The sequence below is a fragment of the Nostoc sp. genome, from assembly GCF_036917415.1.
Classification (GTDB): Bacteria; Cyanobacteriota; Cyanobacteriia; order Cyanobacteriales; family Nostocaceae; genus Nostoc.
This window is the reverse complement of the sequence record NZ_JBALDJ010000073.1, coordinates 1-115,343: the sequence shown is the minus strand read 5'-3', so window position 1 is coordinate 115,343 and position 115,343 is coordinate 1. Positions and strand designations below refer to the sequence as shown.

The window sequence follows — 115,343 nt, the reverse complement described above, 5'->3', positions numbered from 1 at the left end:
GCTCATCAACAAGTGCATTAACTTTAAAGAAGCAGAATCTGCCCATTGCAGATCGTCAATAAAAATTACCAATGGATGTTCTAGTGCAGCCAAGACTTGAGTGAATTTCAAAAACAGCAAATTGAAGCGATTTTGTGCCGCACTCCCAGAGAGTTCCGGTGCAGCAGGCTGTTTACCAATAATTCTTTCGAGTTCTGGAATCACCTCAATCATCACTTGTCCGTTCTCACCCAAAGCAGAGAGAATTTTGGACTTCCACTGCTCGAATTGGGTGTCAGTTTCACTCAGCAGTTGCCCGATTAAGTCTCGAAAAGCTTGCACAAAGGCAGAGAAAGGGATATTGCGCTGGAATTGGTCAAATTTACCTTTAATGAAATAACCTCGTTGTCGGACAATTGGCTTGTGGACTTCGTTCACCACAGCAGTTTTGCCAATGCCAGAGAAGCCTGCTACCAACATAATTTCTGTGCTTCCCTGGCTGACTCTTTCAAAGGCATCCAATAAGCTTTGAACTTCACTTTGGCGACCGTAGAGCTTTTCTGGGATGATGAAGCGATCGCAAATATCCCGCTCACCTAATTTAAAAGATTTAATCGAGCCAATTTCTTGCAATTGAGACAAACATTTTTTTAAATCAAATTTCAGCCCTAATGCACTCTGATAGCGGTCTTCAGCATTTTTCGCCATCAATTTCATTACAATGTCACAAAGAACTTCGGGAATTTCTTCTTCCCTCCTGCCCCTTGCCTCCTGCCCCTTGCCCCCTGCCCCCTGCTCCCTGCTCCCTGCCTCCTGCCCCCTGCCTCCTGCCTTCTGCCCCCTGCCCCCTGCCCCCTGCCCCCTGCCTCCTGCCCCCTGCCCCCTGCCTCCTGCCCCCTGCCCCCTGTCCCCTGCCCCCTGCCCCCTACCTCCTAATTTTTCTGGAAGCTTTGCAATATGACAGTGAACCAACTCCATCAAATCCCTAGACTCAAAGGGTAGGTGTCCAGCCAGCAATTCATAAAAGGTAACGCCAAGAGAATAGTAATCACTGCGATAGTCAATTCCGCGATTCATCCGCCCGGTTTGTTCTGGGGAAAGGTAGGCGAGAGTACCTTCTAAGACATTGGGACTGTAAATTTCCTGGGTTTCTCTGGGTAAAAGAGAGGCAATACTAAAGTCAATCAACTTGACTTGCTTAGTTTCCGGGTTGATGAGGATGTTGGCAGGCTTGATATCTTTGTGGATAACTCGATGGCGATAGAGTCCGTCAAGAACATTGCTCAGAGCGATCGCAATTTCCAAAAACTCTGTCAAAGTATATTGGTTGCTTCCCATTTTTTTGTTGAGCCAATCTCTGAGGGAAATACCACCAAAATCCTCCATCACCAAAGCATAGCTGTTGCGGTAAGGTTCCAGGCTGTAGGGACGAACAATACCGGGTAGGTCAAGATTTTTAGCAATAGTGTACTGATTACGGAATAGCAGCAGTTCATTGAAGGTGGGATACTCTTGCTGGAGCAGTTTGATGACAACCGGAAGTCGATCCGCCTCTCGAATAGCACGGTAAACTAAGGTTCTAGAGCCTGCATAAAGTTGTTCGCTAATTTGATAGTTCAAAAGCTTGTCCATCGGCTCAACTGCTGTATTCATACTTCATCAACTCTTCATAAATCAGCTACTTATTTAAAGTAGTTTGCCCAAAAATCAGCTTTTGCTAACTCAGTTTTTTTGTGTGTAGGCGTAGCCCGTCGTAGACATCGCATTTTATCAAAAGAGGCTCTTGAGCAGGGAGTAGGGGGAAAGAGTTCCTTCTGACCCTGCCAGATGGTTTGAAGCCCCCGACTTCAGTCGTGGAAAAGAATAGGACTTACGCACAGGTCACGGAAAACGAACCACAGAGGCCGCAGAGATCACGGAGAAAGGAGAGTTTGAGAGGGTTTTTGCGTAAGTCCTAAAGAAGAAAAATTTGTATCGAGAACGCAAGAGCGTGATACAAGGCATCGTTGCTTGAAGCCCCTTTTAAGTATGGGGTTCTCCCCCCTGCTCCCTTCAAGAAAGCCCCTCTGCTTCTTTGTCACGTGTGTAATCTGTCTGTAGCTTCTTAAGCAAAACTACCTCTATTTCCGGTAAAATCAAGTTCTAAGGAATGTGGAATTGGGAGAAATTTGGGGTGCCTACACTTGGCGTTAACATTGACCACATTGCCACCATCCGGCAAGCGCGGCGGACGGTGGAACCAGATCCGGTAGCGGCGGCGGTACTGGCAGAATTAGCGGGTGCAGATGGAATTACGGTGCATCTGCGCGAAGATCGCCGGCATATCCAAGATCGGGATGTATTACTGTTGCGGCAAACAGTGCGATCGCATCTGAATTTAGAAATGGCAGCTACAGATGAAATGCTAGCGATCGCTCTCGATATCAAACCAGATTACGTTACCTTAGTCCCTGAAAAGCGCGAAGAAGTCACAACAGAAGGCGGACTAAATATTGTCGGGCAAATTGCTAGAATAGGTGAAATAGTCGATAAATTGCAAAGCGCTAGCATTCCAGTTAGTTTATTTATCGATGCTGAATTAGCACAAATTGAAGCATCTGTCAAGGTACAGGCGCAGTTTATTGAATTACACACCGGACAATATGCTGAGGCTAAGGATGAAACAAATCGCCAGCGAGAATTAGCCATATTAGCTAAAGGTTGTGAGCAAGCGATTCAAGCCGGATTGCGAGTCAACGCTGGTCACGGACTCACCTACTGGAACGTCTATCCGGTGGCTGCGCTTCCAGGCATGGAAGAACTAAACATTGGTCATACCATCATCAGTCGGGCAGCATTAGTAGGTATGGAAAGAGCAGTCCGGGAAATGAAACAAGCAATAAGAGGGGATGGGGCATAGGGCATGGGGCATGGGGAATTGGGGGACAAGTAGAATAACTTATCACTCCTCACTCCTCACTCAGCACTCAGCACTCAGCACTCCCAAAAGAGGGGTTGTCACTGCGAAATCTAGAAATTGGGATCAAATCTTCAGCAAAAACTTCTATGAGCGCAACACAATCTAATGACCTGCCGCTTTGGGTACAAGATAGAGATAAGGTGATAGCAGAAAGCACTGATGTCGAGTGGCGCTATCAGACACCGCCTGATTATTCGCGTTCCAAAGAAAATCTTGCCAAAGAAAGTATTTACAATCACCTTGAAGGTACACTAGAAGCGATCGTACAAAACTTGGTGCGAACCTTTGAGATGGAGGTATCATTCAAAGCTAACCCGCAACAGTGGTTATCTATTATTAATGAACAGTTTCGCGTCAGTACCAATGGTGGAGTAAAGTACACAGCAGCAGATGTATCAGCCCAAGGTACTTACAATTTATTTATGGCTGATTCAGAGCATTACAAGGCTTCAGAAGAAAGCTTTGAATCATCCGCAAAAGTCTTCCACACAACATTTCCCCAAGGATTTCCTTGGGAAGTGCTGGAAGTTTTCTCAGGGCCACCGAATGTAACATTTAAATGGCGGCATTGGGGACATTTTAACGGAGAATACAAAGACCATGCACCTACTGGAGAGACGCTAGAAATTATCGGCATGAGCATTGCAAAAGTTACCGATGACTTGAAGATTATTTCCTTAGAACACTATTTTGACAATAATCTGTTCTTGGAAAAGCTAACATCTGGTGGCAAACAGATAAAATCTGAAAACCAGAAAAGTGCTTGTCCGTTCAGTTCTTGGTTCAAGAAATCCCACAAAAGTTAGCTTGTAAGGGTACAGAGTCACTGTGCCCTGAAATTATTCACATAGCAACCAAAGGATGAAAATGCAAACATACCATTACGTTTTGGCAAGTGAACGCTTTCTTCTCCAAGAAGAACCGATACACGAAGTTCTCAAAGAACGCACCCGAAACTACCACGAACAAGAAAAACAAATAGATTTTTGGTTGGTTGAGCAACCAGCTTTCTTGGAAACACCAGAGTTTAAAGAGCTAAAGGCAAAGTGTCCCCAACCAGCAGTAGCAATTATTTCTACAAATCCTCAATTTATTACTTGGTTAAAACTGCGTTTAGAGTACGTCATCACTGGAGAATTCCAGGCCCCTTCTGAGGCAATACCAGATGCTTTAGCATCGTTAGCTACTGTATCTTAGTCCATAGTGAATGGGCACAAGGTGTCAAGAGTTCCAAGCCCACGGCTTAAGTCGTGGGATTGAATTTTTAATTTTTAATTTTTAATTTCGAGAAGTGAGTGACATTGGCTGGTATCCGAAGGAAGACTTCTAGCTTGATGGCGATCGCAATCAAGTTAATTGAGAATACTATCAATAAGCTACAAGTTGATGATTAGGATTTAATGTTTCAGCCGCGATCGCATCCAAAGATAAATCTCGAACAGCTACACACTTTAAGGCTTTTGGCGCTAACTGAACCGTATTGCATTCCCTTCATTCACTCATCACAAATATCCAACTTACGATGGAGAAGTCCTTTACATGGTGGCTACTTGTGTAATTAGTTCATCTAATTCATTGTCAATTGCATCTAAATTTTTGCGAATAGATGCTAACTCATGCAGTTTCTGTTCGACATTCTCCTGCCCTTTTTGCTTTTCTGACAATATAGAATCTACTTGGTCTCGAATATTTTGAATTTCCTGACCGAGTTCTTGGTCAACAGCATCCTTAATCTTGCCTATTTGCTGGACGACGGCATTGCTGAGTTCGTCGGCTCTTTGGAAACTATCTGTACGAATTTGGTTGATAAATTTCTCAGTGACTGCTGCCTTAATTTTGTCATTAGTTGACTGAATTTTCCAAGCACCTTGAACAAGACCGCCAATAACCATAGCTGGAATCAGAATAAACGGATTGAGACCAGCAAAGGCATAAGTTACAGCAAATAAAGCGAATTGTGCAATTAAACCTTTCGCCATTTCTTGAAAACCAAAAGCTGCTCCCAGTGCACCAGCAGCAGCATTTCCCAACAAATAGCCTCCAGCAGCAGCAAGAACACGCTCAAGTAAAGACACTTTTGCTTCTTGATATGTGATTGTATCTTGGGAAGCAGAAGTACCAGCAATTAAATCAACGCGTAAATCTTCTACGTTTCTAACAAATGCTTCTGCTCTTTGCTCTAATTCAAGCATGAGGTTTTGTAATCGCTCAGTTAAAAATGGTTGTAGTTCTGAAGATTGCCATGTAGCAAATTCTGTCTCTATCCTGTTAGCAAGATAGTTTTTAACTTCTTCGACTACTTTTTCTATCTGTGAAGTCACCCATTCAAACTTCAAAAATTTAACTGGCTCTTTAATTTCATATTCTCTCATCCACTCTGTGATTTTTGTCTCAGCCAATTCCTGATATAACTGCTGTGTTTTTTGATGTATAGATGGCTTGGTATCAGCAATAAAGTTAGATACACGGGTAATTATTTGCTGACGTTCCAATTCTAGTAATCTCAATGGTTCTTGAGCAGCTTCATATCGTTCTTCCAAAATTTTTAAATCGGTGCGTAGGAGTGTTTCTCGCTCAGGAATTATCCGCCTTGCCTCACGAATTGCACTTTTGACTTCTTTGGCAGGTTGGAGAATTTTGAGTCGTCCTTTTTGTGTAGTGAGAAATGTTGCTAACTCTACTTCCAACTCAGGTACACCAGATTGATTCAATCGCTGCTCATCTGGTTCTAGACGACCTTCCAACGCACCAAGAGCATCAATAAAAAATATACTTTCTTTACCACGTTTTGTACGATCAGCTAGTTTGGAGAAAGCATATTGTTTGATACTTTCTCTTTCTTTGGGTCTAATTTGGTTAATTCGATTGCAGATGAAGAAAATATCTTCATGTCCCATATTAATCAAATTATTATCTATGAAATTAAGTTCACTTTGGGAACCGAGAACTTCACAAGAGAGAACAAACAGAACAGCATCAACAGTGGATAAGTAATCCATTGTGACTTTCTGGCGAATTTCATGCTCATTCAGTCCAGGAGAGTCAATAATCTCCACACCATCTTTACAAATTTCTAAAGGCCAGAATAGCTCTAACTTTTCGTAAGGATTTTCTTTGATTTCACCTACGTTCTCTTTAATTACCACATACTCTTCGATTTTATCAATGGGAATTTCCTTGGCTGGCTTTACTCCATTATCTGTAGAGTTAGTGTAATGCAGTAAAGCACGTTCGGGATCTCCCCATTTAACCTCATTAATAATAGCGGTACAAGGCTTTGCATAAGCAGGCAAAACTTCAGCGCCTAGCATGGCATTAATAAAAGTGCTTTTACCGCGTTTGAATTCTCCTAAAACTAGTACTTTAAAGCTGTCTGCCTGAACACGAGTTTCCAACTTATGCAGTGTTTCTTGCCAACCTTTCATATCCAAGGAATCTAATACATCTAGCTGACGCCCAATGAGAGCAACTAAAGCTTTCCGCCGTTGTTGAAACAAGTCAAACTGTTCATGGGGACTAGTCTGAATCATAATTAACCTCCAAAAAATTTCAGAATTTCAAACAGATGGAAACAGGAATTAATGGTTGGACGTTTCTACTGCTGCGAGGATTTCTTGTTTCAAAGCAGAGGCTTTGTCAAGCATTTGTTGCCAAGGTTGTTCATCGGAGTCTGGATGACTTACTTCAATCGCAGCCGTTTTGGCAGATTGCCAGGTAAGTTGTTGGCGTTGGATATCTTCTGCTATTTGCTGGTATATCTGGCGTAGTCGCTCAAAGATCCGCTCGCAATATTCGTTAAATGCCTTGTCTATAGAAAGTTCCAATTTTTTCTCTACTTGTTGTCGCTGTTCTTCTAATTTGTCACTGAGGAATTGTTCGCTTAAAATAGCTGCACCCAGACTGAGAGCGATCGCCATCACCGCTGCCCCTCCTGTAAGATAGCTACCAATTACTGCAACACCACCGCCAAGTCTTGTTAACCAGCGGTAACCCTGAATGGGAGACATTTCCAACTGTGGCAAGTTAGGCTTTATCTCTAGATTTTCCTGTTTTTGACTTGATTGCTGAGTCATTTGAGTAGAAAATGTGTGAGATACTTCTGCTGTTAGCCAGTCAAAATCATCAGCAATTTCCTGAAGCAGGAATTCTTCGGATTTCTGTCCCAAAGAAAATAACTCCCGCCGCAGCCGCAAAGGTAACTCACGCTCCCACCAAGTTTTGGGATTATCTGTCTGACTCAATTCTTGGTTCAGTACTTCTATGAGCCTGCTTTTGCTACTAAAAAGATTTTCCTTTAATGTTTGTCCGTGCTGAATACGTCGCCGATCCAGTTCTAAGCGAATTTGTTCCCATTGAAGTTCAGCAGTTCGCATTGCTGCTTTTGCCTTTTTTAGTGCCTGTTCGTATTCAGCAGCGCTCATTTTTGCAGATGCGATCGCCACAGAACCTATATCAATCAACTGAGCCAATATATCAATGAGTTGTTTTGCTACCTGCTGACTGCGCCATACTTTGTGATTGCCTCTTGCTACCATAGCAGTAATTTGCGATTGCACTGCCTCTATTGCTTCGGTGTCGTTCGTATTTTCATCTACTGGATAAGATGGTAAAACTAGTATATCTGCCGAAATTTGGGCTATCCGTTCTCTAGTGACAGCTATTACTTCTTCTCGTTGTTCATGTTGAATGGTATCCAATTTAGATACAATGACTAGAATCCGGGGAATGTGCTTACCAATCACTTCTTGTTCCAGAAAGGCAGCTTCCGTCACACTAAAGGGTAGCGTGGCACTAACTAACAGTACTGTGGCATCACACTGACTAAGTAAATCAAAGACAATCGCCGCGCGAGTAGTATTGAGTTCTCCAATTCCTGGCGTATCAATTAATTCAGCATCCAGTGCTTCTAGCCAAGGATGAACTAGGGTGATCTGGACTTTAGCCAATACTTCCTGCTCTTTGCCGTCTGAGTCAGTTACTACCAAGTCGTTCCAAGAAGCAGCATCTATTTCTCGATGTACTTCTGGGCTACTGTCAAAACTAACTACCATGCTGTCTTCTGTGCCAGGGGTAATAGTAGTTAGAGTTGCTGTAGTTGGCAATGCTCCCGTTGGTAGCAGATCCCGTTCCAACAATCGATTCAGCAAAGTACTTTTACCACGACTAAATTCACCAACAACAGCCAGTCGAAACCCAGGAAAATGCAAGCGTTCTGCGATCGTTTGCAATTGGGAAACTATCTCTGCAACAGAACAGGATTCTGCCAGTAGCGAACTTTGGTGCAGCCAAGAGTCAAGATACTGACTGAGATCCATAGGATGTTGATCAATCATCATATAAAATTCTCCTATTACTAAACTTTCTGAGTGGAGAAATCGACAACTACTAATCGGTTGTCAAAAACACTTTACGCTTTGAGAAAATCCTCGACATCTTTACTTACCTTCAATTGCTGCTAACCTTTGTTGCTTTGCTGATAAAGATTTCCGTCGTCTGTCTATTTCTTGGAGATCCGCTTGCATAGTTGTCTGCAAGTTAGTCAAACGCTGCAATTTTGTTTTTTGTACTTGCAATATCCCCTCAACAGTTGCCTTGTATTGAGCCATGTATTGGTTAATATGCTGTTTGAGGAAATTACTGACGCTGCGTGCGTAGGTTTGTATTTCATCTTGAGTTTTGCCCTTCACACTGTTAAAGTGAGAATCCAGTGAAGGGCGCAGTTTGTCCCACAATTGCTGCTTGCGTTTCTCTAAGGAAGCACCCATAATCCCACCGGATACAATTAGACCGACTAAACCACCTATGACTGTACCCACAACTGGTAAGATAGCAGTGCCGATTACAATTCCAGTAGCTATTCCTCCAACTGTAACAAAACCATCTTTAGTGTCCATCTGTTCCTGAAGTGATTGCATAGAAGTAAAAACATCAGATGTGTTGATTTGCACACCATCATGCATAGTGTTCTGAATTTCAAACCCTCCTCCGAGTGTCTGTAGCCGACTATACACCTCAAAAAATTTGCTATCAAACTCACGACTGGCTCCTATTGCTGCTTGTGAGATACTCTTAATTTTGTCTTGCAGTTCCTGTTGTAGTTCATCTCGATCTGTTTCAAGGATTGATTCCGCCTCATTTTTGACAACATTCTCTAGCGCCTGTAAATCTTCAGCATTGAAGATGGCGTTGTATATTTTTAATATAGTTTTGTCTCGATATTTTTCAACACACTGACTACTATTTGCTATCGTTGTTGAGATAGCGTCGTCAAGCATTCGCTGACACAACAGCTGCTGTTCAGCAGTAAATAAGACAAGATCCGGGATGATTTCTCGTTTAATTGCTTCTTGACGGTGCTGATAATTTTCCCACTGCGATCGCAAATTTCCCTCTAGCTGCTCAAATAATCGTGTCAAAAGACGCAAGACATTTTCTGATATGGCGAGTAAACGCTCTCGACACAAGCGATTAATGACTAATTTTTCTAGCTGTTCAAATCTCTCTTTCCACACAAGTAAATCTGGTGGTACTGGTTCTTCACCTGTGATATTATCCATCACGACTTGCGCGGAACAACTGTATAAAATTGGTGGTTTAATGCCAAGCTGTTCTACGAGGCGCGATCGTAAGCTATTCAACACATCACTCTGTTCCCTCTGCCTAATCTGATCCATACGTGTGACTACAAACACACAACGATGCAGAAACGGTCGCAAAGCATCCCCCAAAAAACTAGCTAGGCTCTGGGATAAAGGTATGGTTGCCGGAATAATAATAATTCCTGCATCAGCCTCGTTCTCTATAACTTTTCTGGTAACTTCTCCATGTAGCGCATTGGTGGCATTAGTTCCAGATGTGTCAATAATGACAATACTATTGGCAAGAAACAGAGCAGGGTGGGTAATAGTAAGTTGCTTCACATCTTTAGCAAGTTCATCTTTGGCAGTAAGGACGTGAATGAACTCTCGAGTATCAATACCATTAACTCCAAGTAACCACGGGATAGTGATTTGTTGGCTATCTACACGGGTTTTTACAATTCCTGGGCGAGTTCCGCCAAGCTGTACTTCGACTTGTAGGCAACTACCGTAGCGCAGTTTAGTAGCAGCAGCTGTGGTTGGCAAGACTGAGGTTTTGAGCAAATCATCTCGCAGTAGTGCATTGATAAAAGTACTCTTGCCACTAGAAAATTCCCCAATAACTGCTAAATAGAGATTGGGATCACCACATCGCTTTTGAATTTGGTTAATTTGAGAGTCAATTTCGCTCTTTAACGCAGCAGAAATCTCTTCTCCCTGGATTATATTTGCAGCAAACTGTAAGTGGTCTTCAACATCCGTCAAAGCATCCAGTTCATCTATAGTTTCTTGAGTTTTAGTATTTATCACAGTCCTTGAATTCCTTTCTCAGGCTGTTTCTTCGGGAGCATCTCAATTTTTGAAAAACGCAGAGGGGAGAAAATGATTTCGCAATATGTACTGGCGAAGTAAATGGGGTAACTAATCCTGGGATTAGTCTTCTTCTTATTCAGAGCCAGTAATGTCAGGAGCATCCTACATCAAAGATTGAATCTCTTCCTTCAAGGCAGATGCCTGAGTAATTAAATTTTCCCATTGATCTTTACCTCCCTCATTAACAGTTGTTTTTAAGCTGCTTTCCCAAGCTGTGTGCCAAACTGCGTGATTCTTTTTCGTTTCCTGTATTAATTGTCCATAAATTTCCATAAGACGTTTTGATAGATTTTGACAATACTCATCAACAACTTGTTCTATTCGTTCATCCAGTTTCTGTTCCAAAGTTCGTCTGTGTTGATCTCTTATATTAATGATAGACAGATTACCAAGTAATTCAATAATTTTTCCTATAACACCTCCGAACATCATTCCAATGACTGTAGGTAGCTCAGCTACAATGGAAGAATAGTCGGTATCAATTTGAAAATTTTTCAAGTCTGGTAAATCAATATCTTTTGCAACTATTTGTTGTGTGAAATTTTTGTTTATTTCATCTTTTAACCATTTAAAATTATCAGATATAGCCATTAAAGTATCCTCTTCCAGCTCTTTTTTAAAACGTGAAAGTCGATGTTTAAGAAACTTAGGCATAACTGATTCTGACCAGTTTTTAATATTCTTGGAATTATGTATCTGCCTGGATAATTCTACTTTCAACTCTTCTTTTAAATCGAGAATTTTTTGATTCCATTTATCTTCATGCTGTTTACGCCGTTTCTCTAAATTACAAAAAATATCTTCCCAAGCAAGCTGAGATTTTTTTATGTATTGATCTGCTTGGCTTAACACTTTTTCCTTGTCTGTTGCATTATTAAGCTCAATCGAGGTTACGGATTGACCAATTTCAATTAAAAGATTTAGATAATGTATCAGTTGATTTAATACTTTTCTTTCGCGCAATATCTGACGCTTTCCTTTACTCGCCATTAGTTCAATCTGAGTTCGCACTCGTTTAAGTGCATCATTTTCTAAAGTAGTAGGCTCAAGTGGATGTAAAGGAAGAATAGGAATTTCTGTAGAGATTTCCATGACTCGGTTACTGATAGACTCAAGTACACTTACTTTTTCTTCTACTTGAGAAATTCTGTCTAGGTTTGAAACAGCAACAAGGACATTAGGAATATGACGACCTAAAACTTCTTGTTCCAAAAAGATCGCTTCTGTCATGCTAAAGGGTGATGTTGCACTAATAAGAATAACAGCAGCATCGCACTTCCTTAATACATCGGATATTAAGGCAGTACTACGATGACTTAAATCTCCTACCCCTGGTGTATCAATTAGTTGAATATCAGTAGTTTGTAGCCAGGGATGAACAACAGTTAAACAAACTTCAGTTCTTCCATTTTGCTTGCCACTAACCCGATCATTAGCTAACAGATCGCTCCATGAGGATTGTTCTATTGTCCTAGTTTTCCATTCATTTTGAGAGGAAGGAACTTTTAAACATTCTTGTTTACCTGCAACAATTGAAATCAAGCACCCTGTAGTAGGTATAGCTCTGACGGGAAGTATATCTCGGTTTAATAAACGGTTGATTAAGGTACTTTTACCACGGCTGATCTCTCCAATAAACCCTAAGCGAAAGCCTGGTAATTGCCAAGATTTTTTAAGTTTCTGAAGTTCAGTAACAACATCAGTACAAGAAACGGATTCAGCTAATTTTATAGCTTTATTAATGAAAACATCAATATATTGTTTTTCATCTGTATTTTCTTTATGTAAAAGTTCAAGCTTTATAGGTTGTTTATCTAAATACAAGCATTTTTTTATATGTTCAATGTATCTGTCTATAGAGTGATTTTCTGATATAGCTTTTAAGCTTAAATAATGTCTTAAATTTCCCATCAGTATTTCGTTTTCAAGTCTCTTCTTCCATCCAGTCAAATTTTCAATTTTTTGTTGACCTTTTACTAGATAGTTGAGAATACCAGTATGTTGATATCCAATTGGTATGAAGTCATTGTTTAAAACTAAACGAATTACATGATGATTAATTGGCAAATGTGGTACTATATCATTGCCATATTCAACACGATAATGAATTGGCTGATATGAACTAACAAAAACTTGATCGCCAACACGAGGTGCTCCATAAGTATAGACAGCTTCTACAATAGAAGGTGAAAATCTAGTAGCCATTAAAATAGCTATTGCTCCACCAAGACTATGCCCAGTTAAGAATAACCTCAAGTTTTTATTGTTTTTTTTAATTTCAATTAGCTTCTCTATTTCGCTATAATACTTGTCAACTAAATTAGCAAAGCCAGAATGAACCATTCCTTGACCAATAAAATCTTCTGCCTGTGTAAACTGAAAATTTGTAACCCAATCTACAATATTTTCTGACCCTCGAAATGCTATGGTTATATATTTGTTATCTTTATATTGAAAATATCCTATAAAGCCTGATAGATCGCCGCGGCTGTAAGAAAATGGCTCAACTTCAAATATTTTGCTATCTTTAGATATTTCTTCCTTGACAGTTTCAGGTATAGGTATACTTAACCTGTAAGTATATTTAGAAGCATAAGCAAGACAGAGAGCTATTTCTTTATTAAATGGTTGAATAGACATACATTTACTCCTTCTGTTCTGCTAAAAGGTATTGTTGCATTAGTAAGTAAAACAACTGCATCACGCTGACTTAGTACATCGAATGTAAAAGCAGCACGGCGCTCACTTAAGTCTTCTACCCCAGGTGTATCAATAATTAATTCGGCATCAAGTGCTTGTAACCAGCACAAGCAACATGAAACTGCTTCTTGAGATTGTCTGGAATACTAATGTGCATAGCGATTAGTAGTTTTATAACAGTGTCTATATGAAGCTACAAATGTATAGAACCAGATTCCAGATTGATATTAGCATTATTAAGTAAATTTACGATAGTAGCTAAAATCAAGGTAAACGCATTTAAAGTATAATAATCCTTTAATAGCAAGGATTTCGACGTTTTTCAATTGAGCCGATTTTTTCATCAATATTCTTATGCCGTAAGGGTTTCAGAAATACCGTGCGTTTGCTCTGATTCTGCTTTGATAATTTTCAGTAGACCGAAAACTTCTACGAACGCTAAAAAATAGTAGTGTATAATACAATTTATTGGAGGAATGTAAAAAGCTGATTGCTTTGTGTTTTGTTGTTGAACAGCTTTGATAGCTAAAGTAACTCGTTTATGCTTTTTAATTACATAGAAGGTAGCATAAGCATAGAACGAACAAGTACCATTTTTTGCTTGACTTGTATAAATATATGGTGCTTCTAATGGTGATGGCTCATCATAATAAGGAATCAAATTTCAACTAATCCATCCAACATTAGTATTTAAAATTACTGATTTTAAATACTAATCCACTTAGATAGATATTTATCACAGAGCGGTATCTTCTTTACGAGACGCTACGCGAACGGTAAGCTTCTCTACGAGACGCTTCCGCTTCACGAACGCTAACGCAAAACATTTCGGTCTACTGATATTATTTTGGGGGAACAAAATATTTTTTTATAAAATCTTCTAAGACACCTTAATTTACATAATTTAACTTTTGTGCATAGATTTCAGACTTTACCAAGTGTTTTAGGATTAGCGATCGCAGGGTTGATTGGTGGCATGAGTTCTGTACTTGCTCAAAAAACCATTCCCTCTTGTCAACCACCAAATGCGGGTGAGTATCTTTTATTAGTAGTCAGTCCCACAGCAAATAATCAAAAGCAGTTACGTAGCGCCTTACCACCTGAACTTAAAACTATCACCTGTAAATATCTCAACGAAACCGTGACACGAGTTGGGGGCTTTAACAAAATTGACGATGCCAATCGTTGGGCAAGATATGTCAGCAATATTGTTGGCTTGTCTGCCATCATTACCACACGACCAACAACAACGGCAGATGTACAGCCACAGTCACAGCCAAAACCACCTCAGCAGACAGTCAGTTATAATCCTCAAGCATTAGGAGAAGGTTATGCAGTACTGGTAGATTATTACAACCGTCCAGAACTAGTAAATAGTGTGCAGCAAGTGGTCGGAGGTAACGTCGGTTTTGTTTCGTATGGACAACGCCCTTACTTGCTAGCAGTTTATACCACTAACCAAAGTGAAGCTTATAATACATTGCAAAAGCTAAACAATGGCGGTTTCGTTGCCAGCCTAGTAGATAGTCGTAAAGTGATTCTGCTGCGCTCGACTGTGCGGTTTTAGTGATATTAAGTTCACTGGCATCCTGATGCAACCTATCAGATTGGTAATTTGTCAATTGACGGAATTTTAGATGTTAAATTTTGGATTTTAAATTCAAAATTTAAAAAGGTTTCAAGCGAATATATTTATTTATATTCGCTCTGTGAGAAACAAGTTATTTGGAATAAATCCTTTTACCCTTAATCTCCTGAATTTATTCACGGGGTAAATCTAAAATCCAAAATTCAAATTTCATTGACAAATTACCAGTTACTAATTATCAATAGCCGCTTAAACAAAGATTTATTGCCCTAGTTCAATAAGCAGACCTAGCTAACCAATAAATGGTTATACCCAAAGCCGACCCAGCGATTACCTGAACTGGTGTATGTCCGAGTAATTCTTTGAGACGGTCTTGGCTAAAATCTGGTTTCTCATGAAATAATTCATCAATCATTTGATTGAGAATACGAGCTTGTTTACCAGCTGCCTGACGAACTCCGGCTGCATCATACATGACAATGATGGCAAAAACGATCGCAACGGCAAAATCAGGAGATGCCCAACCCAGTGTTTGCCCTACACCAGCGGCTAGAGCTGTAACTAGAGCCGAATGGGCACTGGGCATACCTCCGGTTGTCACCAAAACACGCACATTCAGTTTGCGATTTTTGACGATCTCAACCACGAGCTTTAATGCTTGAGCAATTAAACAAGCTACCAGAGCAACCAGCAGCACCCGGTTGTCTAAAATGTTGCCTATGTCCTGCATGGTATTTTGGTTAGGTTAGTAAATATTAGCAGCAGTTGTTGGTTGAGGAAACATTTAGATTCAACCCAAAATTCCCAAATTAATCTATCACGTTGGAAAAAGACCAACGATTCAAAATAATCTAAAAGCTTATTTGATAAGCTTTTATAATTTTGAATCAGTGAATTTTTAATTTTGCTGGGCAGTAGTAGTACAGTATGGTGTAAAGAAACTACCCATTCTCAATCAATGAAACGCTTGTGCTATAGGAATTACGTAGCTTGCTTCTCGCATGAAGGCGAGTATTACGAATTACCCAAAGCGTTATTAATTATTACGGCTGGTAATAAAATGAGCGATCGCTTGGAGTGGTTTGGCTCTGTCTCCAAATGGTTCTAATTCCACACAAGCTGCTTTAACTAGCTCTTGGGCTTTTGAGCGCGATTCCTCAAGTCCCCAAAGGCTAGGATAGGTGACTTTCTGGGCTTTTTGGTCTTTGCCAGCTGTTTTACCTAATTGCTCTTGGGTAGAAGTGATATCCAGAATATCATCGATGATTTGGAATGCTAGCCCAATATTTTGAGCATAACGGGTTAGCCGCTGCACATCTTCAGATGATGCATTAGTTATCAGCCCGCCACAAACTACGCAAGCTTCCAAAAGGGCGGCTGTTTTGTGTTTATGAATGAAATTTAGGGTTTCTAAGGAAATATCAGATTTACCTTCCGACTCCAAATCTACAATTTGACCGCCGACCAAACCACCTGCCCCCAATGCTCGACCAAGACGAGCAATGACCTGCAAAACTACCTCTCTCTTAACGCTTTGGGGGGTTTGAATGGCAACAGACTCAAAAGCAAGAGCCAACAAGCCATCTCCAGCCAAAATCGCTACATCTTCGCCATAGACTTTATGATTCGTCAGCTTGCCACGACGATAATCGTCATTATCCATCGCTGGGAGGTCGTCATGAATCAACGACATTGTGTGGATCATCTCCACAGCACAAGCTGTTGGCATGGCCATCTCAATGGTTCCACCCATCATTTCACAGGTGGCAAGACAAAGAATGGGACGTACACGCTTACCTCCAGCTAATAACGAGTAGCGCATCGCCTCATAAATCTTTTCTGGATAAATGACCGGGATAGACCGATCTAAAGCATGATCACAAAGCTTTTGTCGCTCTTTTAGATAGGCTGCTAAGTTAAATGTGGCTTCCTCTGGTGGGATCTTTTGCACGTTATCAGTTGCTACCATTCTTTAATTCCTGACATTTTGCGATTTTTGCCTTATACGTCACAATTTTAAGGTGCTGTGGCGCTGAAAAAAATGAAAAGTTAGGAGCAGTGAGGCGATTAATCGCGTCTTTACAGGATTTAGGAGTTAAGAGTTATTAAGAATAACTTTTAACTCTTCACTCTCTTTCTTCTTTTGCCGCTCTGGAATAGCTAGCAAATGTATTTTCCAACAATATGGCAACAGTCATCGGGCCAACACCACCAGGAACTGGGGTGATAAATCCTGCTACATTAGCGGTTGATTCAAAATGGACATCGCCAATCAGGCGACTTTTGCCATTAGCATCGGTGACGCGATTCATCCCCACATCTACCACAACAGCGCCCGGTTTCACCATCTCAGCACAGATCAATCCCGGACGACCTACTGCTGCAATTAGAATATCAGCATTTTGGGTGATGGTTTTCAGGTCATGCGATCGCGAGTGAGCGATGGTGACTGTAGCATCAGCTTCTAATAGCATCAGCGCCATCGGTTTACCCACCAAAATACTGCGCCCCACTACTACTGCTTGTTTTCCCTGCAAAGGAATCTCATATTTTTCTAAAAGCCGCATCACACCAGCCGGGGTGCAGCTACGTAAACCGCTTTCTCCCCGTACTAGTCGCCCCAAGTTAACTGGGTGCAGTCCATCAGCATCTTTATTGGGATCAATTTGATGTAGAAGAGTTACAGCATCCAGGTGGTTAGGTAAGGGCAACTGTACAAGAATGCCATCAACTCTTTCATCGTGGTTGAGTGCAGCAATTACCTCTTCTAACTCCCCAAGGGTAGTTTGGGCAGGAAAATGCTTACCAAAAGAAGCGATCCCAACTTTAGCGCAGGCTTTTTCTTTATTGCGTACATAAGCGGCTGACGCTGGGTTATCACCAACCATCAACACTGCTAAACCAGGTGGTCGTCCAATTTTTGGTTGTAATTGTGTAATCGCAACAGAAAGTTCTTGCTGAATTTTTGCTGCTATTGCTTTCCCATCAAGGAGTTTGGCAGTTTTTGTTTCCATGAAAATTCCCAGCTATGTTCGCTTGTTGTCCAAAGTCCAAAATGAAAATATTGATTCTTGACTCTTGACTTTCGACTATTATTATGTTGCTGTGCTGTTTGATGTCGTAGCGTTTCTCTCACAGTAGATCCATAATGTTTATTTTCTCAGATCAACGGCATCATCTGAAGAATAAAGAATTGGGAGAATGGGGAGTAGGGGAAACGACGAGACAAGAGGGACAAGGAGGACAAAGGGGAATTATTGAACAAGTCTCTCCCTTATTCCTCCTCTTCCTTGTCTACCTTGTCTCTTCTCAATGCTCAATGCCCAGTGCCCCATGCCCAAAATAGATAAATCGGTGGCTTTTATGCGGCAAATTAGAAATTTATCCCTTTCATTCTTGTATGGGCATAGTATTGTTCCTTATCGTTTGGGGTTGACTTTTTTTCTGATAGCAGGACTTTGTAGTTGTGGTAACTTGACATCACCTGGCTTGCGTGAGGCTGGCTTGAAAATTGGGACAAATGTCACTCCAATTGGAGAAATTAAACCAAAACAAGACAATCAGGCTATAGTTTACATCCAAGGCCAGGTAGAAAAGCAAGCTCCCCTGATAAAACAGTGGGCTTATAAAATTAAGGACTCAACGGGCAAAATTTGGGTTGTCACCAATCAAAAAAATCTGGGTGAAGGTTCAGAAGTTGTAATTAAGGGTAAAGTTCGCTACCGAAGTATTCCCTTAGCTGGCAAAGAATTGGGGGAAGTTTATTTAGAAGAAGATTAATCAGCAATTAAAAATGAAGATATGAACAATCAACAAGTGCACGTTGCGATCGCAATTCTTTACCAGAAAAACAAGTTTCTCATGCAACTGCGTGACAATATCCCCGGTATTCTCTACCCTGGTTACTGGGCGCTGTTCGGCGGTCACATCGAACCTGGTGAAACGCCAGATGTAGCGGTAAAACGAGAAATTTTAGAAGAAATCGGCTACAATCCACCACCCTTTGTTGAATTTGGCTGTTATCCCAACGAAAGAGTTGTCCGTCATGTCTTTCATGCACCACTCTTGGTGGAATTAAATCAACTGGTTTTGAATGAGGGCTGGGATATGGCGTTATTTACGCTAAAAGAGATTCGCCAAGGTAACTGTTATTCACAAAATGCTGGTGAAGTGCGACCTTTAGGAGCAATGCATCAGAAAATTATGTTGGATTTTATTGAGAAAAATCCAACATAATTTGGGCATTGAGCATAGTTACGATCTTGTCCCCCCTTATCCCCCATTCTTGACATCCCTAGAAGCCAAAATAAAGTTAGAACGAACTCTTATGGGGTCATCACTAATGCAATCAGCAAACAAACTGCCACGATGGTTAACTATAGGATTGGCCTTTCCCATTGCCATTCTCAACGGCTGGCTATTGCTCCAGGTTATACAGTATTTTCAACCTTTAGTTAGCATTATTGCTGCCGCCATCCTGCTAGCTTTTGTCTTGAACTATCCAATCCAGTTTCTCCAAGAACAAGGGGTGAAACCCAACTTAGCGATCGGGGGAGTGTTGCTTTTGACTCTGGTGATTTTAGTAGCTTTAGGCATCACCTTGGTTCCCCTGATTATTCAACAGCTTGTTGAACTGGCTAATATTTTGCCCAGTTGGATTGATTCTGGTACTCAGCAACTGCAAGCTTTTCAGGATTGGGCGTTAAGTCAACAGCAACTTCCGATTAATTTAAGTGGTTTATTTACCCAAGTTCTGGAACGATTATCTAACCAACTTCAGTCTTTCACTGGTAGAATTCTTGGTTTTGCTGTCGATACCATTGGTATTGTCCTGAATGTGCTGCTAGCGGTAGTGCTGACTATCTACTTAATATTGAATGGTGAACGTCTTTGGGACGGAATTTTTCAGTGGTTTCCCCCTAATATTGGGTCAAGAGTACGGGAATTACTGCAAGAGGATTTCCACAATTACTTCATCGGTCAAGCAACATTGGGAGCGGTGTTAGGGGTGACAATTACACTAGTGTTTTTAGCCCTGCAAGTTCCCCTAGCTTTACTTTTTGGCATCGGTATTGGCTTATTTTCACTCTTTCCCTTTGGTACGGGAGTCGGTATTGCCATAGTAAGTTTGTTGGTAGCGCTACAAAATTTTTGGTTAGGAGTGGAAGTCTTAGGGGTAGCTGTTGCGATCGACCAAGTTAATTCTAATATTATTGCACCTCGAATTCTCAGTAATTTGACTGGCTTAAATCCTGTGTGGGTGGTGATTTCTTTATTGCTGGGTGCAAAGTTGGGAGGAGTACTGGGTTTATTAATTGCGATCCCTATAGCTAGTTTTATCAAGGATATAACAGATAGCTGGCAGACTGGAGAGTTTAATAAGATAGAGGATATAGAATCAGAACCTGTGACAGTAAAAAGTGAGAGAGCAGGAACTTATAGCTAAAGTTTCATCATTGAGATTAACTGAAAAATTGTTGCGATAGTCCATAAATAAACTGTAAAATCCTAATTTAAGATGTCAACAAACATGAAGCTATTACTTTGTGGATCGAGAAGTTTCCAGAAAAAAATAATGGTGAAAAGCTAGAGCGTAGGGTTAGTCTGCCGTAGGCATCGCTATTTACATTTAAGTAAAAATATAGTGAAACATTAATCAATGATAAACCCATACAAAAGCCTCATAAAATTCTTTTTCGTCAAGGTAATATCGGAATACAACGCTTGCAAAACATGACTGCGAAACTCTACGCCAGAAAACCTAAGCAGTCAGTATTTTGAAAAAATGAAAAGTTGTTTAAAACTTACCTTTGATAATGGGCAAACAGCATTAGCTACTCAAGTTGAGCAGCCAGAAGAATTGCCTTATGCTCTTGAGGCAATAGGGCTGTGCGGTTCGCGTCCTGTTTTAGTAGTAGTGGGGGGTGCAAGTAACATCAGTGAAGCTGACTTTCTCCGTATTCAACGGTTATTTGTGGAAGTTTTAGCCCCCATCGCCGAAACTTTGGGGGCTTATGTCGTGGATGGGGGTACGGATGCAGGAATTATGCGAATGATGGGTACAGCTCGTACCCAAATAGGTGCTAAGTTTGCTTTAGTTGGTGTGGCACCTGAAGGCAAGGTGGCTTTACCTAATCATTCGGAAACTGCTGCTGATTTAACACCGTTAGAGCCAAATCATACTCATTTTGTACTAGTTCCTGGGAAGAATTGGGGCGACGAGTCTCCTTGGATATCTTGTGTTGCGACTATGCTGGCGCATGATGCACCTTCGATGACAGTACTCTTGAACGGTGGTGAAATTACCTTTAAGGATGCCTTTTCTAGCGTTAATAGCGGCAGGGTAGTTCTTGTGATTGCTGGTAGTGGTAGAACCGCAGATATACTTGTAGATGCTTTGCGTGGAAAGGCTACTGATGAACGAGCCAAAAAGCTAGCTAAATCTGGTACATTACAATACATCGACTTAATCGACATAGAGAAAGGAGTTGAGAATTTAGGCAAAGTAATTAAGGGGTTACTTTCTAATTAGGAGTAAAAAATGGCAAAAAAAGATAGTTATCACGAATTTTTAAAAGAAGATTTTAACAAATTATTTGCAGGTATTAACTTAGGTGATGTGCAAAAACATTTTTTGCGATCGCGCTGGTTAGACCAAGTACTCTGGATGGAAGGTAAGGCAAATTTCTCGCGCGATCGCCATTATTTTTTACGGATAACAACTATTCTTGGTGGTGTAATTCTCCCGGCATTGGTAAGTCTAAATATTAACACTAATTTCAAACCTAACAATAGGAATATCATTATGTGGTCAACTTTTGGTTTGAGCCAAATAGTTGCTATTAGTGCTGCCATTGAAGAGTTTTTTCACTATGGAGAACGCTGGCGACACTATCGCCGAACGGTTGAATCTTTGAAAACCCAAGGGTGGCAATTTTCGCAGTTGACAGGCCCTTATCGCATTTATCCAAGCCACGAACAAGCATTTAATCTATTTGCAAGTCATGTAGAAGATATTATTCAGCGAGATGTGGAAATATATGCCACTCAAGTTGTACAAGAAAAGAAAGAAGAAAAGCAAAATTATGAAGACCATATCTTTTTGCAAAATACAAAAGTAACCAATTTAGAAGAAAAGAAAGACGAAGAATAAAATTGATTCAATAAACTCTCCCCTGTTGTAGCAGTCCTAAATCATTTGTGAAAATAAATTAACCGCAGAGGCGCAGAGAACGCAGAGAGAGGAATCGGAGATTTTCACGACTCATTTAGGATTGCTATAGATAAAAACAACATAATAATTATAAGTAAAGTCCAGTAGGGTAATCGGGCTAATTAAGTTTTGATTATTTATGGACTTTATCTGATTGCAAATCTAGGTTTGACTTAGTAAGTCTGCGGCGTCTACTATTACCCGATCTCCAACTTCATGTCCAAACGTATCATTGATTTGCTTTAATCCATCTATATCTAGAAATAAGAGACAACAGGGCTTTTGTAGTTGATGAGCTAGTTTTAATTGCTGATCTGCAAATAGAAAAAAGCCTCGTCGATTGTACACTCCAGTTAATTCATCCGTTAGAGATAAGCGCCTAACTTCTGCCTCAACTTTTTGATGTCCTTCTATTTCTTTTTCTAATGCAGCAGTTCGATTATGGATTCTTTGTTCTAATTCATGATAAATCTGCACGTTTTCCATTGCGACAGCTGTTGTGTCTGCCAATGCCTGTAATAGCTTTACTTTTTCTACCGTTGGCTGATGTAACGTTGCCCAATATATTCCAATTGCACCGATGGGGTTACACGTTCGGATCGGCACCATTGCCAAGCTTTTTACAAAATTCTCAAAAACACAGCAAACGCATCTTATCTTTATAATGCTTACTGGGAAAAGGTTTCAAGCATTATTTATTTTTGGAAATGAAATTTGAAACCCTTGTTGAGCATGGATTACAGAATTTAAATGCGTTTACCCTTGATTCTAAAAAATATCCTATTTTATTCTATGAGAGATATTACGGATTTCTCTAAATATCTATCTAAAGAAAGATTGCAAGATTATATTAATATGTTGTAGTAACATGAATTTTGCGAATAAAATAGAAAGGTTCTTCTCAGGTATAGACAGACACTATGGTATCTTGACTTGATTTGACACAGATATTCTGTGATATAGATGATTTATGTGCCATCTGAAAACTAATGTGGCAGAAAACGGCATTTGGGGCGTTTTTTGAGTTCATCGAACTCACATTAAATTAATCCTCTAAAATCTGGATTTCATCAAGTTGATTAATCACCACATCCGCACCTCGGACATTATCTGACTTACCTACCCAAGTGATACCAATACAACCTGCGGCTTTAGCATTACGCGCCATTTGCATATCACCAATTGAATCACCCACCATTAATGTAGCGTTCGGTTCAACTCCTAAAGCTTGGCAAGCTTGCAAAAATAGCACTGGATCTGGTTTACTCGGCCCTTCATCTACTCCCATTTCTAACTGGATATAATCACTTAATTGGTGATTGGCTACAAAATTACGTACTTCTTCAGTTGTCGCCGCTGAGAGGATACCAAGTTTTAGACCACCCTCCCGCAGGTATTTCAAAATTTCTAGGCTACCTACAAACAGTGGTGAAGGAGTTTGTCCAATGTATTTTTCCGCTTCATCCAAAGCTTGACGGGCTATTTTTAAGCACTCAAACCATCCTCTTCCAGTTTCGGCAATATAAGCCGCAGCCGCAACTTCTGTTTCACGACGGCTTGCTACTGATATTAAACCTGCGGGATCTAGAAGATTGCCATTGATGCCAAATGCCATTAATAGGGGTTCCCCAGTTCCAGGGATTTGAGCATCTATTAATCTTGCTGCTTTTTGTGCCAGCGATCGCAAATACGTTTCTGAATCTTCTAGAGTACCGTTTTTGTCAAATAAAATTGCCTGGATATTATCAAAAGTGATATTTTTACATTTAATGGTTGCCATAATATTTAACTTCCAACTACTCCCAACTCCTGTACAGACACGATTAATCGCGTCTCTCCAAACTATTCTCGATTCTCCACATAAAAAAAGAGGGTTTTTCCCTCTTTATAAAATGATTTAATACTCTTACTTAAAGATAAGTAAAACTATAAAAAATCTATTACTCTTCAATAACTGCTGGAATTTCCTCTTCAATTTCCGTCGCTGCTGGAATCTCTGTTTCAATTGCTGCAACTACTGGAATATCTTCTTCAAGTTCTGTTGCTGGTGGAATATCTTCGTCAAGTTCTGTTGCTGGTGGAATATCTTCGTCAAGTTCTGTTGCTGGTGGAATATCTTCGTCTGCAATAACTTCCGCAGGTGAAGCCGCAGCAGTAGCACCTTGCTGCTTGGCTAATAGCTGTTCGCGATACTTAGCAGCCATTTCTTCCGCCTTATCGTAGACCAAATCCCGGTTTTTAATCATATCGCCGGGTTCGGGTTCTAGCTGCTTGGTAGATAGGGAAATGCGACCCCTTTCTGCATCCAAGTCAATGATCATAACTTTTACTTCATCATTGACATTGAACACGCTATGAGGTGTATCAATATGTTCGTGAGAAATCTCAGAAATATGCAGTAGACCACTGACGCCGCCAATGTCGATGAAAGCACCGTAGGGCTTGATCCCACGAACAGTACCAATTACTACTTCGCCGACTTCTAGGCGGTTCATCTTGCGCTCAACCAGCGCGCGACGGTGAGATAGAACGAGGCGATTACGTTCTTCGTCCACCTCTAGGAATTTCAACGGCAGATCCTCGCCGACCAATTCTTCTTTAGGTTTGCGGGTACTGATGTGGGAACCTGGGATAAAGCCACGTAATCCCTCAATCCGTACCAATGCTCCACCGCGATTGGTTGCAAACACGCCAGAACGTACAGTAGCATCTTCTGCTTGCAACTGTCGCACGCGTTCCCAAGCCCGCATATATTCAATACGACGAATGGAAAGGGTTAATTGACCATCTTCGTTTTCATCGGTAAGGATGAAAAATTCACGCGTTTCGTTTGACTGTAATACTTCTTCCGGGCTATCCACCCGGTTAATAGACATTTCTTGTATGGGTATATATGCTGCGGTTTTAGCACCAATGTCAATCAGAGCGCCGCGCGGCTCTATACTGAAAACTGTTCCTGGCACAACATCGCCAGGGCTAAAATGATAATCGTATTTGTCAAGTAGAGCAGCGAAATCTTCGTGAGTGAATCCAATTTCTGTAGCGGTTAAATTCTGATTGACCATGCTGATTTGTTCCTGGTTCTAGTCTCCGTAAAGGTGGTGTGACAAGCGCGATGCGTTATGTAAGCAGTTCTATGGCAGCTTACACAAAACATCCTTTTTCATCCTAGCGCAGAAAAGCTAGCATTAACACATATCTACTCCCAAGATTGGAAATTATATCACAACATTTGGTCATTGGTCATTAGTCATTTGTCATTAGTCATTGGTCATTGGTCATTGGTCAATAGTGAGAAACAACATAAAAGATAAAGGACAAAGGACAAATGACAAATGACAAAGGACAAACATAATAATATCCGTTGCCACCATGCTTGGTAGCAACGGATATTAAGATTAAATCCGCTTAAAAGTCTGGGAATAGGATCTACTTATCTTTTGGTTTCTCAAAGCGAGGGGGTTCGCGAAATGCGATCGCAAAGAAGAGAGTACCTATACACAGAGTAAAAATCAAGATGTACGCAACGCTTTCCATATTACAATTTCCTCTTTATCCAGCCAATAATTAAAGTTCTGAGTACTGAATCACTTGAGTGCTGAGTCAGAGGTTTAACTCAGAACTCAGCACTCAGAACTCAGCACTGAAATTAAAGGGCTTCCTTGCGGCGGGTTGACTTATCACCCACTTTCTGGAACAGACCCCACTCAACTTGCTCTTCAAGATCCGCATCAACACCAGCAAATACGTCTCGGTAGATTGTCCGAGCGCCATGCCAGAGATGACCAAAGAAGAACAGCAGAGCAAATACGGCGTGTCCAAAGGTAAACCAACCTCTAGGACTGGTGCGGAATACACCATCAGAGTTCAAGGTTTCTCGGTCAAATTCAAAGATTTCACCGCCTTGAGCCTTACGGGCGTACTTCTTCACATCAGCTGGCTCTGTAAAGGTTTGACCATTGAGATCGCCACCGTAGAAACTAACGGTAACACCAGATTGCTCGAAGCTATACTTAGATTCTGCCCGACGGAAGGGAATGTCAGCGCGGACAATTCCATCGGCATCAGTCAAAATCACTGGGAAGGTTTCAAAGAAGTTGGGGAGACGACGTACAGTCAATTCTCGTCCTTCAGAATCTTTGAATACGGCGTGACCTTGCCAAGACTGGGCAATGCCGTCACCTTTCACCATCGGCCCTGTACGGAATAGACCACCTTTAGCAGGGCTATTACCGACATAATCATAGAAAGCCAATTTTTCAGGAATCTGCGACCAAGCTTGCTCAAGGGTTGCACCTTGGGCAACGTTTGTTTGGACGCGGCGCTGAATTTCTTGACGGAAGTAGTTCTGATCCCATTGATAGCGGGTAGGACCAAACAATTCTATGGGAGTGGCGGCGTTACCGTACCACATAGTACCAGCAACCACGAAAGCAGCAAAGAAGACTGCTGCAATACTGCTAGAAAGTACTGTTTCAATGTTCCCCATCCGTAGGGCTTTGTAAAGCCGTTCGGGGGGTCTAACTGTGAGGTGGAATAAGCCTGCAATAATACCAACAACACCAGCGGCAATGTGGTGAGCCGCAATGCCACCAGGGTTATAGGGGTTAAAACCATCTGGGCCCCATTCTGGTGCTACTGCCTGGGCCGCACCAGTTACACCATAAGCGTCAGAAACCCATATCCCCGGCCCAAATAGTCCGGTGACATGAAAAGCACCAAATCCAAAACAAAGTAGACCAGATAAGAACAGGTGAATGCCAAACATTTTTGGCAAGTCGAGAGCTGGTTCACCAGTGCGGGGATCTCTAAAAAGTTCCAAATCCCAGTAAACCCAGTGCCATACGGCGGCTAGAAATAGCAGACCGGAAAGAACAATATGAGCGGCAGCAACGCCTTCAAATGACCAGAAGCCAGGATCGGTTGCTGGGCCACCAGTAACGTTCCAACCACCCCAAGATTGAGTGACGCCCAAACGTGACATGAACGGCAAGACAAACATTCCTTGACGCCACATCGGATTGAGAACTGGATCGCTAGGGTCAAAAACAGCCAGTTCGTAGAGTGCCATCGAACCAGCCCAGCCTGCTACTAAGGCTGTGTGCATTAGGTGTACAGAAATCAGTCGCCCTGGATCATTCAGAACGACTGTATGTACTCGGTACCAGGGTAGTCCCATCGACTACGCTCCTCCTCGATGAGTTAGTTTACAAAGCAATTTTCTTACTGAGGTTATGAGAGACGAAAATCGCCACTCATAAAACTCTCTCTTGTTTTTTGTTATTGCCAGAGCCAGAGTATCACCACAGCTTAGTCTTAATAAGTCAGACAGCGTGGGAGATGAGGCAATGCTGACTCGCTTCGGGAGGTTTACCTATGTAGGGTAGCCATCGCCAAGCAAAAATGAGAATGTTTTAAAAAGTGTAACTATTGATGGAATTGTTTGCAAGCGTGTAAATTGATGCGATCGCGTAGCATATCCAAGTTTTTTCGCTACCAATACCCGTCGAGGATTAAATTTGCTTATCTTTTCTTTACCAGAAGTGGGGAGCAGGGGAGCAGGGGGGGCAGGGGGCAGGGGGCAGGGGGCAGGGGGCAGGGAGAGCAGGGAGAGCAGGGGGAGCAGGGGGAGCAGGGGGAGCAGGGGAAAAATAATTCCTAATTCCTAACTCCTAACTCCTAACAAATGACAAATGACCAATGACAAATGACAAATGACAAATGACAAATGCCCAATGCCCAATGCTCCAATATCTACTGAACCACCAACTGGATATTTTGCAATTGACACTTCGCCTCAGCTGTACTCAGGCGTTCGATTACCTGTTCGGCGCTCATCAGACGCTTGAGTACTACTTGACCGATGGTCTGACTGGCAATTACTGCTGTTGTTGGCTTGACTTCCACGGTTAAAACGGCTTCTTCAACTCGATAAAGCCAGAGCAATTCATTTTCTTCGACTAAACAAATATTCATTCGCTGAATATCTGGTTGGCGTCGCCATGCGGTTATTTGCCAGAGTCCATCAGATGCCCAGACTCTTGCAACTGCCCATCCCTCAGATAGAAAGAAATACTTCACGGTCTTAGTCTCACTATTAGACTTTCAATCTGCTGTTAACGATATCGCGATCGCCTTAGTCGCTGATGTTCAAACACTCTTCTTTTTGAGAATACGGCCGATCTTAACGATAAAACGCTTTATCATCAGTGTCTGTGCCCAAGCAGCAACAGGTAAAATTTCAACGTACACTAATTGAGCTTAGGTCAAAGCTTAACAAGACCTAATTTTCCTATTAACTAGGAATTTACGACAATTTTAGCCAATGTTGAAAATTTTAATTAAATAAAAACTTTTCAGTACTTAACAAATATTAAATTGAAAAATTTCAAATTATGTATTTTCTCAATGATTTTTTGTAACAAAATAGTGCGTAGGCGTAGCCTGTCGTAGACATTGCACAGTCGCAAGAAACTTAATCATGAAGTTGAGTATCCGTCACAATTTTTTGATTTAGACTGCTACGGAGTCATAATGTCAAGTCGAATTCTCTCTTACTTAACTGTAAAAATTATATTTTTTACAGTTACATACTTAAGCTTGAGGCTTTGCCAACCAAAGCCCGCGTTCCATCGAAACAAGAACTACTATAAATTGTAAAAATTCAGCACAAGAGTCACAAATGTAGTAAAATTGCTGACCGCTGATATGAAATATATTATTGCTATGACCTGGTTTTCCTTGTTCGTGAAACGGTGGGGTCGGATTACACAATTCCTATCTTTGTTCTATTTATGTTTATTTTTGGTTGTTAGTTGTGCTCCTCGTCCACAGTCAAGTACGCCACCATCCGGTTCTGTAAATACCCCTACAGGTAATGGTCGGATTACGATAGGTACAACAGCAAAGCCAAGAACCCTCGATCCGGCTGACGCTTATGAGTTAGCATCTTTAGGTTTGGTGTTTAATATGAGCGATCGCCTCTACAACTACGAATCAGGAAGCACCGAAATTAAACCCCAACTAGCTACAGCATTACCCAAAGTTAGTCAAGACGGCTTAACTTATACCATCCCCTTACGTCAGGGAGTAGTTTTTCACGATGGGACTCCCTTCAACGCTCAAGCAATGGCTTTTACCATCCAGCGCTTTATTGAAAATAAAGGAAAACCCTCATTCTTACTAGCTGATATAGTAGATTCGATAAAACCTACAAGCGAGTATGAGTTGACAATCAAGCTGAAAAAGTCCTTTGCAGCTTTTCCCTCACTACTGGCATTTCCTGGAGTGTGTGCCGTTTCACCAAAAGCTTACGAAGTCGGCGCTGGTAGATTCAAGCCAAATATTTTTGTGGGAACTGGCCCTTATAAATTAGGACAGTATGGTACTGATTCCATCCGATTTGATGCGTTTGATAAATATTGGGGAGAAAAACCAGTTAACAAAGGTGTTAATCTCCAAATTCAAACTAGTCCGGTTAATTTGTTTAATGCTTTCCGTACAGGTGCAGTGGATGTAGCTTATTTGTCGCTACAGCCAGATCAAAATCGGAGCTTGGAAGAAGGTGGTAAAAAAGGGGATTGGCAAGCGATCGCGGCTGAGGGTAGTGTAGTAAGTTATCTGGTATTAAACCGGAATCAAAAGCCTTTAGATAAATTAGAGGTAAGACAAGCGATCGCGTCCATAATTGACCGTCCACTTTTAAACGAGCGAGTATTACTTGGTCAAGCAGATCCGCTTTATAGCATGATTCCCACAACATTTAAAGTTTCTGTGCCATTATTCAAAGATAAATATGGCGATGCTAACTTCGATCAAGCTAAAAAATTATTAACTACTGCTGGCTTCTCCAAAGAAAATCCTGCAAAAGTGCAAGTTTGGTATCCTTCTAGTTCACCTACTCGTAGTTTGGCAGCACAGACACTCAAATCCCTTGTGGATGTCAAAATGGATGGAATACTGCAATTTGAAGTTACCCAAGCTGAAGGGCCTGCCTTCTTTAAAGATATTGCCAAGGGTTTGTATCCGGCAGCTTTACTTGATTGGTATCCAGACTTTTTAGATCCAGATAATTACGTTCAACCATTTTTGTCTTGTGACAAAGGTTCAGCTGCTAAAGGATGCGAAGATGGAGGCAGTCAAACTCAGGGTTCGTTTTACTATAGCGAAGCCATAAATAAACTGATTGATGGGCAACGCAAAGAACAAAACCCCGAAGCGCGTCAGAAAATTTTTACAGAAATTCAAACGCAAGTTACTACTGATGTACCTTACGTTCCCTTATGGCAAAACAAAGACTATGTATTTGCCCGAAATGGTGTTAGTGGCGTGGAACTTAACCCTACCCAAATTCTGATTTACCAGACACTTAAAAAGTAGTCATTAGTCATTAGTCATTAGCAATAACTGTTGACCATTGGCTTTTGACTATTCAATAAAATATTTCATGTTTAATGTATATCTAATTGACCTCTTGCACAAATGCAAAATTTGCCCTCATCCCCCAACCCCTTCTCCCAATTTAGGGTGAGGGCTTTTGATTCATGCAAGAAGTCTAATTGATAGCCAAAATAGTTACCAAAAGTGCATTTTTAATTTTACACTTTAAATTGCTTATGTCCCGTTCTAAAGCTTTACAATATTACATTGTTTCTCGGTTGCTTCTTGCACCACTTCAGCTATTAACGATTATTACCATTGTATTTCTTTTACTAAGAGCAACACCAGGAGATCCAGCAGATGCAATTCTTGGTGGACGTGCGCCAGAAGCAGCTAAAGAAGAATTGCGAAAACAACTCGGTTTAAACCTTCCTTTGTGGCTACAATATCTTAATTATTTGGGAAGCATACTACGCTTTGACTTGGGAACTTCTTTAATGAGTCGCGGACAGAATGTTTGGGACATAATTGGACAATATTTCCCGGCGACGGTGGAGTTAGCAGTATGTAGTATGGCGGTTGCACTCATCGTCGGAATCGCAGTTGGGACTCTTTCAGCTTCTCGTCCTGGGACATATTTCGATATCGGAGGACGCTTATTTGGTATCATCACCTACGCACTTCCCATGTTTTGGGCGGGAATGCTTTTGCAGTTGATTTTCTCAGTCCAACTCGGTTGGTTTCCTAATTCCAATCGCTTTCCGCCCAATCTTCCAGCGCCCACTCCTGTGACTGGATTGTATACAATTGATAGCCTACTCGGTGGAAATTTCACCCAGTTTTTCGCATCTTTGCACCATCTTGCTCTACCAAGTCTCACACTAGGAATTTTGCTTAGTGGAATTTTTGAGCGAATTGTGCGAGTGAATTTAAAGCAAACCTTGCAAGCCGATTATGTAGAAGCCGCTAGAGCCAGAGGTATTGGTGAAAATAAAATTTTAGCCTCCCACGCTTTAAAAAATGCTTTAATTCCAGTGATTACAGTCTTGGGATTAACCTTTGCGTCTCTGTTGGGTGGAGCGATTTTGACAGAGGTAACATTTTCTTGGCCTGGGTTAGCTAATCGATTGTATCAAGCGATCGCCGATCGCGATTATCCCACAGTCCAGGGAGTGCTAGTCTTTTTTGGTGCGATCGTTGTCAGTGCCAGCATTTTGATTGATATTTTAAATGCTTATGTAGATCCGCGAATTCGATATTAGAGGATGTTTGAAAAGTCATGATTTTTACTTTTGTTTGAGTGATCGACCTCGCCAAGTCCAACCCCAGCCAGTTTCAGTCTTAATAACCGAAACAATAGCAATCAAAGCAACCAATAAACCTCCCAACCAATGTAGCCACCAGTATTTTGAAGAACTGTAAAATGCCTGGGAAGCTAGGGTTCGCAAACTGTACTGAAGGAGAATTGCGCTCAAAGCTAGACAAATTGCAAGCAAGTCAAGCGTTCCCCATCCAATCAAAAGACTTTTACCAAGCAAAATTACCAATCCTAGCCAGGGAATCGAGTAAATGCTTAACATCACCAGAGCTAAATACAACATTATCCAAAAATTCCGTTGAGCACCTGAGTACAAAACTTTAGTCCAACCTTCCCAGAGTGCTCCCCAAGAGCGATACATTCGTAATGTAGCTAAATCTGCCCCTAGTACATATTGCAATTTTAAACCACTGTGTTTAATAAGTTGTGCCAGAGCAACATCTTCAGCAACCTTACTGGCTACTGCACAATGTCCTCCTATTTGATTATAGGCTGAGTGCCGAAACAGCATGAAAGGCCCTGCTGCAAACGCTGTCTTTGTATTAGGGTTTTTTACAACCGTAGAGTTAAAAGCAATCAGCATATTGATGAATATCAATGGCTGTACTAACCACTCTGCGAGAGAATCACAAACGAGTGCTGGTATACAGTTCAGTAAGTCAGTCTTTTCTATTTCTGCTTTATGAATAACCGTTTCAATTGCCCCTAGTTTCAATCGGACATCAGCATCAATAAAGAGTAAGTATTCTCCACAAGAACGTTCAGCAGCTTGAGCACAAGCCCAGTTTTTGCCTATCCAAACTTGTTTTTCTGGTCGAGGTAGTCCACATATAATCTTCAATCGTAAATCACTAAGATTTTGCTGAAGTCGTTTCAAGATTGTCAGAGTTTCGTCAGTTGATTGATCGTCTACTACCCAGACTTCAAGGTTATCAACTGACAAGCTAGTGCTGTTTAAAATAGATATGACACATTCTTGGATATTATCTGCTTCGTTATAAGCAGGAATAATTACTGAAACTGTTGGTAATCTAAAATTAAAAGTATCTTTAAGTATTACCTCCTTTGATGGACTTAGTTGCATATCGGCGATCGCACGTCGTAAAAAAACTAAGTAGGTAGTCAGTCCAATCAGAGAAAGACAAAGAAATAAAACAAGCAAAATCACAGTTTCACTCACTTGCTGACTGATCAGCGGAAGGCATTCGGGCAAAATGCTCTAATAGCAGTCTGTGGATAAAAATGTAACTACCACTAACTTTTTGCAAAAGAATGCGTTCAGTTGCATAATCGAGAAAACGAGCGTAGTCCCAAGGAATATTGCCACTTCTGCAAAGAATAACACGTAAAACAAAGTGTTTAATGCAAACTAAACCTGAATTATCTCCACCAATTAGACCATTAATCAACCCAATTATGGAGCCAACTACTAGTGAAAAAATTAGTCCATCAGAAAAAGGATCATTTCCATAATGAACCCACCAAATTATGCCTGGATACATATGAAAAAAAATCCATACTACCACACTAATCAACGCACCAATCAATCCACCAACTGTTATTAAATTGATAGAATTTATTACTGAGTTCCAAATTCCTTGGTTAGTAATTTTATTACCTTTCTCTACAAAATCTTTTTTTTCTACTCCTAACACCAAACCGACCCATAGCCCAACAAAAAAACCTAACATTAGTAAACCAGATAATATTTTAATAATAATTTCTAGATTAAATCTTTTAATATAAAGCATTTTGGCAGTTTGATATAAAAACTCATTAAACCAAACATTCTTGATTGTAAAACTTGGATTATTAAACGTAACTATCATTCCAGTAATTAGTAATATTATACCAGAAAATATTCCTAATATCATTCCAATAAAAAACTTTTTTTTGGCTTCTGAGAATGACAAATTTATACTATCTGTTGGCCTTATATTTTCAATGTCTGTACGCTGAGTTATGAACAAAACAATGAATACAAAAAGGGGAGTTTCTAAAATAGGTGTTATTGTTGTTTCTGAGAATAGGAAACTTGTTAAATACAGGCTTGCTATACATATAAACAGTTCAAATATTAATATTAACTCAAAGCTTAGTTTGAAGTTTAAAGCTTCTACTTCTGAACTCAACCCTGTCAATAGCCGAGATACTACATCTAAATTGAGTCGTGTAAATATCTCAGATATTTGTCTAAATATTCTACCGAATATGCCACTAAAATCTATAACGTCGTGTCTACGATGTTTCCATTTATTTATCACCCCAAAATTGAATTGTGTGAATAGCTCACTGATCACTCCAGATATCAATCCAGCTATTGCTCCCATGCATATGTAAACAAGTGAAGAATTTATTGGTTGAGGACTATAATTGAATAAACTAGCAATTAGCCCACCAGACAACCCAGAGAGTAACCGCACAATTAGCATGACTGCAAAATGGTATACTCTTCTCTGTTGAGAATCTTTTTGGAACCAGCTTGGCTGCATATCCTCAATTGAAAAGACTGTTTGAGAGTTCTCTTTCATTCTTTTCGCTAACCAAATTAGCCACTGCTTATCATTTTCTTCTTTAATGCTATGTCTTAAGACCATCAGTCTAATATACTCATTAAACAGGCGTTGGCGTAGTTCTTCCTGGTTAGCCAATGCTTGTCCTGGTTCTGGAGTCAGGTCATCAGCATTGCTCTGACCGAAAATAGATTCTTTCAAGCTTTTAATCAAGTTAAAAACGACAGTAATCGGATTTAAGGATAGTGTTGTTTTCTTGGGCAAAGGTGTTGTTACATCAGGTGATGACTTGTAAACGAGGATGATGATATTCAGCATTAGTGGCGATTTAGCTAACTCTTGTAGCTGAGTATCATTTATCAATGCTGTGCGAACTTTTGCCAAACCCTGACTACCAAGTTTATCAAGTTCATCAAGATAATTATGAATTTCCTCTTGTGTCAGTGGTAGTAAGCGGATGGCAGCAGAGAAGTTTAAAGCGCGATTGAGGGCTTTATATTGCTTTATCCGGCTACACACTACTATCTTTGTGTGTCTGTGGTTATTTATAAATTGATTTAACGCCTGAACGCAGCCAATTCGGTTATATCTTACCTCATCTAACCCATCCAACAATAGCAGTAGTTGATCTTTGCTTACCCAGTCTTTACCAATTTTTCTGGGAATCTCATATTTATTATTCAGTTCTTCGACTAGCCAATCATCAAGAGTTTGCCCTTTCCAAGAAGATAAGTTTAATACTACTGGCATCGGTAGGCTGACATCTCCCCTGGCACGCTCAATCAAATCACTGGCAAGTTTCAGCAGAGTTATAGTTTTGCCTGATGCCGGATCTCCTAAAATCAAGAGGCTGCAATCAGAACCCAAACTCTCAAATTTGTCAATTACTTTTGTACCTGGTGGCAGGATTTGCTGCTCTTGTCTAGAGGTTTCCCAAGTCCACCTCGCAGGGGTATCCACAGCGTCAAGTTGTTCTTGTAGTCCCAGTTCAATTAGTACCTCATCTTGCAAGGAGTTCTTCAATACGCCTTTGATCCAGCTATTGTTTACCTTATCTAGAAAATTATTGCGATCGCGCTCCTCTTGCTTATCCCCACTTAAAGCAGTTTCCTGCCTCCAAGGCAACATATTCCCGGAAAAAAAGTTAACCACAAGGTTAACCATAATGATGTTGCCAGACAATTTTTTATTGTCCTGAGTCTGGGTATTACCGTCTCCCTGAATACCCTGCTGCCCACCATCTAATTTTGACGTATTCGATATCTGAATATCTGAATTAGGTGTTGATGGTTCATTGGAATCAGAGTCAGGAGGCACAGGTTGATTCATTAGCTTGCCTTACTAGAATCCAAACAAGTTCTTAGCCATATCTAACCCCAGGGCAAACGCATCTAAAGTATAAGAATCCTTTAATAGCAAAGGTTTCAGTGTTTTTAAATTTAGCCTATTTTTTCGTCAATATCCTTATCCAGCAAGGTTTTCACAAATCCCGTGCGTTCGCCCTGTATTTAACCCTAGTTTAATTCCTTAGTTTCATTTGTAGTTTTGAGTGTTTTTCTTATGCTTTTGAGATTCTTAGCTACTAAGAGGATCTTTGAAAAGTTCTTAGTAATGTATCAAACACTTTTAGATCCTCCTAAATCCCCCTTAAAAAGGGGGACTTTGATTCCAGTTCCCCCATTTTTAAGGGGGGTTAGGGGGGATCAATAACTGCCTAAAATCACAGCCAAGTACTTTTCAAACAACCTCTAACGGTATTAATTGCTTGAGCTTCTTTCGATGATGCAGCCATACGCACAATTATACGCATAATATTATTAGATGTTGTAGTGCATAGAGACATACAAACCTAGACAGCCGTTTACTTGAACAGGATGCCCAAAAGAGAACCTGCTATTGCTTGACCCAACCAGTCAGTCACTTTCAACAAGATAGGCTTTACTTTTTCCCAAAGAGTCTTGCCTTCACCTTCGTTTTGACTGACACCATTTAAGGTTTTAGCCACGCCTCCTAGGTTGGTTGCAACTAGTTCTTTATTTGGTTCCGCTTCTTCAGTTGCCATTTTTGCTGCACTAAGATACGCGATCGCTTTTTTTTGGGCATCTGGTGGTAGTTTTGCACTACGAATCATGTCCTCAATCTGTGCAAGCATCTGGATGACTTGTTGTTGAGTTAATTGTTGACCAGCAGGTACATTTGTTTGGCTTGTCATTGTCTGTGAGTTATTCTTACCCGTCGCAGCTTGTTGACCGCCACCCATTGAACCAGTATTGGATAGGGAAATTCCGTCTGGATTGTGAGTCATAAAACCTACCTCTTCAGCTTTTTTCTCTAAAAAAGTTAATTCCTATACAATTTTGGTTAACCGTCTACTTCTCTAAATTCTCAATAGTTGTCAGTAGAATTAACTTATATATGCATTTAGAAAAGTCATCAAGCACAAAACAGCTTTAGATGTTTTAGATATAATAACCCAAGTTGCTAGTTAAGTGAAGGAGCGATCATAACCTTTCAGGGGGAGAGCAGGACAAACGCATCTAAATTACTCTTGATCAAAACCAACGTCAAGGGACAACGACAAAATCAGCATTTCTGGTTTCGTTTATTCTCCAAGACGGGAAGTGATCGCTAACTTAATGTCAATAAGCAGATATTAATGCGACTACTTTAGACACTCTTGAAATTTGCTGTCGGCGTACGCAATTGTTATATCGGCGTACGCATTTGCTATTTTGGCGTACGCATTTGCTATTTCGGCGATCGCATTTGTTACTTTGGCGATCGCATTTGTTACTTTGGCGATCGCATTTGTTACTTTGGCGATCGCATTTGTTACTTTGGCGATCGCATTTGTTACTTTGGCGATCGCATTTGTTATTTTGGCGTTCGCATTTGTTATTTCGGCGTTCGCATTTGTTATTTCGGCGTTCGCATTTGTTATTTCGGAGTACGCATTTGTTATTTCGGCGTTCGCATTTGTTATTTCGGCGTTCGCATTTACTATTTCGGCGTACGCATTTGTTATTTCAGCGATCGCATTTGCTATTATTGAGGGCTTATCTTCTTAAACTACGAGGATCGAGTGCATCTCTTAGCCCATCACCGAGTAAGTTGAATGCCAGCACTGTGAGGATAATCAACACAGCCGGCGGCCAGATTAACCAAGGTTGCAGTACCAAAATTGAAGCATTGCTAGCCAGAGATAACATATTGCCCCAAGAGGGGTCTGGTTGTTGAATTCCTAAACCGATGAGACTCAATATCGCCTCTGCGCCAATAAAGCTGGGAATTGCTAGGGTAGCAGAGATAACTACATAACTAGCCGTTTGTGGCAAAACATGACGGATAATTATATAAATTGGGTTCCCACCCATCGCACGCGCTGCTTGAACAAATTCTCGCTCTTTAAGTGATAGTACCTGTCCCCGAATCACCCGTGCTAAACCAGCCCAGCTAATAACCGAAGTAATCACCACAATTAGCAAAAAGCGCTGGGTACTACTTAAACCCGCTGGTAAGACTGCGCCCAATGTTACCAAAAGATAAATACTAGGGAAAGTCATTAGCACTTCTGCCAAGCGCATAATGATGCTATCAGTTACACCGCCGAAATAGCCGGAAATTCCCCCGATAAGCAAACCGAGGGGGTAGGTAATAATAATGCCAAAAATGCCGATAAACATACTGATGCGACCGCCATGCAGCAGGCGACTAAATTGGTCGCGGCCTTGGTCATCAGTGCCGAAAATATTGACTTTTGCGCCACTTGTTGTGCCAAATAAATGCCAATTTAAGGGGATACCAGAAAAGATTGTGACTTCATCCCACTTTGGGGGTAATGGCAAACTCATCTGCAACAATCGGTATTCCGGCCCGGAAACAAATAGACGCAAAGGTGAGGGCTTTTTTGAGTCTACAATGAGTTGGCGATCGCCTGTATCTAAATTGGTATCTCCCTGAGTCGTCGGATAAACATAAGGCCCGGTAAACTGCCCTGACTGAGAAACCCAGTGTATCTTAGTTGGTGGCAGCAGTGAACCATTAGGCTGTGAAGCATAGGGGTCATAAGGAGCTACGAAATCAGCTGCAATTACTCCTATATAGAAAATTAACAGCAAAATTGCCCCAAAGCGTGCCAAAGGATTTTTCTTAAGTCGTCGCCACCAATCCATAGTAGTTAGTAGTTAGGAGTTATAAGTTATGAGTTATTAAGCTTTTATCTTAATTCATAACTCATGATTAATAATTTTCAACTCCCAACCCCTGTACAGACAAGGGTTAATCGCGTCTCTTTTAACTCTTAACTGCTAACTTCTCTAAATACCGCTGCTGTTCTTCCTGTTGTTTTTCATGTTCCACAACAAATACGTTTGAGTAAAGATTAGCGAGAATTTGTTTTCCCTGTTGTGTCAATGATAGGTAATGCAGTCCTTCTTGGATATAAGGATAGACGCCATTCCAGTAAAACTTAGCGTAGTTGTTACGCAAATCGGCAGGAGTTTTATAGCCCAAAACTTTATTTACACCAGTTTCTTCAAATTCGTAAAATAAAGAAGTAATTTTCTTTAGGTAACGCGGGTCGCTTAGTTGACCAATCAAATCAGCAGCACGTACTAATCCTGCAAAGCACTTCGTATCTTGATGATCCTCTGCCGCAGGCACGGGAAATCGAGTCAATTCAATATTGCTCTTAATTGCCTCAGCGTCTATTAACTTATGACCTCCAAAACGCTCATCAATAAACAGCTTGGCTCTATCAACATGATACGGTGTCAGACTGGCATCAGAAGCGCCAGCAGCCACAGAAATCATTTTGCCATTTTTACCTGTGGCATATAAGTTTGCTGTTTCTCGGTCTTGTCGGCAAACTCCCTTAACATAACCAATATCATGACTGACTAAAGAAATAATGCAATGCAACCAGTCTTCACTAGAAACACCGCCTTCCCTGATGTGTTTGCCACGTAAAATTTCTTGTCCCACCAGGGTGACTAAGACAGTGTGTTCAACATTGTGATAAAGGGCATCGCTATTGGCAATGTTTTCCAAAGCCATGTTACCTGCCCAGGCGATAATGTCCTGATAATCATTTTTAAAGCAGCCGTAAGTGCGGCGGTAACCGTCTCGAATTTCATTTACGAAGGCATCAATTAAAATTTCAGTGGCATTGAACATATCTGCTTACTCTGGTAAATATCAATTTTTTATTGATTTGATTGATTTCAAAATTCCATAATCAAGGCTACCCTTGCTGGAATTTAAGGCAATGGAGTTTGCTCCTTTGTAACTCACGTGTAGCTGTAGACGCTAGCTTTATCTATATCTGGATACATGGTCTCCTGGCAACACAAAGGTTTTAGAGGAAAAATTGATTACGTGTAAAAAATAATTGCCTGGTGTACCAAGGTACATAAATACTTTCGATTATAATTAGATAAATCTAGATGAGCTATATCAGTTTTTCATATCTAACCATTGGTTGACAGCGATCTAAATACAGATGGTGTGTGACATAGAGTAGCTCTATGAGATGAAATAATTTTTTGTATCATAATCTACATAAAAATTTTTATTATTTTTTAACAGTAATTTCTCTTAGTCTAAAAGTTGTATTATATACTATTGCAAATAAAAGACATTTACGATGAAATGCGTCATAGTTGATATCGAAGTAAATAAACTTCAAGTTTTCTTAAGAAAATACCAAGATTTGGTATGCATAGGCAGAAAGTAGAGGTGAAACTGTGAGCGATGAAAGTCTTTCAGAAGTTGAGGTGGAAGAAGCTATAACCTCTGAAGATAGGAGTTTTTTGAGCAAATCAGAGCAAAAACAAACCAGGGGGTGGTTGAAGCCATTATTCTTAGGTACTGGTTTAGGAATTGCGATCGCCTTGGTTGGGATGAGTGTATTAAATCGTTTTCCATCCCATCAACAAAGTCCGGTAGCGGATAAAAAAGTTAACCCAGCGATGACAGTCACCATCGCCACAGTCGAAACCGCTCGTGTTGTCCGTACACTCAAAACTACCGGGACTGTAGCCGCGAGTGATTTAATTCCGGTGCTACCGCAAACAAACGGTTTACAAATTAAAAGCATCCCAGCAAATGTCAAAGAAGGAGCTTTTGTCAAACAAGCTCAAGTGTTGGCAGTGTTAGATGGTTCCATACTGCAAAGCCAAATTAGCCAAGCAAAAGCAGATGTGGAATCGAAACAAGCAGATGTGGCATCCAAACAAGCCGATTTGGCATCCAAGCAGGCAGATTTGGCATCAAATAGAGCAATAGTCCAGCAAAAACAAGCTGATTTAGCTCAAGCCAAGGCGAGGTTAGAGGAAGCAGCCAAGAATTATCAGCGCTATCAACAACTTGCTGAGTCTGGGACGATTAGTAAACAAGAACTTGATACTCGTTCTTACGCTGTAAAAACTGCCATAGAAGTTGTGAACCTGTCCCAAGAAAATATACGTAGCGCCCAAGCTAATATCGGCAGTGCCCAAGCCAATATTAATAACGCCCAAGCGATCGTCAACAAAGCCAAAGCCGATGTCAAGAGCAGTGCTGCCAAAGTACAACAACTGCAAACTCAGTTGGGACAAACTGTGGTACGTGCGCCGGTTTCGGGAGTAATCGCCGAGAAGTTGGCTAGAGTCGGTGATGTCACTGGCGTACCGCCGCAAACTCAGGTGGGAACGGTGATTGGTGGCACACAAAAGCTATTTTCGATTATCCGAGATGAAAAGCTAGAACTTCAGGCGAAGGTGCCCGAAACTCAACTAACTCAGGTGAAAATTGGCGCATCGGTGCAAGTTACTTCTGATGCCGATCGACGGGTGCGATTGCAGGGACGAGTCAGAGATATACAACCACAGCTCAACGATCAAAGACGTGAGGCGACAGTGAAAATTGACTTGCCGCCAACAACTTTACTTAAACCAGGAATGTTTGCTAGTGCTGCAATTACAACTGACTCAGGGATGAGAATGGTAGTGCCACAAAAAGCAGTGCAGTCCCAAGCTGACGCAAGTGTAATTGTATTCATCTTATCGGGTGAAAATACAGCCAGCAGCCAGAAAGTCGAGTTAGGAGATCCTGGTAATAACGACACAGTGGAAATCAAGAATGGGTTACAGTTAGGCGATCGCGTTGTAGTTGATGGTGCAGGCTATCTCAAAGATGGCGATCTGGTTCGAGTTGTAGATTGAAGGGAATGGGAATAAGGAATCGGGAATGGGGAAAAATAACCAATAACAAATGACAAATGACTAATGACCAATGACCAATGACCAATGACAAATGACCAATGACCAATGACAAATCCAAAATCTAAAATTTCCCGATGTCTTTTAATATCTCAGCCTGGTCGATTAAAAAACCTGTTCCGACGATAGTTTTATTTTTAATTTTGACAGTAGTGGGTTGGTTTTCCTTCATATCCTTGGGGATTGATACTAACCCAAATATTGATGTGCCAACAGTTTCGATCAAAGTCACCCAACCAGGTGCAGGCCCAGCAGAACTAGAATCCCAAGTGACAAAAAAAATTGAAGATGCCGTCGCGGGGTTGGGCAATATCGATTACATGATTTCCACTGTCAGCGATGGGAATTCTCAGACGACAATCAATTTTGTTTTGGGTACAGATAGCGATCGCGCCACTAATGATGTCCGCAATGCGATCGCTCAAATTCGTCAAGATTTACCCCAAGATATTAACGATCCAATTGTGGAACGCCTGGAATTTTCCGGCGGCCCGGTGATTACTTACGCAGTTAAATCAGATCGGCGTTCTGTAGAAGAGTTAAGCAATCTCGTAGACCAAACTATTAGCCGTGCCTTGTTGGGAGTTCGTGGGGTAGCACAAATTCAGCGCGTGGGTGGTGTTGACCGAGAAATTCGCATTAATCTTAATCCAGACCGCTTACAATCTTTAGCGATCACTGCCACTCAGGTAAATGACCAAATCCGCGCTTTGAACATTAACTTACCTGGCGGACGTGCCGAAGTTGGTGGTAGCGAACAAAGTATCCGTACTTTAGGAAGTGCCACCAGTGTCGATATTTTGAAAACCTACGAAATCGTCTTACCACAAGGTGGTTCCGTACCTTTATCTAGCCTGGGAACTGTAGAAGATAAATTTGGTGATGTGCGCCAAGCCGCCCGCTTGAATAATCAACCTGTGGTAGCTTTTCAAGTCTTGCGTAGTACTGGCAGCGTTCTAGTGACTGTGGAAGAAGGAGTGAAAGCAGCAGTCAAACAACTGGAAAAAACCCTTCCCCCAGATGTCAAGCTGGATTTAATTTTTACTAGAGCCGATATTGTCCGCCAATCTTACCAAAGCACCATTGATGAGTTGATTCAAGCTTCGGTGCTGGCGGTCATCGTTATTTTAGTGTTTTTGCGGGACTGGCGAGCAACATTAATTACGGCTGTTGCCTTGCCACTATCAATAATTCCCACCTTCGCAGTGCAGCAAGCCCTTGGTTACACCCTCAACAACATGACTTTGTTAGCATTAGCCCTGGCGGTGGGCAATTTGGTCGATGATGCCGTTGTGGAAATTGAAAACATGGAACGGCACATGGCTATGGGCAAGTCAGCTTGGGAAGCAGCTTTTGACTCTTCCGACGAAGTAGGGTTAGCGGTAATCGCAAGTTCAGCGACGATTATTGCAGTGTTTCTGCCTGTTGCCTTTATGGGTGGGATTCCGGGGCAATTTTTTCAACCATTTGGCGTTACCGTTGCCGTTTCCACAATTTTCTCAACTCTGGTAGCGCGGATGGTTACGCCGATGATGGGGGCGTATCTGTTAAAGGAGGAGGAGAGAGACGCGATTAATCGCGTCTGTACAAGAGCAGGGGGGGCAGGGGAAGCAGGGGGAGCAGGGGGAGTAATAAAATTCTTTAATTTTAAATTTATACTTCCAGGTAGGAACTGGGGAAACAAAAAACTTGGAGATGAAAAGCGTCAGGGTTTTCAACCTTATAGATCGCTTTTACAGTGGGCGTTACGCCATAGATTGACAACAATGGCGATCGCTTTCGCTTTTTTTATTGCCAGTCTGATGCTGGTTCCCCTGATTCCCAAGGGTTTCGTTGATGATGGCGACTTTGGAATTTCCAACGTATCTATAGAATTACCTCCTGGTTCCACTTTGTCAGATGTTAACAAGGTAGTCACACAAGCGACTGACATTATCCGGCAAAACCCAGTAGTTGAACGCGTACTAGCAACAGAAGAGATCAATTCTGCCACTCTGGCGATTAATCTCAAACCCAGAGAGGAACGAAATATTTCCCAAAAACAGTTTGAGGAACAAGTGCGTCCTGACTTTGAACAAATACCAGGGGCTAGAATTAGTTTTCAAAGTCAGTCACCGGGGGACAGTCGTAAAGCTTTATCAATTGTCCTCAGAAGTGAAAATCCCGAAGCATTGAATCAAGCTGCTGATGCCTTAGAAAAGCAGATGCGATCGCTAGCTGGATTGGTAGAAGTAGCTTCTACTGCAAGTTTGGTAAAACCAGAGATTTTGGTAATTCCTAAACCACAGCGGGCAGCAGATTTGGGGGTGACAGTGCAAGCGATCGCTCGGACTGCTTCCCTTGCCACCATCGGTGATAATGAGGCCAACTTAGCGAAATTTAATTTAAGCGATCGCCAAATCCCCATTCGCGTCCAAATCGATCCGCAAGCGCGTGCTGATATCAACACAATCACAAATCTCCAAGTCCCCAGTCAAAATGGTAGATTAGTTCCCCTGGTAGCAGTGGCAGATATCCGCTTTGGTAGCGGGCCTGCTACCATCAACCGTTACGATCGCGCCCGTCAAGTTGCTGTAGAAGCCAATTTGCAAGGGATTTCTTTAGGAGAGGCAGTCCAGACAATCAACAAACTACCTATAATGCAAAACTTACCGCCAGGAGTAGTACAGCAACCATCAGGTAGTGCCAAAATTATGCAAGACATTTTCGGTCGCTTTGGCGGTGCATTGGGGCTGGCATTAATGTGTATCTATGCAATTCTGGTACTGCTGTATAACAACTTCCTCCATCCATTATCGATTATGGCAGCCTTACCCTTTTGTTTAGGCGGCGCATTGGTAGCGTTAATGGTTGCTCAAAAACCCTTGGGAATATATGCCCTGATTGGGATCGTGTTGCTGTTGGGGATTGTCACCAAAAACTCGATTCTGTTAGTTGACTATACAATCATCAACATCCAGTCAGGTAAAACTCAGCGTCAGGCACTCGTAGAATCGGGTGTGTCACGTCTGCGCCCAATTTTAATGACTTCTTTAGCAACGATCGCCGGGATTTTGCCCTTAGCATTAGGAATCGGCGCGGGTTCTGAAATTCGCCAACCAATGGGAATTGCCATTATGGGCGGTTTTACAACTTCTACTCTGTTGACACTGGTGGTAGTACCGGTGATATTTAGCTACATTGACAACTTCCAAACTTGGATTATGGATAGATTACGCTATGGCTTTGCCAAGAAACCATCGGCCCAATAATTGTAGAGAAGGCGATTTATCGCGTCTCCTTAACCGAACCGTATTCATTCCGTCCGTGTACTTATTATGCGATCGCATTTACCAGTGAAAATCATAATAAACAGATTCACCAGAGTAAATATCCAATGGCTTACCAAAACATTAATATTATAATTTTTTTAGCTGAATTATATTTTTTCTGTATCCTTACTAATAGATGACTGAATAAGTGTATACTCGATCGAACTCACAGGAAACATAATTCCCGGCTTCTTAGTAGGAGGATTTAGTGTGTTGAATATTCTATCCCAGAATCCCTGAATGCCATAGTTCCCATGAAAGCAAGTATGATGAAGATCGTGGAAATCTGATGGAATGAAAAATATTGACAAAGAACTATGACCTTCTAAGTTGTAAGCATTGCCTATAATGCTCCATGCACATAGTTGAGTGATGTCATATCCAAATATAAAAATAGGCAAAATGTCAGCGATCGCAACAATAATATATTCAACCAAACTCTTGTGTCCAGCAACAAAACTTGATGAGTCACGAAACTCATGATGTTTAAGATGGATTTTCTGCAAGAATCTTGTGTGCAAGAGCCGATGAGCAACATAAAAACAGAAATCAGCAGCAACTATTCTCATCAAAAACCATTCAAGATTTAGGAGTAAGTTATTTCCTCTATGAACCTCTGGAGCTAGATATAGAATTATGAATGCTGATAGAAAAGCTTTAATTTCTCCTGTTATAATGCCTTTGACAGTAAAGGAAGGAAATGGTTGATTTTTGACTGTATTGACTCTTGCAGTCAGCTTATCCCTCAAAACATCGTTACTTTTGATTACTTTTTCAATGAGAATGCCAATACTATAAAATGAGATAGAAGCAAGGAGCCAATACAATAGCACCTGCGTTATAAAGTTAATCTCGATATTGTTTAACAGCAAATAAAATACCTGCTGAACAATCGTACAACTAATAGCGATCTTGAGATAAAATTCGATCTCAAAACAGAAATTCAAAATCTTTTGCATCTCTGTAACCTTATATAGGACTCATATTTGATTTTTGAAATACACGTAGGGTGCGTTAGCCTTTGGCATAACGCACCACTCCGAATTTTAGGTGCGTTACGCTACGCGATAACACACCCTACACATACTTAGATTTTTTCAAAAATCAAATACTATTCCTATAGTATGTGACTGAGGCATATTCTGTTAATATTTCATATCTTGAACAATCCGAAAACCAGCGTGCTGATAAAAATTGGGACGGAACCAGTTGCGGTAATATTTTAAAGCTTCTGTACCATTAGTTATCCAACACCCTCCTAACATCATTTGATGTTTATCATCAAAAAAGATGGCAGAATTATCTTCATAAAGAAAATGAGGTTGATATCCTGGAAGAGGGTTTAAGTTATCACTTAACCATTCCCAAACGTTACCGCGCAAATCGTACAATCCCGAAGAACTTTTGGCTGTTTCTAACATTCCAACGGGACTAGGTGAACCAAATTTTAAATTGAGATTATAATTTTCGACATCATCTAATAAATTATTACCATAAGTTGCTAAATGGTATTCTGGTTCACTCATTAAGCGAGTATTTTTCCCTTGCCAACGACAATAAGCCATTGCTTCATAATGATTGACTTCCACAGGCCAATCTAGAGGTAAGTCAATTTCATCAAACATGGCTCGATATTTGTAGCTACCATTTTCATGTAACCAAAATTTGGGACATTGAATATTGTATCGAGTTTTCCAATTCCAAGATTCTTCATCCCAATATTTTTGATTTTCGTAGCCATCAGCTTTTACAAAATAAATAAAATCGCCATTGGTAATCAGATATTTGCTGGCGAAAAAGGGTGCAACTTCAACAGTGCGATCGCCATAATCAATATCCCATCCATAAGTTGAATCATTTAAAGCTTTACCGAGTTTTATTACCCCACCAGCAACTTCTATCATTTCGTTCTGATGAGTGTAACCATTAAAAGGGGCATATTCCCAATTTTGAGGACGTTTCACTCTCTCAATAGGCAGTTGGCGAATTAACATCGAAGAAGTTTCAATGTGAATACGTTGGTGTTCAATCCCCATCATTAAAGCCCAAAGAGGATGATTGGGATGAATTGGCATAATCTTGGTTGTCTTAATTAGTTCAGAAATTACAGAATATGCTTGTTCTCGATACTCCCAAGTTTGTGAAACTTGCGGCCATTCTAGATGAGCGATCGCGTCATTTAACTCTTCTGGTTTTTCTGGATCGACTCCAATTTCAAACAAAACTTCATACTCTGGATTGAGGCGTTTTTCTAATAATCCCACCTGAATTAATTTATTGATGTAAAAAATAGCCGAATGTCCCAGATAAAAAATTAAAGGATTTCTCAAAGGATCGGGATTGAGATAAAATGTCTCTTCCCCAACTAGACTTTTCAATAATATCTCTTCCAGTTGCCAAGCATTCTCAAAGTAATCGAGGATAATTTGGTTATTACAACTATCAACTTTTGGAGGTTTAGCAGATTGTAGACTATTCATGTGTAACTAAGTTGCTGTTAAAGAACAATGAAAAAGTTAATTATATAGAAAGCCGATTTAGTTCCTGAATTTACTTGCTTAGGTAGGGAATAATGAGACTCTTAAATATGACAGATTTATTATTTAATAGCAATACTTATTGTTCAATAATTAGTTTTTTAAATAGGACTAATACTTTATCGATTTAGTGGTATTTGTATGGCAGATTTGATTAATTTAATATTTGTTGAATAACTCAACTATCAAGCAACAAGTAATTCAGTATGAATAAACATAACTATATTATTCAAGATAAAGACTCTTTAAACTCTTACCAATGAAGAATTACAACCCTCTTTAGACAGTTTTATTTGTCTTGACTTACCCTGAGTTAAATTAAAAATAATTTTAGGTTGAGTAGCGATCGCAAGACTAAAAATACTTGTTTTCTGGTTTCGATAAAAAACTAAACTGTATTGAATCGTGAGTTTTTCCGAATCTCGATTAATGTATTGGATCTGGATTTATCCACCTTTGATACTTATTAACGCAATATCGTTAACCCAATACGGTTGACAAACTGGTTGGTCAAGTATATCTACTAGTTGATATAAATGGCTACAGCATTAAATCCTAATCGCGCACTGCTTCTCTACGACATACTACGGATAGCTTTCTTCTGTGTAGGTGGGTAAAGTAATGACTACAACTTTGCAAGACGCATCTCCAATTATCATTGCACACCGGGGTGCTAGCGGCTATCGTCCAGAACATACTTTAGCTGCTTATGAATTAGCGATCGCATTAGGGGCTGATTATATTGAACCTGATTTAGTTTTTACCAAAGACGCCGTTTTAATTGCTCGTCATGAAAATGAGATTTCTGAAACCACCGATGTTGCAAGCCATGCAGAATTTGCTCACTTGCAAACCACCAAAATAATTGATGGCGAAACAAAAACTGGCTGGTTTACTGAAGATTTTACCCTAAAAGAACTGAAAACACTACGAGCTAAAGAGCGAATTCCTCAACTGCGTAGGCGTAGCCCGCCGCAGGCATCGCAAAATACCGCCTATGATGGACTCTTAGAAATTCCCACGTTGCAAGAAATCATCGATTTAGTCAAGGTTAAAAGTGGCGAAATTAATCGGGCGATTGGCATTTACCCAGAAACTAAGCACCCAACTTACTTTCAATCTATTGGGTTAGCCCTAGAAGCACCCCTACTTGCAACTTTAACAGCTAACGGTTATCAGGGAGCTAACGCACCTGTTTTCATTCAGTCTTTTGAAGTGGGTAATTTACAAGATTTATCTACAAAGACTGATTTACCCCTGGTGCAATTGCTGAATAACAGTGGTAAACCTTATGATTTTGTCGTTAGTGGCTGCGAACGCACCTATACAGATTTAGTCACAGCATCAGGTTTAGCAGAAATTGCTGAATATGCACAGGCGATTGGGATTCATAAAAATTTACTGGTTCCTAGAGACAGCAATGGTAAATTGCGATCGCCTACATCTTTAGTCATCGATGCTCATGCGGCTGGTTTGCTAGTTCATGTCTGGACTTTCCGCAATGAAAACTGTTTTTTGCCACTGGATTTTCAAGGAAATCCTCAAGGTGAATATGAACTATTTTTCAACTTAGGTGTTGATGGCGTATTTAGCGATTACCCAGATACGGCAGTTCACGCCTCTACTGTTCAGTGGTAATTTGGTAAAGGAATAAAAAATCATAGAGAAGTAACATGGTTCTACTTAAGTGGAAATCCTATATAACAACAGCAATAACCTTGACTGCAATCAGTCTTACTGCATCTAAGTCGGCATTGGCGGCATCTCTGTACTCAGTTACTGACTTAGGCAGTCTTACAGGAAAAGCTTACAGTTACGCTACAGACATTAATGACTCAGGTGAAGTAGCGATTAATTCTTTGGACAGTTCTTTTTTTTACAGTAATGGTTCGCTCAAAAAAATTAGTCCGTTGCCTGGCGATAATGTACTTGCAGTGAGTGGTATCAATAACTTGGGGCAAGTAGTTGGTAATTCCATCGGTAAGACCGACAGTGATAATAACGTCTTTATTTACAGTGGTGGAACAACGCAAAATATCGGTCTTAAAGGCATTCCTTATGCTATCAACGACTCAGGTGAGGTAGTTGGAGGTACAACTGGTGGCGGTATATTCCCAAAACTTGCCTTTCCCTACGGAGCCGCTTTCCTATACAGCAATGGTACGACGACTATTATTAACAATAATTTAAAAGAAAATTATGTTGCCTATGGCATAAATAATCAAAGTCAGGTAGTTGGCATTTTCGGTTCTTCCAGCCGTGCCTTTTTATCCGACAACGGTATAATCACTAATCTCGGTACTCTTCCTGGTGACAGGTACAGTCAAGCAAACGATGTTAATGACTCAGGACAAGTAGTTGGTAGTTCGGGACTCACTGGCGTAAATGATACTCGTGCTTTTTTGTACAGTTCCAGCACAGGACTCGAAGACCTCGGTAGGTTACGTCCTACAGATTTGTTTAGTTCTAGTTTGGGGATCAATAATTTGGGTCAAGTAGTCGGGTTTTCTGGTACTAACAATAACTTTTTTGCAGCAGATGGCAATGGTTTACGGGCTTTTCTTTATAGTGATAACACTTTGTACGACTTAAATGACCTGATTGCTCCTGGTTCAGACGCTGGCTTTACCTTGACAGCAGCATCTGCCATTAATAATAATGGACAAATTGTCGGTCGTGGTGCAGTTAATGGTGAATTACACGCCTTCCTCTTGACGCCAACCTCATCTGTCTCTGTAGCTGAACCAACTTCAGGTGTTCCTATTTTGTCATTTGGTGCTGTTGTAATTTTATTTGCAACGTTCAAGCGCAGACCTTACTCTAGCAATGCAGCCATACAACAAACAACTTAATGCAATAACTTCAGGCAGAGAAAATGATTACTTGGAAATATGCATTTATAAAAATGCTTGTTCAAAATCTTTAAGATATGTCTCTAGGTCGTGCTTCGAGACACATCGTACTTTAGGCAAAGGATGACATCACTGCTAAGTTGTTCTCGATTTTCACAAACTAGTCATCACTTGAGCTAATTGATTAGATAAATCAATTACAGACTCCTGGCATTTTTTAAATAAAACTCCAGCTAAAAAATAATAATTACCAGAATAAAATGCCATCTGATTTTTTTGGAGTTTTTCGATATGCTTCTTTACCTTGGGATCGGAACTATAGTAGCCAAACTGCAAAGGTAACACCATGAAGTTTTGAACATAATAACCATTCTGTTTTGCTAAATTCAATGTATTTATTGGATTAGAAAAGCTAGATATTAAAACCAACACATTTTCATAACCTAACGATAAAAGCTCGTTGGTAATTGTAGCTCCATCTACGCCCCCAAATAATAGTGGCATATAAATATCATTATCTGGTGCGGGAAGATAGGGTGGATTGGCTACAAGATACTCAGCATCGGGTTGAGAAGAATTAAACAAAGATGAATTATGGATGATGTATTTATTAGTAAGATTGTATTCATCAATGGTTGAATTTGCGACTTTCCATGCAGAAATATTTAATTCAAATCCCTGGATGACTCCATCAAACTTGTTTCTCAATAAGGTATTAATTACAGGGCTGCCATCTCCTGAACCAAACTCCACAATAGATTCAGAATTTTGACAATTTCTGATTACAAAGCTTTCTAAGCAGTTGGAGTAGAAATTAGATTCTTCAGGGCAAAAAAAGATATCTTTCATTTGACTGCATTTCAAAGTGTATGGTATAATCGATCTAATAAATAGGAGGTTATTTATTACCTTGTATTGAGGCAATAAAAACTGTTCTTTTAGCAAAGGGTTGCTAAAAAAATGTATTTGCAGGTGAATTAGCAAGAAAATGACTTAAAATGTCTGTCGAATTAAAACGCTAAGAACAACCTGCTATCTATAATTTTTTGGATTAAGCAAAGCGAGTAGAGCGGCTTATTCTGCTTCGCGTATAGATCGCATAACAGCACTAGCGGCGCGATCGCCCATTCGTTTCTCCTGGTCATAGCCAAGCAGGAGTTCCCACGCATCATTGGGATACCGTTCTGCCAAAGACAAAGCTACATCATCTAACATCCAACGACCGTGGCGTTCATCTTCCCTGATGTGTAGTTCCCAATAACCCATCGCCGCCTCTGAGAGTCCCAAGCGTTGCGCTGCCGCCAGATAGTTTTTGTAAGCCGCAGGGCCAGCCACCTCAAAATATGTTAACGCCCCACTGTAACGTAGAAAATAGCGTTTGCGATCGGTGGTCAAAAAGTTATGATTATCGCAAGCTAGGACTTCCCAAGGCACTAAATCGAAGTATCCTTCTGGTTCAGTGTTCATCCCAAACTCAGCCAGCATTTGAGCAAAAAATGTCGAGTGCTTGCGGGATAAACGACCGTTGCCGTATTCTTCTAATAGTACTCGCACCAGCGTACACTGCACTTCATTAGCAGCACCACCCAATACGTAGCAAAGACGACTACCTTCAACCAAACCATCAAAGGAGCCGATCGCTAGCAAGTGACGATAGCCAGCTTCAGTCATTTCCTCACGAATGTAGCGGCTATTCTCCGACAAAGGTGGATTTAAATCGGCAGATGCACGCTCAATTAAAGCTTGTTTTACATCCAATTGTTGCAATGCAGCCACATCGATTTGTGCCAATTCCCACTGTTGCCAAGCAGCTTCAATTTGGTCGCGACAGGAGTATAAATACAGCGATCGCTCATTGTTATAATGCTGCAAATCGTCGTACCAAAACAGCTTTAGCCGATTAATTCGATAAAGTATCCGTTGGAGAAAACGGTGAGCCTGTTCATCAGAGCGATCGTTTCCATAAGCAGCGCCAATTGCCATAGAGAGCGACAGTTCAAACTGACTAGCTCTTGCAGGTTTTACATCCAGTTGATTGTCCAAATCCTCCATTGCTAGCAGTTCTATAAATTGCTCCTCAGCACGGTCGTACTGGGTAATTGTTCTTTCTTCTGTTTGCGTGCTATTTTTTGCAGCCCCAGCTTTAGGAAATATAACTAAATTGCTTTGCATGGAATCTTTGGTAGCTTTGGAAGAAAAGTGAGAAATTACTTTCACCTCTAATACTTAAGTTTTCACACAAGTAGCTTTCTGTACATCTTTCCCTGGTTATAAAGGAAGATTAACTTTCAAAGGAAAGGGAAATGGGGAATGGGGATTGGAGATTGGGGAATAGTTTTGCCCCTCTGCTCCCCTGCCTCCCCTGCCTCCCCTGCCTCCCCTGCCTCCCCAATCCCTACGGCACTTGCGTCCGTTGCTCAACCGCCTTACTGGGCGGAATCTGCTCAAGAGGAATCAGTGCTTCGATCACCGACTTCACAATTGGCGCGGCGACAGTAGAACCATAAGCACTTTCTCCTTTTGGTTCATCCACCAGTGCGAACACTACATAGCGAGGAGATTCCACGGGTAAAATAGCCACGAAACTGGTCATTCTCGCACCCTTGATGTAGCCGCCATTGGGACTAGCTTTTTGGGCTGTACCAGTTTTACCAGCAATGCGATATCCTGGAATTTGTGCCGGCTTCCCGCTACCTTGAGTAACAACAGTTTCCATCATTTCCACAACCTTTTGAGTTGTTGCAGTTGAGAAAATTTGGCGGGGGATGGTGTGAGTGGGTGAATCATGCATCTGTCCTTTGCTATCAATCAACCCGCGAACTACATGGGGTGTAACTAACTTACCGCCATTAGCTAGAGCACCGTGCATTTGCACTAACTGTAACGGTGTCATGGAAAAGCCTTGCCCAAAGGAAGTAGTAGCTGCTTCAATCGGGGAAGCGATAAATTCTTCTTGACTTTTGAGCCGTCCCCCAACCTCAAAAGGTAAATCTGTATCAACTTTTTGTCCTAGTCCCAATCGTTCTAACCAGTTGTAGTAAATTGAAGGCTTTAAACGTTGGATAATTTGCACCATGCCAATGTTGCTGGAATATTGCAAAATCTGAGCGATGCTGATTCGCCCATTACGATTATTCATGGCATTTTTAATGGTGTAATTAGCGACTCGAATCGAACCGGAGTCATTAAACATATCATCTGGTTTGATGATGTTATTTTCTAGAGCGATCGCCACATTCAAAGGCTTAAAAGTCGATCCCGGTTCATAAAGATCCGCCACCGTCCAGTTTTTAAATAGTGAAATATTAGCTTTAGCGTATTCATTAGGATTATAAGTAGGCTGAGAAACGAGGGCGAGTAAGGAACCATCCAATGCATCCATGACAATTACTGCCCCACGTTTAGCGTCAAACTTCTCCATCTGTTGTTTGAGCGCAATCCGAGCAATTCGTTGCAGACGGCTATCGATAGTAAGTTGTAATCGCAAATCATCAAAATGCAAAAAACCTTCAGGTGCCCGATCCGGCATCAAGGTCCCATTTCCTGACCGACTAAGCCGCACCGTTTGCACAGGACGTTCTAGCAACTTCTCTTGAGAGTATTCCACACCAGCTTGACCGCGACGGTCAACATTCACATAGCCCACCACATCGGCAACCAAATCGTCTGGCGGGTAAAATCGGGAGTATTTTTGAATCCATTCCAGGCCATTTAAGCGCAAAGAGATGACGCGATCGATAATTTCTTCTGGTAAGGCTGGCGCAAGGATAATTCCGCTTCTTTTGCTTTCAAAAGTTTTCACCAATTCAGCAGTATCTTTTGCCAAAATTGGGGCAAGTTGCTCTGCCATATCTTCATTAGACTTATCAAACAGCTTGGGGTGAGCGTACAAAGTATATACAGGGCGGTCAATAGCCAACAGATCGCTATTGCGATCTACTACTGGGCGACGGGGCATAAAAGGTCGCAAATTCACCATTTGCTGGTTGCGTGCATACTCAGTTAACTTTGGCCCCTTGACGATTTGTAGATTATACAAGTTAATAGCCAACCCCAACCCTGATGCCATTAATACGCCCCAGACAATGAACAGTCGGGACTTAGTGTTGGATGTTTGGTCTTGCATATTAGAGGCTAATTTTCCCAAAAGCCCTCGTTTATCACCCTTGTGTCGCCTTGTGAATGCTGGATTCTGAAACTTTCTGAATTTTGTTCTGCTTGGTGACTTCTGCATTGGGTTCGTCCTTTGTCCTTTGTCTGTTGCCTTTTGTGATTAACCAGAAGTCTCAGCCCTAATGACTAATGACAAATGACAAATGACTCTTAGTGATTAGTATCCCAGTGGCGAGAGTGTTTGCGGTTGCTTTTCAGAATTTGGCGTTGTGTTAGGCAATGCTGGCTTAGGACTCTGAGATGCTGGAGGCAAGAAAATCACCCCTTCAGGAGTTGGCGATACCAGCCCTGCTGTTGGTTGTTCTGCTTCATTAGCCATTTTATTTTTCAGCGTCGCGTTGGTTGTCGTTAGCAGCCGTTCATGACGTTGGAGGTTTTGCAGTCTGCGATATGACTGACCCCAAAGCTCTTGAGAATAGACTGTCCAAGCATAAACTGCAAGTGTCGATGCTACTAACAAGAATGCCAAAACTGACGAATAACGATGAAAGGTGTATAAGCGCAGCAACCACAAAGGTGCGACTCCAGAATTAGGCATTGTGGGAAGACCAAGAAAACCTTCCCCGGAAATCTTTTGGTTCACATTTAACTGCTCATTAAGATTTACTAATTGTTGTCTGCCCAACTCTTTCACCGATTTGGCTGTAACTGCCTCATTTGTGGGAGAAACCACTAAATTTTTCGATATACGCTGTTGTCTTTGAGATGATAGTGGTGTAGAAGTGCTCGGTGCTGCTGATTCGATGCGCGCAGAGCGTCGCCTCCCTAAAGAAAGGATAGAATCTCGCCGAAACCAATTACCCCTTGTAGAAACAGTAGATTTACGAGCAACTACCATAAATTTTTAAATTTTTTTAGATAGAAAATACTGCACTTTCGATTGATTGTCTTGATTGTCTGTTTTGCTAAGGTTAAAGTCACCTTCTGTGCAACAAGCACACATAACAGACTATACCCTTTTAACTTTTCTGATAGGTAGCTGTATCAATGTTTGCATCCCCTAGATATGCAATGTTTGCAATCAGCGATTAGAAACTGGACAGCTTACCCTTTAGGTATCGCCCCTAAAGTATGGCAACGTCGGGTAGCCAGATGCAATACTCTGTGAAAAAAATAAAATTTTTTGCTATCATAGCTCCATTTGCTAAATAAGTTGGTAATTTTCGTTTTGCTCCTGAGTTAAGAGAAACTAATCAGGATACGTAATTCCAAAAACAATACCCCAAAGGATTGTTTTTTTTAAGTATGTAATCTCGCAGAATTTAAAAAAAGCAATAAATACGGTATCGTATTCAACAGGCGAAAAATTGTTCTAGCCACAATTGGTGAAAGAGGAGTTATGAAAACAAAAATCTTTGGTTTTGCTCTAATGTTAAGTCTGGCTGCAATTCTTGGGGCCTGTGAAGGTGGTGGTGGTGATGGTGCTGGTACTGCTACTCCAGCTGCCACAGGTGAACCAACTGATGCACCTGCTGTTAAGTCTACTCCTGCCACGACTCCCGCGGCGACTCCCGCAACTACTCCCGCAGCGACTCCCGCAGCGACTCCTAAGTAAGGCATCTTAAACTTTAGTTTAAATCACGCCCAGAACTACTTAGTCACAGCGTTCCTCACTACATAGCTCGAATTAATTAGGTTCATGAAAAAACCGCATTTTTATGTTGGTTTATCTGAGCCTAGAGTTTGCTCAAATATCAACTAAGTAGAGCAGGAAGTAGAGGACACTGGTAAAGAGGGTTACATCCTCTACCAAGTGTCCGCCTGAAATTCCCGCCCGATCAAACCTTGTTCCCAGTCCAAGGAAGTTGAGTGAGTCTAAACTATTTTGTAGACAAGATACTTCCCTCGTTTGGCATTCAAAATTGCTTATACTACTGAGTTTTGAGAGGGCAAAATAATTTATCGCGATCGCTGGCAATTGTTCTTGAGCATTCCTGTAGTCTATTCCGTATCAGGAAAGACCTGGTAATCTCCCTTGATATTGCCAGATTTTTATTGGGAAAATTTGGGCATGAGAAAAACAGATTTTCATCCTGCGTTATGAACGTATTTCAGGAGATGAGGAGAGTTAAAACGAGAAAGTTTATAAAATTACTGCCCTTAATTGTAATTATTGTAACTTTGGTTGTCTTAAGTAGCTATTGGAGATTGGCAGCAATAGCATTACCGCCACCAGAGGATATCCCAGAAGAAATATTAAGGACAAAGATTATTATAGAAGCGCGATCGCCTATTGATGGAAGATTCCTAACAGCTGCCGAGTATGTCCAATTGCAAGCCCAGCTGCAAGAAGTCCCGCCACCAAAGCTAGACCCCAAAATTCGAGAACAAATTTTCTTGCTTCGTATACGTAAAACCTTACTTCAATTTTTCCCATTTTTAAATTTTTGATACATTAGTCATTGGTCATTAGTCATTGGTCATTAGTCATTAGTCATTCATCCTCTGTGCAATGCCCCATTCCCCATTCCCCATTCCCCACCCCCCATTCTGATGTAGGATAACGGTGGCGACAAAATTGCAAATAAATGTAAAGAATATATATAGATATTAAAAAAGTAGATTTAGTCAATCACGTTATTTTACTTAGGTAGCTTCATGTCCATGACCACGATCGCCCCTGAACAGGTTAACAGCATCGTTTGGAATCAGCATAACGATCCCTTTGAAATACTAGGCTCTCATCCCATAGAGCAAGACGGCAAAACTGTCTGGGCTGTGCGGGCCTACCTACCAAATGCAAGTGCAGCATGGGTCGTTCTTCCTGAACAACGCAAAGAATACCCAATGCAAACAGTGCATCATCCTCACTTTTTTGAATGCACCATTGAAACTGCCGAACTGGCAAACTACCAGTTACGGATTAAAGAAGGAGAACATGAGCGTGTCATCTATGACCCTTACGCTTTCCGTTCTCCCCGCTTGACAGACTTTGACTTGCATTTGTTTGGTGAAGGCAACCATCACCGGATATATGAAAAACTGGGAGCGCACCCCACGGAAATAGACGGCGTTAAAGGTGTTTATTTTGCCGTTTGGGCACCTAACGCTCGTAATGTTTCATTGTTGGGAGATTTTAATCTCTGGGATGGACGTAAAAACCAAATGCGTAAAGGCCGCACTGGAGTTTGGGAATTATTTATTCCTGAAATCGGTGTGGGAGAGCATTACAAATATGAAATCAAAAATTTTGAAGGACACATTTACGAAAAATCCGATCCCTACGGTTTCCAGCAAGAAGTTCGCCCAAAAACGGCATCCATTGTCACTGATTTAGATGCTTACAGTTGGAGTGATGAAGACTGGATGGAAAAGCGGCGTCACACTGACCTCCTAACTCAACCAGTTTCAGTTTACGAAGTGCATTTAGGCTCATGGTTACACGCTTCGAGTGCAGAACCTGCTAAACTTCCCAATGGTGAAACGGAACCTGTAGTTGTCGTTTCTGGACTAAAGCCGGGCGCACGCTTCCTTACCTACCGAGAACTAGCTGACCGACTCATTCCTTATGTCAAAGAGTTAGGATACACCCACATAGAAATGCTGCCCATTGCGGAGCATCCCTTTGATGGTTCTTGGGGTTATCAAGTAACTGGTTACTATGCCCCTACCTCGCGTTTTGGCAGACCCGAAGATTTGATGTATTTTATTGACAAATGTCACGAAAATGATATAGGGGTAATTGTAGATTGGGTTCCTGGTCACTTCCCCAAAGATGGACATGGTTTAGCTTTCTTTGATGGTAGCCACCTGTACGAACACGCTGACCCCCGCAAAGGCGAACATAAAGGATGGGGTACTTTAGTGTTCAATTACGGTCGCCATGAAGTCAGTAATTTCCTAGCAGCAAATGCTCTTTTCTGGTTCGACAAGTACCACATTGACGGGGTTCGTGTCGATGCTGTTGCCTCGATGCTCTACAATGATTATTGCCGCGAACCAGGGGAATGGCTGCCCAATCAGTACGGTGGCAGAGAAAACCTAGAAGCAGCAGATTTTCTACGTCAGGTAAATCACATTATCTTTAGCTATTTCCCTGGCATTCTCTCAATTGCGGAAGAATCTACTTCCTGGCCAATGGTCTCTTGGCCCACTTATACAGGCGGACTGGGTTTTAACTTGAAGTGGAATATGGGCTGGATGCACGATATGCTGGATTACTTCAGCATGGACCCTTGGTTCCGCCAGTTCCACCAAAACAATATCACCTTTAGTATGTGGTACAACCACAGTGAGAATTTCATGCTGGCTTTGTCCCACGATGAAGTGGTACATGGCAAGAGGAATATCATCGGTAAAATGCCAGGGGATACATGGCAGAAGTTAGCTAATGTGCGTTGTTTATTTACCTATATGTTTGCTCACCCAGGCAAGAAAACCATGTTTATGAGCATGGAGTTTGGGCAGTGGAGGGAGTGGAATGATTGGACAGATTTGGAGTGGCATTTATTGCAGCATGAAGCCCACCAACAGTTAAAAACGTTTTTCCACGATTTGAATTATCTTTACCGTTCTGAACCAGTTTTGTACACCCAGGATTTTGCGGAACCGGGGTTTGAGTGGATTGACTGTAGCGATAACCGCCATAGTGTAGTTGCCTTCATGCGTCGTGACAAGGATTCTGATGATTTTGCGATCGTCGTTTGCAATTTTACACCACAACCCCATTCTCACTACCGCATCGGTGTACCGCAAAAAGGATTTTATACTGAGTTGTTTAATAGTGATGCCCGTCAGTATGGCGGTAGCAACATGGGCAACTTAGGTGGTAAATGGACGGATGATTGGTCTTTGCAAAGTCGTCCTTATTCCCTGGATTTATGTTTGCCACCTTTGGGAGTGTTGATTCTCAAGTTGGATAAGAAGAAGACTGCTGAGGTAATTGGATAACAATTTGGGGTGGGACATCGCCCTACCCTAGAGATAATCTCGCCTATTTACAGCTACTCAACCCAGTTCTCTAACAGACTCTGGTAGAAATTAAATATGCATTATTCATAACCCTTGTAGAGATGTAGCAGTGCTATGTCTCTACATTTTTTTACAGCAGATTGCAACAGGCGTGAGGTACAGATAATCGTAGGGAACATGGCTGTGCCCCTACCTGTGTACTTCATTTACCTGAAACACTGTATATAGCGATTCATTGATATCATGTCCGCTTGATTAGTTATTATTGCAGGCATCTATGCAAAAATCTTAAAACCCTCTTTCCCCCAGCTAAGAGCCCCCAGCAAGAACTGCGCTCTAAATGATAAGTCTTTTACCGAACATCATATGACTCGCGATCGCTCTACATTTTTTACCAGTGGAATTATACTTAGTACTCAGGGGAAGCGTACTACTGAAGTTGACGATGCGATCGCCATATCCAAGTATTGGGTAGCGAGGGATTTGGTAAAACTTATTTAGCTTTTGATATGACTCAAAAGCCAAAATTTTGTATAGTACAAATGTATGATTTGTTAGTCCTAATCCTAGATATTTTATAAGAATTCTAATGACACAGATTAAGCCGGAAGTAAAGCGCACAGAAGAATTGCGCCAGTTATTGCAACAAGCAAGCTTCGCTTATTACGTCCTAGATGCTCCAATCATGGAGGATGCCATCTATGACCAACTATATCGAGAATTGCAACAACTAGAAACTCAATATCCAGAATTGACAGCACCCGATAGTCCGACTCAGCGCGTGGGTGAGCTTAGGCATACACAGTTTACCTCGGTGCGGCACAATATCCCCTTGTACAGTCTGGAGAATGCATTCAATATTGATGAGTTGCAAGGGTGGGATCGGCGTTGGCGGCGACAAGTACCGAAAATAGATTCAGTGGAATATGTCACTGAACTTAAAATTGATGGTTCTGCTTTGGCTCTTACCTACCAAAATGGCATTCTAGTTAGAGGGACAACTAGGGGTGATGGGGTAACGGGTGAAGATATCACTCAAAATGTGCGGACAATTCGCTCAATTCCCTTACGTTTGAATTTTGAAGGGTTAGAAATTTTAGAAAGGGTGGAAGTGCGAGGCGAGGCGTTTTTGCCGTTGGAAGTATTTAAACAAATCAACGAGGAAAGGCAAAAAGCAAGCGAACAATTATTTGCCAATCCCCGCAATGCCGCAGCTGGTACACTTAGGCAACTAGACTCTCGCATTGTGGCTAAACGGCGGTTAGATTTCTTTGGCTACACCCTGCACATTCCTGGTAGAGATGACACCAGTATTGCGAATACCCAATGGGAAGCTTTGGAGTTGTTGGAAAAGATGGGTTTTCGAGTCAACCCCAACCACAAACTCTGTGCCTCGATCGCAGAAGTGGCAAAATATTATGAATATTGGGACACGGAACGGCTGAATTTACCCTACATGACTGATGGGGTAGTGGTGAAGCTAAATTCTTTTAAACTTCAGGAACAGCTAGGGTTTACGCAAAAATTCCCCCGTTGGGCGATCGCTTTGAAGTACCCAGCCGAAGAAGCACCTACTCGTGTGGAAAATATTGCTGTAAATGTGGGGCGAACGGGGGCGTTAACGCCATTAGCAGAGATGCGCCCGGTGCAACTGGCCGGAACAACGGTTTCCCGCGCCACTTTACATAATAGCGATCGCATTACTCAATTAGACATCCGCATTGGCGATACTGTCATTGTCCGCAAAGCTGGGGAAATCATTCCAGAAGTGCTGAGGATAATCAAAGAACTCCGTCCTGCTGACACCGAACCCTTCGTCATGCCTACCCATTGCCCAGTCTGCGGTCAATTAGTGGTGCGAGAATCAGGTGAGGCGGTGACTCGGTGCGTCAATGCTTCCTGCGCGGCGATTCTTAAAGGTTCCATCGAACATTGGGTAAGTCGTGATGCTTTGGATATTAAAGGCATGGGTGAAAAGCTGGTATATCAACTCGTTGATAAAGGTTTGGTGGATTGTGTTGCCGATTTATATGAGTTGACAGCAGAGAAATTATCTGAATTGGAAAGGATGGGGAAAAAGTCGGCAGAAAAGTTGATCGATGCGATCGCTCAATCAAAAAATCAACCTTGGTCAAGAGTATTGTATGGTTTAGGTATCCGTCACGTTGGCAGTGTAAATGCTCAATTGTTGACTCAGAAATATTTCGCTGTAGACCAGTTAACTACGGCAAAGCAATCAGATATTGAAGGCATTTACGGTATTGGTGCTGAAATTGCCCAATCAGTATACCAATGGTTTCGGATTGACGCTAACCAAAAGTTGATAGAACGCTTACAAGCAGAAGGATTGCAATTAACTGCCCCAGAGGAAACAAAAATAGTTGGAGATGGCAATCAAAAGTTCGTAGGTAAAACTTTTGTAATTACGGGAACATTGCCAACCTTAAAGCGAGATGAAGCAAAGGCTTTGATTCAAAAAGCTGGGGGAAAGGTAACTGATTCAGTGAGTAAAAAAACAGATTATTTAGTGTTAGGAGAAGATGCAGGTTCCAAATTAGAAAAAGCAGTTTCGCTGGGAATTACGCAGTTAAGCGAGGCGCAATTCTTGGAGATGGTTGAAGGTTGAAACAAGGTATATAGCGGTTCCCATTCAGATGCGGTACAAGATTAATCGCGAAGTGTAAGGGCACGGCAGTGCCGTGCCCCTACGGGTGTACCTCACTCAACCGAGAACCGCTATATATTCTTGCAAATAATTTAGGATTTTTATAGCACAATACCCTGATGTAGCGATTTATCGCGTCTTCAAAGACCAATCATCTACTCAAACGGGGGCAAGTTATTCGGGTCGATACCCTGAGATTGCAAATAAGCAATCAGTCGTTCTTTCTGTTGGCGTTCTTGTTCGGCGCGTTGACGTTCTTGTTCGGCGCGTTGACGTTCTTGTTCAATCTGTTCTACAGCCCACGGTAACAAATTACCATCTCGATCCCACCAGCGCAACCAATACCCAGTGCGACCTTCTTTTGTTCCTTGCCAAGTTCCCAAAAATAAGCCCATTACATCAATCCAATGACGACCATTTTCGTCCGGTTGCTTTAACTCATAGCGCTTATTTTCCAGTTGATAATATTCTAATAAACCGCCATAAGGTTCAAAAATAACGTAGATGGGAATCTGCAAAATTTGCTCGTAGAAAAACCATTTTCCTGGTGGATAAGTTCGCTTGACTGAATATTCCCCACCCTCAGTATCGGATAAAAACTCAATGGCGATCGCTGGAATATCTCCTTCTAAATTAGGTGTATAACTTTTGCGGTTAGCGACCACTTGATTAACCGACGGCACATAAACCCAGTCTGGCGCTTTGGCAATAAATTGCTCGTTGATAGTGGCACAAAGACCAAAGTTTGAAGCTATCAACATCTGGGGTTGGATGAATCCACTAATTTCTAGGCTTTCACGCAAAGCACCAGCCAAAAGTGGCTGACCGGTATTCTCCACTGGTTCATCCTCTAGTTGAAAATCTTTGGGCAAGGCTTCCCAAGAGATTACCAGTTCTATTGGTGATTTGGCTTGGCTGAGTTGGGTTGCCATAAACACAGCATGAATTTATTCTCGATCTTATCGCAGGCGATACTAGGAGCAAAAAAAGGGGCAGAAAACCCACCCCTCTATTTAACCAGGAAACTGAAAATGCTCTAAAGCAGTACTTTAGCTAAAATCGGTTCCACACTCTTAGAAATCTCTGGGACATATACTTGTGAAACGTAGTCGCCAATCATTATATTAAGATAATTTAGATAAAAATTTTGTTTTATTAACAAAAAAATTCAGATGAATCGAAGTAATTTCCTCAGATTTCCGATCCAATCACAGCCTCATGCGATCGCTGCTATATCTAATTGCAGGTGGATGGGCGATGCTACTTTCCTTAGTAATGTGGCCTTTTAGACCTTACGATCCACTACGGATAGCTTTGGCTGACTGCTTAAATGGGATCGCCAACTACATTCAGGCATTTATAGGTAAAGTAGCAACATCTGAAAATATTCTCGAAATTTACTTTGAAAGGTTAGGTGAAACTACATTAGGGAAGCTTTCAAAATTACGTCTTACCCAATCCATACCTATTTCATTGTTGAGTTTAATTTTCTGAGGTGTATCTGGATAAATTTTTCCAAGAATATCAGTATCTTGATCCACTATGACCTTGCCAAACTTGAGATAAGTGTTGCCAAAAACCTTAAAAGCAGGATGCTTGGCTTGACCGAATAGCAAAATATAAGTTCGTGTCCGATTCTCCGTTTCTGGCACAAAAATGTGACACTGCGCCGCTTTACCCAACGGCATTTCTCCATGAAAAATCACCAGGGATGGGAAATGATTTTCTAGATGGGCCTTAATAGTGTTGGGTAGCAGAAATAAATCCGGTTTTCTGAGCTTTTCCACTAAACTGTAAGGGGTCGTGGGCATATCATAAAACGCATGGGAGTGATGCCCATTATCAATGAATTGATGAAATTCCACCTCAGTAATCCGAAATAAGTCCCGGTGAGTGCCGTTTTGATGATTGTAGTCGTGCATATTCAGCAGCATAGTTAGTAAGTCTGTCTCAATACTTCGATCTGCGGTATGCCCAACAAAGTAGTAGGTGTTTGCAATTTTATTCAGCACAGTAGGAATGGATATTTTTGGCTCGTATTCCCCATAAGACCAGACGAAATCACCTTGAATTTTTAGCTCTAAAGGTTTCAGTTGAGGTAATGTTTTCTTGCTCGATCCGGGCAACACAGTGCAGCCCGATCCATCAAACTTCAGGGCATGAAACGGACAGACTATAGCACTTGTCCGATCGCTTTGGGCTTCGCACCATCCTTCTGATAGCATCGCTCCCAGATGGGGGCAAGCGTTGGGTAAAGCATGGATCTCTCCAACAGTATCCTTCCACATCACATAGTCAGCACCATACAAAGAAATTTTTCGAGGTTGATTCACTGTCAGCATAGACTTGTGCGCTAACAACCAAGGCGCTCCAGGAAGCATAGATTGCATAGGATTCTCCACTAAAGATAAAATTGTGAAAGATTTGTCGCATTTCCAAAATATGACAAAATATTCACATTCGTCAAGTAGCTTGCGCCACCAACCCAAACAGCAGCGAGGTAAGGAACGAGTTGAAAAAATTCTAGATGCTGCTGCTGCTGTATTTGATCAAATGGGCTATGAAGCAGCAACAACTCATCAGATTGCAACAAAAGCAGGGACAGCGATCGGCTCTCTGTATCAATTTTTCCCTGACAAAGCTGCTATTTTCAAGGCGATGGAGTTACGCCATGTTGAGCGGGTGAAGGCTATGTGGGCACAGGTAGACATCCCTATAATTGTCCAGTTGCCACTGCGTCAAATGATTCATGCGCTTGTAACGACTGTTGCAAAACTATTTGAACAGCCAGTATCGCGGGTGGTGTTTGTGCAGTTTTTTCTGGCACGCGAAATTTTTCAGTCGATCGATGAAAGCATGACCCAAGAGGCGATCAACTTCATGGCGAATATGCTGAAGCAGCGAAATCCCACACTGAGGGAGGAACATTACAATTTACTAGCAGAAGTGTGTGTGCATAGTAGCAATGCGGTTATGCTAGCGGCACTTCGCAGCCCCGATGAGGAGTACCGTAAACAGTTGACTCAACAGATTGAGGACTTGATGGTTTCATATTTAGAGCCATATATGGATGACAATCGGTTGAGTAATGTAATGAAAGTAATGATATGTCCCCGCTGTCAATCGAAGCAGTTATCCAAAAACGGGTATCGACGGGGGAAACAGTGTTATCGCTGTAAGGAATGTGGCAAACAGTTAGTAGAGAATTCCCAGCGATCGGTTATGTTGAAGACATCTCTGGCCGATCAAAAGCGATCGCTTTCTTGAGGGCGATTGTTTTATTTCCTAAATGAATTTGAATACGGTACAAAACTTAACTCTCAAGTATTCGCTAGAAAAAGACGATAGGATTCGCTGTCCATCAAAATTTTGAAACCCAGCCACATCAGCACGAAGGGGAAAATCTTGCCAGGATAACGGCTGAGTACCAAAGCGATACCAGGTAGACGAGTCAGATTATCAGTAGACCGAAAAGTTTTGAAAGTTGACCAAAGAATAAGGGTTTCAGGCGACGTTGTTGGAGCTTTCCATCACGGCCAGAAGCGTAGACGCAAAGCGGCTTGTCGTAGACATCGCTCTTAAGTCCATCCAGAACAGAAGTACTTGAAAGGTCGATTATGTTCAAGATATCGTCTGGCTATCTGAGCCGAATGCTTGCTCTGTAAGCCGAAATTTAAAGTTGTTGACGTGTCGGACGGATGATGATTTCATTCACATCAACATCACTAGGCTGTTCAATGGCATATGCGATCGCACGAGCAATGGCATCTGCATCAATGGCGATCTCATAAAGTTGATTAATTCCCGCTGCTGTGTCTTTATCGGTAATCGTGTTAGCCAACTCGGTGGCAACGGCTCCTGGTGAGATATTAGTCGAACGGATTTCACCGTTTGACTCTAGCCGCAGCCCTTCAGAGATCGCCCGCACTGCGTACTTGGTGGCACAGTAGACGGCCGATCCCGCAAACACCTTATGTCCAGCCACGGACGATAGGTTAATGATGTGACCAGACTTTTGCTGACGCATAATTGGCAACACGGCAGCAATCCCATAGAGGACGCCCTTAATGTTCACATCGATCATCCGATCCCACTCCTCTACCTTTACTTGGTCGAGGGGAGAAAGCGGCATCAATCCCGCATTATTGATTAGCACGTCGATCTGGTTGTATGTACTCAAAGTTTCCTTCGCTAAGGCTTCCACTTGGGCGCGATCTGCTACATCCGTTACTTGATAGGTTGCAGTACCTCCTGATTTAGCGATCGCTCCAACCAATTCTTTCAGCCGATCTTCGCGTCGAGCAGCCAGCATTAGTTTGGCTCCACTAGCAGCAAGTCGCTTCGCAGTTGCCTCACCTAAACCACTGCTGGCTCCGGTGATGATTACCACTTTGTTTTGAATCTCAGACATATTGATTAATACGGGTTATTAAGTGTGGGTCATGAAACATTGGGTACTGTTTGATTCTGAACTTAGCATTATTCAACCATATCAACTAGTACCGCAAAGCAGAATTAAAAATTAAAAATTAAAAATTAGAAATGTATACAGCATAAGGGTTTCGTTGATTTGGAATGGTTGATTTATTTCCGCCGACCTGTAGTAGTTTGTAACTGGATCAATGTTTTTGTTCCGGTAGCGTTACTAATCCGAACCGCTATCATCACATTGTTTGAATTCTGTCTTGTTAAAACTTCAGTTGGTGAGTTGAGTCCATCTCAGAAACTGAATCTTGGCATTCCCAAACACCAAATCTACGTGCCAAGAGGTATTGCTTCACCGTTCTTCGCCGCTTTTGCGAGTAAGTAGCGGACTTCTTCATCGGTAGTTTGAGGAAAGCTTTCGTACCAAAGACCAACGCTCTGGAAAGGGCTGGGTCTGGAGATGCAAACGATTTCGTCTACCTCAGTTTCTAACTCTTGGCAAGTTTCAGGTGCAGCCACAGGCACAGCGATCGCAATCTGAGCAGGTTGGTGTTTTCGCACAGTTACAACAGCAGCCCACATCGTTGCACCCGTGGCTAAACCATCATCTACCAAGATGACTGTGCGTCCTTGTAAATCTTTTAAGGGGCGATTTCCCCGATAAAGCCGTTCCCGCCGCTCTAACTCCCGTTCTTCTTGCACCGCCACTCTGGCAATTACTTCATCGGATATCTTCACCAGGCTGATAATATTTTTATTGACTATCCGCACACCCCCAGAAGCGATCGCTCCCATCGCTAGTTCTTCTCGATCGGGCACACCCAATTTACGCACCACTAAAACATCTAAGGGAGCATTTAACGTTTTGGCAACTTCAAAAGCAACAGGTATACCACCCCTTGGTAGCCCTAATACCAGAACATCTGGGTTATTAGCATAAGCGGTTAACTCCTGAGCCAAAACTTGACCCGCAAACCTCCGATTTTTAAATAGCATGGTGTGATATTCCTAATTGGTTTCCAAAAAATTAAATAAAAAATATTTACATACATTTGTTATTGGCTATCAACCTCAAACAATGGAGCAATTGAGCAAATTCCAAACTTGTTGTGATAGTTCAAATGTTCTAAATCGATCTTAGAAAGCTAAATATTCCCTGTCCTCCACTAACGGAGCGACATCTTTTATCTCCAGTTCTATCAAACGGATGAGTTAGCTTTAATGCAATAAGATTTCTGCGTCTTGGGCTAAGACTATTTTACTACTCCACACTCAATATCCGTCCCCAAATCGCTTGTTGGGAAGACACAGTGACGCAGTGAACTCTTGCTCTAGGGGGTTTACTGCTGTAGATAACTGGTGTTAGCGTGAAGAAAAGTTATAACCACAAAAGAAGGGTGACATGGAAAACCTAATGTTTAAGTAGGGGTACATTTGAAAACTACTATAAGTTTTGCCACTTGCTAACATTTACTGCTAGACTTTTACTGAGTATCTTTTTTACTATATTTTAAAAAACTACTTAATTGCTAGCAGATACAAAAATCTATGAAAATCCAGTGAGAATTCAATTGTTAATTCTTCGCGTGTCCCCTGTTACTGACATTGTGTTGATGTTATCTTTACATTATCCCTAAATTGTGAATATGAGATAATGCACCATCTGATTGTTCGTTATATAATGCTTAATATTACAGAGAAAAGTCATAAAAGTTACCCAATTAACACTTTTGAATAAAAATTAATAGGGTAGAATCACTGAATATGTTTGAAAATCAAAAGAAGGGTGTTTTTAATGATCGGCTTAACTAATTCAGAAAACGGCACAGTTAGCAGCACAGCAGCCACTAAGAGACTAGCAAGGGCGATGATGGTTTCTGGTGGAGAGTTTTCACTATTATTGGCGTGTTGTAACTGCGTTCAAAGGCAGCAGCAAGTGCTGAATTTGTTAACAGAATTTTCATCAGCAGATATCCACGAAATTTTGCTTTCACCTACGGTTGACAAGTTATACACAGCTATTAAAAGTGAAATTGGTACTATTCAACCCGAAGCTTTGATGGTAACGGGCTTAGAATCTGTAGTGGCAATTAATCAACTGATTATTAGTACCAATATTATGCGAGATGAATTTCGGAAACAGTTTCAGTTCCCCTTGGTATTGTGGGTCAATGATGAAATTTTGCGTAAGCTAGTCTGGCTAGCACCCGATTTCAAAGACTGGGCGGCTAGTACTATTAGATTTGATGTACCGAATAATCAGTTAATTGAATCTGAACAACAACCCATCAGCGCCTAATATTGCCTGAAATTACTTTCAAAATCTTATACAGGCTAGGTTGAGCCGACTGTCACATTGTTTTGTAAAATTACTTTTATTGAACCTCCCTTATCAAAGTGAGATAAAAACCCTTAAAAGCTATTTTCCAAATAAAAATATGGTATGGGTGTCATATCATGTCCGGTGAAAGACTTATCATTAAGACCGCAGTTCTTGCTGGGGGCAGGGGGCAGGGAGCAGGGGGAAAGAGGGTTTTCCGGTTTCTGATAGATTACGGGAATTATAACTAATTAACCGGACATGATATCAGGTGTGTTATCGCCGTTAGTATGCGTCACCCTAAAAAAAGTGTGGAAGTTAAGCTGCGATCGCCAGGTTTATTTGAATCGTATAATTAAAGTCTTAAATTTGTTAAGCTAAAATTTTAATCGTTGGTGACTATTGAATTTGCTGTCTAAGCGATGGTGTCACTATTTTTTAGCTATTAAAGCTTATCAAGAAACTGGCAATTGTTGCTGGAGACAATCGTGCTGTTCTTCCTTTGTCAATTATTCTACTTTAACAGCACTAACTGTAATTGTTATTGAACCTGGGTTTTCCTCAAGGGAGATATATCCTCTACATCTCTCCAAGGATTGTGGATAACGCATATTTAATTTCACTAGATGTCTAATCAATCCTGCGACTAGGTAACTTAGTCCCGCACCTCTGACAAAACCCAGCATTTACATCATGGAAAGCTAAACCACAACCCGAACAAATTATTTCTACCTGATTAGCAGTTTTCACCACTTGCTTAATTAAATCTCCCACTTGCCAAGGAATCAATGCAATTCCGGTAAAAATCATCAATACTGTTAGCAAGCGTCCTAATTCTGAAATTGGAATAACATCGCCAAATCCCACAGTTGTCATTGTGACAACAGAGAAGTAGAATGCATCCAAAAATGTACCGTAACTTTCAGGATTAACCGGATGCTCCACTTGATAAATTAAGCCAGAGTAAATAAAAACAATTGCAAATAACGTAAATAATATTCGCGCAAAAATCATCCCATCTTCACTGCTGATACTAGCGAATAAAAACTTTCTATCTATAAATCTAATTAATCGTAAAATCCGAAACCATCGTAATAGGCGGATAAAGCTAATATCCACCATACCTAGAAAAAATGGCAAAATCGCCATTAAGTCAATAATCGAATAAAAGCTAAAAATATACTTAATTTTGTTTTCCGCACTCCACAGGCGGAGTAAATATTCCACAGCGAAGATGATGACAATGGCAGTATCAGCTACATTTAACTGAAACCGCATATCATCAGGAATATTATATGTTTCTGCCACAAAAATTCCTGATGATATTAGCACCAAAGAGGCAAGTGTTAAATTAATCGCTTTACCTATTGGTGTTTCTAGGTCTTCTAAGTAAAATTCTGTTTCTTGTCGGCTCAGTAACATATTCGACCATTAATACATCTTAATTCCCAGTTATAACATTAGAAATACGATATTATTAACCATTATCCTTATGTTAACCTCAGCTTATATGAACCCAGAATCTTTTATGCGTTTAGCATTGGCAGAAGCAAAAGAAGGCGATGCACCCTACGGTGCAGTGATTGTTAAAGATAACGAAGTCGTTGCCGTAGCTCATAATACTGTGAGTAGAGACAACGATCCATCAGCCCATGCAGAAATCAATGCTATTCGTAGTTTAACAGCTAAACTAAAAAACCCCTCTTTAGAAGGTTATAGCATATATACAACTGGCGAACCTTGTCCGATGTGTGCAACTGCTTGTGTTTGGAGTGGGTTATCAGAAATTGTATATGGTGCTTCAATTCAAGATTTAATTACTGTAAATCAATCACAAATTAGTATATCTTGTGAAGAAGTAATCGATAAGTCATTTAGGAAAATCAAAGTTATAAAAGACGTTTTAAAAAATGAATGTTTAGAATTATTTAAATAAGCTACCAAAAAACTTATTTTTAAGAATAGTCTTTTAAAAATAACTCGAATAATCTCGTTCTTTATCTTGAGTTGACGGGCACTTTGCTCAAGTTTGAAAACCTTCTCAAGCAAATGTCATACTCTCTGTTTCTGCGGTTTAAAAGTAATTTATCTAAACAATATTCATTGACTTCTGTCAATGCCTAAATCCTAAAATATTTGTATATATTCCATAGTTTTCTGGGTCATAGCAGCAAAAAATTATTTTTTGTGGATGACTATTCTTTTGTAGCTGTTCATCGCATATTTTCACTGCCACCTCAGCTGCTAAAGTTTTAGGATATTTATAAATGCCAGTACTAATGCAAGGAAATGCCAAACTATTAAACTCTTTATCTGCGGCAATTTGCATACATTTATAGTAACACTGAGCTAGAAGTTCGGGTTCTCCGTGATTACCTCCTCGCCATACTGGGCCTACGGTATGAATGATGAAGCTTGCAGGCAAGCGATATCCTTTGGTTAGTTTAGCATCGCCAATCTTACATCCTTTAAGTGACCTACACTCATCAACTAGACCCGATCCAGATGCCTTGTGTATCGCTCCATCTACGCCACTACCCCCAAGCAAACTAGTATTTGCAGCATTGACGATGGCATCAACTTCTAACTTTGTGATATCACCCAAAATCACTTCCATAAAACAATTAAGCGTAATCAAGACTAATCCACATACTACTATTGTAGTATAAACTACTATACAGTTTGAGCTTCAAGCTTAACGATCGGTCTGCTTAAGGTGATGAGCGATCGCTTGTTTTTCCTGATTTATTCAATCATTTTTTATGATTTATTCCTTAATACAAGTACTTCGGTGAATAATTACGTTAGCAACGTAGGAGCGTCATTACGAATTATTTAACTTGGCTCATTTAAATAGGATAAATATGTATTTGCCCAAATCGCAGCTTGAGTGCGATCGCGCAAATTTAATCTGTTTAAAATATTCGTAACATGATTTTTCACCGTCCCCTCAGAAATGTAGAGTTCCTGAGCAATTTCTCGGTTACTAGCGCCTGTAGCAATTAACCGCAAAACTTCTTTTTCTCTAGGAGTAAGTTCAGTTAAACTAGATGGTACAGGCGGTGACTGGGTTGATGCAACATGAGAAAACTTAGTCAACAGCTTTTTAACTATACCTGGGCCTAAGTGAGTATATCCTTTATGAACGGCACGAATAGCAACAGCTAATTCTTCTGATGGTGTATCTTTCAATAAATAACCCATTGCTCCATTTTTTAAAGCTGCTGACACATATTCGTCATCATCAAAAGTTGTTAGTACTAAAATCTTAGTTTTAGCAAAACGTTTTTGAATTTCCTGCGTGGCTGCAACTCCATCCATAATCGGCATTCTGATATCTAGCAATATTACATCTGGCTGAAATTGTGCAACAAAATTAATCGCCTGTTCCCCGTTTTCTGCTTCTCCAACTATTTCTAAATCTGGTTCTAGTTCCAATAAGGCTCTTAATCCTTGACGAATTAAACTTTGGTCATCTACCAGCAATACTTTAATCATTATGTTAACCTTGTTAATGGAATATTAACTGTAATTTTGCAACCAGAGCCAAGAGCGCTATTAATATTAAACTTACCCCCAAGTGCTAAAGTGCGATCGCGCATACTATGAAGTCCAAAACCAGTAGTATTTTGTCCTACATCAAAACCTTTACCATTATCCTGAATTATCAATTGCAAATTACCTTTAATCGTAGTGAGTTCTAATTTAACCTCTGTCGCATCCGCATATTTAGATATATTAGTTAAAGATTCTTGAGTAATCCGGTAAATAGCAGTATTTATTTCAGGTGGTAGAGAATATTCTAGGTTGATTTGATAAATTGGTAATATCCCATTAAAGCGATGAAAGTTTTCTGAAAGACTAGCGATCGCACGTTCTAAAGATTGCTCTTGTAAGGGGTTAAAACGCATAGTAGAAACAGATTCACGCACATCTTTTAACGCTTTGGAACCTAATTCTTTTGCTGTTGCTAGAAATGTTTCAGCCTTACCTGGATTAGATTGCCACAATTTTAAAGCAGTTTCTAATTGCAGATTTAAAGCAGTCAGAGAATGTCCTAATGAATCATGAATTTCACGAGCAATGCGGTTACGTTCTTCCAAAGTAGCTTGATTTTCAATTTGCATGGCATATTGACGGAGTTTTTCATTAGCGATCGCTAGCTTTTCTCGACTGTGCCGTTCAGATAATACTGCATTCATCATCAACAACACAAAAACTAAACTTAAGCCAAATGTTAGTGGCAAATTCAAGCTAAAAAAACGAGATCGTTCTTGTGCTTGTGGTAATGCTTGATAATTAAATAATTGGTATTTTAGTTGTGTAGTAAATAGTAATAATGTAAATGATAAACTGGTTACGAATAAGCGTCCAGGTAACTGAAAAATTAGACAACTGCGAGTAACTAAAATTATATATATAACAGGGAAAAGGCGAGCAAATCTCTCCCCAAAAAGTCCAGTTGTTAAAATCAATAAAATTTCAACAGCTGTGTAGATTACCTTAGTTGTCTGGTTACTTTTAGGTAATGTTAAGCCCATTAAGGCAAAAATAATCAGACTAAAAATTGACAGTTCTGGCAAGAGATTGCAAATTGATAAGTCTGGAAATATATCACAAATTGATACTTCTGGATGTTTGTGAGGAAATCGCCGCAACGGAGGTGGCATAACTGCTGTCAATACAGTGATTACCAGAAGTATCCACTCTAGATAAAGCAGAGATGGAAAAGGATGTTTCTTAATTTGAATTAGACGATTCATCACTTGCTTCACTCCAATTATGAAGTATGAGTTATAAATTAGGAGTTAGGAGTTCTGAACTTTTGAGCGGCATCCGGTGATTAGAACTTCAGCAGATGCTCAATTTTCTCTTTGATTGAGCAATTAAGAGTAAGTGCAATGTCCAAAAAATTAGGTAATACACTAAATAAGAATTTATAAATTAATCATAATCAAAATCTGCATTATTTATAACTTATCACTTTTAACTCTTAACCCCTAATTATTTATTGTCAGTCAAATTTGTTAAAATTCCATCATGACTAAAGTCATGGGTAAAACCATGACTTTATCCTCATGTAACTACTGAAGATAAGTTCTTATGATGGTGGCATCCAACCAGGAAAAAACCACCACACAAGTAATGAAACTCAAAGCATTATCGCTAGTCGCTGGAGCGATCGCCTTAACTTTAACTGCAACCTCCTTTGCTGTTGATGCTCAAACAGCCTCTCCTTCACCCGTGTTACTTGCACAAACTCCACACAGGGGCTATTGGCAAGATTTGGGTCTAACAGATGCCCAAAAAACTCAAATTCAGGCAATTAAGCGCGATAGCCGCACCAAAAGGGAAGCAGTTCTCACCCCAGAACAAAAGGCAAAATTAGAGGCGGCAAAACAAGCACATCGGGCTGAGTGGGAAGCGCGTAAGGCTCAAGGGCAAACAGGTCAACGGCAACCAGGTCAGCATCACGGTCGCAAAAAAGATAATTTTGCTGACTTAAATCTGAGTGAAATACAGAAAACCGAAATACAACAAATTCGGGAGTCAGAGAAACAACAGATTCAAGCAGTCTACACCCCCGAACAGCGCCAAAAAATAGAGCAATTCCGTCAAAATGCTCCTTCTGGTCGTCAACAAGGTAATCCTCAATAATCATCTTTCAAAAAATAGTTAATATCTGGGATGGGCAGTACTCGCCCATCTCAATCCCAAAATAGACTATGTTACCCAGATATTTGGCAAGCAGAATTACTCTTGGCACTTACCCTTGACTGATATCCAGGTATTGTTTTCCATAGTCAAAAATTAATAGACTTCTTGCAGAAGATGCGGAAGGGGGAAAATTTCATCCCCTTTCCCTTTCCCTATTTATTCCCCTGCCCAATTTAGTAGACTTTCAAGCTAGTTTTGAGTTATGAGTTAATCAAAACTCCTAGCTTGATTAAGATGTCGAAAGAATTCGCAATTGGTAGTAAAGTCCGTGTTGTGGCGCTACCAGCCTACGTCAAAACTGCTGAACCTATGCCCATGCTGCGCCCTCCCAATGTAATTCACATTGGTGAAGAAGGTATAGTCATTGACCGCAGACCCGGTGGATATTGGGGTATTCGCTTTGCTAGGGGGGCCTTTCTCCTAGATAGTCAATATATCGAAAGCACAGATACCCCTCCCGAATCTCACTTAGAATAAGATTTTTTGCAACTAAGAATTGTAAACTTGTGTAAAGTTGTAATTCTGGTTTACACCATGATTTCCCGCCGCACTTTTTTAAGCATATTATTTGCCAGCTGTATTTCTGTCATCAGCTGGCTGAATTTTACCCCTATTGCTAATGCTCTTGGTGGTAAACTTCCGGCAATTAATCAACCAGCACCAGAGTTTACTTTGCCAACCAATACAGGTGATGGCAAAATTTCCCTCTCTGACTTGCGCGGTAAATGGCTAGTGCTGTACTTTTATCCTAAAGACTTTACCTCTGGTTGTACTATAGAGGCTCGTCGTTTTCAGCAAGACTTACCCCAATACCTCGAAAAAAACGCTCAGATTATTGGCGTTAGTGCTGATGACATTGATTCCCACGCCAAATTTTGTGATTCAGAGGGCCTAAAATTCCCCCTGTTGGCTGACACTGATGGTTCAGTGAGCAAAGCTTACGGTTCATGGCTCGGCTTTTTATCTATGCGCCATAGTTTCATCATCGATCCTCAAGGCGTCTTGCGCGAGAATTTTGTCAAAGTCAACCCAACTATTCACAGTTCAGAAGTGCTGGCACGACTAGAAAAATTACAGTCTACACCTTCTTAAATCTCAATTAACAAGATAAGGGGCTTAAGCCCCTGATTTTAACTCACAATAAACCCATATTTTCTGAGTACAGTTTTGACTTGACTGCCAGATAAAAACTGGACAAATTCTTTGGCAGCAGAAGGATTTTTACTGCTTTTAATTATTGCTACCGGATAGACAATTGGGGAATGAAATTTATCATCAGCAGCAACTACGACTTTTACCTTGTTGGAAATTTTGGCATCAGTGGCATAAACTAAACCTGCTTCGGCGTTACCACTTTCTACTGCTGCTAAAACTTGACGCACATTGTTAGCAAAGACAAATTTCGACTTGAGGCGATCGTAAAGTTTCAACTTCTTTAAGACTTGCTCGCCATATTGACCGGCAGGTACGCTTCTGGGTTCACCGATCGCAATTTTTTTAATCTTACTATCTGTTAAATTGTAGAAGCTACTGATGCCAACAACATCCTGAGCCACAATCAAGACTAGACGGTTATTTGCCAGGTTAGTACGGCTACCTGGTAGCAACAGTCCTTTTTCTTCCAAAGCATCCACTTGCTTTTTGCCAGCAGAAATAAAGATATCCGCTGGCGCACCTTGCTCAATCTGTTGCTGCAAGGCACCAGAAGCCCCAAAGTTATAACTAATATTGATATTTGATTTACTTTGTTGGTACAAAGGCTTAATTTCTTCCAGTGCATCTTTTAAGCTGGCAGCTGCGGACACGAGTATGCTGGTGTTCGACTGTGCTATTACAGGAGAAGGAGGAACCAACGGTAAACCAATTGCTAGCAGCAAGCCAGCGATCGCTATACCCAGGAAGCCAAAAATTTGTCTTCTTTTCATAGAAAAGGCGTTTGAAGGGTTTCTTCCATAAAATTGACGCTAGGTAAAATAGTAGCAAATATACCAACATCTAACCAACTATATCGGTAAAAATATGCCTAGAAAAGAACAAGGGTGGGTAACATTCCAAACTTCAGAAGAGGAACGAAAAATTTTGGAAGAGTTTTGTGGCCAGTCTCAGCGAACTAAGACCGAGATTCTCCGAGAACTGGTACGTGGTCTTAATCAACACTCTTCACCATCAAACTTGCTATCAACCATAAATGCAGATGAGGAAGATATATACACTCAAATACCTGAGATAGAAATTAGTCTTCAAAAGAAACCACTCAAAGTTAGCTCTCGCAATATTCTCAAGGGTGTTGTTAAGCGAGTTGTTACTGGAGCCGTTAATAGTGAAGTAACGCTAGAGATTGTTCACAAAGTTGAGTTAACTTCAATTATCACCAGAGTATCGGTAGAAGAGTTGGATTTGTCTGAAGGGAAAGAAGCTTATGCTGTTATTAAGTCCAACGATATAGTTATCGCCAGGGAATAGGCTGTGGTGATGTCTCTGAACTATTGCCTGGGGTAGGTGTAGACATCACTATTCACTCAAAAGAAACAATCGAAATGTTCTCATGAATCATTCAAAGTTGCTGTAAAAATTACTTAATGCTACACAAATAAATTTATATTTTGCTAAATACTTCAGTAGGTAAACTGGGCTACGAACAGCGTAGCCCTTGTTTACCACTCTGTAGCTTATGAAAGCGCTGGTACTGCTTCTAATTCCTCAGCTTTGTTCTTCAATACGGTTGGTAGTTCGCTGTTGAACGCATATAAATAAATCTTAATTTTAGTCTACTATCCTATTTCAAGATATTAATTTGATTTTTTCATTAGCATCAGGCTAATAACAAATCATGAGTTGCTTTTTTACTAACGTTGATTAAGGCTTTGAGGAAATTAAAAACTACATGAAAAAGCAACTATCACAGAAATAGACTATTTCTAAATATTGGTTACGGTTTTTAATTATCATCCTATTAGGAATAGGCGTATTTTTTCGCTTTGTCAATATTGACAAAAAAATTTATTGGGGTGATGAAGTTTTTTCATCATTACGCATATCTGGCTATACGCAGTCAGAAATGAAAACGCAATTAGGTAATGGTCGTTTGATTGGCATAGAAGATTTACATAAGTACCAGCATCCTAATCCTGAAAAAAATGTAATTGATACAATTAAAGGACTTTTATATTATTAATCAAGGGAAGAAACCGCTTTTAATTAGTGATGAAGATAACCTTTTTCCACCACTACAAGTACTTACTAAATTAATCGATCCAAAAGTGCAATTTCAAATTGTCGGAAAAAATCAGTTACCAGAGATTACTAATGGCTTTACTGACATATTTTTGTTCTTGTTCGAGCCGTCTGACTTTTTAAAAGCTGGAGTTGAAAAAGTTTATAATTCAAAGTTACAGCAGGTAGACGACTTTCTCTGGAAAATAACAAAACCTAATTAAACTAAGGATACGGGCACATTTAGCGGTTAGGAGACTGCAAGGTGGAAAATAAAAGCAGATAGTTGGCATTTGAATATTGCTTGTAGGTTAAAAATCAATATGCTTGGGTTAAGAGTTATTGGTGTAGATAATTGGTCTTTCAAGACGCGATAAATTATAAAGACGCGATAAATCGCGTCTCTACATTAGGGTTTTGGACTTATCTGAACTGTATTGGGTTAAAAATTAATATCAATTAGCCTTATAAGTGACACAGTTAGAGCAAAAATATACTTTAATTAAACAAATAATTTAAGTATATACTTGTACTGCTGCCGCTTATGTCATCGCCCCTTGAGCGCCTGCTAAAAATTGAAATCAGACTGCCATCTTCCCATCCTCAATTATTAGAAGGACTGGATATATGGTTGCGTTTAGGTCTAATATCTGATGCCCAAGTTAGGCAGTTATGTCGAGAGTTTCTAATATGTGCGGTGGTGTTGCAACCCCCGGCTGAAGCTCAAACAAAGGTAGTATTTGCAACTTCCGACCCCGTGGAGCAGTTGCCCATAGCAGCTTTACAATCTAGTAGCGGTAAACAACCACAACAAAAACCAGCTAAACCCAACTTCATCAGCACAATGTTGCAGTCCTTGGGGGCAGAACTGAGTGTACGTTGGCTACTTTTTCTAGGGGTTTTCTTGGTAGTCGTATCCTCTGGGGTACTGGCTGCTAGTCAATGGGCGAGGTTTCCCGCTTCTGGGCAATACGGGGTTTTATTTGCTTATACTTTGAGTTTTTGGGGATTAAGCTTTTGGGCAATTAGGCAAAATAACCTCAGATTAACGGCTCAGACATTGCTGATTGCCACTCTTTTGTTAGTGCCAGTGAATTTTTGGGCAATGGATAGCTTTCGGTTGTGGCAAAATCCTGTGGATTGGATTGTAGTTGCGATCGCCTGTCCTACCCTGACTGCTATAACTGTTTTACTCTCCAAAAATCGAACTATTTTTACCAATTTACATCCTGGCAAATTACCTCTGGTAAATATTCTGGGGCTGAGTTATCTGCATTGGGGTTGGCAGTTAAGAGGATTTCCCTTAATTGCTGTTTATCTGGCAACCATCACCACAACTATCATTACCGTTTATCACCATCTTTTCCAACAGCCTCATACTGTCAGCGACGATCGCCGTAGCTTAAGTATTAGTTTACCTGCTGCTGTAATTATTTATTCTTTAATAGTATTGTTGGTGCGGGCGATTTTTGTTACCAAGGTAGATGTCACACTGTTGGGGTTAGCTATTGGCATTTGCGGCTGGTTGATGACTTGGTTAGCACAGCAGAGAAGCAGGAGGGCAGGGGGCAGGGGGCAGGGGGCGGGGGGAGTAGAGGAAGTAACATTAATATCCTCCTCATCCCCTTCATCACTCTTACTCTGGGAAAGACTTGGTGGCGTTTTACTCTTTCTGGGTTGGCTGGTATCGGTAGTAAATTATCCTTGGCAAGCAATAGCTGTCAGTGGTTTGGGTTTGTGGTTTGTGGGGAGTCGCTTGTGGCGGTACAGTTTGAAGCGAGACTTTGCAGGGGTTTTCATTATCGGCTTAGAGACGATTTTGCTAGGTTGGCGATTAGTACCTGATAACTTACAGAAATTAGCGATCGCAACTAGTACCCAACTCACCAATTCTCAAAATGAACCTTGGGCGGTGCTGGGTATAGCTTTATTTCCCTACGTAATTTTGATGGTGGCGCTTACAGATAGTTTGTATCGCAGCCAAAAGCGAGAATTAGCTAAATTTGGCGAACTGCTCGCTCTGTTATTTGGAACTCTTTTAACAACGATCGCTCTAGTAAATCCCACATTGCGATCGCTAAATTTGCTATTTTCCACCGCCACTCTCGCATTCGTTACTCAGCGCCGCTCCCCCTCATCTCTTGCTCTGGTATACCTAACTCACGTCATGGCGGTGCTGACATTTTGCTTTACCATTAATTGGTTATTCCCCAGCCTGACTCAACAAGGCTGGGCAAGTATTTTATTGGCTCTCATGGTTGCAGAATGGGGATTCAGCTTAGAGGAAGGACTATGGCAACGTAGTGCATGGGATATCGGTTTAGGATTAGCCGCAGCTAGTTTTTTCATCTTGTGGATGAATGCAGAATCATCTTGGTATGGCATCGCTGATAACCGATCTGATTGGGGAGTTTTATGGCTAGTTACGCCTTTAGCTCTGACGGGTGTTGCCAATGCCACAATTATAGAGCGGCAAATTACTAGCCGTTACTTGAGTGTCTTGGCTGTGATAATTGCCCAGCTAGTGACTTTACAGCTACCAGGAATCAGATTAATTGGTTTAGCTGTAGGTGCTGGATTGATGTTTGCAAATACGCGCTATTTGCGAAACCAAGTATCTGCGGTAATTACAGAAGGATTTGTTTTAAGTTTCATTGGGGCGCTGCTGTGGACGGGTGTACCTGGTTTACCTCGCCTAGCGGTAGCAGGTTGGTTTGTTGCTGGAGCGATCGCAACTCTCAGTCTATGGTTAGCGCGGACTGTTTTAAGCCGACGCGGCAACGAATTAGCAGTTATCTATGCAGCCGCTAGCGATAAATGGGCGATCGCTTTGTGTGGTTTTGAATTGTTAGGTTTGACGCTGCATTCAGTGCTGATTTATCAAGGGTTTACTACTTCGGGATTTTTGTTCTTAATTGCCACTGCGATCGCTCTGGCAGCCATTGTTTATCGCAGTTGGCGAGAACCGACAAATTGGGCATTTTATGGGATTGGTTGGTGTTTGGAATTGTTGATTACCCAAGTGCTAGGGTTAGGGGAACGCTCAATTGTGAGAATTGCAATTGCAAACATCGCCTTGGGTTTAATTACTCAACTTGTCGGCGAGTGGTGGCGGCGACGACATCAATTAGAAAGGTTTCCTAGCAGCCTGCATATTTTGCCATTAATTTATGGTGCATTCAGTGTATTGCTGCGTTTGAACACTTTTACCGAGTGGACAGGTTTGTATTCGTTGGGTGTAGCTTTAATTATTATTGGCGTGGGGCGACAGCGCGAGAGCTTCAAACCCTTGCTTTACTTAGGAATTATTGGCGTATCAATTTCTGCTTATGAACTTTTGTTCTATCAAATGTCACAAGCTTCAGGAGGAAGATTAGGTGATGGATTGATTGCCATGTCTGCCCTTGGCGCTAGTATCATGTATGCTTACCGCATTCTGTCGCCTTGGCTTGTCAGCTACTTACGCCTAACTCCCCAAGAACTGAAAAGAATTGCTCATATTCACTGGGCTTGGAGTAGCTGTTTATTAATGGCTGCTATTCCTCTTCCCATTGGAGTTAACCGTTTGCTGGGATTGGGAACAGGGGTATTTTTGATTCGCTATGCCATCTTTCAGGGACGAAATTCGCGCACTTCCCCCAGCCTCTTTGGAGGAATCACAATCGCCGAGATGTGGGTTTACCTTGGCTTATTAGAGGTAGCTGGGATGAGGATTTATTGGCGGGAGACAGCAGTAGGGCGATTTTGGGCTGGGCCATTAGTTCCTTGGAATGGTGCGATCGCTTGTGTGGTAGCCTACTTTCTCTACATCCTACCTTGGGAAAATTGGGGTTGGTCTAAAAGACCTTGGCAACAAGCTGCATACATCATACCACTGATAATTTTATGGGAAACCAGACTGCAAACTTACCCCATAACCTTGATAATCGCAGCTGGATTCTACATCTTCCTCGCAAAAGTGAGTGAAAACATCCGTTTTACCTATGTTAGTGTGGCGTTGATTAATTGGGCACTTTACCGTTGGTTTTATGACTTACGCCTGACTGATGCTTTGTGGTACGTTACACCCATTGGATTATCACTGCTTTATATTGCTCAAGTGGATACCCAACTGAAGCTACCAAAATACAAAACATCTCGTCATCTTCTGAGAGTGCTAGGTAGTGGTTTAATTTGTGGGTGGGCAATTTTATTTCATCAAAATACAGCCTGGATACCGGGAATTTTCAGTCTCATCGCTATTTTTGCCGGATTAGCTTTGCGAGTGCGGGCTTTTCTCTACATTGGTACAGCCACTTTTTTAATCACTACAATCTATCAATCGGTAATTTTTAGTTTGCAGTACTCCTTTTTAAAATGGGTTGTTGGCTTGCTAGTTGGCATTTTACTGATTTATATCGCCGCCAACTTTGAAACCCGTCGCGCTCAAATAACTTCCTTAATTCGTAGCGCCATTGATGAATTTCAATCATGGGAATAGGTAATATCATGTTCGGTAAAAGACTTATCATTAAGAGCGCAGGGGGCAGGGGGCAGGGGGAAAGAGGATTTTAAGATTTTTGCATAGATGCCCGGAATAATAACTAATCAAGCGGACATGATATAACACCAATTTAAAAACAGAATGCGACAAATAGACCATTTGTAGAGACGCGATTCATCGCCTCTTTACCCAAGGATGTGTAGCAATCATTACAGCTATTTTCAGGTAAATAGACCACGCGGTAGGGGCACAGCATTGCTGTGCCCTTACGACAGATGTGGTTCAAATACATGAAAACTGCTGTAATTGAATTGGTATAAGCTAAGGATTAAACTAATTGACAGGCGATCGCCTAAATTCAAAATACCTATAAAATTAAGCAAAAGCGATAGTTTTGCCTAATTATAACCTCTAATTGCACTTTCACTTTAGGTATTAAGCCATCACCAATATCTGGAAGTTACTTAACTAGATTGCCGATTGTAGCTACACTGGCATTTACAATGGCGTTTGAAACAGCTTTACCTAATTGGGTTAAAAGACTTAAATTATCGAAAAACTTCATGCCATGTCAAATACTTAAACGAACAACATTCTCAATAATATCAATCGTCTGACCCAAAATCTCTAAGAAACCTACAGTATCATTTATTTTCTGAATTTCTTGATTTATCGCTTTAATGCCATCTTCAAAACCTTTCTCATTTTGCTCTAGTTTGTTGACTAGAACAGTAGCAATATTGTTTCTGACTGTGTTGACAAAACTCGTCCATTTTTGACGATACTTTTTAAATTCTTCTTTCTGTTTTGGATCTGGAAAATTACTTTCAATACCAATTTCATATAATTTATTCTCTAGGTCACTGATATTTTTAAGAAATGCTAATTGTTTATTTTTATCGATATTAGATGCTATCTCTGACATAAACTTAATTTTTCTTTAGTTTATTAGTTATTTTTGATTTCTTTGGCTACATTTAAAAGAGAGTTGATATCAGACAAAAGCTCATTAGCGCGTGCAATAGTAAATTTATCTTCTAGGAGTAACTTAAAAGCTTCTTTGAAGTCTTTGGCTGATTCACTAGCATTATCCAAAGCTTCTATCGAAAGTGTCATCGTCAAAATATTCTGCCGTTTTTCTATCCATGCGTCAGGATCGCTAATTGGATCGGCAGCCATATAAGGTTTTAATAGTAAACGATCTTCCTGATTTTCTTGAATGTTTTTTAAATTATTTTGTAGTTCATTAGTAATAAATTCAAGCACTAATTCCTGAATAGCAAGTTCTCGATAAATCGTTTCTTTCCTCTGCTCTAATTCTTTTCTCAACGCACCTTTAATTTTATTACTCAATATCATTTTAGGAATTTCAGATAAAGCAGAGCCAAGTTTCCCAGAGACAAGAGAATTACCTTGAATATCAGTGCTGACATTATTTAATTGAGTGAAAATATCCTCAGTAACTTCTTGTGCTTGTGTTGGAGCATCCGAGGTTGCTAGATTTTCTAAAGCAATAAAGTAGCGTTGGAGTAGATCGGTATGTTGGCGCATTCGTCCAATTAACATAAGCCATTGCTTATCTTTTTCAGTAATGTCGATATATATTTTTTTATTCTCCAGTTCACGATCTTTGACTGGATCTTCTACACGGTTACGCAGCAACTTTTCCGAATTTGCATCAACAACATAGTTTCCTGATGTAACTAATAAAGTATCTAGTGCAGTTGCATACTCTTGTCCAGCGTTGGCAAATTTTTCATATTCTTTTAGAGAAGCACCACAGGCAACTAATGAAGCTCCAATAAAAGAGATGATTGATGCTTTAATAACAAATTTAGATTTGATAGTAATCTCCTTTTTAAACATAAAACGTATAATAAGATGTTTGACTGGAAATAATTAAAAAAGCCGCAGATGCTTACCGTTGTACTCTTTTGACTGCAAATATCAAATGAATTCTGGAATTTTTGGTTAAACACATAAAAATCAGAATTTTGGGCTGTGATTATTTAAAATGGAATCAACAAACCCGGAAAATGATTCATATTTACTTACCTTGGCGCTATTGGTAAAGTCGCTGTTGTTTCCTTCTCCACTCCCCAATTAGTCAATTTCGGAATTTTTCGATTGCGTTAGAGGTTTTTTTCTAAATTCGATGCCTTCGATGAAACCAATCTCAAACACGAGAATCCTTTCACACCCTCTTCTACCTCCTTTTCAAGGGCAGGTAAGTAGGCGAGAATAAATTAAAGTAAGTTAAGTAATGTAAAAAATCTTGAGGTCTGTAGCAACTTCCGCCTTCCCTGTAAGAACTTCCGTCTTGACGTTTCGGTGTTTCGCGCAGTCTGTAGCAACTTCCGTCTTGACGTTTCGGTGTTTTGCGCAGTCTGTAGCAACTTCCGTCTTGACGTTTCGGTGTTTCGCGCAGTCTGTAGCAACTTTCGTCTTGACATTTCGGTGTTTCGCGCAGTCTGTAGCAACTTCCGTCTTGACGTTTCGGTGTTTCGCGCAGTCTGTAGCAACTTCCGTCTTCCCTGTAGGAACTTCTGCTTTTGCTGTAGCAATTTCTGCCTTAAATTTACTAATACCAATTCTCTAAAATAAGGCAACAGATGTAAGCAAGGATTGCCTTGCTGCATCTAAATTTCTCAATTGCGAATTGCGAATTGCAAATTGGTATAAGTCTTGAGTGAGAAAAAAGTAAGAGCCGGTTCACTAGACTTCTTGCATTGAAATTGGCTCCTTTTCTCTCAAAATTGAGAGAAGGGGTTGGGGAATGTAGCAAGTTTGTGCAAGATGTCTATTTTCTACAGATTTCTCATACATCCAAATTTTTCATAAACTCCCCCTTAATTGCTGTTTGTGAAATCACTGCGGTTATTAGAAGCAGCGAGGGAGATGACAATTGGTGAAATTACTCAAATTTTAGTCTTTAAAAAAATAAATAATTTTACTCAGGACAACCTTTTAAAAAATTGTCCATTATGGAATTACTAAAAATTTAGGTTATTTTTCAGGTAAAGGAGTATTAATGGCAAGGCACAAACGCGATTCCCGTATTCTGAGCAAAGCTGAAATGCGCTTGGCAAGTATTAAATCTATTAGTCCTACTCTAGATGTAGGAGATAGTTTAACAGTTAAAGATTATACTGATAAAATTGAAAATCTCCGTCAATTTCTAGAAGCCTACAATACTACTCTCTCTACCATTGATGTTTTATTAACTCAAATCACCGAAAATGAACGGGATTTGGCAGACTATTCTGAAAAAATTTTGCTTGGTGTTGCTCATAAGTTTGGTAAAAACAGCTACGAGTATCAGATGGCTGGGGGTACTCGTAAAAGCGCTCGCAAGCGTGCTGTGCGCCAAGGTGTTGTTTTGACTACCAGCTAAGAGCAAAACTTTTATCAATACGGTTTACATAACAGTTAAACAGTTAAAAAGATAAACAGGAGGAAGAAAATTAGGAAGATAGGGAATACAAAGATTTCACCCACTCCCATTCCTGTGTCAAACCCTCTTTTAGAAAGACTTGCGGCTGATATCCGAGAATTTTCTGTGCTTTAGATACATCAGCAGCCGTGTGGCGGGCGTCTCCCATCGCTTTTTCTATGTGGTTTCTTTTGATTGGCTTCCCAACAATTTCTTCAATCGCATCTAAGACTTCTGCTAAAACCACCCTGCTACCACCACCGATATTAAAGATTTCTCCCACTGCTTGGGGTGCGGTAGAGGCGGCTAAATTAGCGGCGACAATATCACTAACAAACGTAAACTCTCGCGTTTGCTGGCCATCGCCGTAAATAGGAATCGCCTCATCGCGCAAAATGGATCGAAAAAACTTATGAAATGCCATATCTGGGCGCTGTTTGGGGCCATAGACTGTGAAATAGCGCAATGTAACACAGGGTACACCAAAGTTTTTGTAATACAGTTCACACAAAAACTCTGCTGCTAGCTTTGTAATACCGTAAGGAGAAACCGGTTGAGGACAAATTCTCTCGTGGGTAGGTAATGTTTCTGCATCACCATATACACTAGATGAAGAGGCAAACACCAATCTTTCCAGGTGTTTAGCATCCTTAGCTGCTTCTAGCAAAACTTGTGTAGCGTTAACATTTCGTTCTGTATAACCTCGAAAAGCTTTACCCCAACTTGCTCTAACACCTGCTTGTGCCGCTTGATGGTAAATTATATCAACATCTTTTAGGAGTTTTTGCCAATCTAAAAACTGTATATCTTCTTCAATTAATGTAAAACCAGGTAAACGATACAAATGTGCAACATTGGTTCGCTTTAACATAGGATCGTAATAATTATTGAATTCATCAATCCCGATCACTTCGTCTCCTTGTTGTAGCAATGTTTCTGCAAGATGAGAACCAATAAATCCTGCGACTCCAGTAACGATAGTTTTAGCCATGTTGCCGATTTTTTTTGATTAACCGCTATATTCACAAGTTAATAATTATAATCAAAAATTGGTGATTAATTGAGGATTTTTTTAGAGAGCGTTTTATTTATATCAGCATAAAAGATAATTAAACTAATACACTTGGGCTGAAAATATGTTATTAACTTGGTTTAGTAATTGCTAACAATAAAAATAAAAACTTTACTAATTAGTGAAATTTAATTTTTAGAATAAATGCAGTTGAAATTTAATAGCTAAAATATTTCAGCAGATGGAATAATTAAAGTGATGGATAAATAAAACAACCCCACCCAGCCTTTGACTTACGTCAAAGTCTCCCCTCCCCGCAAGTCTACAACACACAAGTCTGAAATAGCTGATTAACCAGGGTTTTACCCCACCCTAACCCTCCCCGTATGTATTGGGGAGGGAACAAGATTTCTTATTTCCCCCAATGCATCGGGGGGATTAAGGGGGGTAATTCGACTTGTGTATACACTGGGGGTGGAGTGTTAGGGGAATTTTACAAGAAGTATACTAAATCACCAAAGACTTGCACAAGTGTGAGAATTGATAAAAAAATTGATCCGCGAGAGTCAAATCAGTTATTCTCATTTTGCAAGGGACACACGAGGAAATCAGTGAAAGTTTTAGTTGTTGGTAATGGAGGGCGCGAACACGCTCTGGCATGGAAACTGTTGCAATCTAAGCAAATTGAGCAAGTTATTTGTGTACCAGGGAATGGGGGTACAGCAAGTATGGAACGTTGCCAAAACTTGCCCTTAGCAGTAGATGATTTTGAGGGAATGAGCCGATATGCTCTAGAACATGGCATAACTCTGGTAATAGTTGGGCCAGAAGTCCCCCTATCTAAGGGAATCACAGATTACCTCCAAGACAAAGGATTGATGGTATTTGGCCCAGTCAGAGCCGGAGCGCAAATTGAGGCGAGTAAAGCTTGGGCAAAAGCCCTAATGCAAGAAGCAGGGATTCCGACGGCCCGATGTGCGGTATTTACGGAGGCTGCGGCAGCAAAATCTTACGTTAAATCTCAGGGAGCGCCAATTGTTGTTAAAGCTGATGGTTTGGCAGCTGGTAAGGGTGTAACGGTAGCTGAAACAGTTGCACAGGCAGAAAGTGCCATTGATGCAATTTTTCAAGGACAATTTGGCAGTGCTGGTAAATTTGTCGTCATTGAAGAATGTTTGATTGGACAAGAGGTGTCAGTTTTAGCGTTGACCGATGGGTTAACAATTAGACCCTTGTTGCCAGCTCAAGACCATAAGCGAATTGGTGACGGCGATACGGGAGAAAATACTGGCGGGATGGGAGCATACAGCCCCGCACCCATCGCTACACCAGAGTTGATGGCACGCATTCAAACAGAAGTATTAGAAAGAGCGATCGCCACCTTAAAAGCTAAAGGCATTGATTACCGAGGCGTGCTATATGCTGGGTTAATGATTGCACCCGATGGCGACTTGAAAGTTTTGGAATTTAACTGTCGCTTTGGCGATCCTGAAACCCAGGTGATTTTGCCACTGTTAGAAACACCCCTAGAAGAGTTGATTCTAGCCTGTGTACAGCAACGCTTAAGTGAATTGCCACCCATTGCTTGGAAGGGGGGAGCATCTGCTACTGTCGTTGCCGCTTCCGGTGGTTATCCAGGAGAATATGAGAAGAACCAGGTGATTAGTGGCATTGAAGAAGCAGAGGCAACAGGAGCAATTGTATTTCATGCAGGTACAAAGTTGAACCAGCAACAAGAAATACTCACAGATGGAGGTCGAGTATTAAATGTGACGGGAATCGGAGAAAATTTTGAGCAAGCGATCGCTCAAGCCTACGCTAGTATCAAATATATTCAGTTTGAAGGGATGTATTACCGGAGAGATATCGGTTATAAAGTGGTCAGCATGAAGCAAAGGAAGAAAATCCCATAATCTATTCGCGGATATTGCTTGTTGAAGATGGTGTGCGGGTGATTCTCGCGTTATGAAACTCTGTTATATACCAATGGACTAATAATCGGGTACACCGCATAGACAATCCCGCACACTTAACAGGTATAGGATTGTTTAAGACATCCAATCCAAATACAGTCTGATGTGGACTTTAAGGCTGGTGCTGATGCAGCAAGGCTGACTTATACTTAAGCTATGCCCAAGTTAGATATTATCCATAACGCGGTAAAAAACGCACTGATGAAGGACGGTTGGGCGATTACAGACGATCCTTACATTATTCAGTATCGAAGAACAACGTTATACGCCGATCTCGGTGCTGAACGCCCCATTGGGGCTGAACGAGATGGGCAAAAACTTGTTGTTGAAGTAAAAAGCTTTGTCGGCGCATCAAAGATACAAGATTTGAAAGAGGCTCTCGGTCAGTATGACATCTACCGTTATCTTCTAGAGGAAACAGCGCCAGACCGTAAACTTTATCTTGCTGTGGGTGCGATCGCTTATAAAAGCTTTTTCAACCAGGATGTGATTCAACTCATCCTGCACAAACATCAACTTCCACTCATTGTCGTCGATACAGAGACAGAGGAGATCAGACAATGGATAAATTAACTGAGTATCCCAGGATAATTAAGCGTATCCTGACGGAGTATATAGAACTATGTAACCGTCGTCCTAACCGAGACATCGAAACATTATTGATTATGGATGAGCCAAAGGGTCACTATATTTGGATGAACCTTGGTTGGCAAAATGGCGAACGCATTACTGGTATGACCGTCTACGTTCGGATTCGAGATCGCAAGTTCTGGATCGAGGAAGATTGGACTGAACATGGGATCGCAACTGACCTAGTTCGTGCAGGTGTTGCCAAGGAAGATATAGTATTGGCATTCCATGAGCCTAAGATGCAGCAGTACACAGATTTTGCAGCATCGTAGCGGTGACGCGTCGGTTTGAATATCTTGGTGCTGAGTTCAAGTTTACTAGCCGATGCTAACTTGAGCCGGATAACTAGCTTAAAATCACAACGGTTGGATTTTTGTTAGACTGCTCATCTGTGCGTAACCAATAGTAAAAAAAATGGGGTTTAAGGCGTTAATTTTTAACTGGATATCAACTGCGATCGCCCAAATGAGTTAAATTCGTTAAGACCACCTTAACAGGGATATCCCCTAACACTCCCCCATTCTCAATTTTCCTAACATATTTGTCAAATTAACTGTTAATTTTTTAGTTGTTGGGCTTTATAAAAAGACTACTAACAACTTTATTTAAGATGCTAACTCTGTTAAAAACAATTCGAGATGCGATCGCTAGTTGGTGGTCAGAGTTCACCCTCCAGACCAAATTGCTGGCTGTGGCCACAATGGTAGTTTCGTTGGTGATGAGTGGTTTGACCTTCTGGGCTGTGAATACAATTCAGCAAGATGCGCGGATGAATGACACCCGCTTTGGTCGTGACTTGGGGCTGTTGCTTGCTGCCAACGTTGCCCCCTTAGTCGCTGACAATAACCTCACAGAGGTTGCCCAATTTTCCCAACGCTTCTATAGCAGCACCTCTAGTGTGCGTTATATGCTTTACGCCGATGAAAACGGGGAAATCTTTTTTGGCATTCCTTTTTGGGAAGCGGAGGTAAAAAACTCCCTCACCATTAAACGGCGGATACAACTGCCAGAAGATTACCCTGGTGATGGGGAAAAGCCGATGGTACGGCAACACACGACCCCAGATGGGATAGTTACCGATGTATTTATTCCCCTGATTGTCAATAAAAAATACTTAGGTGTATTAGCGATCGGGATCAACCCCAATCAAACCGCTGTTATCTCTACCAATTTTACCCGCGATGTCACCATTGCCGTTTTTATCACAATTTGGGTAATGGTGATTTTGGCAGGAGTGATTAACGCCTTGACCATCACCAAGCCGATTAAAGAACTATTGGTGGGGGTAAAGCAAATTGCTACCGGGAATTTTAAGCAGCGCATTAATTTACCTTTAGGTGGCGAACTAGGGGAATTAATTTTAAGCTTTAATGAGATGGCAGAGCGATTAGAGCGCTATGAAGAACAGAACATTGAAGAACTGACCGCAGAAAAAGCCAAACTAGAAACCCTAGTTTCCACGATCGCAGATGGCGCTGTGTTGATTGATAACAATATGCAGGTGATTTTAGTCAACCCCACAGCAGAGCGAATTTTTGGCTGGGAAGCCGCTAATGTAGTAGGTTGCAATGTCTTACATCACTTACCCCCAGCAGTACAAATCGAAATCACCCGTCCCTTGAACGAAATGGCAGCAGGCGAATGCGAAAGCGCCGAATTCCGAATTTTTATCAACCAACCCACCCCGCGGACGATCCGCATTCTCTTGACTACAGTACTCAACCTGCAAAGAGAAAGTATTAAAGGTATTGCGATTACTATTCAAGATATAACCCGTGAAGTTGAACTAAACGACGCAAAAAGTCAATTTATCAGCAACGTTTCTCACGAACTGCGAACGCCTCTATTCAACATTAAAACTTATATTGAAACCCTGCACGACTACGGCGAAGACTTAGCTTTACAAGAACGGCAAGAGTTTCTGCAAACAGTCAACCATGAAACCGATCGCCTAACCCGCCTAGTTAACGATGTTTTGGATTTGTCAAAACTCGAATCTGGTCGCAACTACAGCTTCGATGGCGTAGATTTAGCCCAAGCGATCGAGCAAACCCTGCGTACTTACCAACTCAACGCAAAAGATAAAGGTGTTGAACTTGTTCAAGAAGTTGCTTCTAATTTACCGTTAGTATTAGGTAATTACGATCTGTTAGTACAAGTGTTTGGCAACCTGATTGGTAATGCCCTTAAATTCACCAAAGCCGATGGTAAAGTAGCAATCCGCGCCTACCAACTAGATTTCAAGCCCAGTCACACCGAATCTGCACCAGTGCGAATTGAAATTTCCGATACTGGAATTGGCATCGCCACAGAAGATCAACACTCAATTTTTGAACGCTTCTTCCGCGTAGAAAACCGAGTTCACACCCTAGAAGGCACGGGTTTAGGTTTATCGATTGTCAGAAATATCATCGACAGACATCGTAGTAAAGTCTATCTAATAAGTGAAGTCGGCATTGGCACTACTTTTTGGTTCGACTTAGCCACCTTTGAGGAAAAAGCGCTACCGATACAAGTTGAACTTATTGCAGAAGCATCCAACATCATCACAGCTTGAAGATTAGGGAATGGGCAGTGGGGATTGGGTACAAGAGGCAGAAGTGCAGAGGTACAAAGGGGCAGAGGGGAAAAACTTACTGCAACTTCTCCCTTGCTCCCCTGCTCCCCTGCTCCTCTGCTTTCCTTGCTCCCTACTCCCCACTAAACCCAAATCAAGACCTTAATATAACGAACAACAAACATACCAATAATAAACCTAATAGCAACAGCAAAGCCTGATTGCGTTTTACCCAACTTTTCACAGTTACTGCAAAACTGTTAGTGTAACGCTGCTGTTCCAACTCTAATTTTGTCTCTTCAATATTTTGGTAGAGTGTACAGTCTTTGGCGTAGGGACGTTTAGGAAAATTGCAAGTATCATCAGCGTGATAGGTGCAAGTGTCGCACAGATACCCATCCCCAGCAGCGCGGTGCAATGGAATACCGGGATGACCGTAAGCTTTGAGTGTAGTCCGACAATAGGGACAACTAATAGCTTGACTATCAACAAGTTGATGGCAATGGGGACAAGATACAGTAGCCAAAACCTTTAGCGCAAATAGGTAAACACTTTGATTTTAGCCATTTACAGGGATAATGGGGAAATACATACGTAGCCTGTTAATTTTAAATATGGCTAGCTTTCAAAATTGGTTATTTTATCAGCAGAAGTACTAATTTTATGATGATTTTTTAAATTTTATAAGTGATTTATATCACTCAATATAATTAAGGCTATGCCATAATCTAGCAAATATCAGGTTTTATCCTAAGTCCAATAATTATTTAGAGGTAGAAAAATATTGCCTTTTAATCCCGAGCTGTACCGTAACGAAAGCGAAGTTGAAAGCAAACTCATAGTGCAATATTTGCTACCACAGCTAGGTTATACTCCTGACACCTGGCATCAAGAAGTTGCCATTGGTAGCATCCGCTTAGATTTTTTGGCATTTGCCGCATAAGTAATTCCTTTTGTCTTAGATGCCAACTCACCGCTGAGTGTCGTCATGGAGGCCAAGCATCCCAAACAAAACTTAAATCATCATATCCTCCGACTTAGGCATTATTTAACCACCTCGAATGTCAGGTATGGATTGTTGATTAATGGCAAAGAGATTAGAATTTATCAAAAACTATAGACTGATATTCAATTAGTATTTCAATGTTCTGGGAAAGAAGTTTAAATTAAGTTAGAGAATATTAAAGTTTTAATAGGTAGAGATAGTTTGAAAGCAGGACAGTTGGGAGATAAACCAGAAATTCACATAATTGAAAAAAACTAATTTTTGAAACTAAGAGGCAACATCTAATGAAAACAATTGCGGTTTACCACAACAAAGGCGGCGTAGGCAAGACAACTACTGTAGTTAATTTAGCCGCCGCTATTAGGAAAATGGGTAAAAAAGTTTTAGTGATTGATCTTGATAGCCAAGCAAATACGACTTTTGCTACAGGTTTAGTCAAATTTGATGATGAAGAGTTTGATGATATCAAAGATTCTAATATTCGTCATATTCTGCAATCAGAAGATTTTTTCCCTATAGAGGAAGTCGCTAGAAAATCTCAATTCACAAATCCAGAAATTAGTGTTGTTCCTTCTCATATTAGTTTGATGAATTATGAAAATGAGTTAATTCAGCAAGAAGATAGTAAAATGATGCTTGCTCAAAAACTAGATGCAGTAGCAGAACAATATGACGTAGTATTGATTGATACTCCACCTTCATTAAATCTATATGCTAGGATTGCTCTAATTACTGCTGACTATCTTATTATTCCTTCTGATCTTAAACCCTTCGCTAATCAAGGACTAATAAACGTTAGGGAATTTATTAAAAAAATCAATGGATTTAGAAAACAGATAAGAAAGCCTCAAATTGAAATTTTAGGTGTGCTAGCTTGTAAAATATCTACAAATAATCAGTTTGTCAAACATACTTTACCTAAAAGATTAGAAACTATTCCAAAACGATATGATTTCAAGGTGATGAATACCGTGATTTATGACAGAGATGATCTAGCAAAATGTGCTGAAAAGTTTCTGATTATAGGAGATATCGAAGTAGCCGATCCCATTTCAGTTCTTGATTTTAAGCCAGATTCAACTGCCGCACAAGAATTTGAATTATTAGCAATAGAAGTTTTACAAAAAATAGGGTTGACTTAATGAAATTATCTACATCACTTGTTGCTATCAAGAAAATTATTTCTTCTGTACCTCGATCAAGTTTTGCAGATGACGATCTAGAACAAGCAGCAAATCTTATTTTAGAAGCGGCAGGAGTTATTAACCCTATAGTTATTCGTCGCTCGAGTATCAATTCATTTGAGGTAGTTGATGGACACTTTGAATATCATGCTGCTGCTAGAGCTAGAGAGATAGAGCCTCATAAAGGCGAAATGATTGGAGCATTTATTATTGAGTCTGAAAATGAGGAGACTTTAACAAAGCAAGTTGAATTATTTAGACAGCATAAAGCTGATTCTTCAGAGCAAACATCTTTCAAATTCAAAGACATGGAACAATTTTTAATAAATTTGGAATCACGTTTTGAAAAGATAACGAACAAAATATTAGAGCAAGCAACTAGTAATGCAAAGTTAGAAAATGAAGTCAAAGAGCTTAACAAGCAGATGGTTGATAAGACTGAACCAATAGAAATTTTTAAAACGCTTAGTCAAGTTAAAATTGTCTCCAAATTACAAAATAGTGGTTTTAACCAAAAAAAAGCTTCTCAGATAGCAGAAATAATAGAAATTGAACGTAATAAAGAGCAATTTAAATCATTAAATGATGTGGTAGAAAGGGTTAAAATACCGCATGGTCAAAAAATGATTAAAGCTATAAGTCGTGAAAAAATGCTTGAAATAGTTGATCGTTGGTCAGAAAAGTAAGGGATTTCCAAGAAATAAATTATCCAAAAAAACGAACTACAGAGGGGATCGAGAGAATAAGAAGAAAGAGAATTGTTGGATGAGATTTTTGGATGTTTTTTAATTTGTAAGTCCCTAATCATCTCATCAAAAATCATAAACTGCGTAGGTTGGGTTGAACGAAGTAAAACCCAACAATTAACGCTCAATGTTGGGTTTCGTTCCTCAACCAAACCTACACGGCTTTTCTAGATTGCGTGAAAAGTAGGCGTTGCAGAATCAAAATATGAATCACGCGATCGCCTCAAGGTTACGGGCGCTATGTACCCACACTGGCACTGAACCATACTTGAGCTAATATATTACTAAGCGAATCGATAACTAACGTACATTTTTAGGCATTCACGTTTAACATCTTCAGAATATCCTTTTGGTTCATAAGATTCCATAAATTGACGCTTACATATACTTTAAGAAAGTTGATTTATAAATTCTATCGGCTACATAAATTACTACATCAACTCTCTAAGGTGATATGCTTTTAAAACTGCAACAAATTATTGTAAAACCTGGTCAACAAATATTGTTTAAAGATATTAGTTGGGAGCAATTAGAAAATATTTTAGAAGAAATGGGAGAAAGGCGTGCTGCACGTATTTCTTATAATCATGGTTGGTTAGAAATTATGGTTCCCCTACCAGAACACGAAAAAAATAAAGAATATATTGGTGAATTAATAAAAGTTTTATTAGACAAACTTCAAATTGATTTTGAGCCTTTTGGTTCCACAACTCTTAAAAATGAGCGAATGCTGCAAGCAGTAGAACCAGATACCAATTTTTATATTCAAAATCAAGCTGCTATCATTGGTAAAAATCGCATTGATTTAAATCTAGATCCACCACCAGATTTAGCAATCGAAATTGATATTACTTCTCGCACTCGGTTTGAGAATTATGAAATTTTGGGAGTTCCTGAACTTTGGCGACATACACAACAAGGCTTAGAAATTTTCTTGCTAAAAAAAGGTAAATATATAAAATCTGAATCTAGTCCTAATTTTCCTGATATCCCAATTGTTAAATTAGTGAATGAATATGTTCAGCAGTGTTTAAAAATTGGCAGAAGTCAAGCTATCCGTAATTTTAAAGATTGGGTTAATAATAATTTATAACCATTTCTAATTTGTACACTTTAATTCAGCAAGCTCTCGGCAGATTATGATATAAATCTAAGGCTTTCTGAGAAAGGCGATCGCTCATGAATACTGAGGTAAATCCAGCAGCCATTGTGGACTGTGAACCCCCCACCCCACCTACAGATTTAATTTTTGATGATGGTGAACCCTTGGAATCAAATCGTCACCGTATTGCCATGAATGTCTTGATTCGGTCATTGCAACAAGCTTGGGCTGACCGCAATGATTTTTTTGCTGGGGGTAATATGTTTATTTACTACAGCAGTACCCAAGTTCGTAACCGTGATTTTCGAGGCCCAGATTTCTTTGTAGTACTAAATGTTGACGGTAATAATTCTAGACAAGGTTGGGTAGTCTGGGAAGAAAATGGTCTTTATCCTGATGTAATCGTAGAATTAATGTCACCATCTACAGCAGCAATAGACAAGGGTATTAAGAAAAATCTTTACGAACAAACTTTCCGTACCTCAGATTATTTTGTCTATGACCCCTTTGATCCTAATTCTTTGCAAGGGTGGCATTTAGATGATAATCAGCAGTATCAGCCTTTAACACCAAATGAGAACGGGTGGCTATGGTGTAGGCGTTTAGGTTTCTGGTTGGGGACGAGTGAGGGAACAATAGACAGAGAAACGGCGGTATGGTTGCGGTTTTACGATGTGGCTCTTAATTTGGTTTTGTTACCAGAGGAGGCTGCAATTGCACAAGCCGATGCAGCAGTTGCACAAGCACAAGCTGCTGCTGCAAGAGAGGAAGCCGCAGTTGCACAGGCGGCTTGTTTAGCGGCTAGATTAACAGAACTAGGGGAAAATCCAGATATGTTGTGAATTTTGGCTTTTTTGATTTGTTTGGACTACAGTTTTGAGTTGTACTTTTAAGAATGAGTAAGTGCGATCGCTACTATGAAACATTCCAACAAACAAGTACGATCGCTATTTGGAAATAGCACAATTAGTAAGTGCGATCGCCCACAAATCTCAATACTTTCTTAAAATTGGCAATACTCACTTCGGCCTGCAACACTCCCAGCAGAAAACCCCCAAATGCCTTTGATCCTGGAGGAGTTTGTGCAACTGCTACAAGTTCAGCGCTTTCAACATCTAAATCTCTGATCTCTCGTAGCAGATTCCGCGTTTCCCGTTCTTGCTCTTCTGCATCTAAGCTGGGATTAGAAAGAGCGATCGTTAACTTGGCAAAAAGCTTGGTCATCCGAGTGAACGAGCTTTTTTATTAGCATTTTAGTGTTTAGAAAAAGTACTAAAGACTTTCGAGATTTTTAAGCACCTCTGCGGCTGACTGATATCGTTGAGTGAAGTCGAAATGTACCATTTTATTTAAAATCATAACCAACTCGTCTGTAGCCTCAGTTAATTCGCGCCAATGTTGCCAAATCTGTTGATTAGCATCAGCTTGGCTTTGGATAATTATTTCACCAGTATTTGTGTCTCTACGAAACTCTCTGGGTTCTACCCCAGTTAAACCTTGTATTCCCATAATTCCCAACGCATAAATATCGCTGTTGAGTTTTGGCAACCCACTCATTTGTTCAGAAGGTGCATAACTAGGAGTGCCAATTGAAATTGTCTGAGCTTCTTGCTGCTGAGGTTGAATCTGCTTAACAGCACCAAAGTCAATTAAAACAATGTGCCGATCTGATTCTCGCCTAATCAAGTTACTAGGTTTGATATCTCGATGGATTACGCCATAGCTATGAACAAAAACCAGCACGTTTAAAACTTCTTTGAGTATCTCCACAACTTCAACTTGTTTTAGTCGCTTCCCAGCGGTTAGCTCTTTATCCATAGCGTGCCCTCGAACAAATTCTTGCACTAAAGAAAATTGCCGATTTTCTTCAAAGAAAGCTAGCAGTTGGGGAATTTGTGGGTGCTTACCCAAAGTTTCTAAAATTTCTGCCTCAGCGTCGAATAGGCGTCTGACAACATTTAAATATTCTGTATCTTGGTGAGGAGGTCGTAACTGTTTAACCACACACTGCGGATTACCAGGACGCTGGATATCATCAGCCAAATAAGTATTGCTAAATCCTCCAGAACCCAAGGGTTGAGTAATTTTATAGCGGTTGTTTAGTACCGTTCCTAGTGCAATTTCTTGCCCAATGGAATCAACAATTAGCGTTGGCGCTTCATTTGAAGCGTTGCCACGCTGCCGTAAAAGACCTTGCAATTCTAGAATTAATTGTTGGTGTTCTTGAACCCGTTGGGTAATTTCTTTTTGCTCTTGCTTGGTTTGATAAGCACTATAGGCAAGGACACTGCTTGCGGTAAATACTAACCCCAACGCCGGAGGTATGACTGGCAACCATCCAGCTTGGGTAAAAATGACAAAATTGGCTCCAAATAATACTGCCAGGGCTGTTGCTCCTGCCAATCCTAAGCCTAGTGGATGTTGAATCCGCCATACCAGCAACCCACCAACTACAGTCCATCCCCATATCCAAAGGACTTTACCCCACTCAGGCAAAAACCAAAATAGAGGCTGTTTGTTAAGAACAGCACTGAGAATTTGACTAACGCTGTGGGCATGAATTTCAATTCCTGCCATCTTGCCAGAATTATCTGACTTCCCACTAGCAAATGGCGTATTAAAAATATCATTTAAACTATTGGCTGTTGAACCAATTAAAACGATGCGGTCTTTGACCAAATCTGGTTTAACTTGATTTGCAAGTATTTCTGTAATAGTTACCTGCTGGGCAATCTGATGACCGGAACGGTAGTTAAGCAGAATTTGGTAGCCATTTGTATCCGCTTTCTGATAACCGCCAGCATTACTTTGCAGTGGTTTAAATACAGTATTTCGTAGTCTTAGTTCCTTTTTTGGGGTAAATTCTAGTTGGATGCCTCCGACTTCTAAATATTTCAGTGCTAGTTGTAAGCTAAAGGAATAGGTACTTTGACAAGAATCGGATTCCTCTGCACTTACCAATAAAAGGTTGCGGCGAATTGTAGCATCAGTATCTTCTACAACATCATTAAATCCGACTCGCTCTGCGTCAACGCCCTTTGGGGGTGCTATTCCCGGATTGTTAGAACCAGAATGTTTGCAGATAGGAATGATGATATCGCTCTGTTGGAGGCGTTGCAGTAGTTTGTCATGACCAGGCGGTACTGGTAAGTCACGAAAAATATCTAGACCAATGACTCGTGGTTGATATTCTTCAAGTTTGCCTAATAGTCGGTCTAGAAGTTCACTAGACAGGGGCCAATTCCATTTTTGGATATCTTTTTCACTTAAAGCAACAATCAATAAACGAGTGTCTGGGCCTGAGTCGGCACGTAATTGCATCATTTGATCGTAGATTTTCATTTCTAGAGGCTCGAAAACCCCAAGTTTTTGAATGCCTACTAGTAAAATTGTAGCGATCGCACTTGAAAGAATAACTGGCTGTCTAAATAAACTTTTAAAATTTACAACCATTCTTTTAAATAGGTTTTACTTTAAAATATACGTATATTTTTAGATTAATTTTTAATATTGAAATTATTCTACGCAATTTGCAATTTTTCAAAAAATATAGTAATCATATTTTACCTATAAACATTAACACGTCAGATACCGGACTTATTTAATAAGTCTGGTATCTTGTTGTTCGTGACTAATTTAGAGTTGCTATATGTGTTTCAGATAATGCACAATCGCCTCTGCTGTTGACAAATTAGTAGCCAATAAAACTTGATTAATAGTGCATAATCTTAACAGTGCTTCTTCATTTGCTTGACCAGGCTGAGGTTGCAGCAAATCTCGCAGGAAAATAACTGCTACAATTTCTCCGGCTCCAACCAATGAAGCAATTGTTTGATATCCTCCAGAAGTTGGTGCGGGAGTTTGTTGACTAATAGTTATCCCTGCTTGTTGATGTAAGACTTCACTAACAGATGGCCAGGTAATTGTAAAACTCTGCGAGAAAAATTCCTGATGTTGAGAAACCAATTCAGCAAGTTCTGATTTCTTGCTTTCATGAGCAATCAGTACTATATTTCTTTCAATGATTGCTTGAGGAGACTCATTAACATTTGTTTCTTCTGGAGTTTCATCAAAACGATCTTCTTCTATCTCAGAAACTTCTTCAATAGTTTGACTGATGCTCTCAGTAGCTCCACTTTCTGTTGTTTCCAAAGATGGAATATCAGCTGAGTTAGAAATTTCACTTATTTGTGCAGCAACATCATCAAGATGTAAACTAACTTCTTCAGTACTTGCATTACTCAAATCAATGTATTGATTGCTTAAAACTTCTGCAACGGCATCATCAGGTGCAGTTGATGGTTCAGAAACTTCGCTTATTGTTTCATCCACCGCAGAAGTAGGTTCTACTTCGTCAACATCTGCGCTGTCTACTACTGTAACTGACGTATCCCAATCTATCGCTTCATCAGTAGTATCCTGTGTAGCTTGGCTCAATGCTTCTTGTGGCTGAATCTCTTCGTTTTCAACAACTTCACTGGCTTTTTCTGCGACTGGCGTATCCAAATTTACTACTTCATCATGAGTAGCTTCGGGAATGTCACTCTCCTCCTCAGATACATGGTGGAAAATATCGCGCGGCTGTACGGAGGTAACTTCTGCTGCTAGTGCTGCCTCCAATTCTGCATTCTCATCGTCGGTAGCTTCAGGAATAGGACTCTGTGCAGGAACTTCGTTGAAAATATCCCGTGGCTGTACAAAGGTAACTTCTGCTTCTAGTGCTGCCTCTAACTCTGCATCCTCGTCGTAGGCAGTTTCTGGAATAGCTGTATCACGCTGTTGTACAAAAGTAGATTCTGTCGCCAGTGCTGCTTCAAAGCCTACAGCCTCATCGTGGGTAGCTTCTGGAACACTTTCCTCTTTAGGAGTTTCAATGATGTTCTCACGTGCAGCTATGGCGTCATCAGGTTCAGTCAAAGAAACTTCTGAGGCTTCGCTGACTTCTGGAACCGCTACTTCCTCACTATCTGGTTTACTGAATGTAGGCAAATCCACAATTTCATTACGGACATCGTGTGGAACTTCGTTGACTGCTTCTGGTGGTTGAATGATGTTTTCAGGGGCGATTATCTCAACAACCGGGATGACATCATCTGGTTGATTAGAAACAACTTCTGAGATTTCGCTGATTTCTGGGGAAGCAGCTTTAATTTCAGGTGTTTCTACTTCTTGACTAATTGGTGCTGGAACTTCGTTGACTACCTCTGGGGCTGGATTAACAACATTGGCAGCGCTGACATTTTCAGGCGATCGCGACCGAGAAAACAGTGAAGGATCTATAATTCTAAAGACTGTCTCTGGTTGCTCATAAGCGGGAGCAACTGCTTCCAAGATCAAAACATAATCTGCAATCCGAATAATATCTCCATCGCTCAAAGAATATGGTCGATCTTTTTCAGCTTGTTTCCCATTAAATATTGAGCCATTTCTACTGCCAAGGTCAGAGAAGTAGTAATTTCCACTTTTAACAAAAAACTTAGCATGTACCCGACTGATATCAGGGCTGTCTAGGACTAAATCAGAATCAGGAGAACGGCCTATTAGCCATTCTCCTCTCGTTGGAGTTTCTGTGGTAAGGTCAACTTCATTGACTTCACTTAGATTTGGTGAGTAGCTAACTTTTACTTTCATATTAATTTTTGGTTAATTTTATTGATTTCTCCTACCCAACGCTGACGGGTAGTGTGTTCTAAATTTAAAATATCATCTTGTGACCAATGGAAATGATAAGCAATAAAAGCTACCTCCTCATATAAAGTATCAGAGGGGTAGCTTACGACTCCCCCGCTAGTTCTAGCTCCACTGAAAATTGAGTATTGCAGTGGGGACATTGTGTCGGAATGTGTACATTGCTTTGCTGATTGATTCGATTGTAAAATTCTCTGAGATAGGCAATGTCATGTAAGAGCAGTCCTTCGAGTAAATCAGGACTAACAGAGTTGAAACTACCTAAGCGAGTAATAACCCGTGCAAGCATTACTAATACGCCGTAAGCTGGATTTTCCTGAACTTTGCGCTCTTGTTGCACCAAAATTTCATCTTTGGCGGTAGCTAAACGCATCATCCCATGACGATGTACTCGTTGTTCACCATCACTCAACCCTTTAGGAAGAGTGAAAGCAAATTCTGTGCAGAGAGTATCTTTCTTACGGCGCATAGGTTAATTTTATTTGGGCATTGGGTATTGGGGAGTGCTGAGTGTTGAGTGCTGAGTGCTGAGTGCTGAGTTAGGAGTTAGGAGTTAGGAGTTAGGAAGAAATATTATTGTTTCAAGCTTAAAACTCAGAAATTGAGCCTTTTTACTTGAACGTTGAGCCTTTGAACTCGGAAGTTGAGCCTTTTTGCTTAAACGTTGAGCCTTTGAACTCGGAAGTTGAGCCTTTTTGCTTGAACGTTGAGTTTTTGAACTCGAAAGTTGCACCTTTTTGCTTGAACGTTGAGTTTTTGAACTCGAAAGTTGCACCTTTTTGCTTGAACGTTGAGTTTTTGAACTCGAAAGTTGCACCTTTTTACTCGAACATTGAGCCTTTGAACTCAGAAGTTGCACCTTTTTACTCAAACATTGAGTTTTTGAACTCGGAACTTCAACCTTAGCACTCAGCACTCAACACTCAGCACTCAGCACTCAGCACTCAGCACTCAGCACTCAACACTCAACACTCAGCACTCAGCACTCAGCACTCAGCACTCAGCACTCCCCAACTCAATTATGAAGAAGTGCTTCGGGGGAATTTACTGTATCTTCTGGTATGGAAGTTTCGCCTTCCAATCCATTGATTCGACGGTAAAAATCTTGGAGGTAATTTAAATCTTGGGAAAAAAAGTTTTCCACGATTGCAGGAGTCACTTCTGATAAAGCACCCAAGTGGGTAATCACTCGCGCCAAGATAATAATAGTGGCATAAACGGGATTAGCTTTAACGCGTGGGTCACGCAAGGGTGCAATCTCGTCTATCGCCGTTGATAACCGCATTACACCTTTGCGATGGAGGTTGCCTTCAGAGTCTAGATACCCCTTTGGCAGTGTAAATTCAAACTCTGTGGGAAACATAATCCTCCTAATTATTTCACGCGTTTAAATTCCTCAAAAGCAACCTCTACTTCCTCAATTTCGATGTCATGGCTACGGGCGTTGACATCGGCAATTTTGTAACTTGCGGGCCAAGCACCGGCTAATTCAAATCTAGCTACTTCTTCATTTGCCTGATTATAAATAGACAAAGCAACAAGTCTACGTTGCTCAGACCAATTACCCTGTTGGACTTTTTCAAACCACTTCCAAAAATCCATAGATTTAGTGGTACCTCTACGCAGAATGAGATTACCACTCTTAGGATTGCTGGGAAGCTTAGTTCTCACCACCTGACCTTTTGACTGCCCTTTTGTACCCCAGGTTTGAGAAGTGACTTCGGTAATTTCAACAACCTCTTGTGTTCTTTTGAAGCCTTGACACTCCAAAAAGAAACAATTGGCATCGTTTTGACCTTCTAGTGTCAGTTCTAAATAGAACCGATGGGCCGTAAGAACTTCTGGAATTCGATTTGCGGATTGTACCACTGTTAATTACTGCAAATACTAAATTATTTAATTCGTTTAATTCCTTCGTGAACCAATTCAACAGTCTCATTTGCCATATCACCACCAGAGGCAGTTAAGGTAGGCCCAGTGTATTTACAGGGATAACAATTGACAATGTTCCACCGTGCCTTTTCAGAGCCTTGTTGGTCGTAAGCAACCACCGAACCTGTCTTACGATTCTGTGCCCACTTCCGAGGGTCTCCCATATCTTCGTTACAGTCTTGATACCATTTATAAAGGTCTATATCATCAGTGGCGATGACTTTTACTGTGATATTGGTAAATTTAACAACAGTTGGTGTAGCTTGACGCATTAGTTTTGCGCCCTTAGATGAACCGTGAACTTCCTGCGCTGGTGTATTCTCAACGCCTAGTCCGCTAATTTCTTTAATGAACTTATCAGTAATTCCGTCAGCCTCGAAGTAAAATTTACAAGAGGTTAAAAATTCGCCTGCCATACTTTTAGACTCCTTTGTGTGTAATTAATTTCGGACTGGGGAGTAGGGAGAGACGCGATTAATCGCGTCTGTACAAGAGTTAGGAGAATTCTTTGCCCAGTGCCCCATGCCCTATTCGCTATCTTCAATGCCATTCCATTGACGAGATGCATCCCTTGCCTGACGCAACATTTCATCCATGCCCTATTCGTTATCTTCAATGCCATTCCATTGGCTGATGCGGAAAACAACAAACTCCGCTGGTCTGACGGGACAAACACCGACTTCAATATATAAACGTCCTAAAATCCTGGTTTCTGGTGGGTTTAATTCTTCGTCGCACTTCACATAAAATGCTTGTGCTGGAGATGCCCCAAATAAAGCACCTTCACGCCAGATACGCTCTAAGAAATTACTGACGGTGCGGGTGACACGCGCCCATAAATCTTGGTCGTTCGGTTCAAAAACTACCCACTGAGTTCCTAATTCTAGAGATTTTTCGATATAGCTAATTAGCCGACGCACACTGATGTAACGCCACTCTGTTTTATCTGGCTCAACTAAAGTGCGTGCCCCCCAAATGCGGATACCTCGATTGGGGAAGCTGCGAATACAATTTATCCCCAGGGGGTTTAATAGTTCTTGTTCGCGGAAGTTTGTGTCATAACCCAAACCAATTACGCCTCTGGGAACTTCATTTGCAGGTGCTTTATAAACTCCTCTAGTTTCGTCGGTACGGGCCCAAACACCCATAACATGACCACAAGGAGGTACTAAAATTGGATTACCGCGATCGCGTGGATTCGGTACTTTGATCCAAGGATAATAAAGGGCCGCAAACATCGAACGACGGTTAAACCTATTCAACCACTCCACTACTTGTTGCGGTTTGACGGCTTCCGGTGGCGCATCAAGTACAACCATGCGGTTGGGCGGATTGGGAATATCGCCACTGGCAGAACCCTCGCACATACTAATCATCAGTTCGATGATGCCGTGGACTTGATCTAAATTAAGTACTTGCTCTTGATAAGCCCGCATCACATCAGGACAGGCCAACATCGTGATTTCATCAACTTCAAAGATACCGCGTACCCCGGTGCGATCGTCTCGAACCCCTTCTAAATTTTGTGAAAATCTATCGGGTGGGGTGGCGACAATCGGCGGCGCTAGTTCATATTGACCATTAACTGGACGACGAGCTAAAGGCTGTCCGCTTTGAGTAATATCTTCTACAGTGACATACATAGAATTTCTCAATGCCGCCACCGCATAAGTTGCAGCTTGAGCACCAGGCTCGCGGTTCATGGTCAAATTCTCATATTCCTCTAAAACTTCATCTCCCCGACGAATCTCAATTGTGAAGTATTCCCCTGTATTTGGAGGAGCTTCTCCTTCAGTACCTTCAGGTAGGGCACGTGGCGAACCTTCAATAATGACAATATTTACTAATCCACCTGCTGCTTGCTCAGGGCGCAAAGTAAAGCGCAGGGCTGGACGATTACCTCGAGCGTTGATTCTTAGAATAGCCGGTTCTGCAGTCGCGGGTTTGGGTGCGCCTGGTAATTGAGTACCGATGCTTGTCACCCAGCAGCGACCCCCACCATTCATAAAGTAGCCGTAAACTGAAAATGGTAAATAGGCGTTGAAGTCGGTGAAGCCATCAGAGTTGAGACGGGCAAAGTAGTTTAAGTATTGCGTCCAAGTGGTTACTAGCATGGGCTTGTATAACTCAGCCCCACCGCGAACGTCTTCAGTAAAACCTACAAATCCGGCAACTGCTGTGCTAACACCTTCAATTGGTCGGCTACCCCGATCAATTTCTTCAATATAGACACCAGGAGCAAAGTAATCAAGTCTAGCCATGAAAGTCTCTCCAAGTCAGTAAAAATCTAATTATTCAGGAGTTAGAAATATTTCTTTGAAAGTATTACTTTGGTTATCTACCAATGCATTGACGTTTTGGGGTAAATAGCCAGGATGATTCAGAGTCAAAACATAATTACCTAAATGAAGGTCTTCAAAGAAGAACAGCCCTTCTTTGGTGGTTAATATGGACTTTTCAGTTCCCCTTACAGCCACTTCTGTCGCTACCAACGGCAGATTTGTCACCGCACTTTTGACAATACCCGCGATCGCAACTCGCCTGGTTAATACTAGACTGTCACTATCGCGAGACGATTGATTTCGCAAATTGAAAATTCGCTCCCAAACCAAAGGTACTGGAGTAGGTTGTGGCTCGAAGGGTATTGTAACTGTCAAATATAAGGCTGAACGCAATGGCACATTGAGAGCGCTCCATAAAGAGCCAATCTCAATTGGCGGCTCTAAGGCAACTGTCAGGTTCAAATTCCCATAGCCCCGCAATTCAGGAACCAAAAACTCCTCTTCCAAGGTGCGATGGCGCAACAGCACAGTCAACGCCTCACTAATAAAGTGATGCTCACCTAAAGCTGTTCTATCCCAGGCTGTTAATAGCAGCGAAACATCAAACCAAGCGGGTGCCCAATTTACAGTAGCAGGTTGTAGAGCGCGTGTTAGCTTGCGTTCAACTTGCCTGCCAGAATGTTGTACCTGCTTACTCTCACGTATATCATAAATGTATAAATTGAGAGTCGGGCCTGCTCCCTCTTCCCTTCTATTACCAGGATGGCTAAAGTCAATTTGCTCTGTACTGGTAAGTGAGGTTCCTCCAGCTAGAATTTCGGCTAAAGTTTGAAGAACGAAGATAAGCATCAGGGTGTTCTGCTGGTAGCTAATCCAGATGCATCTACAGTATATGTATCAGTCTTCTAAAGTTAATTAGACTTTTGTCGATATTTTTGGATTAGGCATGGGGCAAAACAGTTTTGAGTTTTGAGTTCCGTTAGCGGAAGCGGGGCGTTTAGCCCGTGCTGAGTAAAGAAGTGAGATTCCCCACTCAGCACTCAGCACTCCTGAAGGGCATTGGGCAAAACAGTTCCGAGTTTCGAGTTCCGTTAGCGGAAGCGGGGCGTTTAGCCCGTGCTGAGTAAAGAAGTGAAATTCCCCACTCAGCACTCCTGAAGGGCATTGGCAGAGGGTAAATACTTACTGCAACTTCTCCCCTGCTCCCCCACTCCCCATCTCCCCCAGAATGATGATTGACGGGCTGGAAAATATTAGTTTCTCAAGAATCCGAAAAGCAGCAACTTCAGTTTGTAGATTAGTCTGGAGCGGTTCTTAATTGATGCATGACATTTTTTTATTGTCGGGTGGGCATCTTGCCTTCCCTAGTTAGAGCGAAACGCCCATCCCAGAAGATTTATCGAAGTGTTACAAATGAGAACTACTATGTACCAATCTATACTTATAAAAATAATATCTGCTATGAATATAAACTTAATAATTCTTTGTTTGGATGAATTATCTAACAAGATAACTTAACAAAAAAATAAACATTACTTAAATGGCATAATTTTATACTGATTAGCAGAATAGTAAAAATATTTGGTTGCAAAAAGCGAGTGAAGCTATGACACTAGGCTTTTCTGTACAAAAACTAGAAAATGGCTCTAATTATTTGAGTTCCTCAGACATCCAAAGCTTTTGTCAGCTAGAGTCTGAGCAGTTAACTAGTCAATATCCAATTTTTTTCGCTCGGATTGTCTATCATGATTCATTGTTAAAAGCTCATCAAGAAGTTATAAATTATGGTCAAGACCAAGTTACTTTTTCCCCAAAAAGTTTAGCTTATTTGCGGTCAGAACGATGGCTTACAGATTTTCCGCCTGCTTTGACTTTACATGAATTTAGACTTAAGGACTTTTCATCCATTTCTTACATTTGCCCCATAGGCTATAGAAATCAAAAACCTGAATACATTCAAATCATTACTCATGAACCTCTCTCAAAGAGTTTGCAATTGTATGTAAAACGCTCTGCTATGCTCCTGAGTAAGTATGTAGATATTTCCTTGAACTATGGAAGACAAAAAACTGAAATTAAACTACTGGAAGATATCCTGCATCGAGTCGGACATCAATTGCGTAACTCTCTAGGACTCATCGGATTGTACGCACACAATCTATGCTTAGGGTTAGAGGATAGCCCTTGGCAAGAGCAAGCAACAATCATCGGCGAAAGCATACAAGATTTAGATACTAATTTAACCGAACTGATTGATTGCGGTCAAAGTGCAAAATTAAGGGTGAAATTTCAAGATTTAAGAAGTTTAATAGTTGAAAGTATCACCAGTTTACAACCTCTAATTAATCGAAAAAAACTTAAAATATCGATTCCAGATACATCGGCAATACTGAAGATAGACAAATTACAAATGAAACAAGTTTTTGACAATATTCTTAGTAATGCTGTTCATTTCAGCCCGAATTTAGGAACTATTACCTGTAGCTGGCAAATTTTTCAAGATGAAGTTTTAATTAAAATCTCCGATCAAGGGCCAGGATTGTCTCAAGAAGATTCACAAAAAGTATTTACCCCATTTTATTCCCGGCGTAAAGGAGGCACAGGACTGGGTTTAACTATTGCTAAAAAAATCATTTTGGATCATCAAGGAAGTATCTGGGCACAAGTTTTATCAGAAAGTGGGGCACAATTTTCTGTTATTTTACCTCGACCAAGAAATGAATAAATAATTCGTAATTTAAAGATATGGCTAATGATAATAAAAAACTTTCAGTTCTGTTGGTAGATGATGAAGAACGCTTCCGTCAAGGGTTACGTACTCTCCTAAATTTTTATAGTATTAATTCTGCATTACCTGTAGAAGTTATTGGTGATGCAGATTCTGTCGATCAAGTTTTAAAGTTTACAACCTATAAGTGTCCAGATTTAATTTTGCTGGATATGCAATTGAAAGGATGTGATGGAATTACAGTTCTGGCACGTCTTAAAGAAGCTGCTTTTACTGGCAAGGTTTTAGTATTGTCGGCTCATCAAGAAGACGACTGGATTTTTAGAGCAATGCAGGGAGGAGCCGCAGGTTATGTGTTTAAAAATCGTGTGGCAACCCAATTGTGTGAGGCTATTGACACTATAACAAGATCGGAAATTTATCTACCTTCAGAAGTTGCTAGTCGATTTTTTCGGTTTTTTCAGGCTTATTCAGATTCTTGTGTAAAAGCATGTCATGAGGTGCATTTAACCGAAAGAGAACAAGAAGTTTTATACTGGTTAACTCAAGGTGCTTCTAATGAAGAAATCGCTAAACATTTATATGTAACAGTTGCTACTGTTAAGGCGCATCTCACCAGTATTTTTGAAAAATTGAAGGTTACTAGCCGGACTCAAGCGATTGTGGCTGCCCTCAAGTTAGGATTAGTTCACGCTTGAACGGAAGTAATCGGCGCAATTCACGAAACTCTTTGTATATGCCTTCATTTGAATCTTTATATCAAGAATACCCCTGCTCGTACAATTCTCCCTTAAGTTGCGATCGCCCCTTCCAAACGGCGCAGCAAATCAAGGGTGCTAAGTTTTGCTTGGAATGTGGTTTTCTGGCAACTTTACCGCAGGAGGCTGAGATTAAAGGAAGTCAGGGGACTTATCAAATAGCTAGTTTTGTCAGTGTGCGGGGTTTAGGCCGCTTATACTCAGGTGTTCAACTTAAAGACAAACAACCTGTAATCATCAAAGAATACCTGCTCCCCAATCGTTCTTTTAATGAAAGTGAGACTCAAAAGCGGAAAGAGACTTTTAAACGGGTGGGTGGGCTAAGTTTAGCCGATAGTCGAATTCAAAACTTCCGTCTTGTGGAAACTAAAGAAGCGATCGCAGATCAAAAAGGAGAACGCTGTTATTTAATTACTAAAGGAATAGAGTCATCCCAAACTTTAGGTAAGTATCTGATAGACAAGGGAGCCATGACATCTTCTGATGTGCGTGAGGTACTAAATCAAGGTTTACAAACTCTCCAGTTTCTCCACACCCAAAAGCTGCGTTTTCCATCCAATCAAACACAACTGGGTATCACTCACGGCAATATCAATTTAGATAGTACTTTAATTAAAATAGAAAATAATCAAAAGTTTTTTATATACTTTTGTGATTTAGCTATTTGGGAAAACTTATTTATTCCACCGATTATTCCTCAACCCGCGCCCGCCAGACCTGAGCAAGATTTAGAATCATTAGGATTGTTAGCCTTTTATTTATGGGTAGGGCGGACAACTAATTTTTCATCTAACCAGCCTCTCGATCCTAGAGATAATCAACAATGGCCGGATACCGATAGTCATTTAAAGCAATTTATTTATCGTTTAATCGGGCTGGAAACTCCTTTTGAGAGTGCAGAAGCGGCTCGTCAAGCACTGCTAGAACTTCCTCAAGAAGATCGGGCTAAAAGTTCAAGTTCAGTGCGATCGCCAGGTTCTGAAGAAATAAAAAAGCCTTTGCCAATGCCCTTACTTTTGCTAGTAATCCTGCTTTTGTTATTACTTGGTGGAGGAATTTGGTATTGGCTTTGGGGTAGGAAAACAGCTAGTCCTAATCAATATATCCAATGGTCTAGACTTGTGCGGAATTTCTCGGAAGTACCCAATGTTCCATCTGGACAATTTACTTACACAGGAGAAAAAGATAGTACATGGAGTTTTGTTTTAACGCAATTAGTGGACAACAGTCGTTTAGGAGATTTATTGACCAGACCAAAGTCAGATGCAACAGCAACATTTGATTATAAATCTGTCTTGTCATCAAATATAAATAATCCGATTAAAAGTCTTGAAGAAGTCCAAACAAACAAAAAAGATTTTGCAATTACTAGTTTGGTAGACAACATTACAGATAAACTTGCGAAAAAAGCAGTGGCCTATGATGGGTTACTTGTTTTTGTAGCATTTAATAAAAGAGACTCAAATCTTGCCAATGCTCTTGGGGGGCAAATCAATGTTGAGCAATTGCGTCAAATTTACACAGGCAAAATTACTAATTGGCAGCAGATTAGTCCCAAACTTCCAAATCTGCCTGTGAAACCTTTTGCCCCAACTGAACCAGAAGCAATCAGTAAATTTCAAGAAATAGTTCTGAAAAATGCCCCTCAAGACGAAGCTTTATTTGCAGCAAAAGTTACCAAACTTGATACAACAAAAACTCAAAACCTGATACGTAGTGAGATTTTAGAAGGGCGAAGCACTGGTATTATCAGTTTTGGCATTATCAGTAAAACTTCGACTCAGTGTACTGGCTATCCGCTAGCGATCGCAGATGGCAAAAAATCGGCTATTCAACCTCTGTTTCAAAAGCGCGATCGGCGCTCAATTAATCCCTCAGATGACTTGTGTCAGCATGATGATTATTATGTTGATGTCACAACTTTCCAAAGCTACGCTCTGGGATACCCTATTTTTGTAGTGTACCCTAAAGACAGCAACCGCCTGCCTGGTGGTTCTACATTTGCCCAGATGCTAACTACTCGTCAGGGTCAGTGTTTACTTAGTAAAGTAGGTCTTGTAGCTTTACAACCTATGCCTGATGATATAAAATCTTATGCCTGCAAATCGGTGCCCTAATCCCAGTTGCGAATATTTTAACCGCGCCCTGCCTAACAATGCTAAGGTTTGTCCCTGGTGTTCAACTCCTGTGGGCCCTGTAAATAATGTAGTTGCCCCTACACCACAACCGCCTAGTCAACCACCGTCCAATCAACAACCGCCTGTTGAGTATCAGCGCCCAGCCACAGACCAACCTAACTACCAACCTCCCCAACAAGCCCCCGTTGATTATTCAACAGTCTATCAGCCAAGAGTTTCCTATCAACCAACACCGCCTGTTTATACCCCTCCCTCTCAAAGAGCGCCAGCTTTAAAGCTGATTCATAGCACCGGCAGAGAATTTCATCTCGTTGGGGAAGGAGGTTATATTGGTCGCCGCAGTCAGAGTCCAGGAATAGCGCCACCAGAAATTGACTTGACTGGTATTCCCAGTGAGGGAATAGTCTCTCGTCGTCATGCGCGAGTCGATTGGGATTGGTCGCAAAATTCCTACATGATTGTTGATATGAGTACAAATGGTATTTATTTAAACAATAATCCCCTGACTCCCGGTATGCAGTATCGCCTACTTAACGGTGATTCACTGCGATTTGGTCAGGATAACCTAGTTAATTTCACTGTATATACTGTGTAGTAAAAAGCTGATTTAGTAATCAGCATTCTCTGTTTTGTAACTACATCAAGTATACCCCTCTCCAATCCTCACGCTACTTGCTTTCATAGCGGGAACGCTAAAAGCGAACAAGTAGGGCATTGCCCGCTCAACGCAGTGGTTCTAAAGGGCTACAGTTTAGACACAAGTTGAAAAAAGCTTGATTTTCCATTGGTTCTTTCGTTTATCTCGTTCCCATGTTCTGTATGGGAATGGCTTATTAGGAGCTGCTGTCTCCAATCAGGCATTGAGTCTCTGACTCAATGAATGCATGGACAGTCGGAGACTGGGCAATACTGTTCGGTTAAGGCAAGAGACGCGATGAATCGCCGTCTCTACAATAATTCAGTCTTTCGTCTTGACATTTACCCCAAAGACTTACCTGCTCTACATCCTGCTGTTTTTATTTTGTCGAACTCACATTTATTTATCAAATCCAAAATCCAAAATTCGGTCATTAGTCATTTTCGGTTATCGCGAAAGACAAAGGACAATGGACAAATGACAGTGGACAGAGGACAAAGGAAAAATGAGCAATGTATTTCGGGAATTTCTGCAAAAAGTAGGAAGTGGAAACCATACAGCCGAGAATTTAACTCGTATTGAAGCAGCCACCGCTACTAAAATGATGCTGTTGGGTGAAGCGACACCAGCCCAAATTGGGGCGTTTTTGATTGCTCACCGAATCAAGCGTCCAACAGGAGAAGAGTTAGCTGGAATGTTGGATGCTTATGAGGAACTGGGGCCAAAACTGCAACCCATAGCCTCTGGGCGACCAGCGATCGCTCTTGGCATCCCTTATGATGGTAGAACACGCACAGCACCAATTAGTCCGGTAACAGCTTTACTACTCGCCACAGTCGGACAACCAGTGGTAATGCATGGTGGCGATCGCCTACCAACTAAGTACGGCTTACCCCTGATAAATATTTGGCAGGGTTTAGGAGTCGATTGGACTACCTTACCCCTAGCACAAACTCAACAAGTGTTTGAGCAAACGGGAATCGGCTTTATTTATCTACCTCAGCATTTTCCCTTAACTACAAGTATTTGGGAGTACCGCGACCAACTTGGCAAACGTCCGCCCTTGGCGACAATGGAGCTAATTTGGTGTCCTTATACTGGGGATGCTCACGTAATTGCTGGGTTTGTCCATCCGCCGACAGAAGGAATGTTTCAGATAGCTCTAAGATTGCGGGGAGTAACAAAATTTACATTAGTCAAAGGATTGGAAGGTAGTTGCGACTTACCGCGCGATCGCACTGCAATCATCAGCTTATCTTCATCCGTAGCACCCCAAGAGGTAGAACGATTGCACCTCGTACCGCGTGATTACGGCTTTACTACCAAGAACGTACCCCTTGGAACTACTGAACAACTGGTGGCGGATATTCAAGAGGTTTTGGCAGGTAAACCAGGTGAATTGATGCAAACAGCCTTGTGGAATGGCGGATTTTATCTATGGCGGAGTGGTATTTGTTCAGATATGGCAAAGGGTTTAGCTAAAGCAGAAGAATTATTAACCAATGGTGTAGTAGCAGCTAAACTCCAAGAACTGAGCCAAGCAGTAAATTCAGTGTTAGCAGATATACCCTTTAGGGTGTCAACGACTTCTCCAAAATAGATTTTTGTTGCAACCAATCTTTACCTACTTGGATACTGATATCCGAGGCAAGGTTGCCAGTGCTTTCCACGCGCACTTCTCCAAATCCCAAAGTGTTGCGAATTGATTCGGCACTGTCACCATCTCCTTGTTGGGCGACAATGTGAGTTACATCTAGAGGTTCACCCCATGCCTTGGCTACATAGATGTTGCGATATCCAGATTTTTCCAAGGCTCTAATTAACGGTTGGAGGTTAGAGCGATCGCCACCTATACTATCTTGAATTGCTACACGCAAAGAGCGGGGGTCGGTCGCAGTCGCCAGCTGTTCCTGTTCTGACTCCAAACCAAAGTGTTGAGCCATCAGTTTCGCAATACCATCTTTGTTGGGCAACCAATAGCTAGCATCAAACTCGCCTTTTTCGCTAAAGCGACCTGGCAGCATTAACATTTGCATATTAGAGCGATTTGTCCGCACCCCAAAACCCATTAGCGCCACTAACTCTTCAACTGTCAAGTTGGTATCAATGTGTTCTTTGACGACATCAAGAACTTTAGGTAATTGAGCAACAGTAGCTGGGTTAAGTGTTTGCTCCATCAAAGCGCGGATGACCATTTGCTGGCGCTGAATCCGACCAATATCACCAAGTTCGTCATGGCGAAAACGCAGCAATTGTAATGCTTGATCGCCGTTGAGATGTTGCTTACCCGCCTTCAAATTGATGTACAAATGCTGAGAATCATCTTGGTATTTCATATCTTTAGGGACGTAGACAGTCACGCCACCCAAAGCATCAATCAGCTTGGCAACTCCCAAAACATTAATTCGCACATAGCGATCGATTCCCGCCCCTCCTAAGAGATTACTGACAGTTCTGGCAGTCAAAGCTGGTCCACCTTCAACGTTGGCGGAGTTAATTTTTTTCACTCCATAACCCTCTATTTGTGTGCGGGTATCTCTGGGAATGGAGAGCATATTTATTTTTTTCGTCTCTGGATCAAATTTGACCAAGAGCATCACATCAGAAAGACCATCAAAGGAGTTGACTTGGGGTAGGTATTTGAGATTTTTGGTATCTTCAGGAGGGTTTTGGATATCTGGGGGAAGTACGCTCATTCCCATCACCAAAAGATTTACCGGGCGAGTTAATTCTGAAAATCGCAACACACCTCCAGAAATGCGATCGCTATCAAAGGCCGCCTCATCCTTGGGAGTGAGCTGCGCTTGTTGCAAAGGCGTACTGGTCAAAGACACCGCCAAAAGCGCCCCCGCAGTTGCAGATACCATCGCAATACCACTCATACCTACCCAAAACCACAGCCACCGTCCTGATTTCGAGTTTTGGGAAATTTTTTTATTGGACTTTGAGGCTTTTCCCGACTGGTTTTCTTCCGCCGAACTTCTTTGAATGGTCACAGACTTCCTCACACTTACTCACTAATCAAATTCAGTTATTTTGCAGACTAAAAACACCCAAACAAATCAACCCATAATAGCTAACTCTTAATTATCGGTGCTAACTTTTTTAATGTAGTGTCAACCACAACACTTATAGCAGCATTTATTCTTTTTTTGGGACAACCTGGAGATGTTTTACTGAAGTATGGCAATAATAAACTGGATTTGACTAGATATATAAATAAATCAGCCAGAAATTTCCCAAAAATCAGTAAAAACACCGACAAATTATCACCCTAAAAAATTAAGATAAATACTTGCCAAGCACTCGTTCTGCTAAATTACTAAACCCTGGTAAACGACCAGATTTGCCCTGCATTAGGCGCAAAATCAACCAAACACTTACTAAAAAGTAACCTGATGTGAGAAAGCTATTGAGGATAAATAGACGTAGCGGAAAAAAATCTGAAGTTGCTGCTCCGGTGGCTAATAATAGATAACTCAACAACCAAGTAAGTGCCAAAGTAATAGACAGACGACTAATAGCAAGTTGTTCCCGACTACCCTGGCCCCGATAGAGCATCCACAAGGA

General features: G+C 40.9%; 93 protein-coding genes and 2 pseudogenes (1 of these 95 running past the window's edge). 44 read left to right on the top strand and 51 right to left on the bottom strand.

The genetic code is table 11. The features are described 5' to 3' along the window. A protein-coding gene (locus tag V7K41_RS14845; protein WP_334849265.1) for a trifunctional serine/threonine-protein kinase/ATP-binding protein/sensor histidine kinase crosses the window boundary here: on the bottom strand, nucleotides 1-1,632 show its 5' portion. It extends 4,398 nt beyond the left edge of the window; 1,632 of the gene's 6,030 nt are visible here — the first part of the coding sequence; it begins with the start codon at nucleotides 1,630-1,632; its stop codon lies off the left edge, out of view. 520 nt (nucleotides 1,633-2,152) lie between these two features. Here V7K41_RS14845 and V7K41_RS14840 point away from each other — a divergent pair. From V7K41_RS14840 to V7K41_RS14830, 3 genes are all read left to right on the top strand, one after another. Next, nucleotides 2,153-2,878 carry a pyridoxine 5'-phosphate synthase gene (locus V7K41_RS14840; protein WP_334849263.1) on the top strand — a complete coding sequence of 242 codons (726 nt, stop codon included), beginning with the start codon at nucleotides 2,153-2,155 and terminating at the stop codon, nucleotides 2,876-2,878. 146 nt (nucleotides 2,879-3,024) lie between these two features. Then, complete coding sequence (locus tag V7K41_RS14835; RefSeq protein ID WP_334849261.1) at nucleotides 3,025-3,744, top strand: SnoaL-like polyketide cyclase; 720 nt, start codon at nucleotides 3,025-3,027, stop codon at nucleotides 3,742-3,744. Between the two features lie 61 nt (nucleotides 3,745-3,805). Beyond that, a complete protein-coding gene (locus tag V7K41_RS14830) occupies nucleotides 3,806-4,135 on the top strand; it encodes an MgPME-cyclase complex family protein (protein ID WP_334849259.1) in 330 nt (109 codons plus the stop codon). Nucleotides 4,136-4,473: 338 nt separating this feature from the next. Here V7K41_RS14830 and V7K41_RS14825 read toward each other — a convergent pair whose 3' ends face one another. From V7K41_RS14825 to V7K41_RS32880, 5 genes and pseudogenes are all read right to left on the bottom strand, one after another. Beyond that, entirely contained in the window at nucleotides 4,474-6,468 is a 1,995-nt protein-coding gene (locus V7K41_RS14825; RefSeq protein WP_334849256.1) for a dynamin family protein, read from the bottom strand. Nucleotides 6,469-6,516: 48 nt separating this feature from the next. Further along, nucleotides 6,517-8,274 (bottom strand): dynamin family protein, encoded by a 1,758-nt coding sequence (locus tag V7K41_RS14820; RefSeq protein ID WP_334849254.1) that lies wholly within the window; start codon nucleotides 8,272-8,274, stop codon nucleotides 6,517-6,519. 99 nt (nucleotides 8,275-8,373) lie between these two features. Further along, entirely contained in the window at nucleotides 8,374-10,326 is a 1,953-nt protein-coding gene (locus tag V7K41_RS14815; protein ID WP_334849252.1) for a dynamin family protein, read from the bottom strand. Nucleotides 10,327-10,491: 165 nt separating this feature from the next. Then, entirely contained in the window at nucleotides 10,492-13,029 is a 2,538-nt protein-coding gene (locus V7K41_RS14810; RefSeq protein WP_334849251.1) for a lipase family protein, read from the bottom strand. 556 nt (nucleotides 13,030-13,585) lie between these two features. Beyond that, nucleotides 13,586-13,753: pseudogene (locus V7K41_RS32880) on the bottom strand (ISH3 family transposase); the annotation flags it as partial. A gap of 249 nt (nucleotides 13,754-14,002) precedes the next feature. Between V7K41_RS32880 and V7K41_RS14800 the strand changes: the two are divergent. After that, nucleotides 14,003-14,656, top strand: a complete 654-nt coding sequence (locus V7K41_RS14800) for a hypothetical protein (RefSeq protein ID WP_104908157.1) — start codon at nucleotides 14,003-14,005, stop codon at nucleotides 14,654-14,656. 295 nt (nucleotides 14,657-14,951) lie between these two features. Here V7K41_RS14800 and V7K41_RS14795 read toward each other — a convergent pair whose 3' ends face one another. The 3 genes from V7K41_RS14795 to folD form a co-directional block, all read right to left on the bottom strand. Further along, entirely contained in the window at nucleotides 14,952-15,407 is a 456-nt protein-coding gene (locus tag V7K41_RS14795) for a divergent PAP2 family protein (RefSeq protein WP_190939008.1), read from the bottom strand. 306 nt (nucleotides 15,408-15,713) lie between these two features. After that, nucleotides 15,714-16,646, bottom strand: a complete 933-nt coding sequence (gene crtE, locus V7K41_RS14790) for a geranylgeranyl diphosphate synthase CrtE (protein ID WP_334849247.1) — start codon at nucleotides 16,644-16,646, stop codon at nucleotides 15,714-15,716. Between the two features lie 157 nt (nucleotides 16,647-16,803). Then, nucleotides 16,804-17,691, bottom strand: coding sequence for a bifunctional methylenetetrahydrofolate dehydrogenase/methenyltetrahydrofolate cyclohydrolase FolD (gene folD / locus V7K41_RS14785; RefSeq protein ID WP_334849245.1), 888 nt, complete (start codon nucleotides 17,689-17,691; stop codon nucleotides 16,804-16,806). Nucleotides 17,692-18,010: 319 nt separating this feature from the next. Here folD and V7K41_RS14780 point away from each other — a divergent pair, with 319 nt between their 5' ends. The 5 genes from V7K41_RS14780 to V7K41_RS14760 all read left to right on the top strand — a co-directional run bounded on the left by V7K41_RS14780 (nucleotide 18,011) and on the right by V7K41_RS14760 (nucleotide 21,830). Continuing rightward, a complete protein-coding gene (locus tag V7K41_RS14780; protein WP_334849244.1) occupies nucleotides 18,011-18,457 on the top strand; it encodes a hypothetical protein in 447 nt (148 codons plus the stop codon). 21 nt (nucleotides 18,458-18,478) lie between these two features. After that, nucleotides 18,479-18,913 carry an NUDIX hydrolase gene (locus V7K41_RS14775; RefSeq protein ID WP_334849242.1) on the top strand — a complete coding sequence of 145 codons (435 nt, stop codon included), beginning with the start codon at nucleotides 18,479-18,481 and terminating at the stop codon, nucleotides 18,911-18,913. A gap of 106 nt (nucleotides 18,914-19,019) precedes the next feature. Beyond that, nucleotides 19,020-20,123, top strand: coding sequence for an AI-2E family transporter (locus V7K41_RS14770; protein ID WP_334849240.1), 1,104 nt, complete (start codon nucleotides 19,020-19,022; stop codon nucleotides 20,121-20,123). Nucleotides 20,124-20,462: 339 nt separating this feature from the next. Further along, nucleotides 20,463-21,209 carry a hypothetical protein gene (locus tag V7K41_RS14765; protein ID WP_334849238.1) on the top strand — a complete coding sequence of 249 codons (747 nt, stop codon included), beginning with the start codon at nucleotides 20,463-20,465 and terminating at the stop codon, nucleotides 21,207-21,209. A gap of 9 nt (nucleotides 21,210-21,218) precedes the next feature. Beyond that, nucleotides 21,219-21,830 (top strand): DUF4231 domain-containing protein, encoded by a 612-nt coding sequence (locus V7K41_RS14760; protein ID WP_334849236.1) that lies wholly within the window; start codon nucleotides 21,219-21,221, stop codon nucleotides 21,828-21,830. A gap of 222 nt (nucleotides 21,831-22,052) precedes the next feature. Here V7K41_RS14760 and V7K41_RS14755 read toward each other — a convergent pair whose 3' ends face one another. From V7K41_RS14755 to V7K41_RS14730, 6 genes are all read right to left on the bottom strand, one after another. Next, a complete protein-coding gene (locus tag V7K41_RS14755) occupies nucleotides 22,053-22,499 on the bottom strand; it encodes a GGDEF domain-containing protein (RefSeq protein WP_334849234.1) in 447 nt (148 codons plus the stop codon). Between the two features lie 436 nt (nucleotides 22,500-22,935). After that, entirely contained in the window at nucleotides 22,936-23,670 is a 735-nt protein-coding gene (locus V7K41_RS14750; RefSeq protein WP_334849232.1) for an HAD family hydrolase, read from the bottom strand. A gap of 160 nt (nucleotides 23,671-23,830) precedes the next feature. After that, nucleotides 23,831-24,955: a 30S ribosomal protein S1 gene (locus tag V7K41_RS14745; RefSeq protein ID WP_334849230.1), complete on the bottom strand. Its 1,125-nt coding sequence runs from the start codon at nucleotides 24,953-24,955 to the stop codon at nucleotides 23,831-23,833. Nucleotides 24,956-25,319: 364 nt separating this feature from the next. Beyond that, complete coding sequence (locus tag V7K41_RS14740; protein WP_084227385.1) at nucleotides 25,320-25,427, bottom strand: photosystem II reaction center protein T; 108 nt, start codon at nucleotides 25,425-25,427, stop codon at nucleotides 25,320-25,322. 112 nt (nucleotides 25,428-25,539) lie between these two features. Further along, on the bottom strand, nucleotides 25,540-27,069 hold the full coding sequence (gene psbB, locus V7K41_RS14735) for a photosystem II chlorophyll-binding protein CP47 (protein ID WP_334849228.1): 1,530 nt from the start codon (nucleotides 27,067-27,069) through the stop codon (nucleotides 25,540-25,542). A 575-nt stretch (nucleotides 27,070-27,644) separates the two neighbouring features. Beyond that, a complete protein-coding gene (locus tag V7K41_RS14730; RefSeq protein WP_334849226.1) occupies nucleotides 27,645-27,971 on the bottom strand; it encodes a hypothetical protein in 327 nt (108 codons plus the stop codon). Between the two features lie 645 nt (nucleotides 27,972-28,616). On the opposite strand from V7K41_RS14730, the gene V7K41_RS14725 reads away from it, so the two are divergent. Then, entirely contained in the window at nucleotides 28,617-30,269 is a 1,653-nt protein-coding gene (locus V7K41_RS14725; protein WP_334849386.1) for an ABC transporter substrate-binding protein, read from the top strand. A gap of 236 nt (nucleotides 30,270-30,505) precedes the next feature. Next, complete coding sequence (locus tag V7K41_RS14720; RefSeq protein WP_334849225.1) at nucleotides 30,506-31,531, top strand: ABC transporter permease; 1,026 nt, start codon at nucleotides 30,506-30,508, stop codon at nucleotides 31,529-31,531. Between the two features lie 24 nt (nucleotides 31,532-31,555). Here V7K41_RS14720 and V7K41_RS14715 read toward each other — a convergent pair whose 3' ends face one another. The 3 genes from V7K41_RS14715 to V7K41_RS14705 all read right to left on the bottom strand — a co-directional run bounded on the left by V7K41_RS14715 (nucleotide 31,556) and on the right by V7K41_RS14705 (nucleotide 36,405). After that, the gene (locus tag V7K41_RS14715) at nucleotides 31,556-32,755 is read right to left on the bottom strand and encodes a glycosyltransferase (protein WP_334849223.1); all 1,200 of its coding nucleotides are present in this window, start codon (nucleotides 32,753-32,755) and stop codon (nucleotides 31,556-31,558) included. A 4-nt stretch (nucleotides 32,756-32,759) separates the two neighbouring features. Beyond that, nucleotides 32,760-35,060 carry an NACHT domain-containing protein gene (locus tag V7K41_RS14710; protein ID WP_334849221.1) on the bottom strand — a complete coding sequence of 767 codons (2,301 nt, stop codon included), beginning with the start codon at nucleotides 35,058-35,060 and terminating at the stop codon, nucleotides 32,760-32,762. Between the two features lie 901 nt (nucleotides 35,061-35,961). Then, complete coding sequence (locus V7K41_RS14705) at nucleotides 35,962-36,405, bottom strand: hypothetical protein (RefSeq protein WP_334849219.1); 444 nt, start codon at nucleotides 36,403-36,405, stop codon at nucleotides 35,962-35,964. Between the two features lie 427 nt (nucleotides 36,406-36,832). On the opposite strand from V7K41_RS14705, the gene V7K41_RS14700 reads away from it, so the two are divergent. After that, the gene (locus tag V7K41_RS14700; protein ID WP_334849218.1) at nucleotides 36,833-37,168 is read left to right on the top strand and encodes a hypothetical protein; all 336 of its coding nucleotides are present in this window, start codon (nucleotides 36,833-36,835) and stop codon (nucleotides 37,166-37,168) included. On the opposite strand, the gene V7K41_RS14695 is transcribed toward V7K41_RS14700, so the two are convergent. Together V7K41_RS14695 and V7K41_RS14690 are read right to left on the bottom strand one after the other, a co-directional pair. Then, on the bottom strand, nucleotides 37,157-38,272 hold the full coding sequence (locus V7K41_RS14695; RefSeq protein ID WP_334849216.1) for an ABC transporter permease: 1,116 nt from the start codon (nucleotides 38,270-38,272) through the stop codon (nucleotides 37,157-37,159). The two genes, V7K41_RS14700 and V7K41_RS14695, sit on opposite strands and share 12 nt — an antisense overlap. A 121-nt stretch (nucleotides 38,273-38,393) precedes the next feature. Further along, a complete protein-coding gene (locus tag V7K41_RS14690; protein ID WP_104908142.1) occupies nucleotides 38,394-39,275 on the bottom strand; it encodes an Npun_R2479 family HD domain-containing metalloprotein in 882 nt (293 codons plus the stop codon). A gap of 569 nt (nucleotides 39,276-39,844) precedes the next feature. Between V7K41_RS14690 and V7K41_RS14685 the strand changes: the two genes are divergently transcribed. Beyond that, a complete protein-coding gene (locus V7K41_RS14685; protein ID WP_334849214.1) occupies nucleotides 39,845-41,302 on the top strand; it encodes an efflux RND transporter periplasmic adaptor subunit in 1,458 nt (485 codons plus the stop codon). A gap of 134 nt (nucleotides 41,303-41,436) precedes the next feature. Next, a complete protein-coding gene (locus tag V7K41_RS14680; RefSeq protein ID WP_334849213.1) occupies nucleotides 41,437-44,610 on the top strand; it encodes an efflux RND transporter permease subunit in 3,174 nt (1,057 codons plus the stop codon). 167 nt (nucleotides 44,611-44,777) lie between these two features. On the opposite strand, the gene V7K41_RS14675 is transcribed toward V7K41_RS14680, so the two are convergent. Together V7K41_RS14675 and ovoA are read right to left on the bottom strand one after the other, a co-directional pair. Continuing rightward, entirely contained in the window at nucleotides 44,778-45,629 is an 852-nt protein-coding gene (locus V7K41_RS14675) for a sterol desaturase family protein (RefSeq protein ID WP_334849211.1), read from the bottom strand. Nucleotides 45,630-45,815: 186 nt separating this feature from the next. Then, on the bottom strand, nucleotides 45,816-47,150 hold the full coding sequence (gene ovoA, locus V7K41_RS14670) for a 5-histidylcysteine sulfoxide synthase (protein WP_334849209.1): 1,335 nt from the start codon (nucleotides 47,148-47,150) through the stop codon (nucleotides 45,816-45,818). A gap of 678 nt (nucleotides 47,151-47,828) precedes the next feature. On the opposite strand from ovoA, the gene V7K41_RS14665 reads away from it, so the two are divergent. Both V7K41_RS14665 and V7K41_RS14660 read left to right on the top strand, forming a co-directional pair. Next, on the top strand, nucleotides 47,829-48,845 hold the full coding sequence (locus V7K41_RS14665; protein WP_334849207.1) for a glycerophosphodiester phosphodiesterase: 1,017 nt from the start codon (nucleotides 47,829-47,831) through the stop codon (nucleotides 48,843-48,845). Nucleotides 48,846-48,925: 80 nt separating this feature from the next. Then, complete coding sequence (locus V7K41_RS14660; RefSeq protein WP_334849205.1) at nucleotides 48,926-50,059, top strand: DUF3466 family protein; 1,134 nt, start codon at nucleotides 48,926-48,928, stop codon at nucleotides 50,057-50,059. A 153-nt stretch (nucleotides 50,060-50,212) separates the two neighbouring features. On the opposite strand, the gene V7K41_RS14655 is transcribed toward V7K41_RS14660, so the two are convergent. The 4 genes from V7K41_RS14655 to V7K41_RS14640 all read right to left on the bottom strand — a co-directional run bounded on the left by V7K41_RS14655 (nucleotide 50,213) and on the right by V7K41_RS14640 (nucleotide 55,070). Then, the gene (locus V7K41_RS14655) at nucleotides 50,213-50,908 is read right to left on the bottom strand and encodes an SAM-dependent methyltransferase (protein ID WP_334849203.1); all 696 of its coding nucleotides are present in this window, start codon (nucleotides 50,906-50,908) and stop codon (nucleotides 50,213-50,215) included. Nucleotides 50,909-51,133: 225 nt separating this feature from the next. Then, complete coding sequence (locus tag V7K41_RS14650) at nucleotides 51,134-52,231, bottom strand: iron-containing redox enzyme family protein (protein ID WP_334849384.1); 1,098 nt, start codon at nucleotides 52,229-52,231, stop codon at nucleotides 51,134-51,136. A 223-nt stretch (nucleotides 52,232-52,454) separates the two neighbouring features. Next, nucleotides 52,455-54,293, bottom strand: coding sequence for a peptidoglycan D,D-transpeptidase FtsI family protein (locus V7K41_RS14645; RefSeq protein ID WP_334849201.1), 1,839 nt, complete (start codon nucleotides 54,291-54,293; stop codon nucleotides 52,455-52,457). A gap of 96 nt (nucleotides 54,294-54,389) precedes the next feature. Further along, the gene (locus tag V7K41_RS14640; protein WP_334849200.1) at nucleotides 54,390-55,070 is read right to left on the bottom strand and encodes a hypothetical protein; all 681 of its coding nucleotides are present in this window, start codon (nucleotides 55,068-55,070) and stop codon (nucleotides 54,390-54,392) included. Nucleotides 55,071-55,571: 501 nt separating this feature from the next. Here V7K41_RS14640 and V7K41_RS14635 point away from each other — a divergent pair. The 5 genes from V7K41_RS14635 (at nucleotide 55,572) to ligA (ending at nucleotide 61,769) form a co-directional block, all read left to right on the top strand. Next, on the top strand, nucleotides 55,572-55,787 hold the full coding sequence (locus V7K41_RS14635; protein WP_334849198.1) for a hypothetical protein: 216 nt from the start codon (nucleotides 55,572-55,574) through the stop codon (nucleotides 55,785-55,787). A 503-nt stretch (nucleotides 55,788-56,290) separates the two neighbouring features. Continuing rightward, nucleotides 56,291-56,623 carry a hypothetical protein gene (locus V7K41_RS14630; protein WP_334849382.1) on the top strand — a complete coding sequence of 111 codons (333 nt, stop codon included), beginning with the start codon at nucleotides 56,291-56,293 and terminating at the stop codon, nucleotides 56,621-56,623. 207 nt (nucleotides 56,624-56,830) lie between these two features. After that, on the top strand, nucleotides 56,831-59,122 hold the full coding sequence (glgB, locus tag V7K41_RS14625) for a 1,4-alpha-glucan branching enzyme (RefSeq protein ID WP_334849197.1): 2,292 nt from the start codon (nucleotides 56,831-56,833) through the stop codon (nucleotides 59,120-59,122). Between the two features lie 387 nt (nucleotides 59,123-59,509). Then, the gene (locus V7K41_RS14620; protein WP_334849196.1) at nucleotides 59,510-59,644 is read left to right on the top strand and encodes a hypothetical protein; all 135 of its coding nucleotides are present in this window, start codon (nucleotides 59,510-59,512) and stop codon (nucleotides 59,642-59,644) included. A gap of 88 nt (nucleotides 59,645-59,732) precedes the next feature. Beyond that, on the top strand, nucleotides 59,733-61,769 hold the full coding sequence (gene ligA / locus V7K41_RS14615) for an NAD-dependent DNA ligase LigA (RefSeq protein ID WP_334849195.1): 2,037 nt from the start codon (nucleotides 59,733-59,735) through the stop codon (nucleotides 61,767-61,769). A 194-nt stretch (nucleotides 61,770-61,963) separates the two neighbouring features. Here the strand turns inward: ligA and V7K41_RS14610 are convergent, their stop codons facing one another. Together V7K41_RS14610 and V7K41_RS14605 are read right to left on the bottom strand one after the other, a co-directional pair. Then, nucleotides 61,964-62,740 (bottom strand): Uma2 family endonuclease, encoded by a 777-nt coding sequence (locus V7K41_RS14610; protein ID WP_334849194.1) that lies wholly within the window; start codon nucleotides 62,738-62,740, stop codon nucleotides 61,964-61,966. Between the two features lie 465 nt (nucleotides 62,741-63,205). After that, nucleotides 63,206-64,189, bottom strand: coding sequence for a Rieske 2Fe-2S domain-containing protein (locus V7K41_RS14605; protein ID WP_334849380.1), 984 nt, complete (start codon nucleotides 64,187-64,189; stop codon nucleotides 63,206-63,208). 61 nt (nucleotides 64,190-64,250) lie between these two features. On the opposite strand from V7K41_RS14605, the gene V7K41_RS14600 reads away from it, so the two are divergent. Next, nucleotides 64,251-65,075 (top strand): TetR family transcriptional regulator, encoded by an 825-nt coding sequence (locus tag V7K41_RS14600; RefSeq protein WP_442943192.1) that lies wholly within the window; start codon nucleotides 64,251-64,253, stop codon nucleotides 65,073-65,075. Between the two features lie 406 nt (nucleotides 65,076-65,481). Here V7K41_RS14600 and V7K41_RS14590 read toward each other — a convergent pair whose 3' ends face one another. Continuing rightward, nucleotides 65,482-66,219: an SDR family oxidoreductase gene (locus V7K41_RS14590; RefSeq protein ID WP_334849193.1), complete on the bottom strand. Its 738-nt coding sequence runs from the start codon at nucleotides 66,217-66,219 to the stop codon at nucleotides 65,482-65,484. A 344-nt stretch (nucleotides 66,220-66,563) separates the two neighbouring features. Next, entirely contained in the window at nucleotides 66,564-67,229 is a 666-nt protein-coding gene (locus V7K41_RS14585; protein ID WP_334849191.1) for a phosphoribosyltransferase, read from the bottom strand. 799 nt (nucleotides 67,230-68,028) lie between these two features. Here V7K41_RS14585 and V7K41_RS14580 point away from each other — a divergent pair. Continuing rightward, nucleotides 68,029-68,532, top strand: coding sequence for a hypothetical protein (locus V7K41_RS14580; RefSeq protein ID WP_334849190.1), 504 nt, complete (start codon nucleotides 68,029-68,031; stop codon nucleotides 68,530-68,532). Between the two features lie 651 nt (nucleotides 68,533-69,183). Here V7K41_RS14580 and V7K41_RS14575 read toward each other — a convergent pair. Further along, nucleotides 69,184-69,975, bottom strand: a complete 792-nt coding sequence (locus tag V7K41_RS14575) for an ion transporter (RefSeq protein ID WP_334849188.1) — start codon at nucleotides 69,973-69,975, stop codon at nucleotides 69,184-69,186. Between the two features lie 88 nt (nucleotides 69,976-70,063). Here V7K41_RS14575 and V7K41_RS14570 point away from each other — a divergent pair, with 88 nt between their 5' ends. Next, nucleotides 70,064-70,489 (top strand): nucleoside deaminase, encoded by a 426-nt coding sequence (locus V7K41_RS14570; protein WP_334849187.1) that lies wholly within the window; start codon nucleotides 70,064-70,066, stop codon nucleotides 70,487-70,489. 177 nt (nucleotides 70,490-70,666) lie between these two features. Here the strand turns inward: V7K41_RS14570 and V7K41_RS14565 are convergent, their stop codons facing one another. The 3 genes from V7K41_RS14565 to V7K41_RS14555 all read right to left on the bottom strand — a co-directional run bounded on the left by V7K41_RS14565 (nucleotide 70,667) and on the right by V7K41_RS14555 (nucleotide 73,316). Then, complete coding sequence (locus V7K41_RS14565) at nucleotides 70,667-71,170, bottom strand: O-acetyl-ADP-ribose deacetylase (protein WP_334849186.1); 504 nt, start codon at nucleotides 71,168-71,170, stop codon at nucleotides 70,667-70,669. 218 nt (nucleotides 71,171-71,388) lie between these two features. Then, nucleotides 71,389-72,051: a response regulator transcription factor gene (locus tag V7K41_RS14560; protein ID WP_334849185.1), complete on the bottom strand. Its 663-nt coding sequence runs from the start codon at nucleotides 72,049-72,051 to the stop codon at nucleotides 71,389-71,391. Further along, nucleotides 72,051-73,316 (bottom strand): sensor histidine kinase, encoded by a 1,266-nt coding sequence (locus V7K41_RS14555; RefSeq protein WP_334849183.1) that lies wholly within the window; start codon nucleotides 73,314-73,316, stop codon nucleotides 72,051-72,053. The genes V7K41_RS14560 and V7K41_RS14555 overlap by 1 nt, the downstream gene beginning before the upstream one ends. A gap of 340 nt (nucleotides 73,317-73,656) precedes the next feature. On the opposite strand from V7K41_RS14555, the gene V7K41_RS14550 reads away from it, so the two are divergent. The 3 genes from V7K41_RS14550 to V7K41_RS14540 all read left to right on the top strand — a co-directional run bounded on the left by V7K41_RS14550 (nucleotide 73,657) and on the right by V7K41_RS14540 (nucleotide 75,363). Continuing rightward, a complete protein-coding gene (locus V7K41_RS14550; protein ID WP_442943191.1) occupies nucleotides 73,657-74,211 on the top strand; it encodes a Spy/CpxP family protein refolding chaperone in 555 nt (184 codons plus the stop codon). Between the two features lie 294 nt (nucleotides 74,212-74,505). Beyond that, the gene (gene sipA / locus V7K41_RS14545; RefSeq protein ID WP_181931115.1) at nucleotides 74,506-74,748 is read left to right on the top strand and encodes a regulatory protein SipA; all 243 of its coding nucleotides are present in this window, start codon (nucleotides 74,506-74,508) and stop codon (nucleotides 74,746-74,748) included. A gap of 57 nt (nucleotides 74,749-74,805) precedes the next feature. Then, nucleotides 74,806-75,363 (top strand): peroxiredoxin, encoded by a 558-nt coding sequence (locus V7K41_RS14540; protein WP_334849376.1) that lies wholly within the window; start codon nucleotides 74,806-74,808, stop codon nucleotides 75,361-75,363. A 38-nt stretch (nucleotides 75,364-75,401) separates the two neighbouring features. Here V7K41_RS14540 and modA read toward each other — a convergent pair whose 3' ends face one another. Next, complete coding sequence (gene modA, locus V7K41_RS14535; RefSeq protein WP_334849180.1) at nucleotides 75,402-76,196, bottom strand: molybdate ABC transporter substrate-binding protein; 795 nt, start codon at nucleotides 76,194-76,196, stop codon at nucleotides 75,402-75,404. 94 nt (nucleotides 76,197-76,290) lie between these two features. Here modA and V7K41_RS14530 point away from each other — a divergent pair, with 94 nt between their 5' ends. The 3 genes from V7K41_RS14530 to V7K41_RS14520 all read left to right on the top strand — a co-directional run bounded on the left by V7K41_RS14530 (nucleotide 76,291) and on the right by V7K41_RS14520 (nucleotide 81,964). Beyond that, the gene (locus tag V7K41_RS14530; RefSeq protein WP_334849178.1) at nucleotides 76,291-76,734 is read left to right on the top strand and encodes a TOBE domain-containing protein; all 444 of its coding nucleotides are present in this window, start codon (nucleotides 76,291-76,293) and stop codon (nucleotides 76,732-76,734) included. 680 nt (nucleotides 76,735-77,414) lie between these two features. Beyond that, nucleotides 77,415-77,708, top strand: a complete 294-nt coding sequence (locus V7K41_RS14525; protein ID WP_334849176.1) for a hypothetical protein — start codon at nucleotides 77,415-77,417, stop codon at nucleotides 77,706-77,708. Between the two features lie 320 nt (nucleotides 77,709-78,028). Beyond that, nucleotides 78,029-81,964, top strand: coding sequence for a DUF2157 domain-containing protein (locus V7K41_RS14520; protein ID WP_334849175.1), 3,936 nt, complete (start codon nucleotides 78,029-78,031; stop codon nucleotides 81,962-81,964). 574 nt (nucleotides 81,965-82,538) lie between these two features. On the opposite strand, the gene V7K41_RS14515 is transcribed toward V7K41_RS14520, so the two are convergent. Both V7K41_RS14515 and V7K41_RS14510 read right to left on the bottom strand, forming a co-directional pair. Continuing rightward, on the bottom strand, nucleotides 82,539-82,892 hold the full coding sequence (locus V7K41_RS14515) for a hypothetical protein (protein ID WP_334849173.1): 354 nt from the start codon (nucleotides 82,890-82,892) through the stop codon (nucleotides 82,539-82,541). 23 nt (nucleotides 82,893-82,915) lie between these two features. After that, entirely contained in the window at nucleotides 82,916-83,833 is a 918-nt protein-coding gene (locus V7K41_RS14510) for a hypothetical protein (RefSeq protein ID WP_334849171.1), read from the bottom strand. Between the two features lie 1,165 nt (nucleotides 83,834-84,998). Between V7K41_RS14510 and V7K41_RS14505 the strand changes: the two genes are divergently transcribed. Continuing rightward, nucleotides 84,999-85,361: a hypothetical protein gene (locus V7K41_RS14505; RefSeq protein ID WP_334849170.1), complete on the top strand. Its 363-nt coding sequence runs from the start codon at nucleotides 84,999-85,001 to the stop codon at nucleotides 85,359-85,361. A gap of 70 nt (nucleotides 85,362-85,431) precedes the next feature. On the opposite strand, the gene V7K41_RS14500 is transcribed toward V7K41_RS14505, so the two are convergent. After that, nucleotides 85,432-86,391 (bottom strand): NAD-dependent epimerase/dehydratase family protein, encoded by a 960-nt coding sequence (locus V7K41_RS14500; protein ID WP_334849169.1) that lies wholly within the window; start codon nucleotides 86,389-86,391, stop codon nucleotides 85,432-85,434. 632 nt (nucleotides 86,392-87,023) lie between these two features. Here V7K41_RS14500 and purD point away from each other — a divergent pair. The 4 genes from purD (at nucleotide 87,024) to nblS (ending at nucleotide 91,572) form a co-directional block, all read left to right on the top strand. Next, nucleotides 87,024-88,325 carry a phosphoribosylamine--glycine ligase gene (purD, locus tag V7K41_RS14495; protein ID WP_334849167.1) on the top strand — a complete coding sequence of 434 codons (1,302 nt, stop codon included), beginning with the start codon at nucleotides 87,024-87,026 and terminating at the stop codon, nucleotides 88,323-88,325. Nucleotides 88,326-88,541: 216 nt separating this feature from the next. Then, nucleotides 88,542-88,958 (top strand): XisH family protein, encoded by a 417-nt coding sequence (locus tag V7K41_RS14490; RefSeq protein WP_334849166.1) that lies wholly within the window; start codon nucleotides 88,542-88,544, stop codon nucleotides 88,956-88,958. After that, on the top strand, nucleotides 88,946-89,287 hold the full coding sequence (locus V7K41_RS14485; protein WP_334849164.1) for a XisI protein: 342 nt from the start codon (nucleotides 88,946-88,948) through the stop codon (nucleotides 89,285-89,287). Before V7K41_RS14490 ends, V7K41_RS14485 begins: the two co-directional genes overlap by 13 nt. 338 nt (nucleotides 89,288-89,625) lie before the next feature. Continuing rightward, entirely contained in the window at nucleotides 89,626-91,572 is a 1,947-nt protein-coding gene (gene nblS / locus V7K41_RS14480; protein ID WP_334849162.1) for a two-component system sensor histidine kinase NblS, read from the top strand. Between the two features lie 154 nt (nucleotides 91,573-91,726). Here nblS and V7K41_RS14475 read toward each other — a convergent pair whose 3' ends face one another. Continuing rightward, the gene (locus V7K41_RS14475; protein WP_322678886.1) at nucleotides 91,727-92,098 is read right to left on the bottom strand and encodes a zinc ribbon domain-containing protein; all 372 of its coding nucleotides are present in this window, start codon (nucleotides 92,096-92,098) and stop codon (nucleotides 91,727-91,729) included. 258 nt (nucleotides 92,099-92,356) lie between these two features. On the opposite strand from V7K41_RS14475, the pseudogene V7K41_RS32875 reads away from it, so the two are divergent. The 4 genes and pseudogenes from V7K41_RS32875 (at nucleotide 92,357) to V7K41_RS14445 (ending at nucleotide 96,452) form a co-directional block, all read left to right on the top strand. Beyond that, nucleotides 92,357-93,720 (top strand): annotated as a pseudogene (locus V7K41_RS32875) (AAA family ATPase). Then, the gene (locus V7K41_RS14460; RefSeq protein ID WP_334849156.1) at nucleotides 93,720-94,448 is read left to right on the top strand and encodes a ParB N-terminal domain-containing protein; all 729 of its coding nucleotides are present in this window, start codon (nucleotides 93,720-93,722) and stop codon (nucleotides 94,446-94,448) included. The pseudogene V7K41_RS32875 and the gene V7K41_RS14460 overlap by 1 nt, the downstream one beginning before the upstream one ends. A gap of 514 nt (nucleotides 94,449-94,962) precedes the next feature. Then, complete coding sequence (locus tag V7K41_RS14450) at nucleotides 94,963-95,601, top strand: Uma2 family endonuclease (protein ID WP_334849154.1); 639 nt, start codon at nucleotides 94,963-94,965, stop codon at nucleotides 95,599-95,601. A gap of 86 nt (nucleotides 95,602-95,687) precedes the next feature. Beyond that, complete coding sequence (locus V7K41_RS14445) at nucleotides 95,688-96,452, top strand: Uma2 family endonuclease (protein WP_334849152.1); 765 nt, start codon at nucleotides 95,688-95,690, stop codon at nucleotides 96,450-96,452. Between the two features lie 124 nt (nucleotides 96,453-96,576). Here V7K41_RS14445 and V7K41_RS14440 read toward each other — a convergent pair whose 3' ends face one another. From V7K41_RS14440 to V7K41_RS14395, 10 genes are all read right to left on the bottom strand, one after another. Beyond that, nucleotides 96,577-96,834 (bottom strand): hypothetical protein, encoded by a 258-nt coding sequence (locus tag V7K41_RS14440; protein WP_334849150.1) that lies wholly within the window; start codon nucleotides 96,832-96,834, stop codon nucleotides 96,577-96,579. A gap of 48 nt (nucleotides 96,835-96,882) precedes the next feature. Further along, on the bottom strand, nucleotides 96,883-99,063 hold the full coding sequence (locus V7K41_RS14435) for a CHASE2 domain-containing serine/threonine-protein kinase (RefSeq protein WP_334849148.1): 2,181 nt from the start codon (nucleotides 99,061-99,063) through the stop codon (nucleotides 96,883-96,885). A gap of 192 nt (nucleotides 99,064-99,255) precedes the next feature. Next, a complete protein-coding gene (locus tag V7K41_RS14430; RefSeq protein WP_334849146.1) occupies nucleotides 99,256-101,241 on the bottom strand; it encodes an FHA domain-containing protein in 1,986 nt (661 codons plus the stop codon). Next, a complete protein-coding gene (locus tag V7K41_RS14425) occupies nucleotides 101,238-101,441 on the bottom strand; it encodes a DUF6760 family protein (RefSeq protein ID WP_334849144.1) in 204 nt (67 codons plus the stop codon). The genes V7K41_RS14430 and V7K41_RS14425 overlap by 4 nt, the downstream gene beginning before the upstream one ends. Further along, on the bottom strand, nucleotides 101,384-101,767 hold the full coding sequence (locus V7K41_RS14420; RefSeq protein WP_334849142.1) for a phage tail assembly protein: 384 nt from the start codon (nucleotides 101,765-101,767) through the stop codon (nucleotides 101,384-101,386). Before V7K41_RS14420 ends, V7K41_RS14425 begins: the two co-directional genes overlap by 58 nt. 546 nt (nucleotides 101,768-102,313) lie before the next feature. Then, a complete protein-coding gene (locus tag V7K41_RS14415) occupies nucleotides 102,314-102,661 on the bottom strand; it encodes a hypothetical protein (RefSeq protein ID WP_181931614.1) in 348 nt (115 codons plus the stop codon). Nucleotides 102,662-102,672: 11 nt separating this feature from the next. Continuing rightward, nucleotides 102,673-103,167 (bottom strand): phage tail protein, encoded by a 495-nt coding sequence (locus V7K41_RS14410; RefSeq protein ID WP_334849140.1) that lies wholly within the window; start codon nucleotides 103,165-103,167, stop codon nucleotides 102,673-102,675. Nucleotides 103,168-103,190: 23 nt separating this feature from the next. Next, nucleotides 103,191-103,646 carry a phage tail protein gene (locus V7K41_RS14405; protein ID WP_094331970.1) on the bottom strand — a complete coding sequence of 152 codons (456 nt, stop codon included), beginning with the start codon at nucleotides 103,644-103,646 and terminating at the stop codon, nucleotides 103,191-103,193. Nucleotides 103,647-103,829: 183 nt separating this feature from the next. Further along, complete coding sequence (locus V7K41_RS14400; RefSeq protein WP_334849138.1) at nucleotides 103,830-105,491, bottom strand: phage tail sheath family protein; 1,662 nt, start codon at nucleotides 105,489-105,491, stop codon at nucleotides 103,830-103,832. Between the two features lie 30 nt (nucleotides 105,492-105,521). Then, the gene (locus V7K41_RS14395; protein ID WP_334849137.1) at nucleotides 105,522-106,361 is read right to left on the bottom strand and encodes a Pvc16 family protein; all 840 of its coding nucleotides are present in this window, start codon (nucleotides 106,359-106,361) and stop codon (nucleotides 105,522-105,524) included. A gap of 757 nt (nucleotides 106,362-107,118) precedes the next feature. Here V7K41_RS14395 and V7K41_RS14390 point away from each other — a divergent pair. From V7K41_RS14390 to V7K41_RS14370, 5 genes are all read left to right on the top strand, one after another. Beyond that, nucleotides 107,119-108,237 carry a sensor histidine kinase gene (locus V7K41_RS14390; RefSeq protein ID WP_334849135.1) on the top strand — a complete coding sequence of 373 codons (1,119 nt, stop codon included), beginning with the start codon at nucleotides 107,119-107,121 and terminating at the stop codon, nucleotides 108,235-108,237. Nucleotides 108,238-108,257: 20 nt separating this feature from the next. Next, nucleotides 108,258-108,938 (top strand): response regulator transcription factor, encoded by a 681-nt coding sequence (locus tag V7K41_RS14385; protein ID WP_334849134.1) that lies wholly within the window; start codon nucleotides 108,258-108,260, stop codon nucleotides 108,936-108,938. A 38-nt stretch (nucleotides 108,939-108,976) separates the two neighbouring features. After that, complete coding sequence (locus V7K41_RS14380; RefSeq protein WP_334849132.1) at nucleotides 108,977-111,115, top strand: substrate-binding domain-containing protein; 2,139 nt, start codon at nucleotides 108,977-108,979, stop codon at nucleotides 111,113-111,115. Then, nucleotides 111,093-111,731, top strand: coding sequence for an FHA domain-containing protein (locus tag V7K41_RS14375; protein WP_334849130.1), 639 nt, complete (start codon nucleotides 111,093-111,095; stop codon nucleotides 111,729-111,731). The genes V7K41_RS14380 and V7K41_RS14375 overlap by 23 nt, the downstream gene beginning before the upstream one ends. 547 nt (nucleotides 111,732-112,278) lie before the next feature. Further along, the gene (locus V7K41_RS14370; RefSeq protein ID WP_334849128.1) at nucleotides 112,279-113,373 is read left to right on the top strand and encodes an anthranilate phosphoribosyltransferase family protein; all 1,095 of its coding nucleotides are present in this window, start codon (nucleotides 112,279-112,281) and stop codon (nucleotides 113,371-113,373) included. Here V7K41_RS14370 and V7K41_RS14365 read toward each other — a convergent pair. After that, nucleotides 113,345-114,769 (bottom strand): LCP family protein, encoded by a 1,425-nt coding sequence (locus V7K41_RS14365; protein WP_334849126.1) that lies wholly within the window; start codon nucleotides 114,767-114,769, stop codon nucleotides 113,345-113,347. The genes V7K41_RS14370 and V7K41_RS14365 overlap by 29 nt on opposite strands. A 286-nt stretch (nucleotides 114,770-115,055) precedes the next feature. Then, on the bottom strand, nucleotides 115,056-115,343 hold a 288-nt coding region (locus V7K41_RS14360; protein WP_334849124.1), incomplete at its 5' end, for a hypothetical protein.

Excerpts from the sequence above, each read along its gene's own strand:
- V7K41_RS14835 (WP_334849261.1), top strand. The coding sequence starts at position 3,025 with ATGAGCGCAACACAATCTAATGACCTGCCGCTTTGGGTACAAGATAGA.
- V7K41_RS14830 (WP_334849259.1), top strand. The coding sequence starts at position 3,806 with ATGCAAACATACCATTACGTTTTGGCAAGTGAACGCTTTCTTCTCCAA.
- V7K41_RS14825 (WP_334849256.1), bottom strand. The coding sequence starts at position 6,468 with ATGATTCAGACTAGTCCCCATGAACAGTTTGACTTGTTTCAACAACGG.
- V7K41_RS14820 (WP_334849254.1), bottom strand. The coding sequence starts at position 8,274 with ATGATGATTGATCAACATCCTATGGATCTCAGTCAGTATCTTGACTCT.
- V7K41_RS14810 (WP_334849251.1), bottom strand. The coding sequence starts at position 13,029 with ATGTCTATTCAACCATTTAATAAAGAAATAGCTCTCTGTCTTGCTTAT.
- V7K41_RS14795 (WP_190939008.1), bottom strand. The coding sequence starts at position 15,407 with ATGCAGGACATAGGCAACATTTTAGACAACCGGGTGCTGCTGGTTGCT.
- crtE (WP_334849247.1), bottom strand. The coding sequence starts at position 16,646 with ATGGTAGCAACTGATAACGTGCAAAAGATCCCACCAGAGGAAGCCACA.
- folD (WP_334849245.1), bottom strand. The coding sequence starts at position 17,691 with ATGGAAACAAAAACTGCCAAACTCCTTGATGGGAAAGCAATAGCAGCA.
- V7K41_RS14780 (WP_334849244.1), top strand. The coding sequence starts at position 18,011 with ATGCCCAAAATAGATAAATCGGTGGCTTTTATGCGGCAAATTAGAAAT.
- V7K41_RS14775 (WP_334849242.1), top strand. The coding sequence starts at position 18,479 with ATGAACAATCAACAAGTGCACGTTGCGATCGCAATTCTTTACCAGAAA.
- V7K41_RS14770 (WP_334849240.1), top strand. The coding sequence starts at position 19,020 with ATGCAATCAGCAAACAAACTGCCACGATGGTTAACTATAGGATTGGCC.
- V7K41_RS14765 (WP_334849238.1), top strand. The coding sequence starts at position 20,463 with ATGAAAAGTTGTTTAAAACTTACCTTTGATAATGGGCAAACAGCATTA.
- V7K41_RS14760 (WP_334849236.1), top strand. The coding sequence starts at position 21,219 with ATGGCAAAAAAAGATAGTTATCACGAATTTTTAAAAGAAGATTTTAAC.
- V7K41_RS14755 (WP_334849234.1), bottom strand. The coding sequence starts at position 22,499 with ATGGTGCCGATCCGAACGTGTAACCCCATCGGTGCAATTGGAATATAT.
- V7K41_RS14750 (WP_334849232.1), bottom strand. The coding sequence starts at position 23,670 with ATGGCAACCATTAAATGTAAAAATATCACTTTTGATAATATCCAGGCA.
- V7K41_RS14745 (WP_334849230.1), bottom strand. The coding sequence starts at position 24,955 with ATGGTCAATCAGAATTTAACCGCTACAGAAATTGGATTCACTCACGAA.
- V7K41_RS14740 (WP_084227385.1), bottom strand. The coding sequence starts at position 25,427 with ATGGAAAGCGTTGCGTACATCTTGATTTTTACTCTGTGTATAGGTACT.
- psbB (WP_334849228.1), bottom strand. The coding sequence starts at position 27,069 with ATGGGACTACCCTGGTACCGAGTACATACAGTCGTTCTGAATGATCCA.
- V7K41_RS14725 (WP_334849386.1), top strand. The coding sequence starts at position 28,617 with ATGACCTGGTTTTCCTTGTTCGTGAAACGGTGGGGTCGGATTACACAA.
- V7K41_RS14720 (WP_334849225.1), top strand. The coding sequence starts at position 30,506 with ATGTCCCGTTCTAAAGCTTTACAATATTACATTGTTTCTCGGTTGCTT.
- V7K41_RS14705 (WP_334849219.1), bottom strand. The coding sequence starts at position 36,405 with ATGACTCACAATCCAGACGGAATTTCCCTATCCAATACTGGTTCAATG.
- V7K41_RS14695 (WP_334849216.1), bottom strand. The coding sequence starts at position 38,272 with ATGGATTGGTGGCGACGACTTAAGAAAAATCCTTTGGCACGCTTTGGG.
- V7K41_RS14690 (WP_104908142.1), bottom strand. The coding sequence starts at position 39,275 with ATGTTCAATGCCACTGAAATTTTAATTGATGCCTTCGTAAATGAAATT.
- V7K41_RS14680 (WP_334849213.1), top strand. The coding sequence starts at position 41,437 with ATGTCTTTTAATATCTCAGCCTGGTCGATTAAAAAACCTGTTCCGACG.
- V7K41_RS14675 (WP_334849211.1), bottom strand. The coding sequence starts at position 45,629 with ATGCAAAAGATTTTGAATTTCTGTTTTGAGATCGAATTTTATCTCAAG.
- ovoA (WP_334849209.1), bottom strand. The coding sequence starts at position 47,150 with ATGAATAGTCTACAATCTGCTAAACCTCCAAAAGTTGATAGTTGTAAT.
- V7K41_RS14665 (WP_334849207.1), top strand. The coding sequence starts at position 47,829 with ATGACTACAACTTTGCAAGACGCATCTCCAATTATCATTGCACACCGG.
- V7K41_RS14655 (WP_334849203.1), bottom strand. The coding sequence starts at position 50,908 with ATGAAAGATATCTTTTTTTGCCCTGAAGAATCTAATTTCTACTCCAAC.
- V7K41_RS14650 (WP_334849384.1), bottom strand. The coding sequence starts at position 52,231 with ATGCAAAGCAATTTAGTTATATTTCCTAAAGCTGGGGCTGCAAAAAAT.
- V7K41_RS14645 (WP_334849201.1), bottom strand. The coding sequence starts at position 54,293 with ATGCAGAAGTCACCAAGCAGAACAAAATTCAGAAAGTTTCAGAATCCA.
- V7K41_RS14640 (WP_334849200.1), bottom strand. The coding sequence starts at position 55,070 with ATGGTAGTTGCTCGTAAATCTACTGTTTCTACAAGGGGTAATTGGTTT.
- V7K41_RS14635 (WP_334849198.1), top strand. The coding sequence starts at position 55,572 with ATGAAAACAAAAATCTTTGGTTTTGCTCTAATGTTAAGTCTGGCTGCA.
- V7K41_RS14630 (WP_334849382.1), top strand. The coding sequence starts at position 56,291 with ATGAGGAGAGTTAAAACGAGAAAGTTTATAAAATTACTGCCCTTAATT.
- glgB (WP_334849197.1), top strand. The coding sequence starts at position 56,831 with ATGTCCATGACCACGATCGCCCCTGAACAGGTTAACAGCATCGTTTGG.
- V7K41_RS14620 (WP_334849196.1), top strand. The coding sequence starts at position 59,510 with ATGACTCGCGATCGCTCTACATTTTTTACCAGTGGAATTATACTTAGT.
- ligA (WP_334849195.1), top strand. The coding sequence starts at position 59,733 with ATGACACAGATTAAGCCGGAAGTAAAGCGCACAGAAGAATTGCGCCAG.
- V7K41_RS14610 (WP_334849194.1), bottom strand. The coding sequence starts at position 62,740 with ATGGCAACCCAACTCAGCCAAGCCAAATCACCAATAGAACTGGTAATC.
- V7K41_RS14605 (WP_334849380.1), bottom strand. The coding sequence starts at position 64,189 with ATGCTTCCTGGAGCGCCTTGGTTGTTAGCGCACAAGTCTATGCTGACA.
- V7K41_RS14600 (WP_442943192.1), top strand. The coding sequence starts at position 64,251 with ATGACAAAATATTCACATTCGTCAAGTAGCTTGCGCCACCAACCCAAA.
- V7K41_RS14590 (WP_334849193.1), bottom strand. The coding sequence starts at position 66,219 with ATGTCTGAGATTCAAAACAAAGTGGTAATCATCACCGGAGCCAGCAGT.
- V7K41_RS14585 (WP_334849191.1), bottom strand. The coding sequence starts at position 67,229 with ATGCTATTTAAAAATCGGAGGTTTGCGGGTCAAGTTTTGGCTCAGGAG.
- V7K41_RS14580 (WP_334849190.1), top strand. The coding sequence starts at position 68,029 with ATGATCGGCTTAACTAATTCAGAAAACGGCACAGTTAGCAGCACAGCA.
- V7K41_RS14575 (WP_334849188.1), bottom strand. The coding sequence starts at position 69,975 with ATGTTACTGAGCCGACAAGAAACAGAATTTTACTTAGAAGACCTAGAA.
- V7K41_RS14570 (WP_334849187.1), top strand. The coding sequence starts at position 70,064 with ATGAACCCAGAATCTTTTATGCGTTTAGCATTGGCAGAAGCAAAAGAA.
- V7K41_RS14565 (WP_334849186.1), bottom strand. The coding sequence starts at position 71,170 with ATGGAAGTGATTTTGGGTGATATCACAAAGTTAGAAGTTGATGCCATC.
- V7K41_RS14560 (WP_334849185.1), bottom strand. The coding sequence starts at position 72,051 with ATGATTAAAGTATTGCTGGTAGATGACCAAAGTTTAATTCGTCAAGGA.
- V7K41_RS14555 (WP_334849183.1), bottom strand. The coding sequence starts at position 73,316 with ATGAATCGTCTAATTCAAATTAAGAAACATCCTTTTCCATCTCTGCTT.
- V7K41_RS14550 (WP_442943191.1), top strand. The coding sequence starts at position 73,657 with ATGATGGTGGCATCCAACCAGGAAAAAACCACCACACAAGTAATGAAA.
- sipA (WP_181931115.1), top strand. The coding sequence starts at position 74,506 with ATGTCGAAAGAATTCGCAATTGGTAGTAAAGTCCGTGTTGTGGCGCTA.
- V7K41_RS14540 (WP_334849376.1), top strand. The coding sequence starts at position 74,806 with ATGATTTCCCGCCGCACTTTTTTAAGCATATTATTTGCCAGCTGTATT.
- modA (WP_334849180.1), bottom strand. The coding sequence starts at position 76,196 with ATGAAAAGAAGACAAATTTTTGGCTTCCTGGGTATAGCGATCGCTGGC.
- V7K41_RS14530 (WP_334849178.1), top strand. The coding sequence starts at position 76,291 with ATGCCTAGAAAAGAACAAGGGTGGGTAACATTCCAAACTTCAGAAGAG.
- V7K41_RS14520 (WP_334849175.1), top strand. The coding sequence starts at position 78,029 with ATGTCATCGCCCCTTGAGCGCCTGCTAAAAATTGAAATCAGACTGCCA.
- V7K41_RS14515 (WP_334849173.1), bottom strand. The coding sequence starts at position 82,892 with ATGTCAGAGATAGCATCTAATATCGATAAAAATAAACAATTAGCATTT.
- V7K41_RS14510 (WP_334849171.1), bottom strand. The coding sequence starts at position 83,833 with ATGTTTAAAAAGGAGATTACTATCAAATCTAAATTTGTTATTAAAGCA.
- V7K41_RS14505 (WP_334849170.1), top strand. The coding sequence starts at position 84,999 with ATGGCAAGGCACAAACGCGATTCCCGTATTCTGAGCAAAGCTGAAATG.
- V7K41_RS14500 (WP_334849169.1), bottom strand. The coding sequence starts at position 86,391 with ATGGCTAAAACTATCGTTACTGGAGTCGCAGGATTTATTGGTTCTCAT.
- V7K41_RS14490 (WP_334849166.1), top strand. The coding sequence starts at position 88,542 with ATGCCCAAGTTAGATATTATCCATAACGCGGTAAAAAACGCACTGATG.
- V7K41_RS14485 (WP_334849164.1), top strand. The coding sequence starts at position 88,946 with ATGGATAAATTAACTGAGTATCCCAGGATAATTAAGCGTATCCTGACG.
- nblS (WP_334849162.1), top strand. The coding sequence starts at position 89,626 with ATGCTAACTCTGTTAAAAACAATTCGAGATGCGATCGCTAGTTGGTGG.
- V7K41_RS14460 (WP_334849156.1), top strand. The coding sequence starts at position 93,720 with ATGAAATTATCTACATCACTTGTTGCTATCAAGAAAATTATTTCTTCT.
- V7K41_RS14450 (WP_334849154.1), top strand. The coding sequence starts at position 94,963 with ATGCTTTTAAAACTGCAACAAATTATTGTAAAACCTGGTCAACAAATA.
- V7K41_RS14445 (WP_334849152.1), top strand. The coding sequence starts at position 95,688 with ATGAATACTGAGGTAAATCCAGCAGCCATTGTGGACTGTGAACCCCCC.
- V7K41_RS14440 (WP_334849150.1), bottom strand. The coding sequence starts at position 96,834 with ATGACCAAGCTTTTTGCCAAGTTAACGATCGCTCTTTCTAATCCCAGC.
- V7K41_RS14435 (WP_334849148.1), bottom strand. The coding sequence starts at position 99,063 with ATGGTTGTAAATTTTAAAAGTTTATTTAGACAGCCAGTTATTCTTTCA.
- V7K41_RS14430 (WP_334849146.1), bottom strand. The coding sequence starts at position 101,241 with ATGAAAGTAAAAGTTAGCTACTCACCAAATCTAAGTGAAGTCAATGAA.
- V7K41_RS14425 (WP_334849144.1), bottom strand. The coding sequence starts at position 101,441 with ATGTCCCCACTGCAATACTCAATTTTCAGTGGAGCTAGAACTAGCGGG.
- V7K41_RS14420 (WP_334849142.1), bottom strand. The coding sequence starts at position 101,767 with ATGCGCCGTAAGAAAGATACTCTCTGCACAGAATTTGCTTTCACTCTT.
- V7K41_RS14415 (WP_181931614.1), bottom strand. The coding sequence starts at position 102,661 with ATGTTTCCCACAGAGTTTGAATTTACACTGCCAAAGGGGTATCTAGAC.
- V7K41_RS14405 (WP_094331970.1), bottom strand. The coding sequence starts at position 103,646 with ATGGCAGGCGAATTTTTAACCTCTTGTAAATTTTACTTCGAGGCTGAC.
- V7K41_RS14400 (WP_334849138.1), bottom strand. The coding sequence starts at position 105,491 with ATGGCTAGACTTGATTACTTTGCTCCTGGTGTCTATATTGAAGAAATT.
- V7K41_RS14395 (WP_334849137.1), bottom strand. The coding sequence starts at position 106,361 with ATGCTTATCTTCGTTCTTCAAACTTTAGCCGAAATTCTAGCTGGAGGA.
- V7K41_RS14390 (WP_334849135.1), top strand. The coding sequence starts at position 107,119 with ATGACACTAGGCTTTTCTGTACAAAAACTAGAAAATGGCTCTAATTAT.
- V7K41_RS14385 (WP_334849134.1), top strand. The coding sequence starts at position 108,258 with ATGGCTAATGATAATAAAAAACTTTCAGTTCTGTTGGTAGATGATGAA.
- V7K41_RS14380 (WP_334849132.1), top strand. The coding sequence starts at position 108,977 with ATGCCTTCATTTGAATCTTTATATCAAGAATACCCCTGCTCGTACAAT.
- V7K41_RS14375 (WP_334849130.1), top strand. The coding sequence starts at position 111,093 with ATGCCTGCAAATCGGTGCCCTAATCCCAGTTGCGAATATTTTAACCGC.
- V7K41_RS14370 (WP_334849128.1), top strand. The coding sequence starts at position 112,279 with ATGAGCAATGTATTTCGGGAATTTCTGCAAAAAGTAGGAAGTGGAAAC.